A 112419-nucleotide genomic window follows, 5' to 3' on the forward strand; every position below is an offset into this window, starting at 1 on the left:
TGCCCGCCGGGCTCCCCCTGGCGGGAGATCGGGCGCGACGAGGAGGGCGAGTTCCGGATGCTGGCGGTGGATCCTGCCGCGCAGGGCACGGGTGCCGGCACGGCCCTCGCCCGGCTGTGCGAGGAGCGGGCCCGCGAGCACGGCGCGACCGGGATGGCGCTGTCGTCGCTGGCGGCGATGCGCGCTGCCCACAGCATCTACAGCCGGCTCGGCTACGCGCGCGAGCCCGGTCGCGACTGGTCGCCGGTGGCGGGCGTCGACCTGCTGGCCTTCAGCAAGGCCTTCTGAGTCAGCAGTCCCGAGCCGTCGACGGATCGTCGACGTCGTCGAAGCACACGGTGCCCGCCGGCAGCGCCGTCATCTCCGAGCGGGTGGCCATCGTCCACGACCAGGCCCGCCACGTGCCGTCGTCGCCGGCCACGACGGTCCAGAGACGTCCCTCCTCGGTCAGCCAGGTCCGATGGGTGTCGTCGTTGGTCAGCGGCACCTCACCCACGGGCTGCAGGACCCGCAGGCGGTCCGCGTCCTGCCACAGGACCTGGACGTACGCCGGGTCGGAGGCCGAGCCCACGACGAAGGATGCCCCGTCGTAGAAGATCGACGTCGGCTGCGTGGTGGACACGACCGGGTCCGCCACCTCCAGCGGGTGGTTGATCGTCCGGCCGTCGGCACCCTCGACGACGAGGACGGGGTCGGCCTCGGCCTCCAGGCGGGCGTCGTACTGGTAGCCCTCCGTCCAGCTGAACTGCTCTCCGACGCCGATGGTGCCGGTCGCGGGCCGGGACAGGGCGGGGAGGGCGTCGCGAGCCCCCTCGGCGCAGGGCTCCCACTCCCCCGTGATCAGCTCGAGCACGCAGCCGTCCTCCACGGGGCGGAGCACACCGTCGTCGTCGAGGACCCAGCGCCAGGTGTCCCGGACCAGCTCCTCCGGCCTGATGACGGTCATGCCCGTGGATGCCAACGAGCTGACCGAGCGGCTGGAGTAGAGCGTGCCCCGCCGGACCTCGTAGCCGTGGCTCCGGACGAGCTCGTAGTACGGCGTCTCGCTGCCCGGCACCGGCACGTTGCCCATCTGGAGGAGCTCGGGCTGGTCGACGACCGCCTCGACCAGCAGGCCGTCACGCAGGTCGAGCACGATCGGGTGCAGCGGGCTCTCCGGCCCCGTGACGTCGCCGTCGTAGAGGACGAGCTCCTGGTCGCCGTCGTCGTCGGCGTCGATCGGGGGGAGGGAGCTGACCACCACGTTGGAGCTGAGGTCGACGATCCCGTAGGTCTCCTCGCCGGTGCTGCTGAGGGTGGCCTCGATCCGGGCCCGGCCGGCGCCGCTCTTCGTCTTCTCGGAGAGGAACGTGACCTCCTCCTTGGTCCCGTCGCCGTCGAGGTCGAGGCGTCGCGGCGTCGAGTACTCGTCGGCCTTCCAGTCCCGGCCGACGTCCGTCGGCAGCTGCAGCTCGACCCGATCGTCCGGCTTCGGCGCGATCCGGTCCGAGCGCTCCTCGCCCCGCAACCCCTGGAGGACGACACCGAGCACGAGCAGGACGACGGCTGCGGTGGCGAGCAGCACCCGCGGCGACTGCCACCGCGGTCGCAGCTCGACCACGGGCGCCAGTGGCTGGAGGTCCTCCGGTCGTACGAGGTCGGCGCGGGCGGCGAGCGCGTTGCGCAGGCGTGCCTCGATGTCGGTGCTCATCGCTGCTCCTTCCCCGAGCTCATGGCCCTCTCCAGTGCCACCAGCGCGCGGCTGGCGGTGGACTTCACGGTTCCCTGGCTGATCTGCAGCGCCGAGGCGATCTCGGTCTCACTGAGGTTCGACCAGTAGCGCAGCACCAGCACCTCGCGCTGGCGCGGGGCGAGGCCGTGCAGCGCCACGATGACCTCGCGGTGCTCCTCGGCCAGCACCGCGGAGTCCTCCGGCGTGGGTGGTGGGGTGCCGTGCGGTGGTGAGTACGCCCTCGCCGTACGCCTGCGACGCAGGGTCGACCGGGACGCGTTGACGACCGAGACGCGCAGGTAGACGAGTGCCTTCGACGGGTCCTTGACCGCTCCGGGCCGGCGCGCGAGCGCGGCGAACGCGTCCTGCACGACGTCCTCGGCCGAGGCGACGTCGTCGACCAGGAGGACCGCCAGCCGCACCAGCGACAGCCGGTGCGCGGCGTAGAGCTCAGTGATGTCCACTGCCTCTGCCGACTCCATCGCGGTCCCCGTGCTCATGTCAGGTAGACGTGCGTGCGTCCCTCAGGTTGCCCCAGGTGCCGGACTATTTCCGGGATCCAGGAGGGCGAGGAGTGGTGCGGCGCGCTCGAGGGCCGCGTCGAGCATCTCCGGACGGCGGGCGTACCACTCGCGATGGGTGGCCGCGACCTCCTCGGCGGTCACCGTCCTGCCGTCGATCGTCCAGTCGGAGGTGGCCGGCGCGTCCAGCCCGTGCGCGGCCACCACCTCCGGCAGCAGCGGCGCCCAGAGGGACGCGAGCAGCGGCCGGTCCACGCCGGGCGGAGCGGGCTCGAGGCCGAGGGCCTCGCGCAGCCGGGCGGTCGCGGGCACGAGGACGGCGTTGCCGGGATGGTTGATGGTCCGCATCGCATCGGCGGTCGGGCGCTCGAACAGGTCGCTCACGACGAACGTGCCGTGCAGCCCCTCGCGCCGGGCGAGCTCGGCGACGGAGGCTGCCGCGACCGCCCGGACTGCCTCGGCGGTGAGGCTGATCGGGTCGCGGGCGGGCCGTCCCCGTCGCTCGTCGTCGGCGGCCAGCACGGTGCGGACGTCGTGGTACGGCACCAGCGGCGGGTCGGGCCGGTCGAGCCCCGGCGGGTGCACCAGCAGGTGGAACGGGTGGAGGCCCGCGTAGCGCAGGCTCGGCACCATTGCGGTGCGGGCGCCCGGAGGCAGCACCGCGTGGAGCTGGCTGGTGCCGACCGGGAGGCCGCGGTAGTCGTCGACCGTCGGCTGGCTGACGAGCAGGTCGGTGCGCGAAAGCAGCTCGAGGAGCGGCGGGACGTCCGCGGGCGTCAGCTCGTGGAGCGCGGGGACCCGCTGCGTGCGGACGTCGCCGGCGTCGAGCAGCAGGCGGTACGACTCGGCCTGGCAGTTGCCCACCACGACGAGCAGCGGCCGGTCGTCACCCACCGTGCCACCCGCCCAGCCAGGACTCGAGGGTGATGCCGTCGGTCCACGGCCGGAGCTTTGTAGTGAGCGGCTCACCTGCTGGGGCGAGCTCGGGACGGTCCCAGCGGGCCGCGCGCCGCAGCAGCCGCAGGTCCTCCAGCGCCGCTCGGCCGTCCGCGACCTCGCGGGTGCCGACCTCTCCGTCGAGGCCAGCGACGAGATCCGTCCACGCCCGCTGGTCGCCGTACAACCCGCGGCGGACGGTGAGGTGGGTCCGCGCTGTCGTGGGAATCGGTTCCTCGGCCTTGGCGATGCGCGGGTCGTCGCCGGCCAGCGCTCGGTGCGCCTCGCCGAGCCGGACGACCGCCCGCGGCAGCGCCGCCAGCAGCGAGTCGAGGGTCACCAGCACTTCTGTGTCTGTGAGCGTCGGCGCGAGCGTGACGACCACGTCGGCCGGACCGCGCAGCAGGCCCCGCCAGGTCGTCCCCGCAGCCGACGTGCGGTCGGCGACGGCGACGGTCTCGCGCAGGCTCGCGGCCGGGTCGCGGTCCCGACCTCCGGCGTCCGGCCCGTCGTGCCAGGCGATGGCGTCCGGGCAGTGGGCGAGCAGCCCGCCGGCGGTCCAGGACCGGTGGGCGAGCTCCCAGTCCTCACCGCCGTACGCGCGGAACGTCTCGTCGAAGCCGCCGATCTCGTCGTACCACCACCGGGTGCAGGCGACGACCGCGCCGATAAGGAAGCGGTGGCCGGTGGCGTCGGCGTCCAGGAGGTCGCGGGTGTCGGCGTACGCCGTCCGCAGCCACTCGGGCTCGGGCAGCTCCTCCCCCGTGCCGGCGAGGTCGGCGTGGCGCCGTCGGCCGACGACCAGTGCCTCCGGCAGGGCCTCGGGCAGCGCGACCATGCGCTCGACGAAGGACGGCTCCGGCGTCGTGTCCGCGTCGAGCAGCACGAGGACGTCCCCGGTGCTGGCCGCGACGCCGAGGTTGCGCACCGCGGCGAGCCGGAAGCCGTCGTCGTCCTGCCGCACCACCCGCACGCCGTCCGGGACGACCGGTGCGTTGCGAGAACCGTCGTCGGCCACCAGGACCTCGTCGGGCGGACGGGTCTGGCGTCCGAGGGCCGCGAGCGTGCGGTCGAGCTCGGCCTGCTGCTCGTAGTGGGCCACCACGACGGAGACGGTCCGCCGCGGTGCACCTGGGGGCGCGAGGTCCCAGCGGTTGCCGGGGACGCTGGTCCCGAAGGGCGGCGCCGTCATCCGGCCACCGCGGCCCACCACGTGCGGTAGGCGGCGGCGGTGTCCTCGAGCCGCGGCCCCAGGTCGGTCCCGGGCTTGATCCACGTCGTCGTCGGCCGGCGGAGCGCCTCCTCGAGGCGCGGGACCAGGGTGGAGTCGTCGAAGAGGGTGAGGGTCCCCGGCCGCAGCGCCGCCATCTCCCGGGCGTACGCACTGTCTCGCACGAGCGGACGGCGGCCCGCGGCGATCCACGAGTTCACACTCCCCGACGCCGAGACGTTGCGATGGGCGGCCACCGGCACGCCGACGCGGCGCAGGGCGTCGCGCACCCCGGCCTCGGGGACGCGCCCGGAGACCTCGACGGGCACCCCGCGGGCGTGGCAGTTCCGCAGCAGCTCGTCGATCTCGTCCGCATGTCCCTTCGCGGCGTCACCGAGCACCCGCACCGTCGCCAGGAGCCCGCCGCGGCGCAGTGCCGCGGCAGCGCGCGCCACCTGCCGGTGCCCCTTGCCGGGGTAGACGAACCCGAAGACGCCGAGGACGTGAGCGTCCGTCTCCGCTCTCCCACCGATCGCACCCTGGATGGGCAGCGGGATCACGGTGCCGTGGGCGTCCGCGATGCACCACCGGTTGACGAGTGCGTGCTCGTGCCACGAGTTGGTGGCCCAGGCGGTGCTGGCCCGCACGATGCGCCCGTACGCCGCCGCGCGGGCGCGGAACCGTGGTCCGTCGGTCGGCTGCGGGACGTCGTGCAGCGTCACCGTCAGTCGTACGCGTCGGGCGAGCCCCTCGACCAGCTCGGCGGCCGCCGTGGGGTCAGGCGAGATCAGGCGGTCGGTCACGTGGAGGTGGGCTCGCCCCCCTTCCTTGAGCAGCCCGGCGTCCCGGACGATCAATGCCCCCGCTGCTCCGGCCACCTCGCCGGCGTAGCGCGTGACGCCGTGCGTGTCCGGCCCGATCAGCAGGTGGTGTGGCACCACGGTCGCCGTCCTGGGTCGGGTCTGGGAGGTGGTCACCCCCGCATCCTGTCCGTTCACGGTCCGGTCGAGGCTCCCCCCAAGGCGTGCTAGGTCTGTGGAAGGCTCAGCGCATGGAGCGTCCCGAGCCGGCCACCCTGACCTTCCGCGTCACCGAGGACGACACCGCCGCCGCCGTCGGCAGCGGCTCGCTGCCGGTGCTCGGCACGCCGCGCCTCCTCGCGTGGCTCGAGGCCGCGACGTGCGCCTGCCTCTCGCCTTTGTTGCCCGAGGGACAGACCAGCGTCGGCACCCGCGTCCAGCTCGAGCACCTCGCCGCCAGCCCGGTGGGTGATTCCGTCGAAGTCAGTGCGTCGAGCGCGTACGTCGACGGGCGGCTGCACCGGTTCACCGTGAGCGCCCGGGACACGTCGTCAGGGAGGGTGCTGGCTGCTGGGGAGATCACGCGGGTGGTTGTGGATGCCGAGAGGTTCATGTCGCGGGTGTGACGCGAGACGTGCCTGAGCGCCTCGAAGGCAGCTCATCAAGTCGCCTCAATTCGCCGCAAATCGGGTGGGTACCCGCTGGCCGGGCATAGACGGGCGCTTCCGTCGGGGTGACGCATAGCGAACCGCGGCTCCTGCTCGAATTGCTCCAGGGTCAACCTGAACGAGACATGATGCTCTCGTGAAACTGCCCGAGTGGGTCGACCAGCCTGTACCTGATGTCGAAGTAGATCGTCGTGACGATGCGGTTGGGAAGCTCGTCGTCGCAACCCAAGAGGTAGAGGCCTGGCTGGCGTTCCTGGCGCATCGACTTGGGGCGACGGCCAGTTCCGCCGAAGCTGCGCGTTTGCGCGCGACACAACTGGTTGTGAGAGTTCGACAGTGCGTCGAGGTCGTCCCAGAGGAGGATCGCGAGGAGTTGCGGGCGGTGCTGCGGCGTACCTCGTCTCTCCTTAGCTTCCGAAATGCCGTCGTTCACGCGATGCCAAGACGATTTGAACAGGGATCTGCGGCGCAGGGACCCCCGCCTGCTGAGCACTTCGAAGTCGAGGTGCTTGTGGGAGCAGCTGCCGCGGGACTTGCAATCGTGGAGTACTTCGAAGCGAGATTCACCCGCTGGCCTGCAGGTCAACCCTTGTCCTAAGCCGGAAGGGCTGAGTGACCGTTCGCCCTACGCCGGCTGGACCTCAGGCCGGGTAGATGTCCACTCCGACCGGTGCGCCGATGATCATCCGGGCCTTCTCGGGATGAATGGGCCGGGTGCCGGTGTGGTCGACGAGGAACCCGAGGCCGTGCGGGGTCAGCCAGACGTAGCGTCCTTCGCCGCATTGGCGTGACGTGTAGCCCGCGTGGGTCTTCCAGCGGTGGTGTCGTCGACCGAGGGGGCCGGAGTTGTGGGAGCCGGTCTGTTCCGGCGGGGGTTCTCGCCCTGTGTCGCCGTGCCCGGTGTGCTCGTACGGGATCGGGTGGTCGAGGTCGACGGTGCGGCTGGTGGAGGTGGCCCAGGGCCAGTAGTCGCCGCCGGTGACGAGGTGGACCTGGTCGCGGAGGGACTCGGGGTGTTCGTACGCGGTGTAGCGGACCCTGTCGGAGAGGTCCTTAACCGGTTGGACCTTCACGACGGAGCCGCGCAGCAGTTCGGTGAGCTGCGCGAGGGTGACCGGGCCGAACCCTTCGACGCGCGCGACACCGTCGGTGCCGCGAAGGGCGGCCTCGTGGAGGTGAACGTGCAGGACGGCCTTGGGGGCGAGCGGGGTCAGGTCGATGCCGCGGAGCGCCTCGAGCAGGTCGGCGGGGAAGGCGTAGGCGCGGGCGGGCGTCGAGGGCTCGGTGTCGTCGAGATCCAGGTCCAGCTCAGGCTCTGCCTCGGATTCGGCGTGCTCGAGCAGGAGGGTGAACAGCTCGGCGGGCCGTGCGAGCCAGCCGAACGCGATCGCGCGGAGCTCGTCGGGGCTGGCGTCGGGGTGAAGAGGCTCGATGATCTCCGCGACCCGGTGGACGGTGGCGTCGACGGCCACGGCGTCGCCTGCCTCGAGCTTGGCGATGAGGGTGCGGAGGCCGTACTCATCCGTGCGGCCGAGGCCGAGGTAACGACGGCGGCGTTCGGCCTCGCACCGCTCATCGTGGAGGTCGGGGTCGGCCTCGATGACCTTGGCCTCGGCGACCTCGAGCACGCGCCCGGGCGCTTCGCTGGCGATCATCCGGGACACGGCGGTGTCGACGACGTGGACGCGGTCGGCCGGCAGGTGGCGTGCGAGCTTCGCGACCTTGCGGGCGACCCAGACCTCGCACTCGCCGCGGCGGGTGACCGCCCAGATCAGCGGGAGTCGGTGCTCGAGGTCGAGGACGTCGGCAAGCATGTTCTGCGTGGCGGTGACACCGGCGCCGCGGGCCAGGGCGATCTCGCCGAGGCAGAAGTCCTGCACTCCGGGCGTGCCCTCCCCGCCCACCTGACGCAGGATGTTGCCGACGCGGCGGGCGATGTGGCCGTCGGGTCCTTCGGTGGGGTCGGTGGAGTGGATCGCGGCCCACGCCGAGAGGAGCTCGAGCTTGGTCACCTCGGCCAGTCGGGACGCTCGCTCGGCCTCGGTCGCGGCGGCCAGGAGGGCCTTCGCGTCGAGGTCGAGGAGGTCACTGTTCATGAGGTCGACGCTAGCCGTGACCACCGACAGTCGTGCTCCGGATTCACGCTCAGATCCGGATGGTGGACAACTATTTTCGATCGTGGTTTCGAGGCTCGTCGCTGGCGCTCCTCGCACCTCAACCACCGAAGGGAGCTGGCGCTCCTCGCACCTCAACCACCGTGGGGGTCAGCGGGCTGTCAGTCGGCGACGGCCAGGCGGTACCCGCGCTTCACCACCGTGAGCACGGCCTTCGTGCCGACAGCGGCCCGAAGGCGAGCGACCGCCATCTCGACGGCGTGCTCGGAGCCTGCCTGGCCCGACGGCAGCGCAGCCAGCAGGGCGCGGCGCGGGACCACGAAGCCCGGGTTGACCAGCAGCGCCATCAGCACCGAGAGGGGCGCGGGCGACAGCTCGATCGGCACGCCGTCCAGCAACAGGGAGTCGGCGTGCACGATGAGTGTCCGGCCGTCCGCGAGACGTACGTCGACCCCGTCCCGGCGGGTCGGCAGCTCGGTCTCCAGCTGCTTGACCATCCCGGCAAGTCGCGAGCGGTCCGGGAAGATGGTCGGCACCCCCCACATCTCGAAGGCGGCGGCGGTGACCGGTCCGACACAGGACGCGACGACGTCGGACTGGAAGGCGGAGATGAGGTCGTCACGCCTACCCACCGAGTACGCCGCCTCCATCAGCGCTGCGACGGCCGGCGCGGACGTGAACGTCACGGCGTCGAGCTGGCGGTCGGCGATCAGGTCGATCATCGCGAACATGGGTGCCGGGTCGTCCGCCGACTCCACGCGGTAGATCGGCACGGTCAGCACCGACGCACCTTGGCGCCGCAGCGCGTGCGCGGCCATCGACAGCGACTGGCCGTGCTCCTGCACGACGATCCGCTTGCCGGTCAGGTCGCGACCGCGCAGGTGGGCCAGCACGTCCTCGAAGCACTCGGACTCCGGCGACCACAGCTCGCGGAGCCCGTGTCGACGCAGCACGCCGACGCTCTTGGGACCGCGGGCGAGGATCTCCGACTGGCCGAGCACGGCCACCAGGTCGTCGTACATCCCGGCGTCGGTGGCAGCGTCCAGCCACGTCTTCATCCCGACACCGGTGGTGGCGAGGAAGAGGTCGACGGGCGCGGCCAGCACCTCCTTCGTGGCGGCGAGCAGCTCGCCCAGGTCGACGTGGTTGGGCTCCATCGACAGCGCCGCGGCCCACTCCACGCACGCACCTCGACGGCGCAGCAGGGCCACCTGCTCCTCGGCCTTGCGAGCAGCGGTGACCCCGATCCGGAAGCCGTCGAGCGGCAGGACACCGCTCATGCGGCCTCCCGCGGCGAGCCCACGACCACGACGCCGTCGACGACCGCGACGTCGTACGACGGGACGGACACCGCCGGGTCGTCGACGCACTGGCCGGTGCGGAGGTCGAAGGCCTGCTTGTACATCGGCGAGCTCACCACCGGCACGTCACCGCGGGTCCCGACGATGCCGCGCGACAGGACCGAGGCCCCGCTGAAGGGATCGACGTTGCCGAGGGCGAAGACCTCGCCGGCGTGGGTGCGGAACACTGCGACGGCCTCGCCGTCGACCAGCGCAGCCACGCCGCCCTCGAGCGGCACGGCCTCCACCGCACACACCGTCGTCATCGCGGCGAGCTCGATCATGCCGGCGCCCCGACCGGGATCAGTGCCGGCGCGATCGGTTGGATCTGGCCGCGCTCGGTGGTGAACTCGATCGTCGGGTCCGGCGTGCCGGGGGCGTTGACGAAGGTGACGAAGCGCTCGAGCTTCGACGGGTCCTCCAGCGTCGCGCGCCACTCGTCCTCGTAGCTGCCGACGTGCCGCGCCATCTCCGCCTCGAGCTCGGCACCGAGGCCGAGCGAGTCGTCGACGACGACCTCGCGCACGCGGTCGAGGCCACCCTCGAGGTGCTCGATCCACGTGGAGGTGCGCTGCAGCCGGTCGGCGGTGCGGACGTAGTACATGAGGAAGCGGTCGAGGTACGCCACCAGGGTGGCGGTGTCCAGGTCACCGGCGAGCAGCCGCGCGTGGGCCGGGTTCGCTCCCCCGTTGCCGCCGACGTAGAGGTTCCAGCCCTTCTCCGTCGCGATCACGCCGAAGTCCTTGCCGCGCGCCTCGGCGCACTCGCGGGCGCAGCCGCTGACGCCGCCCTTGAGCTTGTGGGGGCTGCGCAGGCCGCGGTAGCGCAGCTCCAGCGCGATCGCGAGGCCGACGGAGTCCTGCACGCCGTAGCGGCACCACGTCGAGCCGACGCACGACTTCACGGTGCGCAGCGATTTGCCGTAGGCGTGCCCCGACTCGAAGCCGGCGTCGACCAGGCGCCGCCAGATCGCGGGCAGCTGGTCGATCCGGGCACCGAAGAGGTCGATCCGCTGGCCCCCGGTGATCTTCGTGTAGAGCCCGTAGTCGCGGGCGACCTCGCCGATCACGATGAGCTTGTCGGGCGTGATCTCGCCGCCGGGGATGCGCGGGACGACGGAGTAGGTGCCGTTGCGCTGGATGTTGCCGAGGTACTTGTCGTTGGTGTCCTGGAGCTCGGCGGTCGCGGGCTCGAGGATGTGGGTGCTGGTCTGGCTGGCCAGGATGCTCGCGATCGCGGGCTTGCAGATGTCGCAGCCGCGGCCGGTGCCGTGGGCCTCGACGATGTCGTCGAAGCGGCGGTAGCCGTGCACGGCGACGACGTCGAAGAGCTCCTGCCGGGTGAGCCGGAAGTGCTCGCACAGGCCCTTGTCGACGACCTTGCCGAGGCTCGCGAAGTGCTCCTCGACCAGGTTCTTCACCGTCGGCACGCACGACCCGCAGGTCGTGCCGGCGCGGGTGCACTGCTTGACGTCGGCGACGCTCTCGCAGCCCTGCTCGGCGACCGCGTGCAGGATGTCGGCCTTCGTCACGTCGTTGCACGAGCAGACCTGCGCCTCGTCGGGCATGCCCATCGGCGCGCCGCTGCTCGCGGGCAGGATCAGCTGCTCGGGGTTGTCGGGCAGCGCCAGCCCGCTGCTGACCATCGGCCGCAGGATGCCGTACGCCGATGCGTCGCCGACCAGGATGCCGCCGAGCAGGCGCCGTCCGTCCTCGCTGACGACGAGCTTCTTGTAGACCCCGCTCACCGCGTCGGCGTACGTCAGCTCGAGCGCGCCCTCGGTCGTCGCGAACGCATCGCCGAAGCTCGCCACGTCGACGCCGAGGAGCTTGAGCTTGGTGGACATGTCCGCGCCGGTGAAGGTGCCGGGACCGTCGAGGAGCGCGTCGACGACGACCTCCGCCATCGCGTAGCCCGGCGCGACCAGGCCGTACATCGTGCCGCCCGGCGCCGCGCACTCGCCGATCGCGAAGACGTGCGGATCGGCGGTGCGGCACTGCTCGTCGACCAGTACGCCGCCGCGCGGGGCGGTCTCGAGGTCGCACTCACGGGCCAGGGCGTCGCGCGGCCGGATGCCGGCAGAGAAGACGACGACCTGCGCCTCGATGGTCGTCGTGGGCGCGCCCTCCTCGGTGCCGGCCTGCCTCACACGCAGGCCGGTCACCGCGTCACCGCCCTCGATCTCCTCGGTGAGGACCCCCGTGTGCACGCTGACGCCGAGCTTCTCGACGTGCCGCACCAGCGTGGAGCCGGCGGCCCCGTCGAGCTGCACGGGCATCAGGCGCGGCGCCATCTCGACGACGTGCGTGTCGAGCCCCAGCTGCACGAGGGCGTTCGCCGCCTCGAGGCCGAGCAGCCCACCCCCGATGACGATGCCGCTGGTCGCGGACGCGCTTGCCGCCTGGATCGCCTCGAGGTCCTCGATCGTGCGGTAGACGAAGCAGCCGGAGCGGCCGCGGCCCTCGACCGGGGGCACGAACGGCGCCGCACCCGTCGCGAGGACGAGGACGTCGTAGTCGTGGACGGTGACCGCCCCGGGGTGCGCGAGCAGGTCGCCGACGGCGCTCGGCGGCGACACGACCGTCACCGTGCGCGCCACGCGGTCGATCTCGGTCACGACGCTGTCGATGACGAGCCGCACGCGCGGGTCGTCGTACTCGCCGCCGGGCAGGAGCGAGAGCGCCTCAGAACCCTGGCCGAACCAGCTCGTGAGGCCGACGCGGTCGTAGGCCGCGCGCGGCTCCTCGCCGAAGATGACGACGTCGTGCGTCTCGGTGAGCCCGCGCTCGACCGCGGCCTGGGCGAACCGGTGGCCCACCATGCCGTGCCCGACGACGACGATCCGCTGGCGCTTGGTCATGCGGATGACCGTAGGAAACGGATGTTGTCGGAGCCCTCCGAGAATGTTTCGGGGAGGAAAACTGGGTCGCACCACGTCACAGCCCTCCGACTGCGCCGCTCCGGGCTCGGGCTACGGTGGCCCCATGTCTGCACCCATCGAGCACTGGTGGCCCCGGTTGTCGCAGGAGACCCGTGACCTGCTCATCGCCAGCAACGGCGACCAGGTGCCGGCCTCCGTCGTCGCGGAGATCACGCGCGCCGGCGGCTCGGTGTCGACCGATGACCGTGGAAGTGGTCACCACACCCCCGAGGGCACCTACCTCCCGGACGAGGTCGTCGACTGGATCGAAGCGGTGGCCAACGGCGAGACCCCGCCGCCCTCCTAGTCGTCAGCTGCCGGTCACCGGCAGGTGCACGACGACGTCCTTCATCCGCATCGCGCCGACGACGCGCGAGCCGAAGCCCGCGGACATGTCGGAGATCGGCGACACCGTCACGAAGAGCGTCTGCCCCGCCGGCACGTCGACGGCGACCGACGGCAGCTCGATGCCCGTGCGCGGCTTGTTGAACGTCAGCCCGTTCTCCCGGATCGGCAGCATGTTGTTCTGCACGATCCGCGCGTCGAGCGGGCTGGTACCGACCGACAGCGCCACGAACGCGCGGTTGTCGAGGCCGAGGGTGGTGATCCTCGCGTCGAGGGTCGGCGAACCGGCGATGGTGAGCGGGCCCTGCGCGACGGGGTAGGCGATCGGGACGCCGACACCGACGGTGCTGATGACGTCGCCGAGCTCGACCGAGGTGGTGGGCGAGACCGACGGGGTCGTCACGCACCGGTCACCGGCGGCGGTGGTCAGGTGGAACGAGCCGAGGCCGGTGAGCCCGGACTTCTTGCCCTGGAGGTTCTGCTGGAGGAACCGCAGGCCGAGGTCGGTTAAGGACGGGCTGCCCAGGGTCGGCGAGCACGCGTCCTCGGTCACCAGCGGGATGTCGACGTTGCTGCCCGCAGGCAGGAGGGACGGCAGCGTGTGGCCGCCGTTGTAGCCGACGAAGATGCTCCTCGCGCGGGCCCGGTCGGTCAGCGCCCGGCTGAAGTTCTTCAGCCCCTGGTCGAGGGGGAACAGGTTGTCGGTCGCGCCCTGGCCGAACAGCACCGGGATGTCGAGCTTGCGCCCGTTGCGCACGTGCCACTCCGGACCGTTCCTGTCGAGGAAGTCATGGAGGTACGCCGGCACGTGGCCCGTCGCGGTCGTCTCGGCGAAGCCGCGCAGCACGACCGGCGGCAGCGCGTTGGTCGGCAGCCCGGCGGCGACGAGCGCCGTGGCCCACTCGGTGCGCGGGACGCCCTGCGGCAGCAAGCTCTCGTTGAGGCTCCACCAGGTGATCTCGGGGACCAGCGCGTCGAAGCGGGTCGCGCCCGTGTCGCGCAGCTCGCTGAAGGCACCGACGAACTGGTAGCCCCCGCCGTAGGAGCCGCCGATCGCGCCGAGCACCGGGTCGCCCGGCTTCTGCTTCTTCACCCAGGGCTGCGCGGCGACGAGGTCGACGATCCTCTGGACGTCCTTGCCCTCGACGTCCGGGTTCTCGATGTAGGCCTGACCACCGCTCTCGCCGAAGCCGCGCTGGTCGAAGCTCAGCACGCCGAAGCCGGCGTCGGTGAGGTAGGCGAAGGACGCGGGGTCCGTCGTACGGCTGCCACCCCAGCCGTGGCTGTGCAGCACCATCGGCACCTGGCTGGTCCTGGTGGCACCGGCCGGCCGGAAGAGCGTGAAGCAGATGTCGACGGGCGCGGTCGTGCCCGGGTCCGGGACGCTCTGGAGGCACCCGTCGGTCGTCGTGACCTCGGCTGCCGCAGCGGGTGGGCTGAGGAGCGGGAGGGTGGCGACGGTGACAGCGCTGGCGATGGCGGCGGCGACGAGTCGGTGCATGGCGGGGCCTCTCGGGTGACGACAGTCACCTGTACCAACGAGTAGCCCCGGGACGGGCTACGCCTCCGGCAGAGGCCGAGCGACCTCCCCTGGCCGGCTCAGCCGACAGGGACCCGGTGCACCCCGGCGCTGCCCACGAGTCGGCGTACGACGTCCGCGCAGCCACCGCAGCCGGTGGTCGCACGCGTGCGGTCGACGCACTGCGCGACGGAGTCACAGGCACGGATCGCGCCCGCCGTGACGCCGGCGCAGGCGCAGACCTCGGCGTCGTCGGGCAGCGCGGCCGGTGCGTCGACGGCCTCGGGCAGCAGCAGCTGGCCGGGTTCATCGGGTCCGAGGATCGTGCCGCGGTCGTAGAGCTGGGTGATCAGGCCGACGCGCGAGAGGTCGCCGACCAGGGCGGCCGCGACGATCCGGCCGCCGTGCACGACGAGGCGCCGGTGGGAGCCGGTGATCGGGTTGGTCACCTCGACCACCTCGCCGGCGGCGGTCTGCGCGTCGCCCAGGACGGCGACGTCGAGGCCCGTCGCCCGTAGGCGCGCGACGTTGCGATGGCCGTCGTACGACGCCTCCTGCCCGCGGAGGACCTGCGCGAGGACCTCGGCCTGCTCCCAGGCGGGCGGGACGAAGCCGGTCGTACGTCGCCGGTGCTCGGCGCAGTCGCCCAGGGCGTGGATGCGGTCGTCGGTGACGCTGGCCAGGGCGCTGTCGACGACCACCCCGCGACGGACCATCAGGCCCGCGCGGCGGGCCAGCGCGGTGGACGGCCTGCCGCCGGCGGTGAGCACGACAAGGTCGGTCGGCAGCGTCGCGCCGTTGTCGAGCTGCACCCCGTCGTCGGTCATCCGGACGGCGCGGGCGCCGGTGTAGACCTCGGTGCCGAGGCGGCGGAGGTCGCGCGCCAGCACGCCGCCGGCGGCAGGTCCGACCTGGCTGGCGAGCAGGTGGTCGGCGCCCTCGACGACCTCGGTGAGCACTCCGCGGACCGACAGCGCCCGGGCGACCTGCAGGCCGAGGAGCCCGCCGCCGACGACGACGGCGCGGGGCGACGGCGTCTCGAGCAGCGCCGTGACCGAGGCGTCGAGCCGGCGGCAGTCCTCGAGGCTGCGGAAGGGGTGGACCTTGGGATGGAGGGTGCCGTCACGGCGGACCAGGCCGCGGATCGGCGGCAGGGTGGGGATCGCTCCGGTCGCCAGGACGAGCCGGTCGAAGCCCAGCCGTTCCCCGTCCACCAGCTCGACCTCGCGGGCGGTGCGGTCGATCTCGACGACGCGCGTGTCGAGGCGCAGCTCGATGCCGTGCTCCTCGAACCACGCTGCCGAGCGGAGGGTGAGGGCGTCGGCGGAGTGGGTGCCCTCGAGGACGGCGGAGAGCAGGATCCGGTTGTACGGCGCGTGCCGCTCGTCGGCGAGGACGGTGACCGCGACGTCGGCGCCGACGAGTCCCTCGCAGAGCCGGACCGCCGCCATGCCACCGCCGACGATGACGACGCGCTCGGTCATCCGGCGACCACCACCGCAGACAGACGGGCCGCGCACACCTTGAACTCCGGCATCTTCGAGGCCGGGTCGAGGGCGTCGTTGGTGAGCCGGTTGGCGCCCACCCAGTGGAAGGGGACGAAGACCGTGTCCGGGCGGATGGTCGTCACCACCCGTGCAGGCGCGGACATCGTGCCGCGCCGGGTCGAGATGCTGACCGGCTCACCGTGGGCCACCCCGATCCGCCCCGCCACCAGCGGGTGCAGCTCGACGAAGGGACCGTCGTCCGGCAGCGCGCGGACCCGCCGGGTCTGCGCACCCGACTGGTACTGCGCCAGCACGCGTCCCGTCGTCAGGTGGAGGGGGTAGTCGGCGCACGGCTGCTCCGCCGCGCCGCGGTGCTCGACGGCGTACATCCGGGCCCGGCCGTCGGGGTGGGCAAAGGACGAGCCGAAGAGCCGCTCCCCGCCCCAGAAGACGCCGCCCTCGTCGCGGATCCGGTCGTAGGTGATCGAGGAGTAGTCGGCCGGACCACCGGCGGACGCACGGCCGAGCTCGGCGAAGACCTCCTCCGGGGCGGTCGCGAACGGCACAGACGACAACCGCACCGCCAGCCCGGCGATCACGTCGAGGTCCGACCGCGCCCCCGACGGCGGCGTGATCGCCTTCTGCCGCAGCACCACCCGGCCCTCGAGGTTCGTCATCGTGCCCGTCTCCTCCGCCCACTGCGTCACAGGCAGCACGACGTCCGCGATCGCGGCGGTCTCGGACATCACGAAGTCGCAGACCACCAGCAGATCGAGGGACTCGAGCCGCTGGGTGACGTGCGTGGCGTTGGGCGCGCTGACCACGATGTTGGACCCGAAGACCAGCATCGCCGAGGGACCGTCGTCGGTGCCGAGCGCCTCGAGCAGCTCGTACGCCGACCGGCCGGGGCCGGGCAGCGACTCGGGGTCGACTCCCCAGACCCCGGCGACGTGCGCGCGGGCGACGGGGTCGTCGATCCGGCGGTAGCCGGGCAGCTGGTCGGCCTTCTGGCCGTGCTCGCGCCCGCCCTGCCCGTTGCCCTGCCCGGTGAGGCAGCCGTATCCCCCACCCCGGGTGCCGACCATGCCCAGCGCCAGGGCGACGTTGATCCAGGCGAGCACCGTGTCGGACCCGGTGGAGTGCTGCTCCGCGCCGCGGGCGGTGAGGACCATGACCCGAGGGGACCCGGCGAGCATCGCGGCGAGCTCCCGGACCTCGGCGGCCGAGATCCCGGTCGTCCGCTCGACCCGCTCGGGCCACCAGGGTGCGACAGACTCCTTCACGTCGGCCCACCCGGTGGTCCGGTCGGCGAGGTAGTCCTCGTCCACCGCACCCGCCGCGACCAGCAGGTGCAGCACCCCGAGCGCGAGGGCGAGGTCGGTGCCCGGCACCGGTTGCAGCGCGAGGTCGGCGCGGTCCGCGGTCGGCGTACGTCGTGGGTCGATCACCACGACCCGGCCGCCGCGCTCGCGGAGCCGGTCGAGATGCCGCGCCGCGGGCGGCATCGTCTCGGCGAGGTTGGAGCCGACGAGCACGAGCACGTCGGTCTCCTCGACGTCCGCGAGCGGGAACGGCAGCCCGCGGTCGAGGCCGAAGGCGCGGATCCCGGCCGAGGCGGCCGAGGACATGCACCAACGCCCGTTGTAGTCGATCTGCGAGGTGCCGAGCGCCGCGCGGGCGAGCTTGCCGAGGGAGTACGCCTTCTCGTTGGTCAGCCCGCCGCCGCCGAAGACCGCGACGCCGTCGGGGCCACGCTCGGCCTGTGCTGCGCGGATGCCCGCCGCGACCATGTCGAGCGCCTCGTCCCACGACACCGCCGACCACTCCCCTGTCGCCCGGTCGCGGACCAGCGGCGACGTCAATCGCTCGCGGCTGCCGTAGAGCCCGGCGGCCGACCAGCCCTTGCGGCAGAGCGCACCCTGGTTGACGGGGAACTCCTCCCACGCCGACACCTCGGGCGTACGCCGACCGGTGAGCCGCATGCCGCACTGGAGCGAGCAGTAGGGGCAGTGGGTCTCGGTCGCCACGGACTCAGTCCCGCTCAGATGCCGGCGCCGGCGAGGCTCTGGGAGCGGACCTCGGCGGGACGACGGAGGTAGACCGCCCAGGTCACGGCGCCGCAGACGACGTAGAAGACGGTGAAGACCAGGAAGGCGCCCTTGGTGGCGGACATGGGGTCGGCCACCCACGGTGCGCTGAAGGCCATCGGGATGAGGAAGCCGCCGATGGCGCCCACCGCGCCGATGACACCGATCGCGGCGGAGGCCTGCTTGGTGCCGGCCAGCAGGGCGGCGGTGCGCTCGGGGGTGCCGGCCGGCGTGGCACGCTCGGCCTCGGTGCGCCAGATCGCCGGGATCATCTTGTACGTCGAGCCGTTGCCGATGCCGGTCGCGGCGAAGACGCAGAGGAAGAAGCCCAGGAACCACGGGAACCACGACTGGTTGGCGGACGCGATCGCCGGGTCCGCGGTCGGGTTGGGGGTGAGCTGCATGAGCGTCCAGAGCACGGCGAGGGTGAAGACGACCATCGCGGCGAACGCGCCCAGCGTCACCTTCGCGCCGCCGAGGCGGTCGGCCAGCCAGCCGCCGAACGGCCGCGTCGCCGATCCGACCAGAGCACCGAGGAAGGCGAAGTAGGCGAAGTAGATGCCGGTCCCCAGCGGCGCCGGCTCCGGCACCCAGAAGTTCAGCTTGATGAGCAGCGGCATGGCGGCGGAGTAGCCGATGAACGAGCCGAAGGTGCCGATGTAGAGGAACGCCATGATCCACGTCTGCCGCTTGCGCACGACCTGCAGCTGCTCGCGGGGGGAGGACTTCGCGGTGCTCAGGTTGTCCATGAAGAAGTACGCGGCGAGCGTCGCGACGATCGCGAGGCCGGCGTACACCCACGCCGCGCGCTGCAGGTCGATCCCGCCCTCCGAGGCCTTGACCAGTCCGAAGATCCCGGCGCCACCGACGATGACGGGCAGGAAGAGCTGGATCAGCGAGACACCCAGGTTGCCGCCTGCGGCGTTGAGGCCCAGGGCGGCGCCCTTCTTGGCCGAGGGGTAGAAGAAGTTGATGTTGGCCATCGAGCTGGCGAAGTTGCCGCCGCCCAGGCCGGCCGTGGCGGCGATGAGGCAGAACACCCAGTACGGCGTCTCCGGTCGCTGCACGGCGTACGCGAACCCGAGCGTGGGGATGAGCAGCAGCGCAGCGCTTGCCATCGTCCAGTTGCGGCCACCGAACTTCGGGACCGCAAAGGTGTACGGCAGCCGCAGCAACGAGCCGACCAGGTTGGGCAGCGCCACCAGCAGGAAGAGCTGCTGCGGCGTGTAGTCGAACCCGGTCGCCACCAGGAAGGCCGAGCTCACGCTCCAGATCAGCCACACGGAGAAGCCGAGGTGCTCGGCGAAGATCGACCAGATCAGGTTGCGTCGGGCGACGCGGCGGCCTCCTGCCTCCCAGAAGTCGGGGTCCTCGGGACGCCAGTCCTCGATCCAGCGGCGGCTACGGCGGGTGGGGGTCTGCGTGCTCATGCCGCCAGCGTGGTGCGACCGGATGACGTGCGGACTGTCACGGCGGTGGCAGTCTCGTCACGTTCTCCTCACGGCCTCACCGTCCGTCCCTACCGCCCGATACGCCCCGTCTCGCGGCCCAATTCCTGGAATGACCGGCTCGCGGACGTTCCCACCGATAGCCTTCCCGACGTCGATACGGGGGAAGCAACCATGGTGGACACTCCTCGCCCAGGGGAACCGTTCGGGCGCTACAGAATCGTGCGTCGGATCGGTCACGGCGGCATGGGGACGGTCTACGAGGCCGTGCAGGAGAATCTCGGACGCTCGGTGGCCCTCAAGGTCCTGCTGCCGCAGTTCTCCGACGAGGCCGACTTCCGCGCACGCTTCGCGCGCGAAGCGCACGCGTTGGCGGCCCTCGACTCGCCCCACGCCATCCAGGTCTACGACCACGGCGAGGAGTCGGGGCAGCTCTTCATCGCCACCCAGCTCATCCATGGCCCCGACCTCCAACGCCTCGTCGCCGAGCGTGGCCCCATGCCGATGTCGATGGCGCTCCACGTCGTCGCGCAGGTGGCATCGGGGCTGGCTGACGCGCACAGCGTCGGGATCCTGCACCGCGACATCAAACCGAGCAATGTCCTCCTGCGCGAGGGTCACAGCGAGGCGCACGCCTACCTGTGCGACTTCGGGATCGCCAGGGCTGAGGACGACGACCACACCGTCACTGGCGGGGTCACCGGCACGGTCGGGTACATGGCTCCCGAACGCCACCAGGGCGCCCCTGCGAGCGCTCAGACGGACATCTACGCCCTCGGCTGCCTCCTGTGGGTGCTGCTCAGCGGGCAGTCGCCCTATGCCGGCAACACCGGGGTCCAGATGGCCCTGGCGCACATGCACGAGCCGGTCCCTCAGCTCGGTGGCAGCTCCAGCGTCTTGACCGCTGTGAATGCCATTCTCGCCCGCGCGATGGACAAGCGCCCCGACCGCCGCTATTCCAGCGCCATCGAGATGCGACGCGACCTGCTGAAGGCGACGGAGGCAGCGACGGCTGGCGGCGCAGCTGCGGCGGACACCGTGCTGCGTCCTCCTGTCGAGGGAACCGAGCTGCGCAGCCCGGTTCAGATCGCTTCCGTCCCGGCATCCACGACCCCGCGCCGTCGACGCTCGGGTGCTCTGCTCGCCGCGGCGGCCGTTGCCGTCGTCGCCCTGCTGGGTGGGGTGGGAGTCGCTCTTGCGGGCACTGGGGACGATGAGTCGGACGGCGACCGGGCGAGTGGCACTGCGGGTGCGAACGCTTCCGGCTCGTCCCTCCCGGCTGGTGCCGACGAGGAGGAGGCATCAGGTTCGGAGACCGCGGCGGTCGAGCCCCCACCCGAGTCCGAGCCCTCACCATCCAGCACACCGAAGCCCAGGTCTCGGAAGTCCAGCACGCCGACGCCAGAACCCAGCGAGTCGGTGACGTCCACCCCCAGCCCTGCCATCGAGACTGCACCGGCGACCACGGTCGGATGTTGGAACGGCGCCGAGGCGTCATCTCGACAGGCCTGCGGCCTGCCGTCCGGCCCCGCCGGCCTCGCGACGGTGTTCCCGTCGATGGCCGGCTGCGCGGCCACCACCTCGACCGTCGCGGGCAAGGTCGAGGTGTACGAGTGCGGGTACGGCGACTTCCTCATCCGGTACACCCGATGGGCCCCAGGGTTCGACAGGTACGGCTACCTCGACTCCAACAACGGCGTCGACGCGGCAGAGTGGTACGCGCAGGGCGAGTTCGCCGGGCGGCAGTGGACGAACTTCGAAGGCGGTGACCCTCAGCCCTACCAGTGGTCCGCGACCTATCGCTACTACCCGTACTCCGTCTCGGTCGAGGGAACATCGGAAGATGCGCGGCAGCGGGGCGTGGCAGCGGTGGCCGTCACGGCACCAAGTCGCATCGGACTCAGGTGACCGTCGACGAGAGTGTGTCCAGGTTGCGGGTCGGCAACGCGACCTACCGTCTAGAACCCCACAGTTCTCCCATCATCATCGGCCGTGAGCCTCCGGCGCACCTGCTTGTCGAGCACCCGCTGGTGTCCCGGCGTCATGCCGAGCTGGTCTTCGACGGCCAGTGGCAGGTCCGCGACCTCGGCAGCACCAATGGCATCTGGCGGGAGGGGCGACGGCTGCAGGCCACCGAGCTCCGGGCGGGTGAAGTGGTGCGTCTCGGCGACCCCACGACGGGCGTCGTGATCGCCTTGGAGGCGGCAGTGTCGGCGAGCCCTCCGGCTGGCCCGACCGCTCCCGCGCCTGTGCAGCCGACGCACAGCAGCCGCGACGAGCGCATGGTGGTGGGACGCGACCCGCGCGCGCACGTCCACGTCGACGACCCAGTCGCCTCGTGGCACCACGCTGAGCTCGTGCCCACCGACGCAGGTGGCTGGACCATCGTCGATCGTGGCAGCACGAATCAGACCATCGTCAACGGCGTTCCGGTCACCACGCACTCCCTCGCTGTCGACGACATGGTCCTCATCGGCAACACGCGCCTGCGGTGGAGCGGACGCACGCTGGAGGGCGTCGTCGACTCCGGGTTCGTCGTCGACCGAGCGTCGTGGGAGGTCAAGGGAAGGAGGATCGTCGACTCGATCTCGTTCGCCATGCGTACTCCCTCCCTCGTCGCGGTGATCGGGCCGTCGGGCGCCGGAAAGTCGAGCCTGATGCGCTTGGTGACAGGACAGACGCGGCCGACCCAGGGTGTGGTCTCGCTGGACGGAGCCACCCTCGCGAGCCAGCGATCGGCGCATCGCGGACAGATCGGCGTAGTGCCTCAGTACACGGTCGCCCACCAGACCCTGACGGCGCGACAGGTGCTCAGGAATGCGGCTCAACTACGCCTACCGGTGGACACACGGCGTGCTGAGCTGGACCAAGCGGTCACGGCCGCGCTCGACCAGATGGGGTTGGCCCCGCACGCGGACACCCGCATGGCTCGGCTGTCCGGAGGCCAGCAGCGCCGGGTGGGGATCGCCATGGAGATGCTGACCAGTCCGACCCTGCTCATCCTCGACGAGCCCACTGCCGGCCTCGACCCGTCGCTCGTGCTTCAGATCATGCAGACACTTCGGCGGCTCGCGGACTCGGGCACCAAGGTCGTCCTCGTCACGCACGACCTCGACCACCTGGCACTGGCCGACCAGGTCCTCGTCCTCCGCGCCGGCGGCACACTGGCCTACAGCGGTCCTCCCGACGACATCCCCGCTCACTTCGGGACGGCCAACTGGGCAGAGATCTTCGCTGACCTGTCAACGCCTGCAGCCCAGGACCACGCGGCCGACGCAGTCGGTCGACGGAGCACCGGCGTGCAGCCTGTCGAGCTGCCGGTGCCGAGCACCTCTCTCAACGGTGCCGCGCGCCACCTCTGGGTCGTCGCATCCCGTCAGTTCCGTCTCGTAGCAACAGATCCCGTCTACCTCGCCCTCATGGTCGCCATTCCACTTGCCCTCGCCCTTCTGACGCTCGCGATCCCCGGATCCGACGGGCTCCGGCGTTCGAGCGACCCGGCGAGCGCCGAAGCATCGAGGCTCCTGGTCATCCTGATCGTCGGGGCGGCCTTCCTCGGACTGTCCGCGACAGTCAGGGACCTCGTCTCCGAACGACCGATCTACCTCCACGAGCGAGACGCCGGCCTCGTGCCCTCCGCCTACCTCGCGGCGAAGCTGATCGTGTTCACAACGGTCGCGGTGTTCCAAGCGGTGCTCCTCACAGCGATCGTGCTCGTCACGCGCGACGCCCCTGAGCAGCCGGTGCTGCTTCCGTCCGCGGCAGTGGAGCTCGCGGCCGCTGTCGCGCTCACCGCGATGTCTGGAGTTGCCTTGGGACTCGCGGTCGGGGCTCGAGTGCGCACCTCCGAGCAGTCCATGCCACCGTTGGTGCTTCTCGTGATGGCTCAGCTCGTGCTGTGCGGTGGGATGTTCCCGGTCGACGAGGGCCGCGTCCTTCCGGTGCTCGGCGGGCTGATGCCGACACGGTGGGGCTACGCCCTTGCCGCCTCGACGACCGACCTCAACTCCATGTCGCCGGCCGTCGACCCGGACTCGCTCTGGACGCACTCGCCGGCAAACTGGATCGGAGGCTCACTCGTGCTGGCTGCCATGTGGTGCGCCTTTGCGCTGGTGGCCTACACGGGTCTTCGACGACGGCCAGCCGCCTGACGCACCCGCCCCTACCGCCCGACCCGCCCCGTCTCGTAGGCCCACATCGCGACCTCGACCCGGTTGCGCGCGCCGAGCTTGCCCATCAGCGCGCCGATGTGGGTCTTCACCGTGCTCAGGCTGATGTGCAGGTCGGCGGCGATCTCGTGGTTGGTGCGTCCGCGGGCCAGCGCGAGGAGGACGTCCTCCTCGCGCTCGGTCAGCGGCGCGACCGGCTGCCGCGGCGAGGACGGTCGCTCCAGCGACGCCAGCGTGGTGAGCAGGCGGCGGGTGATGTCGGGCGAGATGAGGGCGTCGCCGTTCGCCGCGGCGTGGATCGCCTGCACCAGCAGCTCGGGGCCGGCGTCCTTCAGCAGGAAGCCCCGTGCCCCGGCACGCAAAGCGCCGAGGACGTAGTCGTCGAGGTCGAAGGTCGTGATGATGACGACCGCCATCGGGTCCTCGACGCCCGGTCCGGCCAGCTGGCGGGTGGCCTCGACGCCGTCGATGCCGGGCATCCGGATGTCGAAGAGGCAGACGTCGGGACGGAGCTCGCGCGCGACCGCCACCGCCTCGTGACCGTCTGTCGCCTCCCCGACGACCTCGATCCCCGGCTGGGCGTTGAGGATCATCGTGAGCCCGGTGCGCACCAGCATCTGGTCGTCGGCGACCACGACCCGGATCATCCCTGAGTCAGTCACTGCGGCACCTCTCGCAGCAGCGTCGCCTCGACGGTCCAGCCGCCGGCCGGGTCGGGCCCGGACTCGCAGGTGCCGCCGAGCAGCTTGGCCCGTTCGGCCATGCCCAGCAGGCCGTAGCCCACGGTGGTCGCGGGGCGGGAGGCGGCTCCGTCGTCGTGCACACGCAACCGTACGACGTCCGCGTCCCCCGTGACCTGCACCGTGACCGCCGTGGCGTCGAGCGAGTGCCGGATCGCGTTGGTGACCGCCTCCTGGCAGATCCGGTACACCGCCACCTCGAGCGGCTGGGGCAGGCCAGCGAGCGAACCAGAGCGGGACACCGACACCAACGGACTCATCCGGGCCAGCTCGTCCAGGTCGGCGACGCCCCGCTGGGGAGCGAAGTCCGCCTCGTCCTCGCGGAGGACCCGCACCACCATGCGCATCTCGGCCAGGGTCCGCGACGCCTCCGCCTCGATCACCGCCAGCGCCCTGACCGCCGCCGACGGGTCGGTGGCCGCCACCGCCCGACCGGCCTGGGCCTGGATGGCGATCGCCGACACGTGGTGGGCGACGGTGTCGTGCAGCTCGCGGGCGAGCTCGCCGCGCTCGTGGGTTCGGACCTGCTGCACCTCGCGCTGGTGGGCGACGGCGCGCCAGCGCATCGCTGCCCCGAGGGCGAACGACGCGACCACGACGGTGGTGCCGCCGACGACGTCGCCGAGGCTGCCGCTGGACGCGAGACCCAGGACGACCGGCACAGCGGTGATCGCCGTACCGACCAGCGCCTCCTGACCCGACGCCCAACGGTAGAGGGAGTACGGCAGCAGCAGGATCACGATCATCCAGTCGAGCGCCACCTCTGCGCTGACGCCGAGGAGCGACGGGAGCAGCAGCACCAGCGCGCCGCCGAAGCCGATCGTGGTCGCGAGCAGCGGGCGCGTACGTCGCCACAGCAGAGCCGGCATCACCACGAGCGCCACCGCGACAGCGAGCGGCCGCATCGGCAGGTCGGGACGCAGCACCGCCTCGGCGACCACGGTGGCAGTCAGCGCGGGGACCAGCACCCGGTCCCACCACGGCCGGGCCGGCGGCGCCGGGGCACGCGGCTCGTCGAGGATCGAGCGGAGGGTGGGGGCGAGCACGTCGTCAGCCTAGAGAGACGAGACGCTCGTGCGCGGCCACGTCCAGGCGGCGCGGAGAATGAAGGCGAGGAGGACGACCTCGACCACCACGCCCAGGCCGTAGAAGAAGATCCAGGACTCGCCGACCAGGTTGAACACCGTGACAGGGAGGTAGAGCCCCGCCACGACCAGGTTCACCACGCGGTTGACCCGGGCGGGAAGCGCCGCCGACAGTGCGATCATCACCGCCGGGATCCCGACCAGCGCGAGCGCGGTCGTGGCGAAGGTCTGGTTGGCCTCGAACTCGAACACCCGCCCGGCCAGCATCTCCTCGAGCGCTCCGGGCAGGTAGAGGTGCAGGTAGTCGACGTAGATGTAGAAGAACATGAAGCTCGTCCATGCGGCGGCGAGCTTCACCTTCACCGGCATGGGCGGGTCGTGCAGGGCCGAGGTGGTGCTCGTGCGGGACATGGTCGTCGTGCTCATGGCTGCCTCCTGGTCGGGATGTCGACCTCCACGATCACGGAGTGGGCGCCCGGTTCCATCGGTCCGCCGGCCCGACCTTCCCGGCCTCGGGTACGGCCGGCTCCTCGTCCTTTCGGCCGATCAGCGAGCGACTCGGCGCCGCTCCTCGAGGGCGTCGGCCACGGCCACGAGCGATGCTCGCAGCTCGGCAAGGCCGTCGCGCCCCAGCAGCTCGCTCATGGCTTCCTCGACCTCGCGAAGGTAGGCACTGCCGCCTCGTGCGCACTGCCACCCGCGGTCGGTGTAGCGCACCAGCTTGGCGCGTCGGTCGGCCGGATCCGGTGACACGGTGACGAGTCCAGCGGCTTCGAGGTCGCGCACGATCGCCGCGACGGACTGCTTGGTGATGCCCGCGCGCGCTGCCATGTCGGACACGTGCGAGCCCTCGGACCCGAGCGTGGCGAACACCGCGTTGTGGCTGGCCCTGACCTCCGGGAACCCGCGATCGGCCGCCGACGACACCAGGTCGGTGACCAGTGCGCGGTCCGCGCGCTCCACGAGCGCGATGAGGTGGGGTGCGTCCTCGGTCGTTGACATTCGACAGCCTTCCTGTCTATATTCGACAGTCTACCTGTCTACCCTAGCGGGTCCCGGTCCGAGGAGACCTCATGAAGCTGTACATCTGCTGGAGCACCAATGGCTCCGACCACCACGACTGCGCCAAGGTCAACCGCGCGCTCACCGAGGCAGGACACTCCCCCGAGATCGTCAAGGCCCGTGGGCAGGAGCACCTGCCCGTGTTCCTGCAGGGCAGGGCGCGGCGGGAGGTCTTCGCGATGACCGGGTCCTACTTCGTGCCCGTGCTGGTCCTGGACGACGGCACGGCCGTCAACGAGCCCGACGCGGTGGTGGCGTGGGCGGCGGCCCACCCGGCCGCGGTCTGAGGCAGTCCAGGACATGCAAAAGTCCCCGCCGTGGCGGGGACTCTCACGATGACGTGTCAGAGAGACGCGTCAGGCGTTGGGGCGCTTGCCGTGGTTCGCGCCCTTCTTCTTGCGAGCGCGGCGCTTGCGTCCGGTCTTGCCCATAGTCGTCCTCCTGAAGTCGTTGCTCAGGCCAGTCTCTCAAAGGAGACCGCGAGGAGCCAATCGGCTCAGGAGCCGGTCTCGGTGATCTGGATCCGGACCTCGCGCAGCTGGAGGCGTACGCGGTCGCGCAGCGACTCCGGCGCGGCCTCCGAGCAGGATCTCTGGACGAGCTGCTTGACCGCCTTCTGGAGGTCGTGGCGCTCGAGGCAGGGGCCGCACTCGCGCAGGTGCATCTCGACGACGGCGCAGTCGGCCTGGTCGAGCTCGTTGTCGATGAAGTAGACGATGCGCTCGATGTAGTCGACGCAGTCGTCCTTGCCGTGCTCGTGCTCGCTCACGACGCACTCCCCTCGCCGGCGGGAACAGTGCCGGGAACGGTCGAGGCCGGCAGCAGGTCGTTGGTGCGGACGTAGTCGGCGAGCATGTCGCGCAGCTGGCGGCGACCACGGTGCAGGCGCGACATCACGGTGCCGATCGGCGTGTCCATGATCTCGGCGATCTCCTTGTAGGGGAAACCCTCCACGTCCGCGAGGTAGACCGCGAGCCGGAACTCCTCGGGCAGGCGCTGCAGCGCGTCCTTCACCTCGGAGTCGGGCAGGTGCTCCAGCGCCTCCATCTCCGCCGACCGCAGGCCGGTGGACGAGTGCGACTCCGCGCGGGCGAGCTGCCAGTCCTCGACGTCCTCGGACATCGACTGCTGCGGCTGGCGCTGCTTCTTGCGGTAGGAGTTGATGTAGGTGTTGGTGAGGATCCGGTAGAGCCAGGCCTTGAGGTTGGTGCCGGGCTTGAACTGGTGGAAGGCGCTGTAGGCCTTCGCGAAGGTCTCCTGCACCAGGTCCTCGGCGTCGGCGGGGTTGCGGGTCATCCGCATCGCCGCGCCGTAGAGCTGGTCGAGGAACGGAAGCGCGTCGCGCTCGAAGCGCGCGGACCGGTCGTCGGCGCTCTCGTCCTCGACGGAGATCTCGGCGGCGTCGTCCGCGGGGGACGTCTGGTCCTGGAGCGATTCAGTCATCGCGTCCCACAGTACCGCCGGAGTCGGCGGCACCGTAGTCGGGCGTTCGAGGGTCAGTGACTGCACACCACCCTGAACACCTCACCCCGTCCGGGGATTCCCGACCACTTCGCGGACCAGCCATTCGAGCGTCGACTCCACGACGATGCCCATCGCCTCGTCCTGGCTGATCTCGCCGCGGGCCGGGACCCTGAGCCCGTGGTCCGCGCCGGGGATCACGACGAGGTCGAGGTCGCCGGGGAACTCCTCGGGCCGGCCCATCGGGTCGCGCTCACCCTGCACGACGAGCGTCGGGAGACCCGCGCCGCGGAGCTCGGGGAGGCGGGTGGCCTCGGTCCGGCCGGGCTGGTGGAGGGGGAAGGAGAGGGCCAGGCAGCCGGTCGCGCCCAGCGCCTTCGCCGTACGCGCTGCGCTGCGGGCACCGGCCGAGCGACCGCCCACCACGAGGGGCGTACGCACCCGCATCACGTCGGCGGCGCAGGTCAGCGCCGCGTCGAGGGTCGGCGGCGCGGTCGCGACCTTGCGGCCCGCCACCCGCCACGGCTGCTCGAACAGCACGACGGAGACGCCCTGCGCGGGCAGCGCGTCGGCCAGCGCCCAGAGGTCGCGCGACTCGATGCCGCCGCCGGCACCGTGGCTCAGCAGCAGGGTCGCGATCGGGCTGGTGGCGCGGCGCGTGTGGAGCCGCCCCTCGCCGTGGGGCGTCTCGACCGTGCGGACGGTGGCCTTCTTCACGGGGATGCCTCCTCGTCGGACAGGGCCAGCGGCTCGACGAGCTCCGGCCCGTTGTTGCGCACGTTGCTCACGAGCGTCGGCACGGCATAGGCCTCGAGCCGGCCGGGCGCGGCGGGGACCAGCAGTGAGGTGTCACCGGGGTGCGTCGGGTCGAGCCACTCGTGCCAGCGGTCCTTCTCGACCATCAACGGCATCCGGTCGTGGATGTGCCCGAGCGAGTCCTCGGCCTGGGTCGTCAGCACGGTGCAGGTCCAGCGGAACCGGTCGGGGTCGTCCTCGTCCCTGGTCGGGTCGCGCCAGATCTCGTAGAGCCCGGCCATCGCGAGCACTCCCCCGTCCTTGGGACGGATGAAGAAGGGCTGCTTGACCGGCTTGCCCTTCGCGTTGGTCTGCGAGGTGGGGTACCACTCGAAGTAGCCGTCGGCGGGCAGCAGCGCGCGCCGGCTGGCGAACGCCTTGCGGTAGGCCGGCTTCTCCGCGACGGTCTCCATCCGCGCGTTGATCATCCGGTTGCCGATGGACGGGTCCTTCGCCCACGACGGCACCAGGCCCCACGTCAGCACCCGCAGCTGCCGCTGGGCCGGTTCGTCACTCTCCCGCGACGGCGGGCGCTCGACGATCGCGTAGACCTCCTTGGTCGGCGCGACGTTGTAGTCGGCGGCCAGGGGCGCGGCGATCCGGCTCTCGACGACCTCGAACTCCTCGATGAGGTCGTCGGAGTCGCGGGACGAGGCGTAGCGGCCGCACATGCCGCGACCCTAGCGGGACCTGGGGACGCTCAGCCGCGGGCGAGCTCGTCGAGCAGCGAGCCGGCGAAGTGATCGGTGCCGGGCAGGCCCTCGATCCAGAGCCGCACCGGGATGTCCTCCGGCGAGCCCTCGAGCAGGGTGGCCAGCACCCGGACCCGGCGACCGAGCCGCTCGTCGCGGCGGCACAGGATCCCCACCCGGTGCACGCCGAGCCGCGCGATGGTCTCGTCGCGGGGGAAGACGGTGCGCGCCAGCTCGCCCGCTCGCGCGATGCGCATGGCGCGGGTGAAGTGGTCCCCGGCCTCGTCGGACGGGTCGTCGCCCAACGGCAGGGCGACGACGACGAGCGCGTGCCCGGAGGCGTCGGCGACCCGGTAGAGCTCGGAGATCCGGCTGCGCAGGTGTGCCTGGCTGGCGAGCCCGGTCAGCGGGTCGTCGCACGAGAGCTGGTGGAGGTAACCGAGGGTCGTCTCGCTCCACGCGGTCACGAGCGTGCTCACTGCGTCGTACGACGGATCGCCGTCGGCGGCCTGTCGCCAGGTGTCGCGCATCCCCTCGAGCGCCTCCTGCATCGAGGCACCGTCGCGGGCGAGGTCCTCGCCCGCGACGGCACATGCCCCCAGCACATCCGATCCTGCGGTGAGTGCCTCCCCCAGCGCCTCGTACCGGTGCGGCAACCCCGACCGCACGGGAGACGCTGGCCCACCCACCCCAGGACCGGGTGCCGCAAGACGACGCCCACGTGTGGCGAAGATCTTCACGGCAACCCCCCTTCGATGTGTCCTGCTCATCGATGTGACGGTCGCCATCGCCCCGCATGACGCAGACCGGACCCGGATTTCCGGATTTTGCCGAAGGACACCCGATCCCGGCGTGGAGGACTACAGTTCGAGGGCACCTTGGCGTGGGCCAGGGAGTTTTTCCGGGAAGCATCCGTTGACATGAGTGCTGCTACCAGCATCGAGGCACCGGGGGACGCCGAGCTGATCTCGGCGGTCCGCGGTGGGGACGTCGACGCCTACGGCACCCTCTTCGAGCGTCACGTCGACGCTGCGCGACGCCTCGCCCGGCAGCTCGTGCCACCCGCCGACGCCGACGACCTGGTCTCCGAGGCCTTCATCAAGGTGCTCGGCGTGCTCCAGCGCGGCGGGGGTCCCGACGTGGCCTTCCGCGCCTACCTGCTCACCTCCGTACGCCGCCTGCAGGTCGACAAGATCCGGGCAACGGCGCGACTCACCACCACCGACGACATGGAGGCCTTCGACCCCGGCGTGCCGTTCGTCGACACCGCCGTCGAGGGCTTCGAGAGCGCCGCCGCGGCCAAGGCATTCGCCTCGCTCCCCGAGCGCTGGCAGCTCGTGCTGTGGCACACCGAGGTCGAGGGCGACAAGCCCGCCGACGTCGCGCCGATCCTCGGCATGAGCGCCAACTCCGTCTCCGCACTCGCCTACCGGGCCCGCGAGGGCCTGCGCGAGGCCTTCCTCACCCAGCACGCCGCCGAGCTCGAGGCCGACACCTGCCGGTGGACCCACGGCCAGCTCGGTGCCTACGTCCGTGGGTCGAGCTCGCGCCGCGACGGCGCCAAGGTCGAGGAGCACCTCCACGAGTGCCGCCCGTGCATGGCCGTCTACCTCGAGCTCACCGAGGTCAACTCCAACCTCGGCGCCCTGCTGGCGCCGCTCCTGCTCGGCGGGGTGGCCTCGGCCTACCTCGGCGCGGCCGCCGCCGGGGGCTCAGTGCCCGTCGGCCTGTCGCTCCTGGTCGGTCGGGTGCGCGACCTCGTCGCGGGCAACGCGGCCACCGCGGCGGTCGCCGGGGTCGCCGCCAGCACGGTGATCGTGGCCGGCGGCATCGCGATCGCCACCCGCGCGCCCGACCCGGGTCCCGACCCCGCTGCTGCCCGCGACCAGGTGTCGTCCGCGACCGCCGGAGCGTCGAGCGCGACCTCCCCGGATGCCGACGGCACCCGCTCGGACAGGTCGCCCGCCGCCGTCGTCCTGACGCCCGGCGACGAGGTCGACCTCCTCACCGACCCGACGGACGAGCCCACCGCGGGCACGACCACCGACGCCACCGACGGCCCGTCGCCGACCTCCCAGCCCACGGCCACCGAGACGCCGACCGACTCGCCCACCTCGTCGCCGACGAGCTCGCCGACCAGCTCGCCGACCTCGAGCCCGACCGGGTCGCCGACGGCGAGCCCCACGTCGAGCCCGACCTCCAGCCCGACCCCGACGCCGACGGGCAAGGCCACCCCCACGTCGCAGCCGACCGTGGTGTCGCCGACCTCCAGCCCCACCTCGACGCCGACCGTCACCCCGACGCCCACGCCGCCGCCGCCGGTCGTGCCCGACCCGTCCCTCGGCGGCAGCGTCGGCGGAGCGCGTCCGACGTACGCCGTGGTGCTGCGGGTCGCGGGACTGCCGGCGACCAGCAGCGCGACGCTCGTCGTCGAGTCAGACGCCGAGGTGGTCCGCACCACCGATCGCCGCTGCACCTACGCCAAGGCACGTGCGACGTGCCAGATCTCCGGCGCCGACCTGTCCCCCGTGAGCTTCGAGGTGGTCGCCCCACGAGGCGCGCGCGTGTCGGCGAGCCTGACCGCGGCGGAGCAGGACGCCGACTCCGGCAACAACACCTGGCGCGCCGACCTCGGCTGACCGGCGCCCATCCCGGCACCCCTCCGGACGGAGCGCCCTCCTCACGCATCGTGTAGACAGGGACGCATGACGATCACCCGGTTGCTCGCCCGTCCGATGCTGGCCACGATCTTCGTCGTCGGTGGCGTCAACGCCCTCCGCAAGACCGACGCGCACGCCGAGAAGGCCAAGAAGATCACCGACCGGGTGGTCCCGCTCGCCCAGCAGGCCGCCCCCAGCGTGCCGATCCCGACCGACGCCGCGACGCTCGTGCGGATCAACGCCGGGGCGCAGATCCTCGCCGCCGCCGCGCTGGCCACCGGTCGCGCCCCGCGGCTCAGCGCCACCGTGCTCGCCGCCTCGCTCGTGCCGACGACGCTGGCCGGCCACGCGTTCTGGGACGAGACCGACCCGCAGGCCAAGGCCATGCAGCGCCTCCAGTTCGCCAAGAACACCTCGATCCTCGGCGGCCTGCTCCTCGCCGGCGTCGACACCGAGGGCAAGCCCGGCCTGGCGTGGCGGGCCCGCCGCGCGGCCAAGGACGTACGTCGTGAGGCGCGGGTGCTCGCCAAGGACGCCCGCCGCGAGGCACGTCTCGCCAAGGCCCAGCTCACCTGATCGATAGTCTTCGCGGGTGAGCGACCTGCCCGACCCCTGGCCCGCCCCGCGCCCCGACGGCCCCGTCGAGCGCGTCGTCTCGCTGCCCGGCAGCAAGTCGCTCACCAATCGCGCGCTGGTCCTCGCCGCGATCGCGGACGGCCCGAGCGTCGTACGCCGTCCGCTGCGCTCGCGCGACACCCTCCTCATGGCGTCGGCGCTGCGTGCGCTCGGCACGGGCATCGAGGACGCCGACGACCACTGGGCCGCCACCCCGGGTGCGTGGGACCGCGACGCCGAGGTCGACTGCGGCCTGGCCGGGACGGTCATGCGGTTCGTGCCGCCGGTCGCGGGGCTGGCCCGCGGCACGGTCGGCTTCGACGGCGACCCCCACATGCGACTGCGGCCCGTCGGCCAGATGCTCACCGCCCTCGCCGCGCTCGGCGTGACGGTCGACGACGGCGGCCGCGGCGCCCTGCCGTTCGCGGTGGCCGGTAGCGGATCAGTCCCCGGCGGCACCGTCACGATCGACGCGAGCGCGTCGTCGCAGTTCGTCTCGGCGCTGCTGCTGGCGGGTGCGCGCTACGAGCACGGCGTCGACGTCCGTCACGTCGGCAAGCCGGTGCCCTCGCTCCCCCACATCGAGATGACCGTGCAGATGCTGCGCCAGCACGGGGTCGAGGTGGACGACTCCGACGCCAACCGCTGGGCCGTAGCGCCCGGTCCGGTCAAGGCGGTCGACCACGACATCGAGCCCGACCTGTCCAACGCGGCGCCGTTCCTCGCGCTCGGTGCGGCGACCGGCGGGACGGTCACGGTGCGGGACTGGCCGGGGAGCACGACGCAGCCCGGCGACCAGCTGCGCGAGATCCTCGCGCTGATGGGGTGCGAGGTGAGCCTGTCCGGAGGTGGGCTGACCGTGTCCGGCCCGGCGCGGCTCTCCGGGGTCGACCTCGACCTGCACGACGTCGGCGAGCTGACCCCGGCGGTCGCCGCGCTCTGCGCGCTGGCGGACTCACCGTCGCACCTGCGCGGCATCGCGCACATCCGCGGCCACGAGACCGACCGGATCACCGCGCTGGCCACCGAGCTCGGCCGTCTCGGCGCCGAGGTCGTCGAGCGCGAGGACGGGCTGTCGATCACGCCGGCGCCGCTGCACGGCGGCGTCTTCCACACCTACGCCGACCACCGGATGGCCCATGCCGGCGTCATCCTCGGCCTCGCCGTCGACGGCGTGCTGGTCGAGGACGTCGCGACCACCTCGAAGACCTTCCCCGACTTCGCCGGCGCGTGGAGCACCGCGGTGCTGGGTGGTCCATCAGGCGGCTCGGCGTGACGAACCGCTACTCCGAGCACGACCACGAGCACTACGAGCGGCCGCGCCGTCGCACCCGTCCGCGCACCAAGGACCGGCCGTCCTACGACGACGCCGTCCTCGCCCGCGTCGTGACGGTCGACCGCGGCCGCTTCACGCTGCTGTTCGAGGGCCGTCGGGTGATGGCGATGAAGTCGCGCCCGCTGGGTCGCAAGGGCGTCGTCGTCGGCGACCACGTGCGCGTGGTCGGCGACATGAGCGGCGACGACGGGTCGCTGGCCCGCATCGTCGAGGTCGTCCCCCGCACGACGACCCTGCGCCGCACGGCGGACGACGACGACCCGGTCGAGCGGGTGATCGTCTCCAACGCCGACCAGCTCGTCGTGGTGACGGCGCTGGCCGACCCGGAGCCGCGCCCGCGGCTGATCGACCGCGCGCTCGTGGCGGCGTACGACGCCGGGATGGCCCCGCTGCTCTGCATGACCAAGGCCGACCTCGCCGACCCGGAGACCCTGCTGTCGACCTACCGCTCGCTCGGGGTGCCGTGGGTGGTGACCCAGCTCAAGGCCCGGCAGGAGGGGGACGCCGCCCCGGACCTGACCGAGCTCCGCGACCGGCTGCGCGGCCGGACGAGCGTGCTCGTCGGGCACAGCGGCGTCGGCAAGTCGACGCTGGTCAACGCGCTGATCCCCGATGCCCACCGCGAGGTCGGCATCGTCAACGCGGTCACCGGACGCGGCCGGCACACCTCCACCAGCGCCTACCTCCTCGAGCTGCCCGACGGCGACGGCTGGATCATCGACACCCCCGGCATCCGCTCCTTCGGGCTGGCGCACGTGCAGCCGGAGAACCTCATCGAGGCGTTCCCCGACCTCGAGGAGATGACCGAGGACTGTCCGCGCGGCTGCACCCACGGCACGGACGAGCCCGAGTGCGGGCTCGACGTGGCCGTCGCGTCCGGCGAGACCGACCCCGACCGGGTCGACTCGTTCCGCCGGCTGCTCGCCGCGCGCAGCGCCACCGACTGGTAGCACCTACCCCCAGACGGCCCGCGAGCCGGAGTCACCGGCGAGGAACAGCAGGACCAGCAGGCCGACCGCCGCCACGACGAGGATTCCCGCGACCGGGATGCCGAACCGGGTCTCCCGTGCGCCCTTGCCCGACGCCAGCGCCGAGGTGCCGCCGAGGGCCCAGGCCGCGACCAGCGAGACGACCGCGTAGATCGCGGCCACGCTGCGCAGCCACTCGCCCCACTCCTCGTGCTCCTCGACGAGCGGCGCCAGCTCGGGGCGCGCGGCCAGCAGGTCCTCACCGGCCGCGACGGCCAGGAGGGCCGCGACCGCGGTCACCACCGCTAGCACGACCAGCGGCCACCGGAGCAGCCAGCGCCACCTCGGCACGAAGGCGTACGCCAGTCCCGTGAGCGCCGCGAGCGGGCCCAGGACGACGACCGCGTGGACCACGAGCGGGTGGAGCGGCACACCGTTGAGTTCCATGCGTGCAGGGTAGGGCGGCTTTCTGGCAATAACCTGTGGACATGCCCATCACCGGTCCGGCTTCCCGCGACTACACCGACGACCTGCGCCTGGCCCACGTGCTCGCCGACGACGCGGACTCGCTCACCCAGGCCCGGTTCAAGGCCCTCGACCTCCACGTGATGAGCAAGCCCGACCTCACGCCCGTCACCGACGCCGACAAGGCCGTCGAGGAGGGCATCCGCCGCACGCTGTCGCGGGTCCGCTCGCGCGACGCCGTCATCGGCGAGGAGCACGGGACCACCGGCCACAGCCAGCGCCGCTGGATCGTCGACCCGATCGACGGCACCAAGAACTTCGTGCGCGGCGTGCCCGTCTGGGCCACCCTCATCGCGCTGGCCGTCGACGACGAGGTCGTCCTCGGCGTCGTCTCCGCACCGCAGCTGCAGCGCCGCTGGTGGGCCTCGGCGGGCAACGGCGCCTGGACCGGCCGGTCGCTGCTCAAGGCGACGAAGTGCGAGGTCTCGGACGTACGCCGCCTCGAGGACGCGTCGCTGTCCTACGCGAACCTGTCCGGCTGGGACGAGCGCGACCGCCTCGACGACTTCATCTCCCTGTCCCGTCGCTGCTGGCGCACCCGCGCCTACGGCGACTTCTGGTCCTACATGCTGCTGGCCGAGGGCGCGGTCGACATCGCCGCCGAGCCCGAGCTCGCGCTCTACGACATGGCTGCGCTCGACGTGATCGTCCGCGAGGCTGGCGGGATGTTCACCTCGCTCGACGGCACCGACGGGCCCTGGGGCGGCAACGCGCTCGCCACCAACGGCCACCTGCACGACGCAGCGCTGTCGTTCCTGGGCTCGATGGGCGACGACGACACCGATCCCGACGTCCCGCGCCGCGGGCCCGGCACGGTGAGCAGCCTGCGGGAGCGCCAGGCACCTCCCGTCCTCGACTGAACTTGGCTACGGTTGGTCGATGAAGATCAACGACGTGATCAAGGCCAAGCCGAGCCACCAAGTGGTGACCATCGGTCCGGACGCCACGGTGCGCGAGCTGATCGCCCTCCTTGCCGAGCACAACGTCGGTGCGCTGGTGGTGAGCGACGACGGCGAGCGGGTGACGGGCATCGTCAGCGAGCGCGACGTCGTACGTCGTCTGCACGCCGACGCGGACGTCCTCGAGACCCCGGTCAGCCAGATCATGACCGCCGACGTGCGCACCTGCGCGGGCGACGACGGCCTCACCGACCTCATGCAGACGATGACCGAGCACCGCATCCGGCACGTCCCGGTGGTCGCCGACGGGAAGCTGACCGGCATCATCAGCATCGGTGACGTGGTGAAGAACCGCATCGGCGAGCTCGAGTTCGAGCGCGACCAGCTCGACAGCTACGTCCACCAGACCTGAAGTCAATCGAAGGAGTAACTGTGAGTCAGAAGCCCGACGTCGACCCCCACATGGGCGAGGCGCCCACCGACCTCGAGGTCACCGACCTCGTCGAGGGCGACGGCGCGGAGGCCACGTCCGGCTCCACTGTGTCGGTGCACTACGTGGGCGTCGCCCACTCCACCGGCGAGGAGTTCGACGCGTCCTACAACCGCGGCGACCCGCTGCAGTTCCGCCTCGGCATCGGCCAGGTCATCTCCGGCTGGGACACCGGCGTGCAGGGGATGAAGGTCGGCGGTCGCCGCCGGCTCGTCATCCCGCCGCACCTCGGCTACGGCGACCGTGGCGCCGGTGGTGCCATCAAGCCGGGCGAGACGCTGATCTTCGTCGTCGACCTGCTCGAGGTCCGCTAGCCGCTCGCCTGGGCGTCGTGGACCAGGATCGCCACCTGCACCCGGTTCTCGACGCCCAGCTTGGCGAAGATCCGCCCGACGTGGGTCTTGACCGTCGGCACACCCATGAAGAGCTCGGCCGCCACCTCGGCGTTGCTCAGCCCGCGGGCCACCCCCTCGGCGACCTCGCGCTCCCGCTCGGTGAGCTCCGCGAGGGCCGCACGAGCAGCGAGAGCGCGGTCGTGCGTCGCCTTCCCCGTGTCGTCGCGGGTGACCGCAGCGATCAGCTGCGCGGTCACGCTCGGCGAGAGCATCGGCTGACCGGCCGCGACGTTGCGGATCGCCTCGACGAGGCGGGCCGGCTTGGTGTCCTTGAGCAGGAAGCCGGCCGCGCCGGTGCGCAGGGCACGCAGCACCATGTCGTCGGTGTCGAAGGTCGTCAGCACGATGATCTTCAGGTCGGGGTGGGTGCGCAGGAGCTCCTCGGTCGCGCTGAGCCCGTCGCGCACCGGCATCCGGATGTCCATCAGCACCACGTCGGCGCCGGAGCCGGGGACCACCCGGAGCGCCTCCTCGCCGTCCGCGGCCTCGGCCACCACGCTGATCCCCGAGCTGCCGCCGAGCATCATCGCGAGGGCGGCGCGCACCATCGGGTCGTCGTCGACGACGGCCAGTGAGATCGGGGCCCCCTCGCTGCTCACGACGTCCACGGTATCCACGCCCGCACGGAGTAGCCGCCGGTGCCGTCCTCGCCGTGGCTGATCCGGCCGCCCGCCAGCTCGGCGCGCTCGGCCAGGCCGATCAGGCCCAGGCCCGACGCGGGCAGCGAGGGTCGTACGACCGGACCCACCGGCGCAGCGTTGCGCACGACGATGACGAGACCGTCGTCCGGCGTGCCGGCGAGGTCGACCGTCACGGCCGTCCCGGTCGCGTGCTTGCGCACGTTGGTGAGTGCCTCCTGGACGATCCGGAAGGCCGTGCGACCCGTGGCGGCCGGCACCTCGTCCTCGACCCGGTGCGAGAGACGTACGCGCATCCCGCCCGCCGCCTCCTCCGCCACCAGTCCGGCGATGTCGTCGATGCCGGGCTGCGGCCGTTCGGGCGTGCCGTCGGTGGGCTGGGTGGGGTCGCGGAGCACCCCGAGCACCGCCCGCAGGTCGCTCAGCGCACGCTGCGCGTTGTCCTCGATCGAGCGGGCGGTCGCGGCCCGCTCGTCGTCCGACAGGTCGGTGCGATAGCTCAGCGTCCCGGCGTTCATGGCCACCAGGGAGATCCGGTGGGCGAGCACGTCGTGCATCTCGCGGGCGATCCGGGTGCGCTCGGCCGCCCGCGCCTGGGCGACGCGCGCGACCTGCTCCCGCTCGGCGGTGACTGCGCGGTCACGGTAGGAGTCGACGAGCTGGCGCTGCGAGGACATCGCGTAGCCGGTCGCGACGAGGATGCCGACGACCAGGGCCCCGAAGGCGGCGGACACCCACAGCGGCAGGGCGTCGTCGCCGATGCCGATCCGCTCGAGCACGACGCCGGCGGTCACGCTGAGCAAACCGATGACGACGACCAGCCGCCAGCGCCGTCGCGCGGCGAGGGAGCCGATGATCCACGAGGCCGGGCCGGCCGACGCCGCGGAGACGAACGAGAACGCGGTCAGGAGACCGGCGACCAGCACCGGGCGCCGGTGACGCCAGCGGATCAGCCCGAACGACACGAGCCCCAGCAGCGGGTCCCCGATCAGGAACCACATCAGCACCGGATCGGTCTCCCGCTCCCCCGCGCCGACCACCGGCGCCCCCCACACGAAGAGGCTGATGAGCGCCGCCAGGCCGTAGCGCCACGCGACGCCGAGGCGCCCGCTGCGCTGCACGGGCTCGTCCTGGTCGCTCGACATGCCCCGAGAGTAGGGCCGGAGGGTCGAGCCGGACGTCCGACCAAGGTGTCGTCCTGCGTCGACGGGCGATACCTGGGGTGGACCCCGCCGACCCCTGCGCCCGATGTCCGGGACCCGTCCGCTCGCGGAGGGTGGAGCCATGATCACAGTCGAGAACCTCACCAAGCGCTACGGCGGCTTAACCGCCGTGGACGACATCTCCTTCGAGGTGCGTCCCGGCAGCGTCGTCGGATTCCTCGGACCCAACGGTGCCGGCAAGTCGACCGCCATGCGGATGATGACCGGCCTCACCCCACCCACCTCCGGCCGCGCCACCCTGCTCGGCCAGACCTACCGCGAGCTGCACAACCCGGGCCGCCAGGTCGGCGTCATGCTCGACGCCTCGGCGCAGCACCCGGGTCGTACGGGCCGCGAGGTCCTGCGTGTCGCTGCCGTTTCCATCGGCGTCTCGAAGGCGCGCGTCGACGAGGTGCTGGGCCTCGTCGGCCTCACCGAGGAGGAAGCGGGCCGCCGGGTCCGCAACTACTCGCTCGGCATGCGCCAGCGGCTCGGCATCGCCGCGGCCCTGCTCGGCGAGCCGCAGGTCCTGATCCTGGACGAGCCGGCCAACGGCCTCGACCCGCAGGGCATCCACTGGATGCGTGGGCTGCTCCGGCGCTTCGCCGACGGCGGCGGCACCGTGCTGCTGTCGAGCCACCTGCTCCACGAGGTGCAGATCGTGGCCGACGACCTGGTGATGATCGGCCGCGGCCGCATCGTGGCGATGGGCTCGAAGGAGGAGCTCCTCAGCCGCGGGGGCACCACGGTGCGCTCCACCGACGACGTACGCCTCGCTGCCCTGCTCGAGCGCGCCGACGTCCCCGTCACCACGATCGGCTCGGGCGGGTCGGGCCTCGTCGTGGACGCCGAGCCCGGCGTGGTCGGCAAGATCGCCGCCGACGAGAGGGTCGTGCTCCTCGAGCTGCGGTCCGGAGGCTCCGAAGGCCTCGAAGAGATGTTCCTCGGCCTCACGGCCGCCACCTCGCGCGAAGGAGACGCAGCATGAGCACCACGACCGACACCACTCCCGTCGTCGGCGGAAGCATCGCCGCCCCGGCGCCGACGCCGCTGGAGGGCAGGCCGGGCGTCCCGTTCTCGCGGACCTACCGTGCCGAGCTGCGCAAGATGGTCGACACCCGTTCCGGGCGCTGGATGGTCATCGTGATGGCCGCCGCGGCGGCCCTCATCCTCGCCGGCTTCGTCATCTGGGGACCCGCCGAGGACGCGTCGTTCCGCGGCCTGCTGGGCCTCTCGACCCTGCCGCTCGCCATGCTGCTGCCGATCATCGGCGTGATGGCCGCGACCGCCGAGTGGTCGCAGCGCACCGGCCTGGTGACCTTCGTCCTCGAACCACGTCGCGGACGCGTCGTGCTGGCCAAGGCCCTCGCGGCCCTCAGCCTCGCCGTCGTGGTGCTCGCCGCGGCCGTGGTCGCGTCGGCACTCGCCAACGTCGCCGGCGGCACCGGCGAGTGGGACGTCACCGCGGCGATCGCCGGGGGCACCGTGCTCGCGCTGCTGGTCTTCGTGCTCCAGGGCGTCGCGTTCGGGCTGCTGTTCCTCAACACCCCGGTCGCCATCGTCTCCGTGCTGGTGCTGCCGACCGTCTGGTCGATCGCCACGGTGGCCATCTCCTCGCTCGAGGAGGTCGGCCGGTGGCTCAACCTCGACACCGTGATGGCGCCGCTCTTCGAGGGCGAGATGGTCGGTCAGGACTGGGCGCGGCTGGCGACGTCCGCCGCGGTCTGGGTGCTGCTGCCGCTGGCCATCGGCACCTACCGGGTGCTGCACCGCGAGGTGAAGTAGCCGTTCACGACCTCGTCACCAGGGGACGTCGATCTCGACCTCTCCGGTGGCGACCCGGGCCGCCTGCCCGCCCAGCGTGACCACGTCACCTGGGGCGAGCTGGCGGCCTCGGCGCGTCTCGACCTCGCCGTTGACCAGCACGGCGCCGTCGGCGATCACGGGCTTGGCCTCCGCGCCGCTCTCGACGAGGTTGGCGAGCTTCATGAACTGACCGAGCCGGATGGACTCGTCGCGGATCGGTACGTCGACGGGCTCAGGTCCCGGGGTGGAGCTCATGGGTCCAGTGAACCAGTTCACCTACCCTTGGCGACCATGCGGACCCGACGCTGGATCACCCTGCTCGCGGCCGGCCTCCTGGGGCTGGCCACGCTGAGCACGTCCACCACCGCCGCCTCGGGTGGCACCGCCGCGGCCCGGGGGAAGTCCGGCTGCTTCACCCAGTCCGGGATCGAGGTCTGCTTCACCTCTCCCCCGACGGTGCGCGCCGACCCGACGGTGCTCGGCCGCGCGAGCACCCTCTTCGACGCTGCGGGACCCGGCGACACGATCCGGGTCGCGATGTTCCGCTGGGACATCAAGCCGCCGACCGACGCGCTGATCGCCGCCCAGCGGCGCGGCGCGGTCGTCTACCTCGTCGGCGACGACGACCTGCGCCTCAACCGCCACGGGCGCCGCCTGATCAAGGTGCTCGAGGAGCAGGACCCGGCCCGCACGAACGTCACGATCTGCGACGGGGCCTGCCTGCCGTGGCGCGCGCCCGGGCCCTACCCCGACAGCCAGGACGTGCAGCACCTGAAGTTCTACGTGACCGAGATCGGCGGCGTGCAGTCCTTCATCACGTCGTCGGCCAACCTCGAGGACCGGCAGTACCGGCAGTACAACTCGATGCTCAAGATCGACGACCCCGGTCTCTACGCCTTCGGCCTCGACTACTTCGCGCGGCTCGAGGCGCAGAGCACCAAGGCCGGTGGCAAGCGGTGGGACGACCGGGACAAGGTGTGGTCCAACGGGCCGATCACCGCGACCGTCTACCCCAACCGCGGCGACCTGCTGCTGTCTACGCTGCAGGACCTGTCGTGCCCGAAGGGCTCGCGCGTCTCGGCCATGTTCGCCGTCATCCAGCGCGACGACGTACGCCGCCAGCTCGCGCGCCTGTCCAAGGCGGGCTGCAAGGTCCGGATCGTCACCTCGCGCGACACGGTGGAGAACTGGATGGAGTCGCCGCAGCCCACCGGCGACATCCCGGACTCCGCGGTCAAGACCGTGCTCACCCACGACAAGATGCTCGTCGCGCACGCCCGCTTCCGCGGCAAGGTCACCGACCTCGTGGTCACGGGGACCTCCAACACGACGTGCGGCGGCCTGCTCTACAACGACGAGGTGATGCTGCGGGTGCTCGGCAACCGCTGGCTGCACGACCAGTACCTGGCCCACTTCGACGACGCGTACTCCCACGCCGTCCAGGGCAGGACGCGGGTCATGCCCGTGATGAAGCCCTGCCGTCGATAGCGGCGCTCAGACGGCCAAGCTCACGGCGTGGATCGCCACGCCGACCAGCCCGCCCACGATGGTGCCGTTGATCCGGATGAACTGGAGGTCGCGGCCGACGTGCAGCTCGATGCGGCGCGCCGCCTCCTTGCCGTCCCAGCGCTCGATCGTGTGGGTGATGACGGTGGTCAGCTCCGCGCCGTAGCGAGAGATCATGAAGACGGCGACATCGGCCGCCGTGCGGTCGAGCCGCTCGCGGAGCGCGGCGTCCTCGCGCAGCCGGCCGGAGAAGAGGTTGAGCTCCTCGAGCAGGCGCCGGCGCACGGCGCCCTCAGGGTCGCGGACCGAGCCGAGCAGGGCCGACCGCATCGCCTTCCAGAGCGAGATGGCCGTCGTGACGACCTGGGGGTGCTCGAGCAGCCGGTTCTTGAACCCCTCGGCGCGGTCCATCGTCTCCTGGTCGTTGAGCAGGTCGTGCGCGAGCTGCCCGAGCATCGAGTCGAGCGCCTCGCGGGCGCGGTGGTGCGGGTCGTCGCGGATGTCCTCGACCCACTGGACGGCCTCGAAGTGGATGCGGGTGGTGACGGCGTCGTTGAGCTTGGGCGGCGCCCACCACGGCGCCCGCTCGCCGAGCACCCGGGCGAACGTGTCCGGGTTGTCGACCAGCCAGCGGTGCATCTCGTCGACGACGAGGTCGACGACGCCGTGGTGCAGGTCGTCGCGCAGCACCTCCATCAGCGTGGTGCCGAGCAGCGGCGAGATCGGCTCCTCGCGGAACCGCGGCACCAGCGCCTCGGTCACCAGGTCGGCGATGTGCTCGTCGCGCACGTTGCCGAGCGCGATCGCGGCGACGTCGGAGGCCTCGTCGACCACGCGGCGCGCGTTGGCCGGGTCGCTGAGCCAGTCGCCGACCCGCGCCGAGATCGTCGCGGCCGCGACCCGTTCCCGGATCACCGCCTCCTGGAGGAAGTTCTCCCCCACGAACTCCTCGAGCCCCTTGCCGAGCTCGTCCTTGCGGCGCGGGATCAGCGCGGTGTGCGGGATGGGCAGGCCGAGCGGGTGCTTGAAGAGCGCGGTGACGGCGAACCAGTCGGCGATCGCGCCGACCATCGACGCCTCGGCGCCCGCGTTCACGAAGCCCCAGAAGCCGTCGCGCCCCAGCGTGGCGACGTACACACAGGCGGCGAACACCAGCAGGCCGACCGCGACCGTACGCATCTGCCGCAGGCCGCGGCGTCGCGCCTCGTCGGCACCCGGATCGGGCGTGATGAGGGAGATCGGCGGTGAGGTCGCGGCCATGTCTCCCATCCTCCCCGACCGTGCCCAGAACCGCGTGCCAGAATGCCGCGCATGCCTCGCACCGTCATCACCTTCGGCACGTTCGACGTCTTCCACGTCGGACACCTGCGCGTGCTCGAGCGCGCCGCTGCCCTGGGCGACCGGCTCGTGGTCGGCGTCTCGGCCGACGCCCTCAACGAGCGGAAGAAGGGCCGTGCCCCGATCTTCAGCCAGCGCGAGCGGCTCGCGATCGTCGGTGCCCTCAAGGTCGTCGACGAGGTCTTCGTCGAGGAGAGCCTCGAGCTCAAGCGCGACTACGTCGTCGAGCACGGCGCGGACGTCCTGGTGATGGGCGACGACTGGGCCGGCAAGTTCGACGAGCTGGGTGACGTCTGCGAGGTCGTCTACCTCGAGCGGACGCCCGCCATCTCCACCACGGCGATCATCGAGCACATCGCTGATCTGTGAACCGGCCTGTCACCTGCGCGGGTTAGGGTCGCCTGCGAGACACCGACCACGAGGGGAACCATGCGCCGAATCGTCACCACTGTTGTCGCCGTGGCACTGATGGGTGGCGCGGCTCTCTCCGCGCCGGCCGTCGCCGCCGACGACACCCGATCCGACCGACGGGTCGTGCCCGGCTCCGCCGGCATCCTGTCGCCGGACGACCTGTTCGAGCTGGATCCCGACGAGGAGGCGCCGCCCGCCTTCGGTGAGCAGACCGCCTCCGACACGCTCGCCACCGCGCGCCGGGTCCTCAGCGGCAGCGCGCTGCGGCGTGACCCGTCCGCCACCCTCGCGCTGCGCGACCTGTGGCTGAAGAAGTCCGAGCTGCGCGGCAAGGACCGCGAGCTCGCCAACTCCCTCCTGGCCCGCCCCACCGACGGCGCGGGCGACGACCAGGGCTTCGGCTACACCGTCCCGGAGGCCGCACCCCTCTGCAACACCCGGCTCTGCCTCCACTACGTCGCCACCGGCACCGACGCCCCGCCGACGCCCGAGTGGCCCGCGCAGAACCTCGCGGTGATGGACTCCGTGTGGAGCAGCATCGTCGACCAGCTCGGCTACCGCGCACCGCTGACCGACGGCGTCCGCGGTGGCAGCCCGCTCTTCGACGTCTACCTCAAGGACCTCGGCGGCGACATCTACGGCTTCTGCGCCGGCGAGAAGCAGGTCAAGAACCGCACCGGCTCCGGCTACTGCGTGCTCGACAACGACTTCTCGGCCGCACAGTTCCCCGGCACCGCGACCCCGACGGACAACCTCACCGTGACCGCGGCCCACGAGTTCTTCCACGCGGTGCAGTACGCGTACGACTACGCCGAGGACCCGTGGATGATGGAGTCGACCGCGACCTGGATGGAGGAGCGCATCGCCACCCAGGTCAACGACAACCGCCAGTACTTCCCGTGGAGCCAGATCTACGCGCCCTACGTGCCGCTCGACGCGTTCAGCACCAAGGCCGGCTACCAGTACGGCAACTGGGTCTTCTGGGAGTACCTGTCGAAGAACTACGGCATCGGCATCGTCAAGAAGGCGTGGAACGAGGCCGGATCCCTCAAGAAGGACGGCGGCAAGTACAGCATGACCGCCCTGCAGAAGGTCCTGAGGAAGAAGGGCGGGCTCACCAAGGTCTACGCGAAGTTCGCCGCCGGCAACCTCACGCCCGCCGCCAACTACCCCGAGGGCGCTGAGTACGCGTTCCCCAAGGTCCGCGGTGGCAAGCAGCTCAGCAAGGGCAAGCGCACGAAGCGCTTCGGCGCCAAGGTCAACCACCTCGCCTCCGCGTCGTACATCTACGCTCCCGGCCGCGGTCTCTCCGGCAAGAAGTGGAAGCTGTCGCTGGCCGTCAACGGTCCCGTCAAGCGCACCTCGCCGTCCGCCGTCGTGGTGGTCTACCTGCTCAACGGCAAGCGCCAGGTCAAGACGGTGCGCCTCAACCGCGGCGGCGACGGCCGGAAGTCGGTCGCCTTCGACAACCGCAAGGTGAGCGCCGTCTCGGTGACGCTCGTCAACGGCTCCACCCGCTACAACTGCGGCAGGAAGACCGTCCTGGCCTGCCAGGGCAAGCCGCTCGACGACAAGCAGCGGTTCAGCGTGACGGGCCGCGTCACGAAGTAGGACCGACTGTCACGTCTTCAGGGAGAGCAGGGCGTGGAGCGCGGCGACGCACTCCGCGACCAGCTCCGACACCGGGACCGGGCGTTCGCCGGTCGGCACAGCCGACCAGGTGAGCGCCCGGTCCTCCGTGTAGGCCCACCACGCGCGAACGACGTCGCGCTGGCGCTCCGGGACCCCGAGGGCCGCCACCACCCGGTCCGTGCTGCCGTCGCGCACGGACTCCATCACCTCGCTCACGCGCGGGTCGGCGACGCCGTGCCCGTGGACCAGCGCGAGGTAGAAGTCACGACGGCGCTCGATCTGCTCGACCATCAGCCGGGTGACCATCTCGACCTGCTGCTCCCCCGGCAGCTCCTCGTCGGGCGCCGTGGTGCGCAGCATCCGTCGCCCGGCGGCGGCGATGCAGGCGAGGTAGAAGTCGGTCTTGGTCGGGAAGTAGTGGAAGAGCAGGCCGCGCGAGATCCCCGCCTCGGCGGCCACGTCGTCCAGCGAGAGGTCCTGGATCGGCGTCTCGACGATCTTCGACAGGCCGATGGCCACCAGCTGCCGGCGCCGGTCGTCGGCGCTCAGCCTCCTGCGGACTGCGGTGTCTGACACGCTATTGAGCATTGCTCAACAGTGTGCGAAGGTCAATGGCATGGACTTCTCCCTCTCCCCGCGCGCCGCCGACCTGCGCGAGCGCGTCCACGCGTTCGTCACCTCGGAGGTCGAGCCGATCGAGGCCGAGGCGCACCACCGGATCACCCGGCTCCGTGAGAGCGGCGGTGACAACTGGACGCCCGACCCGGTGATCGCCGAGCTCCAGGCCAAGGCGCGCGAGCAGGGACTCTGGAACCTCTTCCTGCCGGCCGAGCACGCGGGGTCGTACGCCGCCGACTTCGGCACCGACGGCGGCGAGGGGCTGACCAACGTCGACTACGCCGCGGTCGCGGAGGTGATGGGTCGCTCGTTCCTGGCGCCGCTCGTCTTCAACTCCAACGCGCCCGACACGGGCAACATGGAGGTGCTGCTGAAGTACGGCACCGACGAGCAGCGCGCGCAGTGGCTCGAGCCGCTGCTGCGCGCCGAGATCCGCAGCGCCTTCTGCATGACCGAGCCCGCGATCGCCTCCTCCGACGCGACCAACATGGCCGCCACGGCGCGCATCGAGGGCGACGAGGTCGTGATCAACGGGCGCAAGTGGTGGTCGACCGGCGTCGGCAACCCGGACTGCAAGATCTTCGTGTTCATGGGCCTCTCCGACCCCGACGCGGACCGGCACTCGCGCCACACGATGGTGCTCGTCCCCCGCGACGCCGCGGGCGTCAAGGTCGAGCGGATGCTCACCACGATGGGCTACTACGACGAGCCGCTCGGCCACGGCGAGGTGTCCTTCACCGACGTGCGGGTCCCGGTGGGCAACGTCCTGCTCGGTCCCGGTCGCGCCTTCGAGATCGCCCAGGGCCGGCTCGGCCCCGGCCGCGTGCACCACTGCATGCGCGCCATCGGGCTGGCCGAGCGGGCGCTCGAGCTCGCGTGCGCGCGTGCCGTGTCGCGCACCGCCTTCGGCAAGCCGATCGCCAACCTCGGCGGCAACCGCGAGCGGATCGCCGACGCGCGGATCGCGATCAACCGCTCCCGCCTGCTGGTCATGCACGCCGCCTGGCTGCTCGACCAGGGCATGAGCCGCGAGGCCTACTCCGCCGTGTCCGAGATCAAGGTCGAGGTGCCCAACATGGCGCTCGGCGTGATCGACATGGCGATCCAGCTGCACGGCGGCGGCGGCATGTCGGACGACTTCCCGCTCGCCAACGCGTGGGTCGGCGCCCGGTCGCTGCGGCTCGCCGACGGACCCGACGAGGTGCACCGCAACGTGATCGCGAAGATCGAGCTCGGGAAGTACACCTCGTGAGCAGGGTGCTCGTCACCGGCGCGGCGTCGGGGTTGGGCGCCGCCCTCACTGCCGCCTTCCGCGCACGCGGTGACGAGGTGCTCGCCACCGACCGGGTCGCGGGTGACGGGATCGACCTGGTCCTCGACATCACCTCCGACGCCGACTGGGACGCAGCCCTCGAGGCCGTCCGCGAGCGCTGGGGTGGGCTCGACGTCCTGGTCAACAACGCCGGGGTCGCCGGCGGTGGCCGGGTCGACCGCTGCACGCTCGAGGAGTGGCAGTGGATCACCGACATCAACCTCTTCGGGCTGGTGCGCGGCACGCAGACCTTCGTGCCGATGCTCAAGGAGCAGGGCTCCGGGCACCTGGTCAACGTCGCCTCGCTCGCCGGCCTCGTGCACCCGGGCGGGATGGGCTCCTACAACGCGGTGAAGGCCGCGGTCGTGGCGTTCACCGAGACCTGCGGCCACGAGCTGGCGTCGTACGGCATCCGGGCGAGCGTGGTGTGCCCGTCCTACTTCCGCACCAACCTGATGGACTCGATGCAGGGCAGCGACGAGCTGGTCGGACAGGTCGTGGGCGGTCTCGTCGAGCGCTCCCGGATCACCGCCGACGACATCGCCGCCGCCGTGCTGGCCGGGATGGACGCCGGTGACGACGTGATCGTGCCCGACGAGCCCGCGCGCCAGGCGTACTTCCTCAAGTGGGCCGACCGGCCCGCCTACGACGCGGTGATGCGCGACCAGGCGGCGAAGCTGCAGGCGGCGGGCTCGTGACCGCCGTGTCCGGCGCGCGCGAGGTGCGCGACGAGGACGCCTTCGACGTCGCGCGGGCGGCGGACTGGCTGCGGTCCCACGCCGCGACGCCCGAGGGCCTCGACGGCGAGCCGTCGGTGCAGCAGTTCACGGGCGGGGCGTCCAACCTGACCTACCTGCTGCGCTTCCCGTCGGGCCGCGACCTCATCGTCCGCCGCGCACCGAAGGGCACGAAGGCCAGGGGCGCGCACGACATGCACCGGGAGTACGTCATCCAGTCGGCGCTCGCGCCGGTCTTCGACTACGTCGCGCCGATGGTCGCCTTCTGCGACGACGCCGACGTGGTCGGCGGCGACTTCTACGCGATGGACCGGATCGTCGGCGTGATCCCGCGCAGCGAGTGGCCGGCCGACGTGCCGCTCTCCGCCGAGCAGGCACGCGCCCTGTGCCTCGATGCCGTCGACGTGCTCGCGGAGCTGCACGGCATCGACCCGGCTGCCGCGGGCCTCGGCGACCTCGGGAAGGGCATGGGCTACGTCCGTCGCCAGGTCGAGGGCTGGTCGACGCGCTACCGCAACGCCCGCACCGAGGACGTCCCCGACCTCGAGACGGTGATGGCGTGGCTCGACGCGCACCAGCCCGACGACGTGGCGAACTGCGTGATCCACAACGACTTCAAGCTCGACAACCTCGTGCTGTCCGCCGACGACGTGACCCGCGTCGTCGGCGTGCTCGACTGGGAGATGGCGACCCTCGGCGACCCGCTGATGGACCTCGCCGGGTCGATGGCCTACTGGGTGCAGGCCGACGACACCGAGGAGTTCCAGATGATGCGGCGGGTGCCCACCCACCTGCCCGGGATGCTGACCCGCGACGAGTTCGTGGCGGCGTACGCCGAGCGCACCGGTCGGACCGTGACACCCGAGCAGTGGCGGTTCTACGAGGTGTTCGGGCTGTTCCGGATGGCCGTCATCGCGCAGCAGATCTACTACCGCTACTTCCACGGCCAGACCAGCAACGAGATGTACGCCCTCTTCGGCCCGGCCGTGCAGATCATCGGCCGTCGGCTCGACGGGCTGATCGCCCGGTGAGCTCCATCCTGTTGGTCCGGCACGGCCAGGCGTCGTTCGGCGCGGCCGACTACGACGTCCTCTCCCCGACCGGCCACGAGCAGTCGCGGGTGCTGGGTGCTGCCCTCGCCGCGCGCGGCGTCACGCCGGACGTCGTCGTGGTGGGCGAGATGCGCCGCCATGCCGAGACGGCGGCCGGCGTGCTCGAGGGCGCCGGCTGGACGGCGGCCCCGGTGGTCGACGCCGGCTGGAACGAGTTCGACCACGAGCAGGTGCTCGGCGTCCACGACTCACCGACCGCGCGGGAGGGCGAGTCGGAGAAGGCTGCCTTCCAGCGCTGGTTCGAGGAGGCGACACGTCGCTGGACGTCGGGCGAGCACGAGGAGGCGTACGACGAGTCGTTTGCCGCCTTCACCGGCCGCGTCGATGCCTCGATGTCGCGCCTCACCAGGTCGTTGCCCTCGCGCGGGACAGCCGTCGTGCTGACCAGTGGTGGCGCGATCGCATGGACCGTCGCCTCCCTCCTGGCCGACGAACTCCCTGCTCGCACCGACCTCTGGCTGCGGCTCAACCCGGTCTCGATCAACACCGGCACCTCGACGATCGTGCGCGGTGGGCGCGGCACGACCCTCGTCGCCTTCAACGCGCACGACCACCTCTCCCCCGACCTGCTCACCTACCGCTAGGACGCTCGATGCCCTCGATCCTCATCACCGGTGCGAGCAGCGGCCTCGGCGCCGAGATGGCCCGCCAGTTCGCCGACCTCGGCTACGACCTGGCGCTGTGCGCACGTCGCACGGACCGGCTCGACTCGCTCCGCTCCGAGATCGCGGCGGCCCACCCCTCGGTCCGCGTCGCCGTGAAGGCACTGGACGTCAACGACCACGACGCGGTCTTCCTGGTCTTCGACGAGTTCGCCGAGGAGCTCGGCGGGCTCGACAAGGTCGTCGTCAACGCCGGCCTCGGCAAGGGCCAGCCGCTCGGCACCGGCCGCTTCAACGCCAACCTCGCCACGGCACAGACCAACTTCATCGGCGCCCTCGCGCAGACGGAGGCGGCCGCAGCGATCTTCCGCCGGCAGAACAGCGGCCAGCTCGTGATGGTCTCCAGCTTCTCCGCGCTGCGCGGGATGCCGAAGAACATCACGACGTACGCCGCCACCAAGGCCGCCGTCGCCCACCTCGCCGAGGGCTTCCGAGCCGACGTGCACGGCACCCCGATCAAGGTGACCGTGCTCTACCCCGGCTACATCGTGTCCGAGATGTCGGGCACGTCCGCGAAGACACCGCTCGTCTCCTCGACGGCTCGCGGGGTGCGCTCGATGGTCGAGGCGATCGAGAAGGAGAAGAAGTCCGCGCGGGTCCCGGCGTGGCCCTGGGCGCCGCTGGGGTTCGTGGTCAAGCACGTGCCGGTCGGGGTGCTGCGCCGGATGTCGTGAGGGCCTGCGCGCCGGGCGTTTGAGCCCACCTCCGGGCGGGGAGGTGCCCTGCCATGACCGGTGTGCTGTGGCTCGTGGCGATCCTGTTGATCCTCCTGACGGTGGTCGATCCACGCAAGCTCTGGTACTCCACCACCGCCTGGCAGTTCAAGCACCCGGAGGCCAACGAGCCGTCCGAGGCAAGCTTCGCCCTCGGGCGGGTCGTCTCCGGCGCCGCCGCCGCGGGCTTCACGGTCGCAGCGATCGCCGCGACCGTGGGGGCGGTGGCACCGCTGAGCCAGGACCGGCTCGACTCCGCGGGTGACGCTGCGGCACGCGAGCTCACTGGCGAGTACGGCAAGTACAGCTCGCCGGGCATCACTGCGATCGAGGAGGCGCTCGGGCGCGACGACGTGCGGATGCGGGAGGCGCGGACGGTCAACGAGGACGCGCCGTTCGGTGAGTCCTACGGGATCCAGGAGTACTACGAGCTCACGGGCGTGGACGACGACTCGATCGCCGGGTGCCTCGAGGTCGCCTACGACGGAGGCCTCTTCCACGAGGGAGACACCGACGTCAGCGTCGGCTACGCCTCGGGCTCCTGCTGACGGCTCGCTCAGTCACACGTCCGTCCCGGGCGACTCGGCGTCCTCGTAGTCCACGGGCATGCACTGGCCCAGGGTGATGGCCTTGTTCCTCGCGAAGTCGGGCGAGGAGCGAGCCGCTTCGGGATAGCGCCCGGGTCGGAGCTCGGCGTAGTAGCGGACGGCGTCGACGAGCTGCCCCGCGGCTGCCGAGCCGTCGTCCTGCTCCTCGGCGAGCGGCAGAGCGTCCTCGAAGTGCTCGACCGTCCCCTCGAAGTCACCCTGGTTGAAGGCGTCGATGCCGGCTCGCACCTCGGCGCAGGCAGGGCTGTCGACGACGGCCGCCGCCTCCTCGGACGGGGTCGCGCTCGGGGCCTCGTCGTTGCCGCGTGGCGCATCGGTGCCGGTGCACCCGCTCGTGAGCGCCACGAGCACCAGCACGGTGGCAGCCACGACGGATGTCCTCACTCCGTGGAGGCTACCTGCGGGTCCGCGAGCAGGAGGCGGGTCCAGAGGTCTCCCAGTCGGTCGGCGTACGTCGTCGGCGACCAGCCGCGCGCGACGGCGAGGGCGTAGTACTCCGGCGCATTCGTCGTCCAGAGCAGGTCGGCCACCTCGTCGTCGTCGAGGTCGTCGCGCAGGTCGCCGGTCGCGCGCAGGTCGAGCGCCATCGCGAGCATGTGGGCGCGGCGGCGCGCTCCGATCTCGTCGCGCACAGTGGCACAGCCGGGCTCGGTCACCGCGGCCTGGGCGAGCGCCTCGAAGAGTGGCGCGACGCGCGGCATCACGCGGCCAAGCGCGTCGGCGTACGTCGTCAGCTTGAGGCGGGCGCCGTCGGCGGCGAGGATCGCCCTGACGTAGTCGCGTTGCTCGGCCTCCACCGGTCGGTCGGAGCCCGCGAGCTCCATGTCGATCACGGCCAGCAGCAGCTGCGGCTTCCGCCCGACCGCGCGGTAGACGGTGTCCGTGTTGACGCCCGCCGCCAGGGCGATGTCGGCGACACCCGTCGCGGCGTAGCCGACGGTCGTGAAGTGCTCGCGGGCGGCGCGGAGCACGGCCACCTGGGTGGCGGCGGCCTGCTCGGCGCGACGCACGGAGCGGTAGGACCTCTTGACCTCGGCAGGCACGCGGCCTACCTTACATTCATCCGATGTGGATTCGGATGAAATGAGGCGACCATGGGTGAGCCGAACGGCGTCGTGGTCCGACGCCCCGAGGACCGACCGGCCACGTGGGCCATGGGTTCGCTCTTCGAGCACCTGGTCACGGCCGGCGAGAGTGACGGCAGGCTCGGTGTCTCACTGGTGACGCAGCCGCCGGGCATCGCGACGCCGCTGCACCGGCACACCCACGAGGCCGAGGCGTTCCTCGTGCTCGAGGGTCGTGTCTCCTACCGCGCCGGCGACGACACCCACGAGCTCGACGACGGTTGCTTCATCTACCTGCCGCAGTCGGTGCCGCACGCGTTCCGGATCCGCGGCACCTCCCCCGCGCGCTTCGTCGCGTTCACCGCACCCGGTGGGCTGATGGGGCTCTACGACGAGGTGGGCATCCCCGCGGTGGAGCGACGCCTGCCCGGCGAGGACGGACAGCCGCCCGAGGTCGAGCTGCCGAAGTGGGCGGAGGTCGGTCCGCGCTACGGGCTCGAGGTCGTCGGGCCCGGCATCCCCGAGTGACGGGCGACCCCGAGCGTCCCCAGGAGTCGCTCGAAGGCCTCCTCGACGACCAGGTGACGCGACTCGAGCGCCTCACGCACCACGTCCACCGGTGCCGGCTCGAGGCCTGACGCCGTCGCCCAGGCGCGGCAGGCCTCCGCGGCGGCATCGCCCCCGAGCGCCAGCTCGCGCAACCTCGCGGTGTACGCGAGCGTCTCGCGCTCAGTCTCGGCGTTCAGTGCCTCGATCTCGTCGTCCGGCAGCATCGTGCCGTCCTCGTCGAACGGCGGCGGACCGATGACGAAGTGGCTCACCAGGCCGTCGAGGTTCAGCCAGCACCGGTCGATGCCGACGTGCGGGACGGCGATGTGGACGAAGGCGCCGTCGCTGTCGAGGATCGAGGCGCTGAGGAACCCGTCCGGGACGGCCTGGGCCAACCGGTCCACGAAGGCGTCGAACGGCCCCCAGTCGTCACCGAGCCGCTCGAAGATGCGCGTCACGTGGACGCCGTCCGCCCACTGTCCCGCCACGGCCTCGACGTCCTCAGCGGGGAAAGTTGCCTCGGGCAGGCTCGAGCGCGTGACGACCAGGTGGCCGAAGAACCCCACGACCCCGGCTCAGTCGTCGTACGACTCGGGCTCGGGCTCGCGGGTGACGTGCATCGCCGCCTCCTCGGCCGACGCGCCCGCACCGTCGATGCCGACGTCGTAGGCGATCTCCTGCTTGTCGATGTCCTCGCCCAGCCCGGAGTCGGGCTGCACGAGACGGCCGGTGCGCTCGTCGGCCTCGTCGAGGCCGAGCTGCTCGTCGAGGGCGTTCTCGTCCTCGTGGTCGGAGTCGTCGTCATCCTCGGCGTAGGGGTCGATGTCGGGCTCCTCCTCGGCGAGCTTCTCGTCGAGGGACTCCCCCTGGAGGCGCTCGGCCTCGGTGGGGTAGTCCTCGTAGCCCTTGGGTGCCCGGTCCGGCGGCGAGAAGCCGCGGTCGAGCACGTCCTCGAGGTCGCCGTCGTCCAGCGTGTCACCCGGCTGGAGCTGGTCCTCGTCGTCGATGGACATGTCTCCGTAGGTCTCGCGGTCCTCACTCATGCCTACAGGCCTACCGGAGCAGACCTCGCCGGACAAGGGGCGAACGGGTGTGTCAGGCGATGCCGAGCTCGCGCCCCAGGGCGTCGGTCAGCAGTGCCACGAGGGCCTCGGTCTGGATGTTGGCCGACGACGAGACCTCCTCGTCGGAGCCGTCGAGGGCACGCGCGGCCAGGCCGGCCTTGGAGTCGATCAGCTCCGCGATCCGGGTGTCGATCGTCTGCGCGGCGATGATCCGCCACGCCGTGACCGGGTCGCTCTGACCGATGCGGTGCACGCGGTCGATCGCCTGCGTCTGCTCGGCGTCGGTCCACGACAGCTCGGCGAGCACGACGTTGGACGCGACCTGGAGGTTCACACCGACACCGGCCGCGGCGAGCGAGCAGACGACGACCGCCACGTCGGGGTCGTTGACGAAGGAGGTGATCGCCTTCTCGCGCGCCTTCGGGGTCTGGTCGCCGCGGATCGAGACGTGCTTGAGGCCACGCTTGGTGAAGGTCTCCTCGGCGATGTCCATCACGTCGACGTGGCGGGCGAAGAAGACGACCTTGCCGACGTTGCGGGCCAGCTGCGCGGCGTAGTCGGCGGACAGGCCGGCCTTCGCGCGACCGATGCGTCGGAACATCGAGAACACGTTCTCGCCCGACGTGCCCTTGTCCATCTCCTCGCGCTCCCACGTCGCGACGCGGCGTACGAGCTCGTGGTCGATGCCCTCGACGACGGAGCCCGTACGACGGGTCTCGAGCGCCGCCTTGTAGCGCTCGACGAGCCGCCGGGCGAGCTCCTTCTCGGCCGCCTTGATCGAGCGGGCGTCCTCGTCGTCGAGCTCGACTGGGATGTCCGCGATGCGACGGGCGGGGATGTCGGCGGCGACGTCGACCTTGCGGCGACGCACGATGCCCATGTCGATCACGGCCTTGCGGGCCGCGGGGTAGAACGAGTGGTCGGCCGGCGTCAGCTCGGTCTCGTCGAGCGCCTCCATCAGCCGCGCCATCGGGGCGGTGTCGTCGATCCAGCCGAGGAACTGCCAGATTGCGCGGAAGTCCTCGATGTCGTTGATCAGCGGGGTGCCGGTGAGCGCCATCAGCAGCGGCCGGGCGGTGCGGGCGCGCAGCTGCTCGGAGAGCTCGAGCACGTGGCGCGAGCGCTGCGAGGTCTTGTTCTTGATGAAGTGCGCCTCGTCGACGACCATCCCCTTGAAGCCGAAGCTGCCGAGCCAGCCGACGTGCCGGTCGAGGATCTCGTAGTTGACGATGACGACGTCGGCGAACGCGTCGATCTGGCCGCCGTCGCCGTGGATCACGGTGGAGCTGCGGCGCGGCGTCCACCGCTCGGTCTCGCGGGCCCAGTTGGTCTTGACGACGTTGGGGCACACGACGAGCAGCGGGAAGGCGTTGGCGGCCTGCGCGGCGAGCAGCGCCTGCGCGGTCTTGCCGAGGCCGGGCTCGTCGGCGAGGAGGAAGGTCCGGTGGCCCTCGGCCGCGGACGCGATCATCGCGGCCTGGTGGGGCATCAGCTCGAGGTTGCCGGGGGCGGCGAGCGAGGTCGGCTCGGGCAGGTCCATGCAGGACGAGGCGCCGCCGAGCTCGAAGGAGCGGAACAGCGGGCCGAGCAGCTCCCACGTCGACAGCCGGCCGTGGGTGCGACGACGCTCCCGGCCGATGTCGAAGTCGGGGACGAGGAACGGGTTGGCGAGCTGGTGCTGCGCGACCGACTGCGGGATGACGCGCCGCTCGCCGAGGCCGGGACCGGACTCGTCGTCGGGCTTGGGCTCCTCGGGGGCGGCCTCGATGCCGGCCTTGCGGAGCATCTCGAGGCGGAGGTCGCGGGCGCTGCCGGTGATGACGGAGTCCTCGGACAGCAGGCCGAAGAGGGAGGGGTCGCGGGTCGCGGTCTTGGCGAGGATCGTCGCGATGCCGTCGAGGCGCTTGAGCTCGTCGGCCTTCTGCGCGTCGGTCAGCTCCGTCGAGGCGCGTACGTCGCCGCGGTGCTCGCGCACCAGCAGGGCGACCACCTGGAAGCGCACCCGCTGGCCGGGCGCGAGCGGGCCGCGCTGGACAGCGGACTCGAGCTCGCGGACGGCACGCGCCAGGACGGGGACGATGCCCTCGTTGTCCTTGTGGCGGGCGTGCGCTGGGGTGCGGCGAGAGCCGCGTTGGCGCTGGCGCTGGGCCAAGGTGTCCTCCCGGGACTGCAGACGCGGCACGGAGCAGGCGAGCCGGTCGGGCCTCGGCCTGCACGCCGCGGCGTGAGGTGTGGAGCGGGCGCCAGGTGCGCGGTGGCCGCAGGATCATGGCTGATCAGTGGGGCACGGCGTCTGGACGCTGCCCCCACTGTAGCCCCCGCCCGGCCGTCAGCGGTAAACAACCGCTCAGCGCGTCGGTCGGTGGTCGACGATCCGCTTCATCTTGCCGACCGACCGCTCGATCGCGCCGACGTCGACGACGTCCACGCCGACGTTCACCCCGATCCGGTCCTTGATCCGCTGCCGCAGCTCGGTGCCGGCGGCGTCCGCCTCGTCGGCCCTGGTGTGCTCGCGCCGCTCGACCCGCACGGTGAGCTCGTCGAGGTTGCCGGTGCGGTCGAGGTGGCACTGGAAGTGCGGCGACAGCGCCGGCAGCCCGAGGACGATCTCCTCGATCTGGGTCGGGAACAGGTTCACCCCGCGCAGGATGATCATGTCGTCGGTGCGACCGGTGATCTTCTCCATCCGCCGCATGCTGCGCGCGGTGCCCGGCATCAGCCGGGTCAGGTCGCGCGTCCGGTAGCGGATGACCGGCATCGCCTGCTTGGTCAGCGTGGTGAGGACCAGCTCACCCTCCTCGCCGTCAGGGAGCACCTCTCCGGTCACCGGGTCGATCACCTCCGGGTAGAAGTGGTCCTCCCAGACGTGCAGCCCGTCCTTGGTCTCCACGCACTCGCTCGCGACGCCGGGGCCGATCACCTCGGACAGGCCGTAGATGTCGACGGCGTGCATGTCCATCCGCTCCTCGACCTCACGACGCATGTCGTTGGTCCACGGCTCGGCGCCGAAGATGCCGACCTTGAGCGAGGTCGAGCGGGGGTCGACGCCCTGCGCCTCGAGCTCGTCGATGATCGACAGCATGTAGGACGGCGTCACCATGATCACGTCGGGCTCGAAGTCGACGATCAGCTGCACCTGCCGCTGGGTCATCCCACCCGACACGGGCACGACGGTGCAGCCGAGGCGCTCGGCACCGGCGTGAGCGCCGAGTCCGCCGGTGAAGAGCCCGTAGCCGTAGGCGTTGTGCAGGACCATCCCGCGCCGCCCACCCGCGGCCCGGATCGACCGGGCGACGACGTCGGCCCACATGTCGAGGTCGTCGCGGGTGTAGCCGACCACGGTCGGCTTGCCGGTCGTGCCGCTCGACGCGTGGAGTCGTACGACGTCCTCGCGGGGCACCGCGAACATGCCGAACGGGTAGTTGTCGCGCAGCGTCGCCTTCGTCGTGAACGGAAGCCGGGCCAGGTCGTCGAGCGACGCGATGTCGTCGGGACCGACGCCCGCCTCGTCGAAGGCCCGGCGGTAGTGGGCGACGTGGTCGTAGGCGTGGCGCACCGACCACTGCAGCCGCTCCAGCTGGAGCGCCCGCAGCTCCTCGACGGGTGCGGTCTCGATCGGGTCGAGATCGCCGGGCTGCGGGCTCAGGTCGTGCACGGTGTGGTCCTTTGATCGGTGGCCGCGTCATCGGTCGTGAGAACGTTCATCCATGTCAGAGCGCGCACGTCGCGGCCGGCCGGGCCACGACCAGCAGTCGGTCCTCCGGGTCGCCATCGAGCTCTTCAACCGACAAGGCTACGACGCCACCAGCATGGGCGACCTCGCTCGCGAGCTCGGCCTGACCAAGTCCGCGATCTACCACCACGTGCCGAGCAAGGAGCACCTCCTCGAGAGCGCGATCGACGAGGCCCTCGACGCCCTCGAGGCGTCCCTCGACGAGGTGGCCGCGACGAGCGACCTGGATGCCGGGGAGCGGCTGCGCGCCGCCGTGCGCGGCAGCGTCGTCGTGCTCGTCGAGCACCTCCCGGCGGTCACCCTGCTGCTGCGGGTGCGGGGCAACACCCCGGCCGAGAAGGCCGCCCTCCGGCGACGGCGCGAGATCGACGACCGCCTCGCCGAGATGGTGCGCGGCGCCGCCGGCGCGGGCGCTATCCGCGGCGACCTCGACCCGCTGCTGACCAGCCGCCTGCTCTTCGGGATGGTGAACTCGATGACCGAGTGGCTGCGCGACGACGGCGATGTCGAGACGATCGCCGACACGGTGACTACTCTGGCGTTCGACGGCCTCACCAGGCACGCCTGACCACCCACGGGGGAACGACGGTGCGACACCTGCGCTCGCTGCGCTGCGCCCTGATGGCCTTCGTCGTTGGCGTCGCCACCCTCGTCGGCTCCCCCGCCTCGGCCGCAGCAAGCTTCGTCGCCAACGTCGAGGCAGTCACCTCGCCAGCGCCCGGGCAGCTGCTGGTGGCCGGGTGGATGTTCGACGACGACGCCCCGGGCACCTCGATCAGCTATCACGTCTACGTCGGCGGCACGGGACCCGGTGACCCGAGCTCGTGGGGTTACAACCGCGGACTGGCCGCCCTCCGGCGCGACGACGTGGGGGCTGCCTACCCGGGCGCCGGTCCCTTCCACGGGTTCCACGACAGCTGGGCCGTGCCCGTGCACGGGGTGCAGCCGGTCTACATCTTCGCCATCAACGCCGGCGGCACACCGGGCTCCAACGCCCTGCTGTGGAGTGGGACCGTCACGATCGCCAATCCCCCGCCGGACACCACGATCACGTCCCGCCCACCGGCGACGAGCACCAACCCCACCGCCACCTTCGCCTTCACTGCCACCGAGGCGAGCAGCTTCGCGTGCCGGTGGGACCAGGGTGCGTGGACGCCGTGCACCAGTCCCGCCACCGCCACCGTGGCCGTCGGCAGCCACACGTTCTCGGTCGTCGCCACCGACACCGCGGGGGCGCAGGACCCGACACCAGCGTCGTACGCCTTCACGGTCGCGGCTCCTCCACCACCTCCGCCACCTCCGCCACCTCCGCCGACACCGCCGCAGGTCACCGATCCCCCGCCGCCCACGATCACGCTCTCCGTGCGGGCGGTCCGGAAGAAGTCGAAGGTGCGGATCGACATCGGTCCCGACCTCAACCCCTCGAACTACCGCTTCATCGTCCAGCGACGCGACGGCAAGAAATGGCGCACAGTTCGTCGTACGCAGACGCTCGGTGAGCGAGAAATCTCGATCATCGACCTGCCGCGCGGCACCTACCGCGTCGTCGTGCCGCGCCAGCACGAGATGACGGGAGCGCGGGCAGAGGTCAGGCTGAGGCGCTAGTCGGAAGCGTCCGGCTGCGGCCGCGGAACTCGGCGATGACCTCGCCGGCGACCGGGTCGTCGGCCCGCACCGTCACGTCGTAGATCCCGGACCGGCCGCGCAGCGACACCTCGCTGGCGTCGGCGTACAGCGTCTGGCCCAGGCGCCCGGGGGCGAGGAAGTCGATCGAGAAGCCGGCAGCGACGGTCACCGGTCCGTGCGAGTTGCACGCGAGGGCGAACGCCGAGTCGGCGAGCGAGGCGATGATCCCGCCGTGGCACAGGTCGTGGCCGTTGACCATGTCGGGCCGCACGACCATCGACACCCGCGCGCTTCCCGGACCGACCTCGACGAGCTCCATGCCGAGCGTCCCGCTGGCCGCGTCCGCGGCCCACATGTCCCGCGCCGCGTCAGGCATCGAAGTCGACCGTCACCGCGTCGCTGACCGGGTAGGTCTGACAGGTCAGCACGAACTGCTGCTCCACCTCGGCGGGCTCGAGGGCGTAGTTGCGCACCATCTCCACCTCGCCGTCGACGACCTTCGCGCGGCAGGTGCCGCACACGCCGCCCTTGCAGGCGAACGGCAGGTCACTGCGCACGGCCTGGGCCGAGTCGAGGACCGTCGTGTCGCGTGCCATCGGCGTGGTGGTCGTACGTCCGTCGAGCACGACGGTGACGTCGCTGGTCACGCCCTCGACCACGCGGTCCGCGTGGCGCAGCGTCGGCGGCGGCTCGTCGACGAAGAACAGCTCGAAGTGGATCTTCTCCTTCGCGACGCCGAGCTCCTGGAGGACCGTCCGCGCGTCCTGGACCAGCCCCAACGGGCCGCACAGCCAGACGTGGTCGACCGCGGCGAGCGGCACCTTGACCGGGAGGAGGCGGCGGAGCTTGTCGGCGTCGAGCCGACCGGAGAAGAGCTCGACGTCGCGCGGCTCGCGCGAGAGCACGTGGACGAGGTCGAAGCGCGGTCCGTGGAGGTTCTTGAGGTCGCTGAGCTCCTCGGCGAACATCACCGACGTCGTCTCGCGGTTGCCGTAGAGCATCGTCACCGTGCTGGCCGGGTTCGCGAGGACCGAGGCCGCGATCGAGAGCATCGGCGTGATGCCGGACCCGGCGGCGATGCAGAGGTGCCGTCCCGGGCTCGACGGGTCGGCGCGGAAGCTGCCCGAGGGCTCGGCGACCTCGACGGTCTCGCCCGGCGCGACCTGGTGGATCAGCCACGACGAGAACATCCCGTGGGGGATCTCGCGCACGCCGATCCGCGGTGCGGCTCCGGCGGGCGCGCAGATGGAGTACGTCCGGCGGTGCTCGACGCCGTCCACGACCCGGCGCAGCGTGAGCGACTCCCCCGGCTCGAAGTCGAAGAGCTCGCGCAGGTCGTCGGGGACGTCGAAGGTCACGGCTGCCGAGTCGTCGGTCAGCGGCTCGACGTCGCGGACGGTGAGGGCGTGGAACACGGTCGCCACTAGATCTCCTTGACGTGGTCGAACGGCTCGAGGCACTCGGTGCAGCGGTACTGCGCCTTGCAGGCCGTGGAGCCGAACTCCGAGACGAGCTCGGTGGCCGGCGAGCCGCACTGCGGGCAGCGCACCTGGCGTGCGGTCGGCAGCAGCGACAGCGGGATCGGGCCGCTGGTCGAGGGCGCGGGTCCGGGCGGGGAGATCCCGGCGGCGGCGAGCGCGGCCCGGCCGGCCGGGGTGATCCAGTCGGTCGTCCAGGCGGGTTGCAGGCTGACCCGCACCTCGACCCGGTCGAAGCCGGCGCCGGTCAGCTCGCGCACGAGGTCGTCGCGCATCGCGGCCATCGCCGGGCAGCCGGAGTAGGTCGGGGTGATGTCGACGACGACGTGCGAGTCGCCGACCACGTCGACGTCGCGCAGCACGCCGAGGTCGGCCAGCGACAGCATCGGCAGCTCGGGGTCGGTCACCCGCTCCGCGACGCGGCGGGCGCGCTCGGTCGTACGACTCATCACCACTGCCCCCTCGGGTGCGCACGGGCGACGGACTGCATCTCCGCGAGCATCCGGCTCAGCGGCTCGCCGTGCATGCCGTCGCGACCGGTCCTGCCGAGCACACCGGAGCGCCGCGGCGCCTCCGAGCGCTCGACGTCGGCCGCGGTGAGGACCTGGTCGAGGACGGCCTCGGCGGCCTCTCGCACCGTCGCCGGGTCGACGCCGACGCCTGCCTCGGCGGCGGCCGCCTCGACCGGGTGGGCGTCGAACAGCTCCGGCCACAGCGGCCACAGCGCGTCGTACGCCGTGATGAGCCGCCGGCGCGACTCGTCGGTGCCCCGGGCGAGGGTGACGAACCACCGCGCGGCGTAGTCGCGGTGGTAGGCCAGCTCCTTGACGCCCTTGGCGGCGACGGCCGACAGCACGTGGTCGCGGCTCTCGCGCAGCCGCTCGAAGACGGCCAGGCGCCAGACGGAGAACAGCAGCACCCGCACGGTCGCCTCGGCGAAGTCGCCGTTGACGACCTCGGCGAGCCGCACGTTGCGGAACTGGTGGGCCTCCCGGAAGAACGCCAGCGCGTCCTCTGGCGGTGCCGGCGAGCCCTCGGGCAGCGCAGGCACGACCGCGTCGTCGGCCTTAGCGGCGCGGGCGAGCAGCAGCCGCGCCTGGCCGAGCAGGTCGAGCGCGATGTTGGACAGCGCGATGTCGTCCTCGAGGTCGGGCGCGTTGCTCGTCCACTCCGCGATCCGGTGGGACATGACGAGCGAGTCGTCGCCCAGCATCAGGGCGTACGTCGACAAGGTGGCCGCGTCGACGCCGTCGGGGATCGTCGTGTCGACACCCGCCAGCGGGTCCTCGAAGTCGGTGCCGAAGGCCCAGTGGGCGTCGTTGACGAGCAGCCCGCTGTAGGCGCTGTCGTGCTCGTCCTCTGCCGAGGTGTGGATGTGGTCAGCCATTACATGTGGGGGACGTTGTCGGGGATGTCGTAGAAGGTCGGGTGCCGGTAGACCTTGTCGCCGCTCGGCGCGAACATCGGGTCCTTCTCGTCGGGGCTCGACGCGGTGATCGCGTCGGCGCGGACGACCCAGATGCTCACGCCCTCGTTGCGGCGGGTGTAGACGTCCCGGGCGTGCAGCAGTGCCATCCGGTCGTCGGCGGCGTGCAGCGAGCCGACGTGGACGTGGTTGAGCCCGCGCTTGCCGCGGACGAAGACCTCGTAGAGGGGCCACTCGGGCTCGGGGGCCGGCACGCCCTGTCCCGTCGGGACGCCTTCCAGCGGTACGGCGCCGTGGCCGCCCTCGGCGGAGAGGTTGCTCATGCGGATGCCTCCCTCCGGGCGTACGCCGTCGCGGCCTCGCGGACCCAGGCGCCGTCCTCGTGGGCGCGGCGGCGGTGGGCCATCCGCTCGGCGTTGCAGGGGCCGTTGCCCTTCACCCCCTGCATGAACTCCTCCCAGTCCGGCTGGCCGAAGTCGTGGTGGCCGCGCTCCTCGTTCCACCTCAGCTCGGGGTCGGGCAGCGTCACGCCGAGCGCCTCGGCCTGCGGGACGGACATGTCGACGAACTTCTGGCGCAGCTCGTCGTTGGTGTTGCGCTTGATCCCCCACGCCATCGACTGGGCGGTGTTCGGAGAGTCGGCGTCGGGCGGGCCGAACATCATCAGCGCGGGCCACCAGAAGCGGTCGACCGACTCCTGCACCATCGCGCGCTGCTCGTCGGTGCCGCGCATCATCGTGGTCAGCAGCTCGTAGCCCTGGCGCTGGTGGAAGGACTCCTCCTTGCAGACGCGGATCATCGCGCGGCCGTAGGGGCCGTAGGAGGTGCGGCAGAGCGGGACCTGGTTGCAGATCGCGGCACCGTCGACCAGCCAGCCGATCGTGCCGACGTCGGCGTACGACAGGGTCGGGTAGTTGAAGATCGAGGAGTACTTCTGGCGCCCCGAGATGAGCATCTCGGTGAGCTCGAGGCGGGAGACGCCGAGCGTCTCGGCGGCCGAGTAGAGGTAGAGCCCGTGGCCGGCCTCGTCCTGCACCTTGGCGAGCAGGATCGCCTTGCGCCGCAGGCTGGGCGCGCGCGAGATCCAGTTGCCCTCGGGCTGCATGCCGATGATCTCGCTGTGCGCGTGCTGCGCGATCTGGCGCACGAGGGTCTTGCGATAGCCCTCCGGCATCCAGTCGCGCGGCTCGATCCGGTCGTTGCGCGCGATCGTCGCCTCGAAGTGGCTCTCCAGCTCTTCGTCGGGCGCGGCGTGCGTGAGCGTCATCAGGCCTCCAGCGATTTACTGACCGATCGGTCTGGTATTAGTGTGTCACTCGCCACTCTGGCACGCAACACGCCGAACATCGAGGGAGACCGCCCGTGACCCGTCTGCTCGAGAGCTACGCCGCCGGACGCTGGTACGCCGCCCCCGCCGAGGGCGACCCGCTGCTCGACGCCGCCACGGGCGAGGAGGTCGCGCGCATCTCCAGCGCCGGCCTCGACCTCGGCGCGATGGCCCACCACGCCCGCACCGTCGGCGGCCCGGCGATCCGCGAGCTGACCTTCCACGAGCGGGCGCTGCTGCTCAAGGAGCTGGCCACGCACCTGACCGGTCTCAAGGACGAGTTCTACGAGCTGTCGCTGGCCACCGGCGCGACCAGGCGCGACTCGATGATCGACATCGACGGCGGCTTCGGCACGGTCTTCAGCTACTCCTCGAAGAGCCGCCGCGAGCTGCCCAACGACATCGTGGTCTGCGACGGCGACCTCGAGCAGCTCGGCCGCACCGGCGTCTTCATGGGCCAGCACGTCTACACCTCGCGCCCCGGCGTCGCGGTGCAGATCAACGCCTTCAACTTCCCCGTCTGGGGCATGCTCGAGAAGCTCGCGCCCGCCTTCGTCGCCGGCCTCCCGTCCCTGGTGAAGCCCGCCAGCCAGACGGCGTACCTCACCGAGCTCGTCGTCCGCCGGATCATCGAGTCCGGGATCCTGCCGGAGGGCTCGCTGCAGCTGCTGTCGGGCTCGGCCGGCGACCTGCTCGACCACCTCGGCGTGCAGGACTCGGTCGCGTTCACCGGCTCCGCGCACACCGCGGGGATCCTGCGCCAGCACCCGTCGGTCCTGCACGGCGGCGTGACGCTGCAGGTCGAGGCCGACTCCCTCAACTGCTCCGTCCTCGGCCCCGACGTCACGTCGAGCGACCCCGAGTGGGACCTCTTCGTCAAGGGCGTCGTCACCGAGATGACGGCCAAGGCCGGCCAGAAGTGCACGGCGATCCGCCGGGTCATCGTGCCGGCGGGTGTCGCCGACGAGATGACCGACGCGATCGCGGCCAAGCTCGCCTCCATCACGGTCGGCAACCCGGGCGACGAGTCCGTCCGGATGGGTCCGCTCGCCTCCCTCGGCCAGCGCGAGGAGGTGCGCAAGGCCGTCGAGGCACTGCGCTCGTCGGCCGACGTCGTCCTCGGTGACCCGACGGCGACCTCCGGGTTCGCCGGCGACGGGGAGCGTGGCGCCTTCATGTCGCCGGTGCTGCTCAGGGCCCGCGCGGGCGCGGTGGAGCCCCACGACGTCGAGCCCTTCGGCCCGGTGTCGACCGTGATGTCGTACGACTCGCTCGACGAGGCCGTCACCCTGGCCGCCCGCGGCAAGGGGTCGCTGGTCGGGTCGGTCGTCACCCACGACCCGGCCGTCGCCCGCACGCTCGTCCTCGGCCTCGCGCCGTGGCACGGCCGGATCCTGGTCCTCGACCGTGACGACGCCCCCGAGTCCACCGGCCACGGCTCTCCCCTGCCGATGCTCGTCCACGGCGGCCCCGGCCGCGCCGGCGGCGGCGAGGAGCTCGGCGGCGTCCGCGGCGTGCTGCACCACATGCAGCGCAGCGCGATCCAGGCCTCCCCCGACATGCTCACCGCCATCACCGGTCGCTGGACTCGCGGGTCGCAGCGCACGATCACGCCCGAGCACCCGTTCCGCCACTCCCTCGCGACGCTGCAGGTCGGCGACACGATCACCTCGGAGCCGCGGGTCATCTCGCGCGACGACATCGACCACTTCTCGGAGTTCACCGGCGACACCTTCTACGCGCACACCGACCCCGAGGCCGCCGCGCAGAACCCGCTCTTCGGCGGGATCGTCGCCCACGGCTACCTCATCGTGTCGATGGCCGCCGGCCTCTTCGTGGACCCGGCGCCGGGTCCGGTGCTCGCCAACTTCGGCGTCGACAACCTGCGCTTCCTCACGCCGGTCAAGGCGGACGACTCGATCCAGGTGACGCTGACGGTCAAGCAGATGACCCCGCGCGCGACCGCCGACTACGGCGAGGTGCGCTGGGACGCGCTGGTCGTCAACGGCGACGGCGAGCCGGTGGCGACGTACGACGTGCTGACGCTGGTGGCGAAGGAGGCCTGAGCACTACGTTGACGCCGTGACTCCTGCAGCCCAGCGCGTCGTCGGCGGCGTCCTCCTGCTCGCGACCGGCATGCTCAGCCTGCCGGTGGCGGCGTTCCTGCTCGACGGCCGGGCCACGGAGAACTGGATCATCCCGGTCCAGCTCCTCGCGATGGCCGTGACCGGAGCAGCGCTGACCGTCGGGCTCCCGGGCCTGGCGCGCGAGGGCGCGTCGACCGGACGGCGCATCCGCACCGGGATCTGGTGGGGACTGCTGGCCGCACTCGTCGGCGTCCTGGTCTCCTGGTTCCTGATCAGCGGCTTCGGCGGCGCCTGACCCGGTGCCCGGCCGGTACGGTGCGAGCATGCCCAAGAAGTCCTGGTCCGACATGACCCCCACGCAGAAGAAGGTCGTCGTTGCCGTCGGCATCGTCGAGGTCGCCGTGACGACGTGGTGCGTCCGGGACCTGAAGGACCGGCCCCAGGAGCTGGTGCGCGGGCCGAAGATCCTCTGGGGACCGGCGCTCTCGGTGCAGCCGTTCGGCCCGATCGCCTACCTGGTGTGGGGTCGCAGGCGCTGATCCCTCAGCCGGAGTAGGGCACCTCGCTGCGCCACTGCGACTCGTCGGTCGTGACCGCGGCCCACAGCGCCTCGGCGACCCGGTCGGGGGTGAAGGCCCCTTCGCGCGACAAGGTCCCGCGCACCGTGACCGACACCGCGCGGATCCCGTCGGGCGCGAGGGTCTTGTCGAGGCTGTGCACCAGGTTGCGCACGCCGGCCTTCTGCACGCCGAGCGACGCTGCGCCCTCCCACGGGTCGTCCGCGGCCATGCTGCCGGTGACGCTGATCCGCCCTCCCGACGACATGTAGGGCCGCGCCGCCTGAGCCACCGTCAGCAGTGCGCCGACCCCGAGGGCGACGTCCTCGAGCAGCTCGGCAACGGTCAGCGACAGCGGGTCCTTCTCGCGGAACGCGCTGGGGTTGAAGTGCAGGACGTCGATGTGGCCGGTGTGCTCACCGAAGCGTCGTACGGCGTCGCGTGCCGCCTGCTGGTCGGTGACGTCGGCGACGGCGTGTCCGACGGTCGCGCCCCGGGCCTCGAGGTCGGGGACGAGGTCGTCGAGCGCCTGCTGGTCGGCGCCCAGCAGCGCGACGTCGTACCCCTCGTCCGCGAAGCGGCGGGCCACCGACCCGCTCACGCCGGGTCCGGCTCCGACGATGACGATCACAGGTCTGCTCATGACCAGTGTTCTACCGCGTCAGGGCTTGTGCGGCTGCTTGCCGGTCGGGTCCTCGGGGATCGCGTTGGGGCCCTGTGCCCCCTCCTGCACGTCTCCGGACTCCTGGTCGGGCTGCCCGGCGACCGAGTCGCCGGCACTGATGTCGTCCGGCTCGTCGCCCTCGGGGGCGAGCTCGGAGACCTGTCCACCTTCGTTGCTGTCCATGCTCCCCAGACTTGCACCGCACCCCTGACGGGGGCTCACCTGCCTGGGTGGTGGCTCGCCCCGCCTTGCTGGCTACGGTCGAGGAATGACGCGTTTCGGGTACACGTTGATGACCGAGCAGAGCGGCCCGCGGGAGCTGGTGGCGTACGCCGTCGCGGCGGAGCGGGCGGGCTTCGACTTCGAGGTGATGAGCGACCACTTCTCGCCCTGGCTCACCGAGCAGGGGCATGCGCCCTACGCCTGGACGACCCTGGGCGCCGTCGCCCACGCGACCGAACGGGTCGACCTGATGACCTACGTGACCTGCCCGACCCTGCGCTACCACCCGGCCGTCGTCGCACAGAAGGCCGCGACCCTGCAGATCCTGGCCGAGGGGCGGTTCACCCTGGGCCTCGGCAGCGGCGAGAGCCTCAACGAGCACGTGGTCGGCGAGGGCTGGCCGTCCTTCGTCGAGCGCCAGGACATGCTCGAGGAAGCGATCGAGGTGATCCGCTCGCTGCACACCGGTGACCTCGTCGACCACCGCGGTGACTTCTTCCAGGTCGACTCCGCGCGGATCTGGGACCTGCCCGAGCAGGGCGTCGACATCGGCGTCGCGGTCGCCGGCGACCGCGCGATCCAGCGCTTCGCGCCCCTGGCCGACCACCTCGTCGCGGTCGAGCCGAAGGTCGAGATCATCGAGAACTGGAACGACGTCGACGGCGCTCCTCGCATCGGGCGCGACGCCCGGGCGATCGGCCAGATCCCGATCTGCTGGGACCCCGACGAGGAGAAGGCGATCGCGCGGGCGCACGAGCAGTTCCGCTGGTTCAGCGGCGGCTGGTCGGTCAACGCCGACCTGCCCACGCCGGCCGGCTTCGCCGGCGCGACGACGTACGTCCGACCGGAGGACGTCGCCGAGTCGATCCCCTGCGGTCCCGACCTCGACGCGATCGTCGAGGCGGTCTCGGCCTACTGGGAGGCCGGGTTCACCGACGTCGCTCTCGTGCAGATCGGCGACGAGGGCCAGGACCGGTTCATCGCCGAAGCGGCCGGCCCGCTGCTGGAGAAGCTGCGGGCCGCCGCCCCCTGACGCCTCAGCGCCAGCCGAGGTCGGGCGCGACCTGCGTCAACACCGTCTCCAGCAGGTGGGCGTTGTAGTCCACGCCGAGCTGGTTGGGCACCGTGAGCAGCAGGGTGTCGGCCGCGGCGACGGCCTCGTCGTCGGCGAGCTCCTTGACGAGGATCTCCGGCTCCGCGGCGTACGTCTTGCCGAAGACGGCGCGCAGGTTGGCCTCGATCTGGCCGAACTGGTCCTGGCTGGTGCCCTCGCGGCCGAAGTACATCCGGTCGAGATCGGTCGTGATCGGCATGATCGACCGGCTGACCGAGACGCGAGGCTCGCCCTCGTGGCCGGCGGCCTTCCACGCCTCGCGGTAGACCTCGATCTGCTTGCGCTGCTGGACGTGGAACGGCTCACCGGTCTCGTCGGCCTTGAGCGTCGACGACATCAGGTGCATGCCCTTCTCGGCGGTCCACCGGGCCGTCGCGTCGGACGCAGCGCCCCACCAGATGCGGTTGCGCAGGCCGGGCGAGTGCGGCTCCGGGCGGAGCAGGCCCGGCGGGTTCGGGAACATCGGGCGCGGGTTGGGCTCGGCGAAGCCCTCGCCCTCGAGCACCTGGAGGAAGACCTCGGTGTGGCGGCGGGCCATGTCTGCCTGGTCCTCGCCCTCGGCGGGCGCGTAGCCGAAGTAGCGCCAGCCGTCGATGACCTGCTCCGGTGATCCCCGGCTGATGCCGAGCTGGAGCCGGCCGCCGGAGATGAGGTCGGCGGCGCCGGCGTCCTCTGCCATGTAGAGCGGGTTCTCGTAGCGCATGTCGATCACGCCGGTGCCGATCTCGATCCGGCTCGTCCGGGCGCCGACGGCGGCGAGCAGCGGGAACGGGGAGGCGAGCTGGCGGGCGAAGTGGTGGACGCGGAAGTACGCACCGTCGGCGCCGAGCTCCTCGGCCGCGACCGCGAGGTCGATCGACTGCAGCAGCGTGTCGGAGGCGGACCGCACCGCGGACTGCGGCGAGTCGGTCCAGTGGCCGAAGTTGAGGAAACCGATCTTCTTCATATCTGGTTCAACGCTCAACCACTGTGGTTGTTCCCGTGGCCCCACGCCCCGGTAGTCCAGTGAGTTCTGGTCGTCCTTCGGGCCCGCGGACGACCAGATTCCACTGGACTACCTTGACGGATGAGGCATCGTCGATGTGCAATATATTGCATGCCGATCCCCGCGACCGCTGCTCCCCTGCGGACCGAGCTGCTGCGCGACTCCGTCCACGACCGGCTGCGCGACGCGATCGTCGACGGCACGCTCGCGCCGGGCGAGGTCGTGCGCGACACCGAGCTCGCGAGCTGGCTCGGCGTCAGCCGTACGCCGGTCCGCGAGGCGTTGCTGCGACTGGGCGGGACCGGCCTCGTGCGGGCCGCGCCCGGCCGGTCGACCGTGGTCGCCGAGATCGACCTGGCCGAGGTGCGCGAGGCCCACGCGGTCGTCGCGAGCATGCACCGGCTCGCCGTGGCCGAGGCGGTCGCCCGGCTCACCAGCGCCGACCTGGGGCGGATGCGCGCGGCCAACGAGCGGTTCGCGAGCGCCGTCAACGCCCACGACACCGACGCGGCGCTCGCCGCCGACGACGACTTCCACGCGGTCGCCGTCGACGCCAGCGCCAACCGGGCCGTCGCGACGGTGCTCGACCAGTTCGGCCCGGTCGTGCGCCGTCTCGAGCGGCTGCGCTTCGCCTCCCTGGCCGCTGCCGACTCCGTCGACCTCCACGACCGCCTCGTCGCCGCCTGCGAGGCCGGCGACGCCGACGCCGCTGCCGACGTCGCCTTCCGCACCTGGCAGAACCTCGCCGACCTCATCCCCGACACGACCGACACCGTCACCCAGGAGACCCCGTGATCCTCGAGCAGTTCGAGCGCTACCCGCTCACCTTCGGTCCCTCGCCCGTCCAGCACCTCAGGCGGCTGACGCAGCACCTCGGCGGCGCCGAGGTCTGGGCCAAGCGCGAGGACGTGAACAGCGGCCTGGCCTACGGCGGCAACAAGGTGCGCAAGCTGGAGTACATCGTCCCCGACGCCCTCGCCAGCGGCGCCGACACGCTCGTCTCCATCGGCGGCTACCAGTCCAACCACACCCGGCAGGTCGCCGCCGTCGCGGCGCACCTCGGCCTGAAGTGCCGCCTCGTGCAGGAGAAGTGGGTGCCGTGGGACGACCCGACCAACACCCAGGTCGGCAACATCCTCCTCAGCCGGATGATGGGCGCCGACTCGCGCCTCGACGACAGCGGCTTCGACATCGGGATCCGCGACTCGTGGAAGGACGCGATCCGCGAGGTCGAGGAGGCCGGCGGGACGCCGTACGCCATCCCGGCCGGCGCCAGCGAGCACCGCCTCGGCGGGCTCGGCTTCGCCAACTGGGCCTTCGAGGTCGCCGAGCAGGAGAAGGCGCTCGGCATCACCTTCGACACGATCGTCGTGTGCACCGTGACCGGCTCGACGCACGCCGGGATGATCGCCGGGTTCGCAGCGCTCGAGGACCTCACCGGCGTACGCCGTCGGGTGATCGGCATCGACGCGAGCGCCACCCTGGAGAAGACCCGCGACCAGGTCGGCCGGATCGCCCGCCACACCGCCGACCTGATCGAGCTCGGCCGCGACCTGCGTGACGACGAGATCACCGTCCTCGAGGGCTGGGCCGGCGACCTCTACGGCGTGCCGGTCGAGTCGACGATGGAGGCGATGGCGCTCGGCGCGCAGCTCGAGGCGATGATCACCGACCCGGTCTACGAGGGGAAGTCACTCGCCGGCCTGGTTGACCTGGTGAAGGACGGCGACATCTCGCGCGACTCACACGTGCTCTACGCCCACCTCGGTGGCCAGCCGGCGACCAACGCCTACCACTCGCTCTGGCCCGCACAGGGCTGAGGCTAGCCTCGCCCGGGTGTACGACGATGCGCTCGCCTGGGCCGGCTCGGCCGTCGGATCGCCGGTCTCGTCCCACGAGCGGCTGCAGGGTGGGATGACGTCGCGGATGCTCGCCCTGCGCCACGACGACGGCTCGGAGTCGGTGCTCCGGCTGATGATCAACGAGCCGTGGCGCACCCACGGTGCCGAGCTCACCACCCGCGAGCGCGACGCCCAGCTCTTCCTCGCCGGGACGGACGTGCCGGCGCCGACGACCATCGCGCTCGACGCGGGCGGCCAGGCCTGCGGCGTCGCCGGCCACCTCATGTCGCGGCTGCCGGGGACCGCCCGGTCCGAGGTCGACCCCGACGGGCTCCGCGCGATGGCCGACCTGCTCGCGCAGGTCCACCGGCTCCGTCCGGCCGAGCCGTTCCGCGACTACCAGTCCTGGGCGTGGGAGGCGAAGTGGGTCGTGCCGTCCTGGACGCGCCACCCCGACTCGTGGCGCCGCGCCTTCGAGGTGCTGGCAGGGCCGGCACCGGCCTACGCGCCGACGTTCCTGCACCGCGACTTCGGCCACCGCAACCTGCTGTGGACCGACGGTGCGGTCAGCGGTGTCGTGGACTGGGTGGAGACGTCGACCGGGCCGGCGTGGCTCGACGCCGCGCACGCCGCGTCCAACCTCGCGGTGATGATCGACACCGGACCGGCCGCCGCATTCCTCGAGGAGTACTCCGCCCACGCACCGGAGCCGCTGCACCCGTTCTGGCTGGTGATGGACACCGTCGGCTACCTCCCGCCGCCCGGCAAGCCGCAGATGTTCCGCCAGCCCGACCAGGTCGAGCGGCTCGACGACTGGCTGGACGAGGTCGTGCGGCTCAGCTGAGCGCGAAGTCGACCGCCGCCCTCGCGTGCAATGCGGTCGTCGCGAAGACCGGGACCTCCACGTCCTCCGGACCGATCAGCAGCTCGATCTCGGTGCAGCCGAGGACCACTCCCCCGGCGCCCCGCCCGACCAGCCGCCGCACCACGTCGACGTACGCCTCCCGCGACTCCTCGCGCACGACGCCGAGCACGAGCTCGTCGTAGATGACGTCGTGCACGAGCGTCAGGTCGTCACCCTCCGGCACGAGCACGTCGATGCCGTGGGAGCGGAGGCGGTCGGCGTAGAAGGGCTGCTCCATCGTGAAGCGGGTGCCGAGGAGGGCGACCCGGTCGAGACCTGCCGCCCGGACCGCCTCGGCGGTGACGTCGGCCAGGTGCAGCAGCGGGATGTCGACGGCCGCCTCGATCGCGTCCGCGACCTTGTGCATGGTGTTGGTGCAGAGCACGACGCACTCGGCACCGGCGGCCTCGAGCCCGCGCGCCTCGGCGGCCAGCAGCGCACCGGCCGCCTCCCAGTCGCCGGCGACCTGCATCGCCTCGACGTCGGCGAAGTCGACGGACGCCAGCACGAGCCGCGCGGAGTGGAAGCCACCGAGCCTGGTCCGGACGTCCTCGTTGACGAGCCGGTAGTAGAGCGCCGTGCTCTCCCAGCTCATCCCGCCCAGCAGGCCGATCCGGCGAAGCTCACCCATGGCTGTCAGTCAACACCTCTAGCGTGGCCACGTGCCCACCGCTCCGCTCGCTCGCGCCGACGGGATCGTCGTCCACCCCGCCACGCACGCCCGCTTCGACGACGTGCGCACGATGGTCGGCCCGAAGAACCCGACCTCCAGTGTCTGCTGGTGCCTCAGCCACCGCATCCCCGCCAAGCAGAACACCTCGCTGGCCGGGCAGGAGCGCGCCGACTTCGTCGAGGCGCTCACCCGCAAGCGCACCAAGCCCGGCGTGCTCGCCTACGACGGCGACGAGGTGGTCGGGTGGGCCGCGGTCGCACCCCGTGCCGACCTGCCCTTCGCCCGCTCCACCAAGATCCCGCACGTCGACGACCAGGACGCGTGGTCGGTCTGGTGCGTCCGCGTGCGGCCCGGCCACCGCGGCCGCGGGATCTCCCACGTGCTGCTCGAGGGGGCGGTGGCGTACGCCGCCCAGCGGGGCGCGCCGGTCGTCGAGGGCTATCCCGTGGACAACCAGGGCGAGAAGGTCGACCTGACCATGGCCTACGTCGGCACCCGCGTGCTCTTCGAGAAGGCCGGCTTCACGCTCGCGGCCCGCACCGAGGCCACCTCGGCGGGGTTCCCGCGCGTGGTGATGCGGCGCAACGAGTAGCCGCTTGCTATCTTAGTCCAGTAAGTCAGTGGACTATTGGAACGGAGCGCGGCATGGTGACGAACGAGGGCGACTGTCGGGTCGTCGTGGTCGGCGCCGGCGCCGGCGGTGCGCTGGTCGCAACCCACCTGGTCACCGCGCTCTCGTCGCGCTTCCGCGTCGAGCTGGTCGACCCGGCGCCCACGACCGGTCGCGGGCAGGCGTACTCGACCACCGACGAGCGCCACCTCCTCAACGTCCCCGCCTCGGGCATGACCGCCTTCCCGCGGGACCCCGAGCACTTCCTCCGCTGGCTGCGCAACCACCACGACCCGACGTTCCAGCCGCACGAGTTCGCGCCGCGCGCCGTCTTCGGCCGCTACATCGAGAGCCTCCTCACCACGGCGACCGAGTTCCCCGGCAACGCCCGGCTCGTACGCCGTCAGGCCGCGGTCGTCGACATTTCCGAGGCGGGCGGCGGCTTCGTCGTCGACCTCTCCGACGGCGACCGCATCGAGGCGCGGGCCGTCGTGCTCGCGACGAGCAGCAAGCCGGGCACCGGCTGGGCGCCGGCCGAGCTCGCGGGCGACCCGAGGCTCATCGCCGACCCCTGGACGCAGCCGATCCCCGAGGTGGGCGACGTGCTCATGCTCGGTTCGGGCCTGACGATGGTCGACCTCGCGATCAGCGCGGACCGCCCCGACCGCACCCTCCACGTCGTCTCCCGCGCCGACGCGGTGCCGCACCCCCACGTGCTGCCCACGACTCCGCCGGTGCCGCCGCCGCCCGGCATCACCCGCACCCAGGACCTCGACGCCCTGCGGTCGACGATCGCCGCCCACGTCGACTCGACGGTCGCGGCGACCGGTGACTGGCGGGCCGCTGTCGACGGCCTGCGCCCGGTGACCGCCCAGCTGTGGCGAGGCCTGTCGGAGGCCGACAAGCGCCGCTTCATCGCCGAGGACGCCCGCAGCTGGGACGTGCACCGGCACCGGATGGCCCCGGCGACCGCCCGCCGCTTCGACGCGATCGCCAGCGCCGGTCGGCTCGAGCGCCACCGCGGCACCCTCGCCGCCGTACGCGCCGGCGACCATGCCCTCCACGTCACCCTCGACGACGGCACCGAGCTGCGCGTCGCCGCCGTCGTCAACTGCACCGGCCCGGTCGGCTCCATCGCCGCCGACCCGCTGATGACCCGGCTCGCCCGGACCGGGCTCGTCCGACCCGGTCCGGCCGGCCTCGGCGTCGACACCGCCGACGACGGCCGCATCCTCGGCACGCTGCCGGACCACCTCCCCTTCCTCGCGGTCGGCTCGCTGCGCCGCGGGAACCTGTGGGAGTCCACCGCGATGCCCGAGATCCGCGAGCAGGCCTACGACGTCGCGCGCGTCGTGAGCCGGTCGATGCACGGTGAGTCCCGGCGCCGGCCGGTCGACCCCTACGGCCTGACGCTCTCGACCAGCACCGACGCCGCCGAACGCTACAACGCCGCGCTCGGTCGCCTCCTGCGGCTGCAGGACGGCGTGGAGGACGGCCTTGCCGCCGCGGTTGCCGAGGACGAGGGGTTCGTGCAGGCGCACGCCGCGCTCGCCCTGCTGGGCCACGAGTGGGGCGCGGACATCGACAACCACTGGCAGGTCTCGCTCCGCGCGGCCCACCGCGCCGCCGCCGAGCGCCACCTCGACGACCGCGAGAGCTCGTTCCTCGACGCCGTCACCACCCGCCTCCGCACCGACGAGGCGACGGGCGCGGCCGCCCTGCTGCGACACGTGCGCCTCTTCCCGCGCGACGCCCTCGCCGTGAGCGTCGCGGTCCCGACGGTCGCCTTCGGCGGCCTCACCAGCGGCAGCCAGACCGCCCAGCTGGTCGAGTCGCTCGGTCGGTCCTACGGCGACGACTGGTGGTACGCCGGCCAGCTCGCGTTCGTCCGCCAGGACCAGGAGCGCTGGGCCGAGGCGGAGGAGCTGTCGTCGTACGCCCTCTCCGTCGAGCCCGCCTCCGGTCACGCCGTGCACGCCCGCGCGCACGTCTTCTACGAGACCGGCGACCACAGCGCGGGCCTCGCCTGGCTCGACGAGTGGATCCGTTCGCGCGGCCCCGAGGCCAACCACCGCTCCCACTTCTCCTGGCACGCCGCGCTCCACGAGCTGATGCAGGGCGACGTCGAGGCCGTACGCCGTCGCTACGCCCGCGAGCTCGCACCCTCCGTCGTCACCGGGAGCCGCGTCGTCGTCGACAGCGGCGCGCTGCTGTGGCGCGGCCGCGTCACCGGTGCGTGGACCGACGACCTGCCGGTCGGGGAGGTCCGCGCGCAGGCCCCGGCCGAGTGGCTCACCGCTCCCCCGACGCCGTTCGCGGCGATGCACAGTGCCGTGCTGCTCGCCGCCGACGCAGATGCGACTGCCCTCACCCGGCTGGCCGAGGAGTCGGCACGCCACGAGGACCGCGTCTTCCGCGACGTCGTCGCGCCGCTGTGCGCCGGCCTCGTCTCGGTCGTCGAGGAGCGCTGGGACGCGGCGTCCGCGACCCTCACCGCGGTCGTCGGCGGCATGGCCCCGCTGGGTGGCAGCAAGGCGCAGCGCGAGGTGGTCGAGGACACCCTGGTCTTCGCCCTGGCGATGGCCGACCGCAACACCGAGGCGGCGGCCGTCCTCGACGAACGACTCTCCCGCCGCTCGTCCCCGCTCGACGCCCGCCGCCGGGCCGCGGTGGTCGCCGGTGTCCCGGCCGGCCGCTGAGCAGACCGTGCTCCAGGACGCGCTCGGCACCGTGGCGGTGACGACGATGTTCGCCCTCGCGATGGTCGAGCTGCACGTGGAGCTCGTCGCCGGAGCGGCGGCCTGGTTGGCCGCCTGGTGGCTGCTGCGGGAGGAACGGGCCTAGCCGAACGGGTACACGTGTCCGCGATGTGGCCCTCGATCCAGCGGATCAGGGGCAAGAGGTCGGACACGTGTGGGGCTCGGACGACCCATAGGATCCCGGCCGTGCCCGCAGCCAACCCGGTCTTCGACCGGCTCTTCGACGACGCCGTACCCGCCCTGCTCGGTGGGTCGCACCGCCGGGACGAGCCCCCGGTCGACGGCGGCCGCTGGCCGGTCAGCATCGTCGCGGTGCCCGGCTCGGAGGCCAGCGGCGTCCTGGCCGATCTGATGGACGACGCCCTCGTCCACGCCGGCCCCGGACACTTCGAGACCGGTCGGTCGGACGCCAGCCACCTCACGGTGCGCGCGCTCGAGCCCTACCGCGAGGCCGCGTCCGCCACGGACGACATCACCGGCCAGTGGGTCGCGGCCCTGGACGAGGTCGGCCGAGCCTCCGCTCCCGTCACCCTGCGCTTCACCGGGGTCACGCTCACCGTCAGCGGCGTGATGGTCCAGGCCGAGCCCGTCGACGACGGGCCTTGGGAGCTCATGCGGCGGCTCCGCACCGCCCTCGGCCCGCTCGCATGGTTCGAGGACCAGTGGCAGGAGCGCGACATCTGGTACTCCAGCATCCTGCACTTCGCTGCACCCGTCCTCGACCCGGCGGGCCTGGTCGGGTGGGCCGAGCAGAACCGCGCGTCGCTCGCGCTCGACGTCACGCTGGACTCCTTGGTCCTGACCCGGTTCCGCTACCGCGAGGTCGACGGGCGGCGCCACATGGCGATGGAGCCCTGGCACGCCGCCGCCCTCGCCGGATGACGTGCTGCTACCACCCGGCGGTGAGCTGCCCGCCGAGGGCGGGCGCCGGGATCATGCGCGCGGCGGCAGGGACAGCCGCAGCACCTTGTGCCAGGCACTCGCCACCTGCCGCAGCAGGGGCCGGCTGTTGTAGGGCAGTCCGTGCCGCTCGAAGAGCTCGCGCACCGGGCCGGCGACCTGTGCGTAGCGATTGCTCGGCATGTCGGGGAAGACGTGGTGCTCGACCTGGTGCGACAGGTTCCCGCAGAGCAGGTGCATCAGCCACGGCCCCGAGATGTCGGCGGACCCGAGCATCTGCCGGACGTACCAGCGTCCGCGGGTCTCCGCCTCGTCGACCTCGGCCACCTCGAAGGTCGCGACGCCCTCCGGGAAGTGGCCGCACATGATCACCGAGTGGCTCCACACGTTGCGGGTGAGGTTGGCGACGAGGTTGGCCGTCATGGTCGTGCGCGCCGATCCCGTCACCGCCGAGAGGAGCGGGTGCAGCGCGTAGTCGCGCAGCGCACTGCGCCCGACGCGCCGTGCCGTGGTCCGCATCTCGGCTCGCTGCTTCTCCGAGAAGCCGCGCTTCGTCCGCAGCGTGTCGCCGAGGTCGAGGTCGTACATCGCGATGCCGTACTCGAAGATCAGCGCGTTGACGACGTTCAGCAACGGCTGCGCCAGGTGTCGCGGCTGCCACTCCTGGCCCTCGTCGACGCGCATGATGCCGTAGCCGAGGTCGTTGTCCTTGCCCAGCACGTTGGTGTTCGCGTGGTGGCGGTCGTTGTGCGCACGCTTCCACTGCTCCGGGGCCGAGGCGTGGTCCCACTCCCACGTCGAGGAGTGGATCCTCGGGTCGCGCATCCAGTCCCACTGCCCGTGCAGGACGTTGTGCCCGATCTCCATGTTGTCGAGGATCTTCGACAGCGCCAGCGCCGTCGTGCCGAGCCACCACGCGCCCCGGTGCCGGCTGCCCAGCAGGACGACGCGACCGCCGACCTCGAGGCACCGCTGCACGGCGATGAGGCGCCTGACGTACGCCGCGTCGTCCGCGCCACGGCTGGCCATGACGCCCTCGCGGAGGGCGTCCAGAGTGCGGCCGATCTCGTCGAACTCGGCCTCCGTCAGGTCGTCGTAGCCCCGCTCGCGCGTGACCGGGGCGTGCTGCAGGAAGGCCGTCATGCCTGTCAGTCCCCGACCAGACCGTCCTGCATACGTCTCGGGGACGCGGGGCACGAATGGTCGTGAGGTGCGGTCGACCCGGACGTGGCGCAGGCCACGGTCTGGGCCGGCGTGGGCGGGGTACGTACGTTGGACCCTGCCCCGACGAGAGGACCCCCGTGCACCACATCAGCAAGGCCACCGCCGTCATCACCCTCCCCGCCCGCACCGCGTTCGCAGTCGCGAACGCCGGACTGCGTACGACGATGCGTCTGGTGGGCTGGGCAGCCGAGCAGGCAGCCGGTCAGCCGGGCCCGCGCACCGCACCCCCGTCGAGCGTGCCTGTGCCCAGGGCGGCCGAGCCTGACGTCGACCCGATGGAGCCCACCCGGACCCCGCCGCCCGCGGTGGTGCCTCCGGTGAAGAAGGCGCCTGCGAAGAAGGTCCCCGCGAGCGAGGTGCCGCTCAAGTCGGCGCCCACCCCGTCGATGCCCGCCGGCGTCGAGGCGATCGACGCGGCGCTCGAGGTGCCGGTGCCCGCTCCGGCGAAGAAGGCCCCGGCGAAGAAGACCGCGGCCAAGAAGACCGCGGCGAAGACCCCCGCGAAGAAGGTCGCCGCGAAGAAGGCACCGTCGAAGCAGGCCGCTGTCCTCGCGCCCGCCCTCGGTCTCTCGGAGGACGAGGTCGCCGACGTGGTCGGGAACGACCGCCCCGAGCGCTGACCGCTGTCGGTCGGCGCGCCTATCCTCGACCCATGCACCGGATCTTCACGACGAGCGTCGCCTCGGTCTACCCGCACTACGTGACGAAGGCCGAGAAGAAGGGCCGGAGCAAGGCCGAGGTCGACCAGGTCATCGAGTGGCTCACCGGGTTCGACGAGAAGGCCCTGCAGCAGCACCTCGCCGACGAGACGACGTTCCACGACTTCTTCGAGGCCGCCACCCTCAACCCGCACGTCGACCAGATCACCGGGTCGGTGTGCGGGGTCAAGGTGCAGGAGGTCGAGGACCCGTTGATGCGCCAGATCCGCTACCTCGACAAACTCGTCGACGAGCTCGCGAAGGGCCGACCGATGGAGAAGGTGCTCCGGGGCTGACGCGGGCGGTCAGGCCTCGAGGGGCCCCACGACGTCGTAGCGCGCCGCGATGAACGCGGCGTTGCGATCGGTCTCGACGAGGCGCAGGTCCAGCCGGCGCGGCAGGAGCGGACGCCCTGCCCCCAGGGTGACCGGCGCGATCTGGACGATGACCTGGTCCAGCAGGCCGGCGTCGGCGAACTGACCGACGAGGTCACCCCCACCGACGACCCAGAGGTCCTTCCCGGCAGCCGCGGCGACCATCTCCGGGTGGACCGCGGCGACGTCGCCGGAGGCGAAGCGGAGGTCGGCGCCGGGGTGCGGCTCGGCCTCGCGGTGCGAGAAGACCCAGGCCGGCATGTCGTACGGCCACGGCTCCGACCGCTCGGCGAGGTGGTCGACCAGCCAGTCGTACGTCGTGCGCCCCATCGCGACCGCGCCGATGTCGGCGATGAAGGCGTCGTAGGCCAGCGGCGCGTCGGTCTCGCGCTGCTCCTGCTTGAAGAGCCAGAAGAGCGAGTCGTCCTCGTCGGCGATGAACCCGTCGAGCGTGGTCGCGGTGAAGAAGGACGTGCGCACCACGGCTCACGCCTCCCCGCGCTGCTCGCGCAGCCAGGTGATCGGGTCGCCGTCGTCGACGGTGACACCGTGGCCGCGCAGCAGGTGGCGGGCGACCTGGCGTCGAGCGGCGGCGAAGGTCACGACGTGGGCGAACACGCTGCCCATCACGAAGCTCTCGGGCGGGTCGCACAGCGCGTCGACGAGCCGGTCGTCCCAGGCGCCGCGCGCGTCGATGTCGCGGACCGTCGACAACCAGCGCGGTGCGACCTCGTCGTGGCGGTCGAGCAGGCTGGCCGGGTCGCGGTCTCCCGCGGCCGGGAAGTCGGCGCCCTCGATCGCAGCGAGCCAGATCTCCTTGGTGGCGACGAGGTGCTCGAGCACCTGGGCGAGAGACTCGTCGGGGCCGTCGAAGCCGAGGACCTGCAGGCCCGGCACGCCGGCTGCCTCGTATGCCGCTGGCTCCACGCCCTTCGCGAGGTCGAGGAGCCCACGGGTGTCGTCGAGGTCGTGGCGGAGGAGGTGCTCGGTGATGGGGTTCATGGTCTTCTCCGTGGTGTGCACCCACAGAGACATCGGTGGGTGGAAGTGGATGCCGTTGGGAGCCGGCAGCCAGTGGCGGGCCGCCGGGGTGCTGGGCGGGTGGCCGAAGCCGCGGGCGAAGGCGCGGGAGAAGCCCTCGACCGACTCGAAGCCGGCCTCGAAGGCCACATCGGTGACGCTGGTCCCGCCGGCGAGCCGCCAGGCGGCGCGCTCCAGGATCACCCGGCGCCGCATCGCGACGGGCGGCTCGCCGGTGTCGCGGCGCAGGCGGCGGATGAAGTGGAACGTCGAGGAGTGCGCCCCACCCGCCATGTCGGCGAGCGTGGCGTGGTCCTCGTCGAGCACCGCGTCGAGGAGCTCGCGGAGACGGTCTCGGCCGGACTCGGTCATGGGTCCCAGTCTGGGGCAGTCCCGGATCCGGCGACCCGACCGCCATTGCCCTGTCCTCCCGGAGCTCAGGGCACCTCGAACGTGACCGTCCGCACCGGGTTGTCGAACTCCGTCGTCCGCAGCGACACCTGCACCTCCCAGGTGCCGGCCGTCGGCAGCACGACCTCGCCGGAGTAGATGCCCGGGCCGAGGTTGGTGAGGGACACGGCACCCAGGTCGACGTCCTCGGTCGACAGGCTCATCCGGGGCGACTCGAAGCCCTCGGCCGGCTGCCCCGCGTCGTCGGTCATCGTGAGGGTGAGCGTGGCCGGGCCGACGACGAGCGGATCGAGCGTGACCTCCGCGTCGATCTCGTCGAGCTGCACGCTCTCCGACCCGCTCGAGGCCGGAGCGCTCACCGAGACCTCGGGGTCGGGGCTCCGGTCGACGAGGAACCCGGTCACGAGCAGCACAACCACCAGCACCCCCGCCTCGGCGAACGTCGTCCGCACCAGGAGCCCCGCCGCTTCGCCACGCTCCGGGCGCCTCGCCGCCGCGCGCAGTCGCGGCACGAGCCTGAACCGGTTCCAGGCTGCGATCGCGATCGCCACCAGGACGACCAGCACCTTCACGAACAGCAGGGTGCCGTACGTCGTGTCGAGGAGCGCGCCCCACGACCCGGCCACCCGCCAGGCCATCACCGACCCAGCCACGACCAGCATCGCGAGGATCCCTGCCGCCCAGGTCGAGAACCGCGCCAGCACCTCCGCACCGGTCTCGTCCCGGCCGGCCCGGTCCCGCAGCACGAGGACGAGTGCGACGAGCCCGCCCAGCCACAGCGCCCCGGCGACCAGGTGCAGCACGTCGACGGCGATGACCAGCGCCTCCGGGGTGGCCGCGCGGGTGTGGCCGGTGAGCGACGGTGCGGCCAGCGCCACCAGGCATCCGACGAGCACCGGGCCACGGCGCGAGGCCGCAGCGAGGCCGAGGCCGATGGTGACGGCGGCGGGTACGACGTACTCCCAGGCCGCGAGCGCCGACCACGTCGACCAGGCGGTGAGCGCCGACGCGGGCAGGCCGAGCTGGTAGAGCGCGACGAGCGGCACGGCCGCCCACCACGCCAGCACGGCGACCACCGCTGCCAGGCGCGTCGTCCTGCGCAACCGGGCCCGCTCGGCGTCGACGCCGTCGGCCGGCAGGAACAGCGCCGCGAAGGCAGCCACGCCGGCGGCGACCAGCAGGCCGACGTAGGCCAGCCACCGCAGCACGCCCAGGAGGACGGGCGCGTCGGTGTCCCCGTCGTCGGCCGACGGCACGTCGACGACGTCGCTCGGCGCGCCGACGGAGAAGCGCAGCGAGCCTCCGATCGGGTGGCCGTCCTCCGACACCAGGCGCCAGACCACGACGAGCGTGCCGTCGCCGACCTCCTCGTCGAGGGAGACGACGAGCTGGCCGTCGCCCACCCGGGCGCTCGAGGCGATCTCGGCGCCGGTGGCGTCGAAGACGGTGGTGCCGGCGGACACTCCGAGCACGGACTCGTTGAAGCTGAAGGTGACCTGCTCGGGGGCGGTCTCCAGGACCGCACCCTCGCCGGGGTCGGTGGCGATGAGGGTCGCGTGCGCAGCGGCCGGCGGCGCGGGCGCCAGGACGAGCAGGGCGGTCAGCGGCAGGAGCAGTGCGGCGAGGACACGACCGGGGAACCGGCTCATGCGCGACGGCGCCGGAGCAGGAGGAGGGCGCCGCTGCCGAGGCACGCGAGGGCCAGGATGCCCGCCGCGCCGTAGGACATCGCGCCCGAGGAGATCGCGGGGTCGGCGCTCGACCCGTCGGTCGCGGTCACCACGACCACCGGGGCCGGCATCTCGAGGTCATCCCGCGCGGCATCGTCCTCACCGACCTCGGTCCAGGCGGAATCCCCCACCTCGCACCGCTGGACGACGGGGAACACCAGCTCTGCGCCGACCCGGTCCGGCAGCCTGACCGAGAAGACCACCTGCTCGCGCATGCCGTCCGGCAGCGGATGGTCGGTCCGGAAGGAGACGCCCTCGTCGGTGACCGCGGCGGACCAGCGATCGGTGTCCGAGGCCCCGACGTCACTCACCCCGGCGGGCACCCGGACGGCGACTTCGGTGGTCGCCGAGCCCGCGCACCCGTGTGGGACCTCCAGGGTCAGCACCGACCTCGCGCCCGCCCCCGTGGTGGACGCATCGAGCGTGACGTGGGCGCTGGCGGGTGCCGCGACGCCGACCACCAGCACCGCCAGGGCGGCCGGGACGGCAGCCATGGCGGCGGAGCTGGTGTGCGGCATCGCAGGAGCTCGGTCAGTCGTCGGCGAGGGCGGCGACGACGCCGGCGCGGCTCTCGTCCTCGCTGGCCAGCACGCCGCCGTTGGCGACGATGTCGGCGGTGATCTCGGCGAAGACCATCCGGACGTCCTGGCGGCGGGCGCCGAGGATCTCCACGGCGCTGTCGGCGACGGCGCGGGCGAAGTCCCGGCGCTGCTCGACGGTGCGGCCCTTCAGGAGCTCGACGGTGATGTTGGGCATGGGATGGATCCCTCTCGATCTTCATGGTGGTGACGGGCCCGGGGGATCGCTCCCCCGGGCCCGCCCTTCAGTGCGGCTCCGCCTAGCGGCGGATCCTGATGATCACCTTGTCGGTGACCGACTCGGCCAGCCCGCTCCCCTGGTAGGTCACGGTCAGCTTCGTCTTCTTCCTCACCTGGGGCAGCTTGACGACGACCCTCTCGCCGTCGAGCTCCCTGGTCAGGGTCTTCCCGCCCTTGATCGCGATCGACACGGTGCCCGTCACCGGCACGTCGTCGGGCGCTCGCAGGACGACCCTGACCTTCGGTGCCGTGCCCTTCTTCACCTTGCTCGGCGCCTTCACGGTCATCCGCGGGACGACCTTGTCGACGGTGACCTCCACGGTGGAGGACGACGCCTTGTGGCCGCCGTCCCCGATGTAGCGGAGGGTGAGCTGGTGCGTGCCGGGCGGCAGGCTCTTCGCCGGCAGCACGAGCGTGGCCCGGCCGGAGGCGAGTGCACCCGAGGCGATCAGGTCGTTGCCCGTGAGGACCTCGACCGTGCCGGTGGCGGCCGCCGGGGCGACGCTCGCCACGACGGTGCCGAGCTTGCCGTAGGTGAACGGTGCCGAGGCGCCGGCCACCGCCGAGGTGAGCGGTCCGCCACCCGTGCCGCCCGCAGGCTTCACGGTGATGGTGACGGTCGCAGGTGCGGAGGTGTCCGTGCCATCGCTCACCGTGTAGGTGAACTGGTCCTTGCCCACGAACCCGTTGTCGGGGGTGTAGGTGAAGGAACCGTCGGCCTGCAGCGAGACAGCACCGTTGACCGGCGTGCTCGTGCGGGTCGCTGTCAGCGCGTCACCGTCGGCGTCGGTGTCGTTGGTCATGACACCGGGTGCCGCGAGCGCCAGCGCCTCGCCGGAGACGGTGCTGTAGGCGTCGCCCTCGGCCACCGGTTCGGTGTTCGGCGGTGCGACGACCTCCTCCACGGTGATGGTCACCGTGGTGGCGGCCGACGTCGACGTGCCGTCGTTCGCCTTGTAGGTGAACGTGTCGGGTCCTGCGTAGCCCTCGTCGGGCACGTAGGTGAACGACCCGTTGGCGGCCAGCGACACAACTCCGTGCGCGGGCTGCGTGACGTCACCGGCAGTGAGGGCGTTGCCCTCGGCGTCGGTGTCGTTGCCCAGGACTCCCGGTGCCGCGATGCTCAACGGCACGTCCTGCACCGTGGAGTACGAGTCCGCGACACCGGCCGGGGCGACGTTGGTCGTCCCGTTGAAGAGGGCGAGCACCTCGGCGGCGTCGAGCTCGTAACCGTAGAGGCGGAAGTCGTCCTGCTGCTCGGTGGGACGCGGGTCCGGCCAGCTGGTGTTGCCGAGGAAGTTGGCGGTGGTGCCGCCCTCCCCGATGTCACCGATGGAGACCGGGATGTTGTCCCGGGTGCCACCGTTCTGCAGCACACCGTTGAAGTAGATCTTGCCCGTGGTGCCCCCGCCGGTCGGCGACGGGCCCAGGGTGACCACGACGTGGGTCCACTGGTTGAGCGGCAGGTCGGTCGTGCCCGGCAGCTGGATGCGGTACTGCTCACCGTCGTTCTTGCGCAGGGTCGCTGCGAAGCCGCGGGTGCCGTTCTCGGTCTCCGACTGCAGGAGCAGGAACTCGGAGGTGTTCTTGCCGATCTGGACGTGGGTCGTCCAGTTGGGCAGGTTCGTCGGGCGGATCCACGTGGACACAGTGGCCTCGGTGGTCATCCCGAACGTGATGTCGTTCGGCAGGTTGACGTGTCCGTCGCCGGGCAGGTTCACGCCCGCCCCGTACTTCGCGGACGCCACCCAGCCGGCATTGCCCTGGAGCACCGCGTTGCCGATCGCCGGGTCGGAGCCCGAGTTGACCGAGGTGGTCCCGGTGCCCTCGTCGAACTTGTAGTGGACCGGGACGCCCTCGCCCACCGGGGGCCGGGCGACCGTGTGCGAGACGGTCTTCGTCGAGTCGCGCCAACCCGTCCCTGCGGTGAAACGGACCTCGATCTGGTACGTCTTCGGCGGCAGCGTCACGGCCGGGAAGGTGACCGAGCCGGCAGCGACCGCGACCGCGCTGCCCTGGCGGGCACCGTCGATCCACAGCTCGGCAGTGCCCGTGGGGTTGGCGTTGGCCGAGTCCTTCACCGTGGCCGAGACCGTGACGGGCTCGCCGAACGGCGACGGGGACTCCGGGCTGACGCTGACCGTGGTGGTCGTGTCCAGCGCGGTGCCGTCGGCGTACATCCCGGCGATGTCGGCGCTGGTCAGCGCAGCGGCGTAGAGACGTACGTCGTCCATCTGACCGTTCAGCGGGGCATCGGGGAACCCGTTGCGTCCGAGCCAGTTGTTCTCGGTGTTCGCCCCGACCTCGGGGAGCTCGACCGTCAGGTCGGTCCTCTGGGCGATCTGCACCCCGTTGAGGTAGAGCGTGCCGGTGGCTCCGGCACGGGTGAATGCCACGTGGTTCCACGTGTTGAGCGAGAGGTCCCGCGCGGGGGTCGCGCGGATCCGCTCCTCGGGGTTGGTCGGGCTGGCCAGTCCGGGCGCCTTGAAGGTCGCCGCGAGTCCGGTGTCGCCGTCGGCACGCGTCTCGGTCTGGATCTGGAAGTAGCCGCCGGTGTTGCCGGACCCGGTCCCGATGTGGAACAGGCCGGCCCAGTTGGTCGGTTGCACGTCCGGGCGGACCCAGAACGAGGTGCTGAAGTCGGTCGCACCCTTCAATACGTTGTCCGGCAGGTCGACTGCGTTGGTGTTGTCGCCCCCGAGGAGGTCGACAGCACCGCCCCGCACACCGCTGGCGTTCCAGGTCGTCGTGCCGGTGAGCGTCGCCGGGCCGACGGTGATGTCGGAGCCCGTGTTGGCCGCCGTCTGTCCGGCGCCCTCCTCGAAGGCGTACGCCACGTCGGGATCGGCGGCACCGGGACCGTTGCCCACGACCACGAGGTTGTCGATGACCAGGCCGGCGCCCGACCCACCTCCGGTGATCGTCAGGTCCTGTTGACGCGCGGTGGCGGTGAAGGTGCCGACGAAGGTGTCGAACGGGGCTGTCGAGGGCCTGTCGGTGCCTGCGGAAAGCGTGGCCGACAGGTTCGCGACGGACAGGGAAGCCGTACCCGGTCCGGTGCCGGTCGAGCGGCTGTCGCGGGCATGGCGCAGGGACACGCGGTACTCCTTGCCCACGTCCAGACCCTTGATGGTGCGGGTCATGTCACCGGCGGCGCCCACGGCGAGGTGGTAACCGGTGAGGCCGAGGCCACGCATGCCGGTCGCCCTTGCGCGGACCAGCTGGACCTCGCCGTCGACCCGCCACGGGGACATCCGTCCGCTACCGGCCGCGACCTGGGCGGTGTCGGGGTACTGCGTCGCGGACTGCCAGCCATCGGGCAGGCGCGGGTACTCGAACTGGTCGACGACCACGGGCGTCGGGGTCTTCATCTTCACCTGTGGGTCGATCTGGACGATCTTCGCGAGAGAAGGCGTGCCACCGCTCCAGACGAACACCATGTAGGCGCCAGGAGGGGCGAAGTTGGCGTTCTGCGGGGTCGTGATGGTGGCCGAGCTGCCGTTCGGCGTGAACTCGAGCTCCTGGAAGTTCTGGTCGTTGTTGAAGCCGTGCGTCGCGGAGCCGTTGCGGACCAGGGTGACCCGCTCGACCGGCTTGTCGGACGTCAGCTCGAACGTGCCGTTGTACCCGACCTTGCTGGGCGCACTGGTGATGACCGGACGGGTCGCCGGCTCGTTGCCGTCGAAGAGGTACGACGGCGAGTAGTACTCGACGTCGGTGTAGTTGCGCGGGCCAGGGGCACCGCCACCGCCGACCATGATCCGCCCGTCGGGCAGGAGCAGCGACAGCGAGTGGTAGAGGCGCGCGTGCTCGTAGGGCACCTTGACCTCGCTCCACTGCTGGCCGCTGGGCGCGTCCGGGTTCCAGATCTCGGCGTTGGTGACGTAGCCGCCGTTCTCGTTGTTGTCGCGCGAGCCACCGGTGACCAGCACCTTGCCGTCGGGCATCACCACGGACGACGCCCAGTGGCGGGAGTACTTCATGGGGTCGGTCGGAGTCACGACCGGGTTGGCCGTACCGCCGGTGATGTCCACGGTGATACCGGCGCGCGCACCGACGGGGCCGCCGCCGTTGGCCCACCACCCGCCGCCGACCTGGAGGATCTTGCCGGGGCGGTACATGGTGGCGGTGGACGTCGCGCCCACCGGGTTGCCGAGAACGCCCTGGCTGCCGGTGCCGGCCCCGAGGGTGCCGCGCATGGTCACGGCGCCGTTGCCCCCGTCAGCCGACGGGTCGAGCTCGAACATCTGCGTGCCGGAAATGTTGAACACGTTGCCGTTGGTCGGGGCCACGAAGGCACGGGGATACCACCAGCGATTCTCGTCGGGGCCGTTGCCGGAACCGCCGTCACCGTAGGCCTGCGCACTGGTGGCGCCGGTGAGCAGCTTCCAGGAGCTGCCCTGCTCGGGCGTGTAGATCTCGGGGGTGAGCACGCCGGGGCCGCCCGGGCCACCCTGCAGCGAGCCACCCTGGACGACGACGGCGCCGCTGGGCAGGGTCGTACCGGTGGGGTACCACCGGGGGAAGTTCATCGGCGCCTCGTCGTTGAGACCGGAGGCGGTGGAGTAGCTCGTCACGCCGATCGCGGCGTCGTTGGGCGCATTGCCGCCGAGGCCGTCGTCACCACCGACAGTGAAGGTGGAGCGGCGCTGTGGCATCTGCACCTGCATGGAGCAGAACAGGTCGGTGTAGGTCGCGTTGGGCAGCAGGCCCGACATCGCAGTGGCCACCGTCCTCACCACCGCTGGATCCCAGATGTCGACCTGGCTCTGGCCGCCCTGGCTGACACAGCTGTTGCCGCTGAAGTCGTAGGGAGTGTTGTCCGTGCAGCCCGGGGTCGCGACGGAGCCGAAGGACTGGACCTTGCCGTCGGCCGTGAGGGCGGCGTTGATAGGGACCACCGGCCACGGAGTCACGGCACTCCAGCCACCCTGCTCGTCCTTCGCCGGCGGTGAGCAGTCGGCCGGAAGGAGGGCAGCCGAGTAGGCGAGGCCGTTGCGCAGCTGGGTGCGCACCAGGTCGTCGGCCTGGTTGTCGCCGGCGTTGGCACCGTCGTCGGCGGCGGTGTAGGCCGAGGCGTGGTGGCCCAGCGAGGTGTACCACGACCGACCCTGGTCGACGCTCTGGCACCACGTCACCGGGTGCGTGGTCCCTTCCTCGCCCGCGCGAGCACCCGGGGCGTACGACGACTCGTCGACCGACATGAGCGTGCGCACGTTGGCAGTCGGGTTGACGTCCCACTCGTACCACTCGTCGGTGTAGGACAGCGACGAGGGCAGGCCCGCGGTCAACGGGCTGGCGGGGTCACTGACGCTGACGGTGCCGCGCTGGCCCCCTGCCGGCTCGGGGTGACCCGTCGCGGACGCGCCGATGAGCTTGCGGTAGAAGGGGTTGACGTCGGCCTCGGTCTGGTCGGGGGACCAACCGGTGTAGTGGATGCCGACGAAGCCACCGCCGGCGCGGGTGTAGGACTCGAGAGCAGCCCGCTGCTCGGGGTTGAAGAGGACGCCGGCTGTGTGGGCGAAGACCAGGACGTCCTTGGTGGCCAGGTTCGCCGGGGTGAACGCGGCCGCACTGGTGGTCTCCTGGATGTCGGCGACGGCCTGGGCCGGGTCGCCGGTGTTGTTGTCCAGGCCGTACTGGGCCGCGAGCGAGTTGGAGAGCTCCTTGACCGTCGCGCGGGTGTTGGCCACCGACCCGTGCACGCCGTCGCCGCTCGAGAAGAGCAGGACGCGCAGCACGTCGTCGTCGGCGGCGGCAGCCGCAGCCGGCGCGGTGCCGACTGCCACTGACAGTGGGAGGGCCACCGCGAGGGCGATGGTCGACGCCAGGAAGTGGCGTACGGATTGCAGTTTCATCAACGTTTCCCTAGGGCTCGGCGGTGCGGAGCTCGGCGGGCGGCGGGTGCGGTCTGCGCTCACGAGACGGAGTGAAGGTATGACGACGATCACACAGAGTCAAGAACTCTGTCCATGTTGTTGAACCCTTTTACCAAGAGGTTCACATACATGAAGCAGACCTGGGCGGCCGAGTCCCCCGCACGGGGTCGACCGCCCAGGCCTGGCCTGGGGGTGGGTGCTAGCGGCGCACGCGCGCGCTGCCGCCACCGGCGAGCGCGCGCACCTCGTCGCGGGTCGCCATGGAGGTGTCGCCGGGCGTGGTCATCGCCAGCGCGCCGTGGGCGGCCCCGAGCTCGAGGCACTGCTGCAGGGGCTCGCCCTCGAGCAGGCCGAAGACGAGACCGGACGCGAAGCCGTCGCCGCCGCCCACGCGGTCGAAGATGCCGAGGTGGTCGCGCGGCGTGGAGGCCAGCACGCCGGTCTCCGGCGACCACGCGATCGCCTGCCAGTCGTTGTCGCTGGCGGTGTGGACGGTGCGCAGCGTCGTGGCGATCACCTTGAACCACGGCATCTTCTCCGCGACGGTCGCGACCATCGCCTCGAAGCTGTCCATCGGCAGCGTGCTGAGGTGCTCGTCGACGTGGGCGACCTCGAAGCCGAGCGCGGCGGTGAAGTCCTCCTCGTTGCCGATCATCACGTCGACGTGCCCGGCCAGCCGGGTGTTGACGTCACGGGCGAACTCGGTGCCGCCGATCCCGGCCCAGAGGCTGGGGCGGTAGTTGAGGTCGAAGGACACGACGGTGCCGTGCTTCTGCGCGGCCGCCATCGCCTCCTCGGCGACCGCCGCGGCGTTCTCGGACAGCGCGGCGTAGATGCCGCCCGTGTGCAGCCAGCGGACCCCGCGACGACCGAACAGGTCGTCCCAGTCGATCGTCCCCGGCCTCATGTGCGCGATCGCGGTGTTGGCCCGGTCGGAGACCCCGACCGCACCCCGGACGCCATAGCCCCGCTCGGTGAAGTTGAGTCCGTTGCGGACGGTGCGGCCGATGCCGTCGTAGGGCTCCCAGCGGATCAGCGAGGTGTCGACACCGCCCTGCATGACGAGGTTCTCGACCAGGCGGCCGATCTCGTTGTCGGCGAGGGCGGTGACCACGCCGGCGCGCAGGCCGAACACCTTGCGCATGCCGCGGGCGACGTTGTACTCACCGCCGCCCTCCCACGCCTCGAACCGGCGGGCGGTGCGGATCCGCCCCTCCCCCGGGTCGAGCCGGAGCATCACCTCGCCGAGCGCGACGATGTCGAGCTCGCACTCCTCCGCGGGACGTGTCTCGATCATGCGGGTGCTCCTTGCGCGTAGAGGGCGGTCGAGGCGGCGCAGCGGGTCGCGACCTCGTCCCAGCGGCCGTCCTTCAGCAGGTCGCCGGCCACCATCCAGCTGCCGCCGACGGCGGCGACGGACGGGTGCTCGAGGTAGGCAGGCGCGCTCTCGACGGTGATCCCTCCGGTGGGCATGAAGCGCACCTGGGGGAAGGCGGCGGCCAGTGCCTTGATCGTCGCGAGGCCGCCATTGGCCTCGGCCGGGAAGAACTTCACGGTGTCGAGGCCGAGGTCCAGGGCCTGCATGATCTCGCTCGGCGTGCTGATCCCGGGCACGACGGGCACGCCCGCCTCCTGGCAGCGTCGTACGACGGACGTGCTGAGGCCCGGCGAGACCACGAAGCGGGCACCCGCCTCGAGCGCCTCGTCGACCTGGCGCGCCGTGAGGACCGTGCCGGCACCGACGACCAGGTCGTCGCGCTCGGCGAGGCGCCGCAGCACCATCGCGGCCTCGGGCGTGCGGAAGGTCGCCTCGGCGACCGGGAGGCCACCCTCGACGAGGGCGGCTCCCAGCGCGTCGGCCTTGGCTGGGTCGTCCAGGACGACCACCGGCACGATCCGGTGGCCCCCCAGGACGTCTGTGGGGTTCACGGTGCGACTGGACCCTTCGATCAACGGAGCTCGGCGATGACGGTCTTGAGCTCGGTGTAGTCGTCGAGGCCGAACGAGCCGAGCTCGCGACCCCAGCCCGACTGCTTGAACCCACCGCGCGGCAGGGTCACGTCGTCGGCGTGCCAGGTGTTGAGCCACACCGTGCCGGCGCGCAGCTTGCTGCCGACGCGGTGGGCGGTGCCGATGTCCTTGGACCAGACGCCGGCGGCGAGGCCGTAGACCGTGTTGTTGGCGGCGGCGACGACCTCGTCCTCGGTGTCGAACGGGATCGCGGTGATGACCGGGCCGAAGATCTCGTCGGTCTGCACCGCCATCTGCTCGGTGACGTCGGTGATGAGCGTCGGGGAGAAGAAGTAGCCCTTGTCGGCGGCCGGGTCGGGGCTTCCGGCGGCCAGGGTGGCGCCGTCGGCGACCGCGCCGCGGACGTAGCCCATGACCTTCTCGTGCTGCTCCTGCGAGACCAGCGGGCCCATCGTGGTCGCCGGGTCGAAGGCGTCGCCGACGCGGATCGCCTTGGCCGCCTCGGCGACGCCGGCGATGACCTCGTCGAAGACGTCGCGCTGGACGTAGAGCCGCGAGCCGTTGACGCAGCACTGGCCCTCGTTGAAGTAGCCGGCGAGGGCGGCGCCGGCGATGGCGGCCTCCAGGTCGGCGTCGTTGAAGATGATGTTGGGGGCCTTGCCGCCGAGCTCGAGCGAGACCTTCTTGAGGTTCTTCGAGGCACCGGCCGCGATCTTCTTGCCGACCTCGGTGCTGCCGGTGAAGGCGACCTTGTCGACGTCGAAGTGGTCGACGAGGGCAGCGCCGGCGTCGCCGAAGCCGGGCAGGATGTTGACGACACCGGCGGGGACGCCGGCCTCGAGCAGCAGCTGGCCGAGGTAGAGCGCGGTGAGCGGCGTCTGCTCGGCGGGCTTGAGCACCACGGTGTTGCCGGCGGTGATCGAGGGGATGATCTTGAAGGCGGCCATCGTCAGCGGGAAGTTCCACGGGACGATGCCGGCGACGACGCCGATCGCCTCGCGGCGGGTGTAGGCGTGGAACTCGCGGCCCGGCACCGACATCGGGATCGTGGTGCCCTCCATCTTGGTGGCCCAGCCGGCGAAGTAGCGGAACAGCTCGGCCGCGACGCCGACGTCGCCGCGCGCGGACGCGAGGGACTTGCCGTTGTCCAGAGACTCGAGCTGGGCGAACTCCTCGGCCCGCTCGTCGATCGCGTCGCCGATGCGCCACAGCAGGTGGGAGCGCTCGCGCGGGGTCATCCGCTGCCACGGCGAGCCGGCCTCGAAGGCGTTGCGGGCGGCGACGACCGCCCGGTCGGCGTCCACGGCCGAGGCCTGGGCGACCTTCACGAGCACGTCCTCGGTGGCGGGGTTGACGGTGTCGAAGGTCTGGCCGTCCTTCGCGTCGACCCACTCGCCGTCGATCAGCAGCTGCCGGGGCGAGGAGAGGAACGAGGAGACGGCGGGGAGGAGCTGGGACTCGGACATGAGAGGCCTTCCGGTGCAGGGTGTTCAGGGTGGTCGTACGTCAGGGGGCTGGGGACTCGGCTACTTGATGATCAGCACCTTGGATCGGTCCAGGGTGAGCGCGACGGCGGCGACGATGATCGCGCCGTAGAGGATCTGCTCCCAGGCCGACGGGACGCCGACGATCGGCAGGCCGACGCGCAGCAGCGTCACCACGAGGGCACCGGCGAGGCTGCGCCACAGGGAGCCGTGGCCCCCGGTGATCGCCGTACCGCCGACCACGATGGCCGCGACCGCGGGCAGGAGCAGGTTGTCGGCCATCGTCGGGCTGCCGCTGAAGTTGCGGGAGGCGAGCATGACGGCGGCGAGGCCGGCGCAGGCGCCGGAGACGGTGAAGGCGGCGACCTTGACCGCGTCGACGGGCGTGCCGGCCAGGCGCGCGGCCGACTCGGAGTAGCCGGTCGCGCGGACGAAGCTCTCGAGGGGCGTCAGCTTGATGATCAGCGAGATCACCGCGACCACGAGCAGCGCCACGAAGAACGACATCGGGAGGTAGCCGGCGACGTAGAGGTTGAGCCACCCGGTGGCGTCGCGGTCGATCACGCGGATCGGTCCGGCGTCCGAGATGACGAGGGCGACCGCGGAGAAGATGCTCATGCCGCCGAGCGTGACGACGAACGACGGGATCCTCAGGACCACGTGGGCGATGCCCTGGACCGCACCGATGGCCCCGGCCGCGGCGACGGCCACGAGGATCGTGAGCCCGCCGAGGTCGGGCAGCCACATCGCGAAGAACACCGTGGAGAGCGAGCAGAGCGCCGCGATCGAGAGGTCGATGCCGCCGCACAGGACGACCAGCGTGGCGCCCGCGGCGAGGACGACGAGCGGCGCAGAGGTGCGGACCGCGGCGGTGAGGCTGCGCTGGGTCAGGAAGTCCGGGTCGGCGATCGTCAGCGCCGCGAGCAGCGCGACGAGCGCGATGACCGGCATGAACGACGTGACGCGCTGGGCGGCGGTGGGGGCGCCCGTGACGACGGCCGGCTCGGCGGCCGGGTTCGATGCAGGCTCGGTGATGACGGGGGTGCTCATGTCAGACCATCTCCTTGACGAGGTCGAGGGGGGTCGGCTTGCCACCCGAGGGGCAGGAGACCTCCTTGGTCGCGCGGCCGTCGTTCATCACGATGATCCGGTCGGACATGCCGATCGCCTCCTCGAGGCTGTCGGCGAGCAGCACGGTGGCCACGCCGCTGTTGGCGAGCTCGCGCATCAGGCGGTAGACCTCGGAGCGGGCACCGATGTCGAGGCCGCGGGTCGGGTGGTCGAGGAGCAGCAGCCGGATGTCGCCGGCCACGAGCCACCTGGCCAGGACGACCTTCTGCTGGTTGCCGCCCGACAGGCGCCCGATCTGGGTGCCGCGGTGCGGGGTGCGGATCGAGAGGCGCTCGATCCACTGGTCGACCAGGGTGGCCTGCTTCTTCGGGACCACCATCGGCCCGGTGCAGCGCGCCTTCTGCTTGGTCAGCATCATGTTGTCCGCGACCGACATCGGTCCGACCATGCCCTCGATCTTGCGCTCGGCGGGCACGTAGCCGACGCCGGACGCGACCGCACCGCGGGTCCCGGACAGGTCGAGCTTCTCGCCGTCCAGGGTGACCTCGCCGGACAGCGTCGGCTCGGCGCCGAACAGGGCCCGGCACACGTCCTCGCGTCCGGAGCCGTGCACGCCGACGATGCCGACGATCTCGCCGGCGCGGACCTCGAGGTCCACGTCGCGGAAGGTGCTGCCCGACATGCTCTTCACGACCAGGCGTGGCCGGGCCGGCTCGTCGGAGTGCTCGGCGAGGCCCTCGTGGTAGTGGTCGTCGGATCCCGTGGACCCGATCATCATCCGGTGCAGGTCAGCCGGCTCGGCGCCCGCGGTCGGCACCTCCCCCACCGACTGGCCGCCACGCAGCACGCTGACGCGGTCGCACACGTCGAGCACCTCGTCGAGGCGGTGCGAGACGAAGACGACGGACGCGAACTCGCGGAGCCGGCGCACCTGGGTGAAGAGGGTCTCGATCTCCGCCGACTCCAGCACCGAGGTGGGCTCGTCGAGGATGATCACGGGCGGGTTCGAGGTTCGCTCCTCGATGCGGAGCACCTTGGCGATCTCCACCATCTGGCGGTCGGCGAACGACAACGAGTCGGTGCGTGCGAGCGGGTCGATGTGGGAGCCGATCTTGTCGAGCTGCTCCTGCGCGAGCTTGCGCATGGTGTCCCAGCGGTAGATGCCGCGCCGGACTCCTGCCCCCTCGCTGCCGAGGACGATGTTCTCCGCAGCCGTCAGGTTGGGCACCAGCGACTGCTCCTGGAAGACCATCCCGATGCCGTGGTCGGCGGCGTCGACGACACTGCGCAGCTTCACCTTCTCGCCGCGCACCCAGATCTCGCCGGCGTCGGGACGGACCAGGCCGACCAGCGCCTTGAGGAGGGTGGACTTGCCGGCGCCGTTCTCGCCGGCGAGGCCGAGCACCTCGTTCTGCCGCACGACCAGGTCGACGCCGTCGAGGGCCTTGACGCCCGGGTAGTGCTTCACCAGTCCGCGCACCTCGAGGGCGTTGACCGGGGCCGGGCCGTCCTGCAGGTTCGTGGTCACTGAGGTCATTTGGTCACCTGGTTCCTACGACGCTGGGGAAGGACGGCGGCGGAGACGGCCGCGACGACGATGAGGCCCTGTACACCGCCCTGCCAGTAGGGGCTGACCCCCACCTGGACGAGGCCGTTGGTGAGGACGGTGACGAGCAGCACGCCGACCGCGGAGTGGAGCACTCCCCCGCGACCGCCGGTGAGGAGGGTGCCGCCGACGACGGCGGCGGTGATCGCCGCGAAGTCGTAGCCCTTGCCCGCCTGCACGAGCCCCGCGCTGAGCTGGCTGGTGACCATCACGCCGGCGAGCCCGTAGAACGCACCGGCCAACGTGAACACGGCGACCTTGTAGGGGGCGACCTTCACGCCGGAGAGCGAGAGCACCTCCTCGGCGCCGCCGATGGCGTATGCGTAACGGCCCAGGCGCGAGTAGCGCTGGATGAGCCAGCCCACGAGGACGCAGGCCACGGCGATCCAGGTCAGGTAGGCCAGGCCGAGGAAGCGGTTGACGGCCCACCCGCGCAGCATCTCGTCGGTGATGTTGGGCTGCACACCGGCGAACATGAGGGTGGCGACACCGAGCCCGACGGCGGAGACGCCGAGCGTGGTCATGAACGACGGGACCCTCAGGCTCACCAGCGCCATCCCGCTGACGCAGCCGAGGCCCGCGCCGAGCAGGACCGCGACCAGGATCCCGAGCAGTCCCCACGCGTTGTCGTTCCTGTTGTTGGCGACGAGGAGCGCGACCGCGATCGCGGAGGCGCCCATCACGCCGGGGACCGAGAGGTCGATCGAGCCCATCATCAGCACGAAGGTGATGCCGCAGGCCACGACGGCGAGGACCGCCGCTGCGTCCAGGATGTTCTGCACGTTGCCGACCGTGCGGAAGTCCGAGCTCAGGGCTGCGAAGACTGCGAAGATCACGACCAGCGCGATCGGAGGTCCGGCGTCCAGGAGGGACACCCCCCGCCGAGGCCGGGGGCGCGGCGGGACCACCACGTCGGTGTCGGCCTTGGCGGGGGATGTCATGGTCACGAGATGGCGCCCTGCGAGCGGCTGAAGACGTTGTCGCACTCGAAGTCGGCTTCGTCGACCTCCGGGGAGGTGAAGTCGCCGACGTTGTCGCCGGTGATCAGGAACTGCTCGGCGAACCAGGCACGGTCCTCGTCGGCGATGTCGTCGACGGAGAGCTCACCGGTGGCCACGCAGTAGCCGATCGCCAGGCCGATGCCACCCTGCCACGGGCCGTCGGAGGAGACGGTCGCGGTCATGGTGCCGTCGCCGATGGCGGTCAGCGCGTCCGGGACCGCGTCGATGCCGACGACCGCGACGTCGTCACGGCCCGCCTGCTCGAGAGCGGCGAGGGCGCCGAGCGCCATGTCGTCGTTGGCGGCCCAGATGCCCTTGATGTCGTCGCCGTGCTTGGTGAGCAGCGTCTTGGTGACCGCGAGCGCCTCGTCACGCGAGAAGTTGGCGGTCTGCTGGTCGAGCAGCTCGACGTCGGGGTTGGCCTCCAGCGACGCCTCGAGACCGGCGAAGCGGTCCTTGGCGGCACCGGTGTCCAGGATGCCCTGGAGGGCGATGATGCCGCCCGAGCCGCCGATGGCCTCGGCAAGGGCGTCGCCGATCTGCTGGCCCGACTCCACACCGTTGTAGGTGATGTGGCTCAGCCACTGGTCGTAGTCGGTGACGTTGACGTCGGCCGGCTTGTTCCACTGGGTGACGAGGTAGGCGCCGGCCTCCTGGGCACCCTCGACGATCGGCAGGGTGTCCGAGTCGCCGTTGGGCAGGATGTTCATCACGAGGCACTCGGTGTCGCCGGCGAGGAGCTGGGTGATCTGCTCCTGCTGCTTGGTCGAGTCGCCGTCGTAGGTCAGGCGGTCCTGGGAGAGACCGACCTGCTCGGCGAAGGCGTCGCCGCCGTCGAGCCACGCGGCCTCGTAGGGGTTGGACTCGTTGCGCACCTGGCCCACGAGGACGACGTCCTCGGGGGCGCAGCCGCCGGCCTCGGCACCGCCGCCGGCCCCGCCGGCCTCTTCGCTGCACCCGGTGAGGGCGGCAGCGGCCAGGGTCAGGCCGATGACTGCGGCAGTGGGTCGGGAGATGGACTTCATGGTGATCCTCATTCTCTTCGGTGCCGCGTAACGGCGGGTGGGACTGAGCTGGATGTGAGCTGGTGGTGCCCCGAGGAGTGCGTCGTACGGGTCGTGCGTGTGCGGTCTGGGGTGGGGGAAGCAGTGGTCAGCGGGCCATCCAGCCGCCGTCGACGACCAGGACGTGGCCGTTGACGTAGTCGGCTGCGGACGAGCTGAGGAAGACGGCGGTGCCGGCGATGTCGTCGGCGCTGCCCCACCGACCGGCGGGGATCCGCTCGAGGATCGACCGGGCACGGTCGGGGTCCTCGCGCAGCGCCGTGGTGTTGTCGGTGGCGATGTAGCCGGGGGCGATGGCGTTGACCTGCACGCCGTGGGGACCCCACTCGTTGGCGAGGGCCTTGGTGAGGCCGGCGACGGCGTGCTTGCTGGCGGCGTACGACGCCACGCGGATGCCGCCCTGGAAGGTCAGCAGGCTGGCGATGCTGACGACCTTGCCGTGGCCGCGCGCGACCATGGTGCGACCGACCTGCTGGGTGAGGAGGAAGACGCCGTTGAGGTTGACGTCGAGCACGCGCTCCCAGTCCTCGCGGGCGAGGTCCACGGTGTCCTGGCGGTCGATGGTGCCGGCGTTGTTGACCAGGACGTCGACCTGCCGCGACGCGGCGAGCTCGGCGCCCACGCGCTCGACGGCGGCGAGGTCGCCCATGTCGAGCTCGACCACGTCGACCTTGCCACCGAGCCCGACGACCGCCTCGCGGGTCGCGTCGTTGCTGCCCGGCCGTCCGACGAGGACGACCTCGGCACCGGCGCGGGTCAGGCCGAGCGCGATCGCCCGGCCGATGCCGCGACTGGCACCGGTCACCACCGCGCACCTGCCGTGCAGGTCGAACGGTGAGGAGGGGGTCGACTCGGTCACAGGTCCCCCACCGCGACGGGGCTCAGGTCGGTGTAGACGTTGTTCTCGCCGGCCATCGCCCAGATGAAGGCGTAGGAGCCGGTGCCGGCGCCGGAGTGGATGGACCACGGCGGGGAGATGACGGCCTCGCGGTTGCCGACGACGAGGTGGCGCGTCGAGCCGGGCTCGCCCATGAAGTGGAAGACCCGGTCGTCCTCGGCGAGGTCGACGTAGCAGTAGACCTCGGTGCGCCGCGGGTGCAGGTGGGGCGGGAACGTGTTCCACACCGAGCCGTTGGCGATCACGGTGACGCCGAACTGCAGCACCGCGGTCTGGAGCTCCTGGCCCCAGGCGTAGCGGAAGAGGCTGCGCTCGTTGGCGGAGTCGGACGAGCCGAGCGCGACGGGCTCGACCTCGCTGTGGCTGAGCAGCTGGGAGGGGTACGTCGCGTGGGCGGGCGCGGAGACGAAGTAGAAGGCAGCCTCGGCGCCGGCGAAGGCGACGTCGCTCCCCCGGCCCACGAAGAGGCCGTCGAGGTGCTCGAGCTCGAACTTGTCGCCGTCCACGAGGACGTGGCCGGCCCCGCCGACGTTGATGACGCCGAGCTCGCGGCCGACGAGGTGGGACTCGGTGCCGAGGACCTCCGTGAAGGCCGGCAGGTCGAGCTGGCCGGTGCCGGGCACCGCACCACCGACGAGGAGCCGGTCGTCGTGGGTGTAGGTGGCGCGCACCTCGCCGTCCACGAAGAGGTCCTGGACCAGGTAGTTGTCGCGCAGGTCAGCCGTGGTGGCAGTCTCCGCACTGGTCGGAGCTGTCGAGTATCGGACCTGGATCAACGGAAACCCCTTGGTTTGTGAACTGCGTTCGTACTTGTGAACTGCGAGGACCATACGGGTGACTGCCGTCACAGGTCAAGGGGTTGAATTCTGGTCCATGTATGCGAACTCGGCTAGAGTCACCCCAGCGGGGCCGGGGGCCTCGACCGACCACAGGAGCACGCCCATGAGTCCAGCCGTCCAGCAGCAGGAGCTCGCCGCACCCGCGGCGGCCGGTCCGGTGAAGTCCGCAGCGCGTGCGCTCGACCTCCTCGACGAGATCGCCGCCCACGGTCCCGGCACCCAGCTCCAGCTCTCGACCCGGCTGAGCATCCCCAAGAGCAGCCTCCACGCGCTGCTGCGCACGATGGTCGACCGCGGCTGGCTCCAGACCGACCCGACCGGCAGCGTCTACCAGCTCGGCATCCACTCCCTCGTGGTCAGCTCGGCCTACCTCGACGGCGACCCCGTCCTGGCCCGCGCCACGTCGGTGCTCGACGAGGTGGCCGGCGCCACCGGGGAGACCGTGCACCTGGGCCGCCTCGACGGCCCCGACGTCATCTACACCGCCAAGCGCGAGTCGGCGCACCCGCTGCGGATGCACTCGGCCGTCGGGCGCCGGCTGCCGGCCTACGCCACCTCGCTGGGCCGCGCCCTCCTCGCCGAGATGCCGGTCGAGGACCGCGGCGCGATGGTCCCCGAGCACATCAGCGCGATCACGCCCAACACCACGACCGACAAGGACGCGGTGCTCGAGATCATCGACCGCGCGGCCTACCAGGGCTACGCGACCGAGAGCGAGGAGTCGTGCATGGGCGTGCGCTGCTTCGGCGTCGCGCTCCCCTTCACCCACCACGCGGTCGACGCACTCAGCGTCGCGGTGCCGATCAGCCGCCTCGGCGACGGTCGCGAGGACCTCATCATCGAGACGCTGCTCAGCGTCAAGGCGCGCCTCGCGGCGGTGCACGGCAACAGCCTGGTGCGCTAGCCGCCGGCCAGTCTCTTCACCACCGCCCGCAGCGGCGGCCAGCTGTCGCGTCCGCGGCGGGTGACGGCGTACGCCCTGAGGTGCACGCCGCCGTCGCCCAGCCGCACCACGCTCACCCCGCGCCGCGACGCGCGCCCGCGGGGCAGCAGGGCGACGCCGCGGCCGTCGACGACCAGGTCGTCGACGAGCTCGAGCGAGTCGATGCGGTGCACCACCCGCGGGACGAATCCGGCGCGTGCCGTCAGCGAGCGGAGCGCGCGCTCGTCGGCGACGTGGCGGGAGTTCACGATCCAGTCGCGGTCGGCGAGGTCGGCCATCACCAGCCGGCGGTCGCGCGTCGGCACGCCCACTCCCCACTCGCGCGTCCACAGCGGCGTGACCTCGTGGTCGTCGCGCCACTCCGCGGGTGCGAGGTCGTAGTCGTAGACTAGGGCCAGGTCGACCTCGTCGCGCGCGAGCAGGTCGAACGACTCCGGCGGCTCGTGCTCGAGGATCCGCACGTCGATGCCGGGGTGGGCGGTGCGGAGGTCGTCGATCGCCGGGACGAGCGAGGTGCGGATCGCCGAAGCGAACCCGGCCACGCGGAGCACGCCGACCGGTTCGGCTCCCGGGTCGAGGTCGAGGCGCGCGGACTCCACCGCGGCGAGGATGGTCACGGCGTGGTCGGCGAGCCGTCGACCCGCCGGGGTCAGCCGGACCCGCCGGCCGTCCGGCTCCACGAGGGGCGTGCGCACGTCGCGGGCCAGGGCCGCGATGCCCTGGGAGACGCTCGACGTCGTGGTGCCGAGGGCGTCGGCGACCTCGTGCATCGAGCCGAGGCGGGCGAGCTCGAGAAGCATGCGAAGGCGACGGACGTCCATGGGGTCATTGTGCTGATCCGACGAACGAACTGTCCACCAAACTCACGTGGACGCGAACGGTCCCGATCACCTTCACTGGGCGCATGACCCGCTCCCCCGCGCGCACCGGCGCCTCGATGGCCGTCGCCGCCATGCTCTGCGTCCAGCTCGGACTCGCTGCCTCGGTCGGCCTCATCGACGACCTCGGCACGTCCGGCGCGGCCTGGCTGCGCCTCGTCTGGGCCGGCATCCTGCTGCTGGCCATCGTCCGTCCGCGGGTGCGCGACTACAGCCGCGAGGCCCTCGTCGCCGGGACGGCTCTCGGCGTCGTCACCGCCGGCGTGACGATCCTCTTCATGGGTGCGGTGGCACGGCTGCCGCTCGGCACGGCCAGTGCGCTGGAGTTCCTCGGCCCGCTGACGGTCGCCGTCGTGCGGAGCCGCGGCACGGGGCGCGCCTGGGCCCTGCTCGCCGCCGCGGGCGTCGTGTGCCTGACCCAGCCGTGGACCGGCGACGCGGACCCGGTCGGCGTGGCCCTCGCCCTCGGCGCGGCCGTGTGCTGGGCGGCCTACATCCTGCTGACGCAGCGCGTCGGCGACGCCGTGAGCGGACTGGGCGGCCTGGCGATCTCGATGCCGGTCGCCGCCCTGGTCGCCACCTTCGTGGCCGGACCGGGCGTCGTCGACCACCTCACCCCGCAGCTGCTGCTCTACGGCCTCGGGCTGGCGATCCTGCTGCCGGTCGTGCCGTTCGCCCTGGAGCTGATGGCGCTGCGCCGGCTCACCACGGGCGCGTTCGGCACGCTGATGGCGCTCGAGCCCGCCTTCGCGCTGGCCATCGGGTTCCTCGCCCTCAGCCAGGTGCCCAACGGGCTGGCCGTCGCCGGCATCGCGTTCGTCGTCGCGGCCGGGATCGGCGCCGAGCGCAGCGGCTCACGGCACGAGGGCGGGGATCCTCGGCTCGAAGAGCGGGCGGCGGTCGACGTCGTCGCGACCGGGTCGGACGAACTCGAAGCTGGCGGCGGTGACCACCACCCAGTCGCCGGGCCGGGTGTCCTGGCCGAGGACCGGGTCGACCACGTCGGCGTACGCCTCCAGCAGTGACTCCACGCAGTCGACGTGGCTCGGCGGGAAGTGGAACGACAGCCGGTCCAGCTCGCGTCGCGAGCCGACGAACGCCAGCGGCCGGCCCAGCGTCGCGCCGCAGACGCCGCACACCCGGCTGAGCGCGCACTGGGTGACCCGTCGCTTGTCGAGGTCGCGGACCGTGGCACCGACCTCGGTGCCGGCGGCGAACGGCACCGGCACGCCGTACGCCGGATCGGTGGGGAGCTCGTCGAACGAGCGAGGAGCGGCGTCCATCAGGCGCTCCGCTCCCGCGGACTGCGGGACCACGCGCCCAGCTCGGGACGGCGCGTGGGCCGCTCGGCGTCGGACTTCCGCCTGCGGTCGCGCACCGGGCTCGGCGGCTCCGGCTGGTCGCTGCTCGTCCAGCTGTTGGGGACCGACAGCTTCATGATCGTGCGCAGCGCCTGGCCGTACTGCCGGTGCAGCGGGCCGATCGTGTAGGGGATGTCGTACTTCTCGCAGAGGGCGCGCACCTTCACGGCGATCTCGGGGTAGCGGTTGCTCGGCAGGTCGGGAAAGAGGTGGTGCTCGATCTGGTAGCCGAGGCTGCCGCTGAGGACGTGGAGCGTGCGGCCGCCCTCGAAGTTCGCCGACCCGAGCATCTGGCGCAGGTACCACTCGGCGCGGGTCTCGTCCTCGAGCTCCTCCTCGGTGAAGTGCAGCGCCCCGTCGGGGAAGTGCCCGCAGAAGATGATCACGTAGGACCACAGGTTGCGGGTCACGTTGGCCGCGGCGTTGGCCTTGAGCGTCGAGCGCCACGCCGGCCCGGACAGCGCCGGGTAGACGACGTAGTCCTTGAGGACCTGGTTGCGGCCCTTGCGGAGGATCTGGCGCAGCTGGCGCTTCATCTCCTTCGGGTCCTTCTCGCCCTTGCGGATCCGCTCGAGGTCGAGGTCGTGGAGGGCGACGCCCCACTGGAAGAGGCTGGCGAGCAACGCGTTGTAGACGGGCTGGCCGAGGTTGGCCGGGTGCCACTTCTGCTCGCGCGCCATCCGGAGGATGCCGTAGCCGATGTCGTTGTCGTGGCCGAGCACGTTGGTGAACTGGTGGTGGACGTAGTTGTGCGAGTGCTTCCACTGCTCGGCTGGCTGGGCGGTGTCCCACTCCCAGTTGCTCGAGTGGATCTCCGGGTCGTTCATCCAGTCCCACTGGCCGTGCATGACGTTGTGGCCGATCTCCATGTTCTCGAGGATCTTGGCGACCCCCAGCATGGCGGCGCCGGCCACGAGGGCGGGACGTCCCGCCCTCGTGTGCGCGCTCGCGAGCATCGCCACCCGTCCGCCCGCGGCGAGGCCGCGCTGGATGCGGATCAGCCGGTTGATGTACGCCGCGTCCTCGGCGTTGCGCGACTCCTCGATCTCCGCGCGGATGGAGTCGAGCTCGCGGCCGAGCTGCTCCACGTCCTCCTCGCTGAGGTGGGTGTACTCCTTGACGTCGGCGATGGCCATGGCTACGTCCTTCCTTAGATGTCGAGCGTGCAGTCACCGACGGCGGCGGTGACGCAGGTCTGGACCTGCTCGTTGGGCTGTCCGTACTCGTCGCCGTTGCGGAGGTCGCGGACCGTGCCCGAGACCAGGGTGACCGTGCAGGTGTGGCAGATGCCCATGCGGCAGCCGTAGGGCATCCCGACGCCTGCCTCCTCGCCGGCCTCGAGGATGGTGGTGGCGCCGTCGACCTCGACCTCCTTGCCGGAGTTGCGGAAGGTCAGCGTCCCGCCCTCGCCGCCCTCTCCCCCGAGCTCGAGGGAGAACCGCTCGACGTGCAGCCGGTCCTCGAGGTCAGCGCCCGCGAAGTGCTCGGTGATCGCGTCGAGCATCGGGGCCGGACCGCACGCCCAGGTCTCGCGGTCGCGCCAGTCGGGACAGATCGAGTCGAGGTCGCCGAGGTCGAGCATGCCGTCGGTGTCGGTGTGGAGCTGGTGCAGTCTCAGCCCGTCGTGCTTCTGCTCCAGGCGCTCGAGCTCGTCGCGGAAGATCATCCGGTCCGGCGTCGGCGAGGAGTAGTGGAGCACGACGTCGGGCATCGTGCTTCGTCGATCGAGGGTGCGCAGCATCGACATCACCGGGGTGATGCCGCTGCCTCCGACGAGGAACAGCATCCGGGCCGGCGGCGGCTCGGGGAGCGTGAAGTCGCCCTCGGGAGCCGCGAGCCGGACGATGGTGCCGGGCTCGAGGCCGTTGACGAGGTGCGACGACAGCAGGCCCTCGGGCATCGCCCGGACCGTGATGGCGATGGTCCGGCCGCGCTGCTTGGTCGGCGAGCTGACCGAGTAGGAGCGCCACTGGAACTTGCCGTCGACCGGGATCCCGATCCCGATGTACTGCCCCGGCCGGTGGTCCCAGCGCCAGCCCCATCCGGGCCGGATCACCAGCGTCGCCGCGTCGTCGGTCTCCGGGACGACCTTCTCGACGCGGCCCCGGAGCTCGCGCGAGGTCCACAGCGGGTTGAGCAGGCGCAGGTAGTCGTCGGGGTGCAGCGGCGTGGTGAGCTTGGAGCCCGCTCGGCGGACCCGGTCCCACGGGACGGTGCTGGTCGACATCGCCCCAGTGAACACTTGTTCACGGAACCGGGTCAACCCCCGAGGGGGTGGTTCAGTCGTTCTCCCAGTAGGGACCCGTGGCGTAGTTCTCCGGGGTCAGCGTGGTCACCTTGCGGCGCTCCGTCACCCAGCGGCCGTCCCGGAAGACCCGGAAGTTGGCGTACGACGTCGTGTAGGCGTTGCGGGAGTTGCGCGTGTTGTTCCACTGGTAGTTGTAGTTGCCGAGGTACTTCTTGGCGACCCGGGCGCCGCGGATGGTGAGCCAGATCTCGTCGTTGGCGGTGCTGAGGCTGGCCCAGTTCGACGACCCGGTGATGACCATCTCGGTGCCGGGGATGCCGTTGTAGGTGCCCTGGATCACCAGGTACTTCTGGTGGCTGTAGTAGTCGAGGATCAGGTCGTCCACGCCGTCGCTGTTGAGGTCGAAGTCGTCGTCGAGGTTGTAGTCCAACCCGGTCGAGCGCAGCGGGATGCGGCCCCGGGGCGTGGGCGCCGCGATGACTCCCTTGGTGTGGTAGCCGATCAGCCCGAACATCACCCGCACGTCGCAGCCCTGCGCCCACTTCTTGCGGATCGCCGCGGCGAGGTAGTCGCCACGGTTGCCGCGCATCGTGTGCATCGACAGCGCCAGCTTGGTGCGTACGACGTTGCCCTCCGCATCCGGGGTCAGGCACTGGACCTTGTCCAACGTGTCGATCACGAGGTCGTTCTTCGGTCCGCTCACGCGCGGGAACGCCCAGACGGTGTGCTTGTCGACGGAGTCGTCGCAGGCCGCTCCGGTGGGGACACCGCAGAAGAGGAGCGGGTCCTGTCGCGTGTTGTAGTCGTTCTTCATGTCGTTGAAGAGGCCGACGAACTGGCGGAAGATCTCGTGCTCCCCGGACATGAAGTAGAGGTCGTTCCACTGGTGGATGGCGGCGTTGCGGGTGAGGTTGTGGGAGCCGGTGGCGATGACGTCCTCGGTCTTGCCGGCCTGGCTGAAGAGGTAGAGCTTGGAGTGCAGGTTGTTGTACTCGTTGGCCGCGCTGCGGCAGCTCTTCTTGCACTTGTAGATGAAGCTCTTCGCCGTGCGGTCCGTGCCGATCACGTTGCGGATCTTCTTCATCGCCCCGGTGTCCCAGTGGTCGTTGAGCAGGATCTGCACCTTCACACCGCGCCGGTACGCGGCGATGAGCGCGTCGGCGACGTTGACGCGGTCGAAGGAGTAGACCGCGATCCGGATGTAGGAGCCCCGAGGCGTGTGCTTGATCGTGTCGACGATCCTGCGCTCGATCCGGAACTGACCCTCCTTGCGGTGCGGGTCGTTGAAGAACGGGCCGCTGGGCGCCTCCCACTTCCGCCACTTCTTGGGCGGCTTGGGCGCCTGCTGCTTGACCTGCGGCTTGGCCTGCTGCGTGAGCTCCTGGGTGGCCGCGCTGGCGTTCCGCTCGGTCGCGGACGCTGTCGTGCCCCCGGCCAGTGCGGTGCCGAGCACCAGGGAGGAGACGAGCACCAGGGTCGAGAACCGGGACACGGACACACCTTTCGAGCTGCGCCGTCCGGCGCACGGTCCCGCTGCGAGGCGGGGACTGTCACTTCTGCGTACTACTTCTATCAACCCGACCCACGGAAATTCCGGAGATCAGCGCCGGGTCCACGCCTCACTCTGCGTCAGGCGCAGCAGGTACGCCAGCGGCGGGACCACCACGACCACGGCGAGGCCGACCGCGACCAGCAGGCCCCACAGGGTCGAGGACGCACCGGCGGCGTCGACGATCGTCACCTCGTCGACGAGCAACCAGGGGTACTGGGCCACGCCCCAGCCCGAGACCACCGACGCGACGGCGACCACGGCCGGCCAGCGCGCGGCCCGGAAGCGACGTCGTACGAGCAGCAGGAGGGTGGCACCGCCGGCGATCGCCGACAGCACGACGAGCGGCGCCGCCCGGCCCGTGAGCCCCTCGCCGAGCACGGGAGCATCGCGGAGGACCGGGACGAGCGCCGCGAACACCACCGCGCCGGTCGCCAGGCCCACGACGATCGTCCGCGTCCGCAGGTCCTCGGTCAGCCGCTGCCGGTGGCTGCGCTCGGCGTCGGCGGTCAGGAACACCCCGGCCAGGAAGGCGCAGGTGCCGACGGCGATCACGCCGCCGAAGAGGGAGGTCGGGTTGAGCCACGACGACCAGCGGTCCCCCGCGCCGTCGAGCGGCACCCGGCCGGACGCGATGGCGCCGGCGACGGTGCCGAGGAAGAACGGGGTGAGGATCGAGGACACGGCGAAGGTGACGCCGAACAGCCGGGCCTGGCCGAGGGTGGCGGAGTACTTGCGGAAGGCGAAGCTCGCCCCGCGCAGGACGATGCCGAGGAGCGCGAGCAGCAGCGGCAGGACCAGCGTCGACATCGCGGCGGCGAACGACTCGGGGAAGCCGGTCCACCAGATCACGAGCACGTAGATGAGCCAGACGTGGTTGGCCTCCCAGACCGGCCCGATGCTGTGGTCCACGAGCGTGCGGAGCTCCGCGCCGCGGCGGCTGTCGCCGGCCGTCAGGTCGAAGAACCCCGATCCGAAGTCCGCGCCGCCCAGCACGGTGTAGGCGATGACCCCCACGAACATCGCCGCCGCGACCGCGACCTCCAGGCTCACCGCTGCAGCTCCTCGACCGGAGGGGCGTACGGGCTCGGCAGGTCGGTCTCGCCCGCACGCCAGCGCCGGGCCATCGACCGCAGGACCACCACGGCACCCACGGTCATCGCGGTGTAGATCACCGTCGAGATCCCCAGCAGCCACCACAGCGCGGACGTGTAGTCACCGACCGCCTCGGGCGTGCGCATCACGCCGTGGACGATCCACGGCTGCCGGCCCACCTCGGTGGCCACCCAGCCCGACTCGAGGGCGATCGCGGCGAGCGGACCGGCCGCCACGGCTGCGCGCAGGAACCACCGTCGTTCCAGCAGGTCCCGGCCACGCCGCCGCTGGAACCAGAACCACGCGACGCCGGCGGCGAGCAGCGTGCCGATCCCCACCATGGTCTGGAAGGCGAGGTGGGTGAGGTTGACCGGTGGGCGCTCGTCCTCGGGAATCGTGTCGAGGCCGGGCACGGGTGCGGTGGGCGAGTTCATCGCGATCAGCGATCCCAGCACCGGGATGTCGATCGAGCCGCGCACCTCCCCGTCCACCAGGACGCCACCGAGCCTCAGCGGCGACGGGCTCTCGGTCGTCTCGGCCAGCTCGAAGGCGGCGAGCTTCGCCGGCTGGCGCTCGTCGAGGCCGAAGCCGAGCACGTGGCCGACGAACGGCTGGGTGAGCGCGGCGACGGATGCGAAGACGAACGGGACGATGAACCCCAGCCGGTGGTGGGCGTCGCGGCGACCGCGCAGCATCCCGACGGCGTACACGCCGGCGATGCTGAACCCGACCACCATGTAGGCGCCGACCCACATGTGGGCGAACTGCAGGAAGGCGTGCTGGTTGAACAGCACGGTCCACGGCTGTACGTCGGTGACCTCGCCGTCGACGAGGCGGAAGCCGGTCGGCACGTTCATCCAGGCGTTGACGGCGACGACGCAGTAGGCACCGATGATGCCCGTGACGGCCATCGGCAGGACCATCAGGACGTGCTGCCTCGGCGGCATCCGGCCCCAGCCGTAGAGGTAGATGCCGAGGAAGATCGCCTCGACGAAGAACGCCAGTCCCTCGAAGGCGAACGGCAGGCCGAGGACGTCGCCGTAGGTCCCCATCAGTCCCGGCCAGAGCAGCCCCATCTCGAAGCTGAGGACGGTGCCGGACACGGCGCCGATCGCGAACAGCACTGCGGACACCTTCGCCCACCGGCGTGCGAGCTCGAGGGCGACCGGGTCGTCGCGGCGGATCCCGCGCAGGTGCATCACGAAGATGATGGCCGGGAAGGCGACGCCGAAGCACGCCAGGATGATGTGCCAGCCGAGCGACAGCGCCATCTGCTGGCGGGCCGGCATCAGCCCTGCGGGCTCCGCCGCGGAGGCGAGCTGGACGACGGTGTGGACGAGCAGGTCAGGACTCAGCACCCCTCTACGGTGACTCGCTCATGACGTGATCACCAGTCTTTGTGAAAACTTTCACAAAAGCCACGACACGGTCACCGCGGTGAAGTTCGCCAGCGGGTTGAGGACGGCGAACACCAGCCCGACCATCCCGAACAGCCTCGGTGCGCCAGCCACGGGGCGGCCGTCACGGGTCAGCCCTGCGAGGTGCGCGGCGGCGGCGCCGAGCAGGGCGGGCATGCCGCACCAGAAGAACGCGAGGGCCGGCACCGACAGCACCCCCATCACCACCGCGCCGAGCCCGGCACGCTGCAGCTTCCTCCCGAACAGCCACACGGCACCGACGGACAGCAGGAGGCCGAGCGTGCCGAAGCCGAGCACGCCCACGAGCTGCTCCCCCAGGCTCCGCGGCTGCTCGCCGCTGCCGACGTAGCCGGTCTGCATCTCGGCGATGATGCTGAGACTCATCCCGAGGACGCAGACGGCGTACGCGATGCCGACGAGGACCCGGTAGCGCGGCACCCACGTCCGCGCTCCTGCAGCGGTGCCCCCAAGGTCGGGTGCGGTGGTCGACTGGTGTGCCATGCGTGCTCCTCGCAAGGTTCCCGGTGGGTCCGGGTGGTCCAGCCAACCATGGAGTCGGCGACGTCCCGCACAGAAGAGTGGAAGCGTCCCGGGTCGTCCCGCACGTGTCCCGGGGATGTCCCGCGCATCGTCCGCCCCCTGTCCGAGCGGGTCGTCCCGGACCGATGATGGGAGCATGCAGACGCTGGGCGCCGCCGCCGCCGACCCCGCCCCGGTCCTGGGTCCGGGACCGGTGCCGCTGGGCGTGCTCGGCGCGACCGCGGTCGTGGCGTTCGGGGCGGCGCTGCCGTTGCTGTTCGTGCTGCCGCACGACACCGTCAGCATCGATGCCACCCTTCCGCTGCTGGCGTGGCTCGCCGTGGGCATCGCCGGCATCGTCGGCGTCGAACGCCAGGCACCCGAGGTCTCCCGGGTGTCGGTCGGCTGGGCTGCGGTGGCCGCCGCGACGACGCCGCTGCTGGTCCTGGGGTGGTCGGCCGTCGCCTCGGACGCTGCGGTGACCTCGACGACGGCCGGCGGGTCGGGTCGCATCGACTCCGGACCCTGGTGGACGACCCCCGTCCTCCTCCTCGCCGCGGCGGCCACAGGTGCCGCGGCGACCGGCGACCGTGGGGCGCGACGGTGGCGGACCTGGCTCGTGGCCACGGCCGCCCTCACCCTCGCGGGGTCGTGGGTCGCCTGGCTCACCACCGCCCCCCAGACGTACGGCGTCGTCACCACCGCCGGGCTGGTGACGCTCGCCTGCCAGGTCGCCACAGCCGCCGCGGGCGGAAGCCCGCGCCCGGTCGACGAGCCGCTCCTCGACGTCGCACTGGTGGCCGGCGTGCTGGCCGTGGCAGCCGCCGCAGGCGGTGCCGTGTGGTGGTTCACCCAGGTCGAGCAGGTCTTCGCCGGGGAGGTCGTCGCGACGTTCGCGGGTGCGATGTCGCTGATCCTCGCCACTCCGGGCGCGTGGTGGCTGCGACGGGAGTTCCTGCACCGCCGCTACGGGCCGGGCGTGCTCGCGGCCGACGACGTCGCCGGCATCACGGCCGACCTTCGCCCGGACGGCGACCCCCGTCGGCTCCTCGACAAGGCCGCCACCATGGTCGCCGCCGTCAGCGGCACCGCGGCCGCCCGCATCGAGCTCCGTGACCCGACCGACCCGACCGACCCGACCGACCCGCTCGGGAGCCGCACCGCCGACGAGGAGGACCGCTCCTGGCGGGGGTTCCCCCTCGTCGTCGGCGACGAGCACGTCGGCGTCCTCACCGTCCGCGCGCCATCCGTCGACGGTCTCGAGGTGCGTCAGGAGCGCGCCATCCGCCAGCTCGTCCCGACCGTGGCGCTCGTCGCCCGGGCCGTCACCTCTGCCCTCGAAGCCGAGCACGCTCGCAGCGACCTCACCCGCGAGCGCATCGCCGAGCGCGGCCGGATCCTCGCCGACCTCCACGACGACCTCGGCCCCGTCCTCGCCGGGATGAGCATGCGCGTCGAGGCAGCCCGCCACGCGACCCCCGCACCCACCCTGGACGCGCTCGCCCAGGACCTCGCCACCGCTCGCGCCGACCTGCGCCGCATCGTCGCCGGTCTCACCCCGGCGGCACTCCACGGGCAGGAGGCCGGGACCGCGATCGCCCAGCTGGTGGACTCGTTCCGCACCGACACCGGGCCGATCGTCCGGCTGCACGGCGTGGTCCCGCCCGACCTCGGCCCCGAGACCGCGCTCACCGTGTACCGGACCATCGCCGAGGCTGTCACCAACGCGCTCCGGCACGCGAGCCCGACCCTCGTCGCCGTCGAGGTGGAGCAGTCGGCCGACGACGGAACGCTCGCGCTCCGCATCATCGACAGCGGCGGCCGGTCGGAGACCCCGCACATCGTGCCGGGCGTCGGCCTGACCTCGTTGCGCGCGCGGGCCGAGGCGCTCGGCGGCACCCTCCACGTCACGACCAACCCCACCGTCGTACGCCTCACCCTCCCGGCAGCCGACCGATGACCGGCGCCCTGCGGGTCCTCGTCGTCGACGACCACCCCGTCGTCCTCGCCGGCCTGACCGCCCTCATCGACGCAGCCGACGACCTGACGGTGTGCGGCGCCGCGAAGTCCGTCGCGGAGGTGCGCGCCGTCGCGGCCGACCTCGCACCCGACGTCTGCGTCCTCGACCTCCAGCTGCCCGACGGCGACGGCATCACCCTCGGCCGCACGCTCAAGCAGCAGTGGCCGACCACCCGGGTCCTCATCCTCACCATGAGCGACGACCCGGGTGCCGTCGTCCGCTCCCTCGGCACCGGCCTCGACGGCTACCTCCTCAAGGACTCCGACCCCCACGAGCTCCTCACCGCCATCCGCAGCGTCGCGACCGGTGCCACCGTCCTGGGTCGCGGCACCAGCGCTCCCGTGGTCGCCGCCAGCAACGCTGCCCCCGACACGAGCCCGCTGCGCGCTCTCGATGCCCGTGACCGCGAGATCCTCGCCCTCCTCGTCGCAGGCCTCACCACGACCCAGGTCGCGCACCGCGTCTTCCTGGCGCCGAAGACGGTCCGCAACCGCATCTCCGGCCTGATGGGCAAGCTCGGCGTCACCACCCGCGACGAAGCCGTCTCCCTGGGTCGCGCGGCCGGGCTGTGACACGACGAAGGCCGGACCTCACGGTCCGGGCCTTCGTCATCTTGTAGTCCTAGGTCAAGCTAAGACCAACACCCTTGTTCATCGTGCGGTACCTTCCGCTCGCCTAGCAGACCAGACGTTGGTGCGATCCGGTCGCATACGAGTAACCGGCGAGCTACGGCGACGTGTGGTCGAGCGATACCTAGCTGGAGATGTCAGTGCTCAAGCCATCGCGGACGACTTCAGCATCGGCAAAGCAACAGTGCTCCGCATCTTGAAGCATGCTGAGGTACCTGTTCGACCGCACGGTCGAAGGATCACTTAGCGCCCGTCCACGCGCCGTCTGATACCGCGCGGTGCACAAAGTCTCTGAAGTCCTCAGCGGATCGACCGAGGACAATCTGGACGTCGTCTGTCGTGGACTCCAGATGACCCTCGGACACGGCTTGGCACAGGCCAGCGATGGTCTCGCGGCCTTCCTTCGGATCACTTGCCTCTTGATCATCGAGGTACTCGTTGACGTCCAACGGCTCGTAGGTAACGCTGCGCCCGAGCCCTTGGCTGAGTTCGGCAGCGATGGCATCGAAGGTCAGTACGCGCGGGCCAGTGAGTTCATAGTCGCGGCCGGCGTGCGCGTTGTTGGTGAGGGCGGTTGCGGCGACTTCTGCGATGTCGTCGGCGCTGACGAATGCCTCACCGCCATTGCCTGCGGGCAGTCTGATCTTCCCGGCCATGACATCTGTCCTGAGGAAGTCTTCGGAGAAGGTCTGCTGGAACCAGCGGAATCGGAGCACGGTGAGATCCAAGCCTGCATCGCGGAGAGCCTGCTCAGCTGCTTTCACGACGTCTGATCTTTCGCTGTCATCGAGCGGG

Annotated in this window: 114 protein-coding genes (2 of these 114 running past the window's edge); 44 read left to right on the top strand and 70 right to left on the bottom strand. The window is 71.6% G+C overall.

Annotated elements, in window-relative coordinates; translation table 11 throughout:
- On the top strand, positions 1-288 hold the 3' portion of the coding sequence (locus EUA06_RS14505; RefSeq protein ID WP_207208359.1) for a GNAT family N-acetyltransferase. It extends 201 nt beyond the left edge of the window; only the last 288 of its 489 coding nucleotides appear in the window; its start codon lies beyond the left edge, outside the window; its stop codon occupies positions 286-288.
- Position 289: 1 nt separating this feature from the next.
- Here EUA06_RS14505 and EUA06_RS14510 read toward each other — a convergent pair whose 3' ends face one another.
- Genes EUA06_RS14510 through EUA06_RS14530 form a run of 5 tightly spaced genes read right to left on the bottom strand, consistent with a single transcriptional unit; the run spans position 290 to position 5355 of the window.
- Positions 290-1690, bottom strand: coding sequence for a hypothetical protein (locus EUA06_RS14510; RefSeq protein ID WP_129477023.1), 1401 nt, complete (start codon positions 1688-1690; stop codon positions 290-292).
- Positions 1687-2211, bottom strand: coding sequence for a SigE family RNA polymerase sigma factor (locus EUA06_RS14515; protein ID WP_129477025.1), 525 nt, complete (start codon positions 2209-2211; stop codon positions 1687-1689). Before EUA06_RS14515 ends, EUA06_RS14510 begins: the two co-directional genes overlap by 4 nt.
- 24 nt (positions 2212-2235) lie before the next feature.
- Positions 2236-3126 (bottom strand): WcbI family polysaccharide biosynthesis putative acetyltransferase, encoded by an 891-nt coding sequence (locus EUA06_RS14520; RefSeq protein WP_129477027.1) that lies wholly within the window; start codon positions 3124-3126, stop codon positions 2236-2238.
- On the bottom strand, positions 3119-4360 hold the full coding sequence (locus tag EUA06_RS22765; RefSeq protein WP_207208360.1) for a glycosyltransferase: 1242 nt from the start codon (positions 4358-4360) through the stop codon (positions 3119-3121). The genes EUA06_RS14520 and EUA06_RS22765 overlap by 8 nt, the downstream gene beginning before the upstream one ends.
- Positions 4357-5355, bottom strand: coding sequence for a hypothetical protein (locus tag EUA06_RS14530; protein ID WP_129477029.1), 999 nt, complete (start codon positions 5353-5355; stop codon positions 4357-4359). The genes EUA06_RS22765 and EUA06_RS14530 overlap by 4 nt, the downstream gene beginning before the upstream one ends.
- A 74-nt stretch (positions 5356-5429) precedes the next feature.
- On the opposite strand from EUA06_RS14530, the gene EUA06_RS14535 reads away from it, so the two are divergent.
- Positions 5430-5804 carry a thioesterase family protein gene (locus EUA06_RS14535; protein WP_207208361.1) on the top strand — a complete coding sequence of 125 codons (375 nt, stop codon included), beginning with the start codon at positions 5430-5432 and terminating at the stop codon, positions 5802-5804.
- 151 nt (positions 5805-5955) lie between these two features.
- Here the strand turns inward: EUA06_RS14535 and EUA06_RS14540 are convergent, their stop codons facing one another.
- From EUA06_RS14540 to nirB, 5 genes are all read right to left on the bottom strand, one after another.
- The gene (locus EUA06_RS14540; protein WP_129477031.1) at positions 5956-6279 is read right to left on the bottom strand and encodes a hypothetical protein; all 324 of its coding nucleotides are present in this window, start codon (positions 6277-6279) and stop codon (positions 5956-5958) included.
- Positions 6280-6487: 208 nt separating this feature from the next.
- A complete protein-coding gene (locus EUA06_RS14545; RefSeq protein WP_129477033.1) occupies positions 6488-7942 on the bottom strand; it encodes a hypothetical protein in 1455 nt (484 codons plus the stop codon).
- Positions 7943-8121: 179 nt separating this feature from the next.
- A complete protein-coding gene (locus tag EUA06_RS14550; RefSeq protein ID WP_129477035.1) occupies positions 8122-9240 on the bottom strand; it encodes a uroporphyrinogen-III synthase in 1119 nt (372 codons plus the stop codon).
- The gene (nirD, locus tag EUA06_RS14555; protein ID WP_129477037.1) at positions 9237-9584 is read right to left on the bottom strand and encodes a nitrite reductase small subunit NirD; all 348 of its coding nucleotides are present in this window, start codon (positions 9582-9584) and stop codon (positions 9237-9239) included. Before nirD ends, EUA06_RS14550 begins: the two co-directional genes overlap by 4 nt.
- Positions 9581-12160: a nitrite reductase large subunit NirB gene (gene nirB, locus EUA06_RS14560; protein ID WP_129477039.1), complete on the bottom strand. Its 2580-nt coding sequence runs from the start codon at positions 12158-12160 to the stop codon at positions 9581-9583. Before nirB ends, nirD begins: the two co-directional genes overlap by 4 nt.
- Positions 12161-12284: 124 nt before the next feature.
- Here nirB and EUA06_RS14565 point away from each other — a divergent pair, with 124 nt between their 5' ends.
- Positions 12285-12527, top strand: coding sequence for a hypothetical protein (locus EUA06_RS14565; RefSeq protein ID WP_129477041.1), 243 nt, complete (start codon positions 12285-12287; stop codon positions 12525-12527).
- A gap of 3 nt (positions 12528-12530) precedes the next feature.
- Here EUA06_RS14565 and EUA06_RS14570 read toward each other — a convergent pair whose 3' ends face one another.
- From EUA06_RS14570 to EUA06_RS14585, 4 genes are all read right to left on the bottom strand, one after another.
- Entirely contained in the window at positions 12531-14066 is a 1536-nt protein-coding gene (locus EUA06_RS14570) for an alpha/beta hydrolase family protein (RefSeq protein ID WP_129477043.1), read from the bottom strand.
- 98 nt (positions 14067-14164) lie between these two features.
- Positions 14165-15568 carry an FAD-dependent oxidoreductase gene (locus EUA06_RS14575; protein ID WP_129477045.1) on the bottom strand — a complete coding sequence of 468 codons (1404 nt, stop codon included), beginning with the start codon at positions 15566-15568 and terminating at the stop codon, positions 14165-14167.
- Positions 15565-17598 (bottom strand): molybdopterin oxidoreductase family protein, encoded by a 2034-nt coding sequence (locus tag EUA06_RS14580; protein ID WP_242498165.1) that lies wholly within the window; start codon positions 17596-17598, stop codon positions 15565-15567. Before EUA06_RS14580 ends, EUA06_RS14575 begins: the two co-directional genes overlap by 4 nt.
- A gap of 14 nt (positions 17599-17612) precedes the next feature.
- A complete protein-coding gene (locus tag EUA06_RS14585; RefSeq protein WP_129477047.1) occupies positions 17613-19088 on the bottom strand; it encodes an MFS transporter in 1476 nt (491 codons plus the stop codon).
- Positions 19089-19280: 192 nt separating this feature from the next.
- Here EUA06_RS14585 and EUA06_RS14590 point away from each other — a divergent pair, with 192 nt between their 5' ends.
- Both EUA06_RS14590 and EUA06_RS14595 read left to right on the top strand, forming a co-directional pair.
- Positions 19281-21014, top strand: a complete 1734-nt coding sequence (locus EUA06_RS14590) for a serine/threonine-protein kinase (RefSeq protein WP_129477048.1) — start codon at positions 19281-19283, stop codon at positions 21012-21014.
- A gap of 14 nt (positions 21015-21028) precedes the next feature.
- Positions 21029-23257 (top strand): FHA domain-containing protein, encoded by a 2229-nt coding sequence (locus EUA06_RS14595; protein ID WP_242498174.1) that lies wholly within the window; start codon positions 21029-21031, stop codon positions 23255-23257.
- Between the two features lie 11 nt (positions 23258-23268).
- On the opposite strand, the gene EUA06_RS14600 is transcribed toward EUA06_RS14595, so the two are convergent.
- From EUA06_RS14600 to EUA06_RS14615, 4 genes are all read right to left on the bottom strand, one after another.
- Positions 23269-23922, bottom strand: a complete 654-nt coding sequence (locus EUA06_RS14600) for a response regulator (protein ID WP_129477248.1) — start codon at positions 23920-23922, stop codon at positions 23269-23271.
- 11 nt (positions 23923-23933) lie between these two features.
- Positions 23934-25061 (bottom strand): sensor histidine kinase, encoded by a 1128-nt coding sequence (locus EUA06_RS14605; protein WP_207208362.1) that lies wholly within the window; start codon positions 25059-25061, stop codon positions 23934-23936.
- A 9-nt stretch (positions 25062-25070) separates the two neighbouring features.
- Positions 25071-25526 carry a DUF6326 family protein gene (locus EUA06_RS14610; protein WP_165354405.1) on the bottom strand — a complete coding sequence of 152 codons (456 nt, stop codon included), beginning with the start codon at positions 25524-25526 and terminating at the stop codon, positions 25071-25073.
- Between the two features lie 120 nt (positions 25527-25646).
- Positions 25647-26102, bottom strand: a complete 456-nt coding sequence (locus EUA06_RS14615) for a MarR family winged helix-turn-helix transcriptional regulator (protein WP_129477052.1) — start codon at positions 26100-26102, stop codon at positions 25647-25649.
- 71 nt (positions 26103-26173) lie between these two features.
- Between EUA06_RS14615 and EUA06_RS14620 the strand changes: the two genes are divergently transcribed.
- Positions 26174-26449 carry a thioredoxin domain-containing protein gene (locus tag EUA06_RS14620; RefSeq protein WP_129477054.1) on the top strand — a complete coding sequence of 92 codons (276 nt, stop codon included), beginning with the start codon at positions 26174-26176 and terminating at the stop codon, positions 26447-26449.
- Positions 26450-26518: 69 nt separating this feature from the next.
- Here EUA06_RS14620 and EUA06_RS23390 read toward each other — a convergent pair whose 3' ends face one another.
- The 6 genes from EUA06_RS23390 to EUA06_RS14645 form a co-directional block, all read right to left on the bottom strand.
- Complete coding sequence (locus tag EUA06_RS23390) at positions 26519-26593, bottom strand: 50S ribosomal protein bL37 (protein WP_369759046.1); 75 nt, start codon at positions 26591-26593, stop codon at positions 26519-26521.
- A gap of 65 nt (positions 26594-26658) precedes the next feature.
- Complete coding sequence (gene rsrA, locus EUA06_RS14625) at positions 26659-26931, bottom strand: mycothiol system anti-sigma-R factor (RefSeq protein ID WP_129477056.1); 273 nt, start codon at positions 26929-26931, stop codon at positions 26659-26661.
- Positions 26928-27605, bottom strand: a complete 678-nt coding sequence (locus EUA06_RS14630; RefSeq protein ID WP_129477058.1) for a sigma-70 family RNA polymerase sigma factor — start codon at positions 27603-27605, stop codon at positions 26928-26930. Before EUA06_RS14630 ends, rsrA begins: the two co-directional genes overlap by 4 nt.
- 81 nt (positions 27606-27686) lie before the next feature.
- Complete coding sequence (locus EUA06_RS14635; RefSeq protein ID WP_129477060.1) at positions 27687-28340, bottom strand: alpha/beta hydrolase family protein; 654 nt, start codon at positions 28338-28340, stop codon at positions 27687-27689.
- The gene (locus EUA06_RS14640) at positions 28337-29089 is read right to left on the bottom strand and encodes an SOS response-associated peptidase (RefSeq protein WP_129477062.1); all 753 of its coding nucleotides are present in this window, start codon (positions 29087-29089) and stop codon (positions 28337-28339) included. The genes EUA06_RS14635 and EUA06_RS14640 overlap by 4 nt, the downstream gene beginning before the upstream one ends.
- Positions 29090-29118: 29 nt before the next feature.
- Positions 29119-29715 (bottom strand): nucleotidyl cyclase domain-containing protein, encoded by a 597-nt coding sequence (locus EUA06_RS14645; protein ID WP_129477064.1) that lies wholly within the window; start codon positions 29713-29715, stop codon positions 29119-29121.
- Between the two features lie 315 nt (positions 29716-30030).
- Here EUA06_RS14645 and EUA06_RS14650 point away from each other — a divergent pair, with 315 nt between their 5' ends.
- From EUA06_RS14650 to rsgA, 4 genes are all read left to right on the top strand, one after another.
- Positions 30031-31749 (top strand): sigma-70 family RNA polymerase sigma factor, encoded by a 1719-nt coding sequence (locus tag EUA06_RS14650; RefSeq protein WP_129477066.1) that lies wholly within the window; start codon positions 30031-30033, stop codon positions 31747-31749.
- A gap of 66 nt (positions 31750-31815) precedes the next feature.
- Positions 31816-32346 carry a DoxX family membrane protein gene (locus EUA06_RS14655; protein WP_129477068.1) on the top strand — a complete coding sequence of 177 codons (531 nt, stop codon included), beginning with the start codon at positions 31816-31818 and terminating at the stop codon, positions 32344-32346.
- Positions 32347-32362: 16 nt separating this feature from the next.
- On the top strand, positions 32363-33661 hold the full coding sequence (gene aroA, locus EUA06_RS14660; RefSeq protein WP_207208363.1) for a 3-phosphoshikimate 1-carboxyvinyltransferase: 1299 nt from the start codon (positions 32363-32365) through the stop codon (positions 33659-33661).
- A complete protein-coding gene (gene rsgA / locus EUA06_RS14665; protein ID WP_129477070.1) occupies positions 33658-34671 on the top strand; it encodes a ribosome small subunit-dependent GTPase A in 1014 nt (337 codons plus the stop codon). Before aroA ends, rsgA begins: the two co-directional genes overlap by 4 nt.
- A gap of 3 nt (positions 34672-34674) precedes the next feature.
- Here the strand turns inward: rsgA and EUA06_RS14670 are convergent, their stop codons facing one another.
- The gene (locus tag EUA06_RS14670; protein ID WP_129477072.1) at positions 34675-35136 is read right to left on the bottom strand and encodes a DUF2231 domain-containing protein; all 462 of its coding nucleotides are present in this window, start codon (positions 35134-35136) and stop codon (positions 34675-34677) included.
- A gap of 41 nt (positions 35137-35177) precedes the next feature.
- Between EUA06_RS14670 and EUA06_RS14675 the strand changes: the two genes are divergently transcribed.
- Genes EUA06_RS14675 through EUA06_RS14685 form a run of 3 tightly spaced genes read left to right on the top strand, consistent with a single transcriptional unit; the run spans position 35178 to position 36917 of the window.
- Positions 35178-36074 (top strand): inositol monophosphatase family protein, encoded by an 897-nt coding sequence (locus EUA06_RS14675; RefSeq protein ID WP_129477074.1) that lies wholly within the window; start codon positions 35178-35180, stop codon positions 36072-36074.
- Positions 36075-36093: 19 nt separating this feature from the next.
- Positions 36094-36525, top strand: a complete 432-nt coding sequence (locus EUA06_RS14680) for a CBS domain-containing protein (protein WP_129477076.1) — start codon at positions 36094-36096, stop codon at positions 36523-36525.
- A 50-nt stretch (positions 36526-36575) separates the two neighbouring features.
- On the top strand, positions 36576-36917 hold the full coding sequence (locus EUA06_RS14685; protein ID WP_129477256.1) for an FKBP-type peptidyl-prolyl cis-trans isomerase: 342 nt from the start codon (positions 36576-36578) through the stop codon (positions 36915-36917).
- Here EUA06_RS14685 and EUA06_RS14690 read toward each other — a convergent pair.
- Both EUA06_RS14690 and EUA06_RS14695 read right to left on the bottom strand, forming a co-directional pair.
- On the bottom strand, positions 36914-37597 hold the full coding sequence (locus EUA06_RS14690; protein ID WP_242498166.1) for a response regulator transcription factor: 684 nt from the start codon (positions 37595-37597) through the stop codon (positions 36914-36916). The genes EUA06_RS14685 and EUA06_RS14690 overlap by 4 nt on opposite strands.
- A complete protein-coding gene (locus EUA06_RS14695; RefSeq protein ID WP_129477078.1) occupies positions 37594-38781 on the bottom strand; it encodes a sensor histidine kinase in 1188 nt (395 codons plus the stop codon). The genes EUA06_RS14690 and EUA06_RS14695 overlap by 4 nt, the downstream gene beginning before the upstream one ends.
- Before the next feature lie 139 nt (positions 38782-38920).
- Between EUA06_RS14695 and EUA06_RS14700 the strand changes: the two genes are divergently transcribed.
- Together EUA06_RS14700 and EUA06_RS14705 are read left to right on the top strand one after the other, a co-directional pair.
- Entirely contained in the window at positions 38921-39826 is a 906-nt protein-coding gene (locus tag EUA06_RS14700) for an ABC transporter ATP-binding protein (protein ID WP_129477080.1), read from the top strand.
- Positions 39823-40623 carry an ABC transporter permease gene (locus EUA06_RS14705; RefSeq protein WP_129477082.1) on the top strand — a complete coding sequence of 267 codons (801 nt, stop codon included), beginning with the start codon at positions 39823-39825 and terminating at the stop codon, positions 40621-40623. Before EUA06_RS14700 ends, EUA06_RS14705 begins: the two co-directional genes overlap by 4 nt.
- Before the next feature lie 15 nt (positions 40624-40638).
- Here EUA06_RS14705 and EUA06_RS14710 read toward each other — a convergent pair whose 3' ends face one another.
- Positions 40639-40899 carry an RNA-binding S4 domain-containing protein gene (locus tag EUA06_RS14710; RefSeq protein ID WP_129477084.1) on the bottom strand — a complete coding sequence of 87 codons (261 nt, stop codon included), beginning with the start codon at positions 40897-40899 and terminating at the stop codon, positions 40639-40641.
- Positions 40900-40935: 36 nt separating this feature from the next.
- Between EUA06_RS14710 and EUA06_RS14715 the strand changes: the two genes are divergently transcribed.
- Positions 40936-42132, top strand: a complete 1197-nt coding sequence (locus tag EUA06_RS14715; RefSeq protein ID WP_129477086.1) for a phospholipase D-like domain-containing protein — start codon at positions 40936-40938, stop codon at positions 42130-42132.
- 6 nt (positions 42133-42138) lie between these two features.
- Here EUA06_RS14715 and EUA06_RS14720 read toward each other — a convergent pair whose 3' ends face one another.
- Positions 42139-43410 (bottom strand): DUF445 domain-containing protein, encoded by a 1272-nt coding sequence (locus EUA06_RS14720; RefSeq protein ID WP_129477088.1) that lies wholly within the window; start codon positions 43408-43410, stop codon positions 42139-42141.
- Positions 43411-43461: 51 nt separating this feature from the next.
- Here EUA06_RS14720 and EUA06_RS14725 point away from each other — a divergent pair, with 51 nt between their 5' ends.
- Positions 43462-43857: an FAD synthase family protein gene (locus tag EUA06_RS14725; RefSeq protein WP_129477089.1), complete on the top strand. Its 396-nt coding sequence runs from the start codon at positions 43462-43464 to the stop codon at positions 43855-43857.
- A 60-nt stretch (positions 43858-43917) separates the two neighbouring features.
- The gene (locus EUA06_RS14730) at positions 43918-45510 is read left to right on the top strand and encodes an MXAN_6640 family putative metalloprotease (protein ID WP_129477091.1); all 1593 of its coding nucleotides are present in this window, start codon (positions 43918-43920) and stop codon (positions 45508-45510) included.
- Between the two features lie 9 nt (positions 45511-45519).
- Here EUA06_RS14730 and EUA06_RS14735 read toward each other — a convergent pair whose 3' ends face one another.
- Positions 45520-46107: a TetR/AcrR family transcriptional regulator gene (locus tag EUA06_RS14735; protein ID WP_242498167.1), complete on the bottom strand. Its 588-nt coding sequence runs from the start codon at positions 46105-46107 to the stop codon at positions 45520-45522.
- A gap of 40 nt (positions 46108-46147) precedes the next feature.
- Between EUA06_RS14735 and EUA06_RS14740 the strand changes: the two genes are divergently transcribed.
- From EUA06_RS14740 to EUA06_RS14765, 6 genes are read left to right on the top strand one after another with little or no spacing between them, the layout of a single operon-like run.
- Positions 46148-47401 carry an acyl-CoA dehydrogenase family protein gene (locus EUA06_RS14740; RefSeq protein ID WP_129477093.1) on the top strand — a complete coding sequence of 418 codons (1254 nt, stop codon included), beginning with the start codon at positions 46148-46150 and terminating at the stop codon, positions 47399-47401.
- The gene (locus EUA06_RS14745; protein ID WP_207208365.1) at positions 47398-48159 is read left to right on the top strand and encodes an SDR family NAD(P)-dependent oxidoreductase; all 762 of its coding nucleotides are present in this window, start codon (positions 47398-47400) and stop codon (positions 48157-48159) included. The genes EUA06_RS14740 and EUA06_RS14745 overlap by 4 nt, the downstream gene beginning before the upstream one ends.
- Positions 48156-49229 carry a phosphotransferase family protein gene (locus EUA06_RS14750; RefSeq protein WP_207208366.1) on the top strand — a complete coding sequence of 358 codons (1074 nt, stop codon included), beginning with the start codon at positions 48156-48158 and terminating at the stop codon, positions 49227-49229. The genes EUA06_RS14745 and EUA06_RS14750 overlap by 4 nt, the downstream gene beginning before the upstream one ends.
- A complete protein-coding gene (locus EUA06_RS14755; RefSeq protein WP_129477097.1) occupies positions 49226-49894 on the top strand; it encodes a histidine phosphatase family protein in 669 nt (222 codons plus the stop codon). Before EUA06_RS14750 ends, EUA06_RS14755 begins: the two co-directional genes overlap by 4 nt.
- An 8-nt stretch (positions 49895-49902) precedes the next feature.
- Positions 49903-50646 carry an SDR family oxidoreductase gene (locus EUA06_RS14760; protein ID WP_129477099.1) on the top strand — a complete coding sequence of 248 codons (744 nt, stop codon included), beginning with the start codon at positions 49903-49905 and terminating at the stop codon, positions 50644-50646.
- A gap of 53 nt (positions 50647-50699) precedes the next feature.
- Positions 50700-51233 carry a DUF6199 family natural product biosynthesis protein gene (locus EUA06_RS14765; protein ID WP_129477101.1) on the top strand — a complete coding sequence of 178 codons (534 nt, stop codon included), beginning with the start codon at positions 50700-50702 and terminating at the stop codon, positions 51231-51233.
- A 12-nt stretch (positions 51234-51245) separates the two neighbouring features.
- Here EUA06_RS14765 and EUA06_RS14770 read toward each other — a convergent pair whose 3' ends face one another.
- Entirely contained in the window at positions 51246-51677 is a 432-nt protein-coding gene (locus EUA06_RS14770) for a hypothetical protein (protein WP_129477103.1), read from the bottom strand.
- Entirely contained in the window at positions 51674-52336 is a 663-nt protein-coding gene (locus EUA06_RS14775) for a TetR/AcrR family transcriptional regulator (protein ID WP_129477105.1), read from the bottom strand. The genes EUA06_RS14770 and EUA06_RS14775 overlap by 4 nt, the downstream gene beginning before the upstream one ends.
- A gap of 51 nt (positions 52337-52387) precedes the next feature.
- On the opposite strand from EUA06_RS14775, the gene EUA06_RS14780 reads away from it, so the two are divergent.
- Positions 52388-52885: a cupin domain-containing protein gene (locus EUA06_RS14780; protein ID WP_129477107.1), complete on the top strand. Its 498-nt coding sequence runs from the start codon at positions 52388-52390 to the stop codon at positions 52883-52885.
- On the opposite strand, the gene EUA06_RS14785 is transcribed toward EUA06_RS14780, so the two are convergent.
- The 4 genes from EUA06_RS14785 to paaK form a co-directional block, all read right to left on the bottom strand.
- Positions 52846-53472, bottom strand: coding sequence for a hypothetical protein (locus EUA06_RS14785; RefSeq protein ID WP_129477108.1), 627 nt, complete (start codon positions 53470-53472; stop codon positions 52846-52848). The genes EUA06_RS14780 and EUA06_RS14785 overlap by 40 nt on opposite strands.
- A 9-nt stretch (positions 53473-53481) precedes the next feature.
- Positions 53482-53949: a DUF5709 domain-containing protein gene (locus EUA06_RS14790; protein ID WP_129477110.1), complete on the bottom strand. Its 468-nt coding sequence runs from the start codon at positions 53947-53949 to the stop codon at positions 53482-53484.
- Positions 53950-54001: 52 nt separating this feature from the next.
- The gene (locus tag EUA06_RS14795) at positions 54002-56122 is read right to left on the bottom strand and encodes a DEAD/DEAH box helicase (RefSeq protein WP_129477112.1); all 2121 of its coding nucleotides are present in this window, start codon (positions 56120-56122) and stop codon (positions 54002-54004) included.
- A 195-nt stretch (positions 56123-56317) separates the two neighbouring features.
- A complete protein-coding gene (paaK, locus tag EUA06_RS14800) occupies positions 56318-57625 on the bottom strand; it encodes a phenylacetate--CoA ligase PaaK (protein WP_129477113.1) in 1308 nt (435 codons plus the stop codon).
- A 52-nt stretch (positions 57626-57677) separates the two neighbouring features.
- Here paaK and EUA06_RS14805 point away from each other — a divergent pair, with 52 nt between their 5' ends.
- Both EUA06_RS14805 and EUA06_RS14810 read left to right on the top strand, forming a co-directional pair.
- Positions 57678-58271: a TetR/AcrR family transcriptional regulator gene (locus EUA06_RS14805; protein WP_129477115.1), complete on the top strand. Its 594-nt coding sequence runs from the start codon at positions 57678-57680 to the stop codon at positions 58269-58271.
- A gap of 20 nt (positions 58272-58291) precedes the next feature.
- Entirely contained in the window at positions 58292-59308 is a 1017-nt protein-coding gene (locus EUA06_RS14810) for a hypothetical protein (protein ID WP_129477117.1), read from the top strand.
- Here the strand turns inward: EUA06_RS14810 and paaI are convergent.
- The 6 genes from paaI to paaA are packed head-to-tail and all read right to left on the bottom strand — an operon-like array spanning position 59292 to position 63500.
- On the bottom strand, positions 59292-59705 hold the full coding sequence (gene paaI / locus EUA06_RS14815) for a hydroxyphenylacetyl-CoA thioesterase PaaI (protein ID WP_129477119.1): 414 nt from the start codon (positions 59703-59705) through the stop codon (positions 59292-59294). The two genes, EUA06_RS14810 and paaI, sit on opposite strands and share 17 nt — an antisense overlap.
- A complete protein-coding gene (paaE, locus tag EUA06_RS14820) occupies positions 59698-60753 on the bottom strand; it encodes a 1,2-phenylacetyl-CoA epoxidase subunit PaaE (RefSeq protein WP_207208367.1) in 1056 nt (351 codons plus the stop codon). Before paaE ends, paaI begins: the two co-directional genes overlap by 8 nt.
- Positions 60753-61256 carry a 1,2-phenylacetyl-CoA epoxidase subunit PaaD gene (paaD, locus tag EUA06_RS14825; RefSeq protein WP_129477123.1) on the bottom strand — a complete coding sequence of 168 codons (504 nt, stop codon included), beginning with the start codon at positions 61254-61256 and terminating at the stop codon, positions 60753-60755. The genes paaE and paaD overlap by 1 nt, the downstream gene beginning before the upstream one ends.
- Positions 61256-62194 (bottom strand): 1,2-phenylacetyl-CoA epoxidase subunit PaaC, encoded by a 939-nt coding sequence (gene paaC / locus EUA06_RS14830; RefSeq protein WP_129477125.1) that lies wholly within the window; start codon positions 62192-62194, stop codon positions 61256-61258. Before paaC ends, paaD begins: the two co-directional genes overlap by 1 nt.
- A complete protein-coding gene (gene paaB, locus EUA06_RS14835) occupies positions 62194-62556 on the bottom strand; it encodes a 1,2-phenylacetyl-CoA epoxidase subunit PaaB (protein WP_129477127.1) in 363 nt (120 codons plus the stop codon). The genes paaC and paaB overlap by 1 nt, the downstream gene beginning before the upstream one ends.
- On the bottom strand, positions 62553-63500 hold the full coding sequence (gene paaA / locus EUA06_RS14840) for a 1,2-phenylacetyl-CoA epoxidase subunit PaaA (protein ID WP_129477129.1): 948 nt from the start codon (positions 63498-63500) through the stop codon (positions 62553-62555). The genes paaB and paaA overlap by 4 nt, the downstream gene beginning before the upstream one ends.
- Positions 63501-63595: 95 nt before the next feature.
- Here paaA and paaZ point away from each other — a divergent pair, with 95 nt between their 5' ends.
- From paaZ to EUA06_RS14855, 3 genes are read left to right on the top strand one after another with little or no spacing between them, the layout of a single operon-like run.
- Positions 63596-65626: a phenylacetic acid degradation bifunctional protein PaaZ gene (gene paaZ, locus EUA06_RS14845; protein WP_129477131.1), complete on the top strand. Its 2031-nt coding sequence runs from the start codon at positions 63596-63598 to the stop codon at positions 65624-65626.
- Between the two features lie 16 nt (positions 65627-65642).
- Complete coding sequence (locus EUA06_RS14850) at positions 65643-65942, top strand: hypothetical protein (protein ID WP_129477133.1); 300 nt, start codon at positions 65643-65645, stop codon at positions 65940-65942.
- A 28-nt stretch (positions 65943-65970) separates the two neighbouring features.
- Positions 65971-66186 (top strand): PLDc N-terminal domain-containing protein, encoded by a 216-nt coding sequence (locus EUA06_RS14855; RefSeq protein WP_129477135.1) that lies wholly within the window; start codon positions 65971-65973, stop codon positions 66184-66186.
- Positions 66187-66190: 4 nt separating this feature from the next.
- Here EUA06_RS14855 and EUA06_RS14860 read toward each other — a convergent pair whose 3' ends face one another.
- Together EUA06_RS14860 and EUA06_RS14865 are read right to left on the bottom strand one after the other, a co-directional pair.
- Positions 66191-66847, bottom strand: a complete 657-nt coding sequence (locus tag EUA06_RS14860; RefSeq protein ID WP_129477137.1) for an SDR family oxidoreductase — start codon at positions 66845-66847, stop codon at positions 66191-66193.
- A gap of 18 nt (positions 66848-66865) precedes the next feature.
- Positions 66866-67051 (bottom strand): hypothetical protein, encoded by a 186-nt coding sequence (locus EUA06_RS14865; protein WP_129477139.1) that lies wholly within the window; start codon positions 67049-67051, stop codon positions 66866-66868.
- Positions 67052-67136: 85 nt separating this feature from the next.
- Between EUA06_RS14865 and EUA06_RS14870 the strand changes: the two genes are divergently transcribed.
- Positions 67137-68123 carry an LLM class F420-dependent oxidoreductase gene (locus EUA06_RS14870; protein ID WP_129477141.1) on the top strand — a complete coding sequence of 329 codons (987 nt, stop codon included), beginning with the start codon at positions 67137-67139 and terminating at the stop codon, positions 68121-68123.
- Between the two features lie 4 nt (positions 68124-68127).
- Here EUA06_RS14870 and EUA06_RS14875 read toward each other — a convergent pair whose 3' ends face one another.
- On the bottom strand, positions 68128-69150 hold the full coding sequence (locus EUA06_RS14875; RefSeq protein ID WP_129477143.1) for an LLM class flavin-dependent oxidoreductase: 1023 nt from the start codon (positions 69148-69150) through the stop codon (positions 68128-68130).
- Between the two features lie 150 nt (positions 69151-69300).
- On the opposite strand from EUA06_RS14875, the gene EUA06_RS14880 reads away from it, so the two are divergent.
- The 3 genes from EUA06_RS14880 to EUA06_RS14890 are packed head-to-tail and all read left to right on the top strand — an operon-like array spanning position 69301 to position 71874.
- The gene (locus tag EUA06_RS14880; RefSeq protein ID WP_129477144.1) at positions 69301-69984 is read left to right on the top strand and encodes a GntR family transcriptional regulator; all 684 of its coding nucleotides are present in this window, start codon (positions 69301-69303) and stop codon (positions 69982-69984) included.
- Positions 69981-71009 carry a 1-aminocyclopropane-1-carboxylate deaminase gene (locus EUA06_RS14885; RefSeq protein WP_129477146.1) on the top strand — a complete coding sequence of 343 codons (1029 nt, stop codon included), beginning with the start codon at positions 69981-69983 and terminating at the stop codon, positions 71007-71009. Before EUA06_RS14880 ends, EUA06_RS14885 begins: the two co-directional genes overlap by 4 nt.
- A 16-nt stretch (positions 71010-71025) precedes the next feature.
- The gene (locus EUA06_RS14890; RefSeq protein WP_129477148.1) at positions 71026-71874 is read left to right on the top strand and encodes an aminoglycoside phosphotransferase family protein; all 849 of its coding nucleotides are present in this window, start codon (positions 71026-71028) and stop codon (positions 71872-71874) included.
- On the opposite strand, the gene EUA06_RS14895 is transcribed toward EUA06_RS14890, so the two are convergent.
- A complete protein-coding gene (locus EUA06_RS14895) occupies positions 71867-72565 on the bottom strand; it encodes an aspartate/glutamate racemase family protein (protein ID WP_129477150.1) in 699 nt (232 codons plus the stop codon). The genes EUA06_RS14890 and EUA06_RS14895 overlap by 8 nt on opposite strands.
- Positions 72566-72596: 31 nt before the next feature.
- On the opposite strand from EUA06_RS14895, the gene EUA06_RS14900 reads away from it, so the two are divergent.
- From EUA06_RS14900 to EUA06_RS14910, 4 genes are all read left to right on the top strand, one after another.
- Entirely contained in the window at positions 72597-73199 is a 603-nt protein-coding gene (locus tag EUA06_RS14900; protein WP_242498168.1) for a GNAT family N-acetyltransferase, read from the top strand.
- A gap of 53 nt (positions 73200-73252) precedes the next feature.
- Entirely contained in the window at positions 73253-75916 is a 2664-nt protein-coding gene (locus EUA06_RS14905; protein ID WP_129477152.1) for an FAD/NAD(P)-binding protein, read from the top strand.
- On the top strand, positions 75897-76061 hold the full coding sequence (locus EUA06_RS22495; RefSeq protein ID WP_165354406.1) for a hypothetical protein: 165 nt from the start codon (positions 75897-75899) through the stop codon (positions 76059-76061). Before EUA06_RS14905 ends, EUA06_RS22495 begins: the two co-directional genes overlap by 20 nt.
- A gap of 101 nt (positions 76062-76162) precedes the next feature.
- Positions 76163-76858 (top strand): hypothetical protein, encoded by a 696-nt coding sequence (locus EUA06_RS14910; RefSeq protein ID WP_129477154.1) that lies wholly within the window; start codon positions 76163-76165, stop codon positions 76856-76858.
- A gap of 51 nt (positions 76859-76909) precedes the next feature.
- Here the strand turns inward: EUA06_RS14910 and EUA06_RS14915 are convergent, their stop codons facing one another.
- A complete protein-coding gene (locus EUA06_RS14915) occupies positions 76910-78019 on the bottom strand; it encodes a fatty acid desaturase family protein (protein WP_129477156.1) in 1110 nt (369 codons plus the stop codon).
- A 158-nt stretch (positions 78020-78177) separates the two neighbouring features.
- On the opposite strand from EUA06_RS14915, the gene EUA06_RS14920 reads away from it, so the two are divergent.
- Positions 78178-78720 (top strand): hypothetical protein, encoded by a 543-nt coding sequence (locus EUA06_RS14920; RefSeq protein WP_129477158.1) that lies wholly within the window; start codon positions 78178-78180, stop codon positions 78718-78720.
- A 32-nt stretch (positions 78721-78752) separates the two neighbouring features.
- Positions 78753-79094, top strand: coding sequence for a DUF2200 domain-containing protein (locus EUA06_RS14925; RefSeq protein WP_129477160.1), 342 nt, complete (start codon positions 78753-78755; stop codon positions 79092-79094).
- A 9-nt stretch (positions 79095-79103) separates the two neighbouring features.
- Here EUA06_RS14925 and EUA06_RS14930 read toward each other — a convergent pair whose 3' ends face one another.
- The 15 genes from EUA06_RS14930 to kduI all read right to left on the bottom strand — a co-directional run bounded on the left by EUA06_RS14930 (position 79104) and on the right by kduI (position 98901).
- Positions 79104-79655 (bottom strand): dihydrofolate reductase family protein, encoded by a 552-nt coding sequence (locus EUA06_RS14930; protein ID WP_129477162.1) that lies wholly within the window; start codon positions 79653-79655, stop codon positions 79104-79106.
- 3 nt (positions 79656-79658) lie between these two features.
- The gene (locus EUA06_RS14935) at positions 79659-80564 is read right to left on the bottom strand and encodes a helix-turn-helix domain-containing protein (protein WP_129477164.1); all 906 of its coding nucleotides are present in this window, start codon (positions 80562-80564) and stop codon (positions 79659-79661) included.
- Positions 80565-80629: 65 nt separating this feature from the next.
- Positions 80630-82252: a CopD family protein gene (locus EUA06_RS14940; RefSeq protein WP_129477166.1), complete on the bottom strand. Its 1623-nt coding sequence runs from the start codon at positions 82250-82252 to the stop codon at positions 80630-80632.
- Positions 82249-82851 (bottom strand): DUF1775 domain-containing protein, encoded by a 603-nt coding sequence (locus EUA06_RS14945; protein WP_129477168.1) that lies wholly within the window; start codon positions 82849-82851, stop codon positions 82249-82251. The genes EUA06_RS14940 and EUA06_RS14945 overlap by 4 nt, the downstream gene beginning before the upstream one ends.
- Positions 82852-82864: 13 nt before the next feature.
- Positions 82865-83089, bottom strand: a complete 225-nt coding sequence (locus tag EUA06_RS14950; protein ID WP_129477170.1) for a tautomerase family protein — start codon at positions 83087-83089, stop codon at positions 82865-82867.
- An 82-nt stretch (positions 83090-83171) separates the two neighbouring features.
- Positions 83172-89009, bottom strand: coding sequence for a LamG-like jellyroll fold domain-containing protein (locus EUA06_RS14955; RefSeq protein WP_129477172.1), 5838 nt, complete (start codon positions 89007-89009; stop codon positions 83172-83174).
- 220 nt (positions 89010-89229) lie between these two features.
- Positions 89230-90327: a sugar kinase gene (locus EUA06_RS14960; RefSeq protein WP_129477174.1), complete on the bottom strand. Its 1098-nt coding sequence runs from the start codon at positions 90325-90327 to the stop codon at positions 89230-89232.
- On the bottom strand, positions 90324-90959 hold the full coding sequence (eda, locus tag EUA06_RS14965; protein ID WP_129477176.1) for a bifunctional 4-hydroxy-2-oxoglutarate aldolase/2-dehydro-3-deoxy-phosphogluconate aldolase: 636 nt from the start codon (positions 90957-90959) through the stop codon (positions 90324-90326). Before eda ends, EUA06_RS14960 begins: the two co-directional genes overlap by 4 nt.
- 20 nt (positions 90960-90979) lie before the next feature.
- Positions 90980-92467 (bottom strand): aldehyde dehydrogenase family protein, encoded by a 1488-nt coding sequence (locus tag EUA06_RS14970; protein ID WP_129477178.1) that lies wholly within the window; start codon positions 92465-92467, stop codon positions 90980-90982.
- A gap of 60 nt (positions 92468-92527) precedes the next feature.
- Positions 92528-93535 (bottom strand): ABC transporter permease, encoded by a 1008-nt coding sequence (locus tag EUA06_RS14975; RefSeq protein ID WP_129477180.1) that lies wholly within the window; start codon positions 93533-93535, stop codon positions 92528-92530.
- A gap of 1 nt (position 93536) precedes the next feature.
- A complete protein-coding gene (locus EUA06_RS14980) occupies positions 93537-95093 on the bottom strand; it encodes a sugar ABC transporter ATP-binding protein (RefSeq protein WP_129477182.1) in 1557 nt (518 codons plus the stop codon).
- Entirely contained in the window at positions 95090-96103 is a 1014-nt protein-coding gene (locus EUA06_RS14985) for an ABC transporter permease (protein ID WP_242498169.1), read from the bottom strand. Before EUA06_RS14985 ends, EUA06_RS14980 begins: the two co-directional genes overlap by 4 nt.
- A 2-nt stretch (positions 96104-96105) precedes the next feature.
- Positions 96106-97188, bottom strand: a complete 1083-nt coding sequence (locus EUA06_RS14990; RefSeq protein ID WP_129477184.1) for a sugar ABC transporter substrate-binding protein — start codon at positions 97186-97188, stop codon at positions 96106-96108.
- A 127-nt stretch (positions 97189-97315) separates the two neighbouring features.
- The gene (gene kduD, locus EUA06_RS14995) at positions 97316-98086 is read right to left on the bottom strand and encodes a 2-dehydro-3-deoxy-D-gluconate 5-dehydrogenase KduD (protein ID WP_129477186.1); all 771 of its coding nucleotides are present in this window, start codon (positions 98084-98086) and stop codon (positions 97316-97318) included.
- A complete protein-coding gene (gene kduI, locus EUA06_RS15000; protein ID WP_129477187.1) occupies positions 98083-98901 on the bottom strand; it encodes a 5-dehydro-4-deoxy-D-glucuronate isomerase in 819 nt (272 codons plus the stop codon). Before kduI ends, kduD begins: the two co-directional genes overlap by 4 nt.
- Positions 98902-99067: 166 nt before the next feature.
- Between kduI and EUA06_RS15005 the strand changes: the two genes are divergently transcribed.
- Positions 99068-99868, top strand: a complete 801-nt coding sequence (locus EUA06_RS15005) for an IclR family transcriptional regulator (RefSeq protein ID WP_129477189.1) — start codon at positions 99068-99070, stop codon at positions 99866-99868.
- Here the strand turns inward: EUA06_RS15005 and EUA06_RS15010 are convergent.
- Complete coding sequence (locus tag EUA06_RS15010) at positions 99865-100728, bottom strand: LysR family transcriptional regulator (RefSeq protein ID WP_129477191.1); 864 nt, start codon at positions 100726-100728, stop codon at positions 99865-99867. The two genes, EUA06_RS15005 and EUA06_RS15010, sit on opposite strands and share 4 nt — an antisense overlap.
- Positions 100729-100811: 83 nt before the next feature.
- Between EUA06_RS15010 and EUA06_RS15015 the strand changes: the two genes are divergently transcribed.
- On the top strand, positions 100812-101810 hold the full coding sequence (locus EUA06_RS15015; protein ID WP_129477193.1) for an EamA family transporter: 999 nt from the start codon (positions 100812-100814) through the stop codon (positions 101808-101810).
- A 257-nt stretch (positions 101811-102067) separates the two neighbouring features.
- Here the strand turns inward: EUA06_RS15015 and EUA06_RS15020 are convergent, their stop codons facing one another.
- The 6 genes from EUA06_RS15020 to EUA06_RS15045 all read right to left on the bottom strand — a co-directional run bounded on the left by EUA06_RS15020 (position 102068) and on the right by EUA06_RS15045 (position 108957).
- Positions 102068-103282 (bottom strand): fatty acid desaturase family protein, encoded by a 1215-nt coding sequence (locus EUA06_RS15020; RefSeq protein ID WP_129477195.1) that lies wholly within the window; start codon positions 103280-103282, stop codon positions 102068-102070.
- Between the two features lie 14 nt (positions 103283-103296).
- Entirely contained in the window at positions 103297-104373 is a 1077-nt protein-coding gene (locus EUA06_RS15025; RefSeq protein ID WP_129477197.1) for a ferredoxin reductase, read from the bottom strand.
- A 52-nt stretch (positions 104374-104425) separates the two neighbouring features.
- A complete protein-coding gene (locus EUA06_RS15030) occupies positions 104426-105886 on the bottom strand; it encodes a phospholipase D-like domain-containing protein (RefSeq protein WP_165354407.1) in 1461 nt (486 codons plus the stop codon).
- A gap of 108 nt (positions 105887-105994) precedes the next feature.
- The gene (locus EUA06_RS15035; protein WP_129477201.1) at positions 105995-106996 is read right to left on the bottom strand and encodes a cytochrome d ubiquinol oxidase subunit II; all 1002 of its coding nucleotides are present in this window, start codon (positions 106994-106996) and stop codon (positions 105995-105997) included.
- Positions 106993-108396 carry a cytochrome ubiquinol oxidase subunit I gene (locus EUA06_RS15040; protein WP_242498170.1) on the bottom strand — a complete coding sequence of 468 codons (1404 nt, stop codon included), beginning with the start codon at positions 108394-108396 and terminating at the stop codon, positions 106993-106995. The genes EUA06_RS15035 and EUA06_RS15040 overlap by 4 nt, the downstream gene beginning before the upstream one ends.
- A gap of 51 nt (positions 108397-108447) precedes the next feature.
- The gene (locus EUA06_RS15045) at positions 108448-108957 is read right to left on the bottom strand and encodes a hypothetical protein (protein ID WP_129477203.1); all 510 of its coding nucleotides are present in this window, start codon (positions 108955-108957) and stop codon (positions 108448-108450) included.
- A 175-nt stretch (positions 108958-109132) separates the two neighbouring features.
- On the opposite strand from EUA06_RS15045, the gene EUA06_RS15050 reads away from it, so the two are divergent.
- The gene (locus tag EUA06_RS15050) at positions 109133-110935 is read left to right on the top strand and encodes a sensor histidine kinase (protein ID WP_129477205.1); all 1803 of its coding nucleotides are present in this window, start codon (positions 109133-109135) and stop codon (positions 110933-110935) included.
- Positions 110932-111567, top strand: a complete 636-nt coding sequence (locus EUA06_RS15055; protein WP_129477207.1) for a response regulator — start codon at positions 110932-110934, stop codon at positions 111565-111567. Before EUA06_RS15050 ends, EUA06_RS15055 begins: the two co-directional genes overlap by 4 nt.
- 296 nt (positions 111568-111863) lie before the next feature.
- Here the strand turns inward: EUA06_RS15055 and EUA06_RS15060 are convergent, their stop codons facing one another.
- On the bottom strand, positions 111864-112419 hold the 3' portion of the coding sequence (locus EUA06_RS15060) for an NmrA family NAD(P)-binding protein (protein WP_129477209.1). 287 nt of this gene lie beyond the right edge of the window; 556 of the gene's 843 nt are visible here — the last part of the coding sequence; the start codon falls outside the window, past its right edge; its stop codon occupies positions 111864-111866.

This window comes from Nocardioides glacieisoli (genome assembly GCF_004137245.1).
Lineage (GTDB): Bacteria > Actinomycetota > Actinomycetes > Propionibacteriales > Nocardioidaceae > Nocardioides > Nocardioides glacieisoli.

Excerpts from the sequence above, each read along its gene's own strand:
- EUA06_RS14510 (WP_129477023.1), bottom strand. The coding sequence starts at position 1,690 with ATGAGCACCGACATCGAGGCACGCCTGCGCAACGCGCTCGCCGCCCGC.
- EUA06_RS14515 (WP_129477025.1), bottom strand. The coding sequence starts at position 2,211 with ATGAGCACGGGGACCGCGATGGAGTCGGCAGAGGCAGTGGACATCACT.
- EUA06_RS22765 (WP_207208360.1), bottom strand. The coding sequence starts at position 4,360 with ATGACGGCGCCGCCCTTCGGGACCAGCGTCCCCGGCAACCGCTGGGAC.
- EUA06_RS14535 (WP_207208361.1), top strand. The coding sequence starts at position 5,430 with ATGGAGCGTCCCGAGCCGGCCACCCTGACCTTCCGCGTCACCGAGGAC.
- EUA06_RS14545 (WP_129477033.1), bottom strand. The coding sequence starts at position 7,942 with ATGAACAGTGACCTCCTCGACCTCGACGCGAAGGCCCTCCTGGCCGCC.
- EUA06_RS14550 (WP_129477035.1), bottom strand. The coding sequence starts at position 9,240 with ATGAGCGGTGTCCTGCCGCTCGACGGCTTCCGGATCGGGGTCACCGCT.
- nirD (WP_129477037.1), bottom strand. The coding sequence starts at position 9,584 with ATGATCGAGCTCGCCGCGATGACGACGGTGTGTGCGGTGGAGGCCGTG.
- nirB (WP_129477039.1), bottom strand. The coding sequence starts at position 12,160 with ATGACCAAGCGCCAGCGGATCGTCGTCGTCGGGCACGGCATGGTGGGC.
- EUA06_RS14565 (WP_129477041.1), top strand. The coding sequence starts at position 12,285 with ATGTCTGCACCCATCGAGCACTGGTGGCCCCGGTTGTCGCAGGAGACC.
- EUA06_RS14570 (WP_129477043.1), bottom strand. The coding sequence starts at position 14,066 with ATGCACCGACTCGTCGCCGCCGCCATCGCCAGCGCTGTCACCGTCGCC.
- EUA06_RS14575 (WP_129477045.1), bottom strand. The coding sequence starts at position 15,568 with ATGACCGAGCGCGTCGTCATCGTCGGCGGTGGCATGGCGGCGGTCCGG.
- EUA06_RS14585 (WP_129477047.1), bottom strand. The coding sequence starts at position 19,088 with ATGAGCACGCAGACCCCCACCCGCCGTAGCCGCCGCTGGATCGAGGAC.
- EUA06_RS14590 (WP_129477048.1), top strand. The coding sequence starts at position 19,281 with ATGGTGGACACTCCTCGCCCAGGGGAACCGTTCGGGCGCTACAGAATC.
- EUA06_RS14600 (WP_129477248.1), bottom strand. The coding sequence starts at position 23,922 with ATGATCCGGGTCGTGGTCGCCGACGACCAGATGCTGGTGCGCACCGGG.
- EUA06_RS14610 (WP_165354405.1), bottom strand. The coding sequence starts at position 25,526 with ATGAGCACGACGACCATGTCCCGCACGAGCACCACCTCGGCCCTGCAC.
- EUA06_RS14615 (WP_129477052.1), bottom strand. The coding sequence starts at position 26,102 with ATGTCAACGACCGAGGACGCACCCCACCTCATCGCGCTCGTGGAGCGC.
- EUA06_RS14620 (WP_129477054.1), top strand. The coding sequence starts at position 26,174 with ATGAAGCTGTACATCTGCTGGAGCACCAATGGCTCCGACCACCACGAC.
- EUA06_RS14630 (WP_129477058.1), bottom strand. The coding sequence starts at position 27,605 with ATGACTGAATCGCTCCAGGACCAGACGTCCCCCGCGGACGACGCCGCC.
- EUA06_RS14640 (WP_129477062.1), bottom strand. The coding sequence starts at position 29,089 with ATGTGCGGCCGCTACGCCTCGTCCCGCGACTCCGACGACCTCATCGAG.
- EUA06_RS14650 (WP_129477066.1), top strand. The coding sequence starts at position 30,031 with ATGAGTGCTGCTACCAGCATCGAGGCACCGGGGGACGCCGAGCTGATC.
- EUA06_RS14655 (WP_129477068.1), top strand. The coding sequence starts at position 31,816 with ATGACGATCACCCGGTTGCTCGCCCGTCCGATGCTGGCCACGATCTTC.
- EUA06_RS14670 (WP_129477072.1), bottom strand. The coding sequence starts at position 35,136 with ATGGAACTCAACGGTGTGCCGCTCCACCCGCTCGTGGTCCACGCGGTC.
- EUA06_RS14675 (WP_129477074.1), top strand. The coding sequence starts at position 35,178 with ATGCCCATCACCGGTCCGGCTTCCCGCGACTACACCGACGACCTGCGC.
- EUA06_RS14680 (WP_129477076.1), top strand. The coding sequence starts at position 36,094 with ATGAAGATCAACGACGTGATCAAGGCCAAGCCGAGCCACCAAGTGGTG.
- EUA06_RS14685 (WP_129477256.1), top strand. The coding sequence starts at position 36,576 with ATGGGCGAGGCGCCCACCGACCTCGAGGTCACCGACCTCGTCGAGGGC.
- EUA06_RS14695 (WP_129477078.1), bottom strand. The coding sequence starts at position 38,781 with ATGTCGAGCGACCAGGACGAGCCCGTGCAGCGCAGCGGGCGCCTCGGC.
- EUA06_RS14700 (WP_129477080.1), top strand. The coding sequence starts at position 38,921 with ATGATCACAGTCGAGAACCTCACCAAGCGCTACGGCGGCTTAACCGCC.
- EUA06_RS14705 (WP_129477082.1), top strand. The coding sequence starts at position 39,823 with ATGAGCACCACGACCGACACCACTCCCGTCGTCGGCGGAAGCATCGCC.
- EUA06_RS14710 (WP_129477084.1), bottom strand. The coding sequence starts at position 40,899 with ATGAGCTCCACCCCGGGACCTGAGCCCGTCGACGTACCGATCCGCGAC.
- EUA06_RS14715 (WP_129477086.1), top strand. The coding sequence starts at position 40,936 with ATGCGGACCCGACGCTGGATCACCCTGCTCGCGGCCGGCCTCCTGGGG.
- EUA06_RS14720 (WP_129477088.1), bottom strand. The coding sequence starts at position 43,410 with ATGGCCGCGACCTCACCGCCGATCTCCCTCATCACGCCCGATCCGGGT.
- EUA06_RS14725 (WP_129477089.1), top strand. The coding sequence starts at position 43,462 with ATGCCTCGCACCGTCATCACCTTCGGCACGTTCGACGTCTTCCACGTC.
- EUA06_RS14730 (WP_129477091.1), top strand. The coding sequence starts at position 43,918 with ATGCGCCGAATCGTCACCACTGTTGTCGCCGTGGCACTGATGGGTGGC.
- EUA06_RS14740 (WP_129477093.1), top strand. The coding sequence starts at position 46,148 with ATGGACTTCTCCCTCTCCCCGCGCGCCGCCGACCTGCGCGAGCGCGTC.
- EUA06_RS14760 (WP_129477099.1), top strand. The coding sequence starts at position 49,903 with ATGCCCTCGATCCTCATCACCGGTGCGAGCAGCGGCCTCGGCGCCGAG.
- EUA06_RS14765 (WP_129477101.1), top strand. The coding sequence starts at position 50,700 with ATGACCGGTGTGCTGTGGCTCGTGGCGATCCTGTTGATCCTCCTGACG.
- EUA06_RS14780 (WP_129477107.1), top strand. The coding sequence starts at position 52,388 with ATGGGTGAGCCGAACGGCGTCGTGGTCCGACGCCCCGAGGACCGACCG.
- EUA06_RS14790 (WP_129477110.1), bottom strand. The coding sequence starts at position 53,949 with ATGAGTGAGGACCGCGAGACCTACGGAGACATGTCCATCGACGACGAG.
- EUA06_RS14805 (WP_129477115.1), top strand. The coding sequence starts at position 57,678 with ATGTCAGAGCGCGCACGTCGCGGCCGGCCGGGCCACGACCAGCAGTCG.
- paaI (WP_129477119.1), bottom strand. The coding sequence starts at position 59,705 with ATGCCTGACGCGGCGCGGGACATGTGGGCCGCGGACGCGGCCAGCGGG.
- paaD (WP_129477123.1), bottom strand. The coding sequence starts at position 61,256 with ATGAGTCGTACGACCGAGCGCGCCCGCCGCGTCGCGGAGCGGGTGACC.
- paaC (WP_129477125.1), bottom strand. The coding sequence starts at position 62,194 with ATGGCTGACCACATCCACACCTCGGCAGAGGACGAGCACGACAGCGCC.
- paaB (WP_129477127.1), bottom strand. The coding sequence starts at position 62,556 with ATGAGCAACCTCTCCGCCGAGGGCGGCCACGGCGCCGTACCGCTGGAA.
- paaA (WP_129477129.1), bottom strand. The coding sequence starts at position 63,500 with ATGACGCTCACGCACGCCGCGCCCGACGAAGAGCTGGAGAGCCACTTC.
- EUA06_RS14855 (WP_129477135.1), top strand. The coding sequence starts at position 65,971 with ATGCCCAAGAAGTCCTGGTCCGACATGACCCCCACGCAGAAGAAGGTC.
- EUA06_RS14860 (WP_129477137.1), bottom strand. The coding sequence starts at position 66,847 with ATGAGCAGACCTGTGATCGTCATCGTCGGAGCCGGACCCGGCGTGAGC.
- EUA06_RS14865 (WP_129477139.1), bottom strand. The coding sequence starts at position 67,051 with ATGGACAGCAACGAAGGTGGACAGGTCTCCGAGCTCGCCCCCGAGGGC.
- EUA06_RS14870 (WP_129477141.1), top strand. The coding sequence starts at position 67,137 with ATGACGCGTTTCGGGTACACGTTGATGACCGAGCAGAGCGGCCCGCGG.
- EUA06_RS14875 (WP_129477143.1), bottom strand. The coding sequence starts at position 69,150 with ATGAAGAAGATCGGTTTCCTCAACTTCGGCCACTGGACCGACTCGCCG.
- EUA06_RS14880 (WP_129477144.1), top strand. The coding sequence starts at position 69,301 with ATGCCGATCCCCGCGACCGCTGCTCCCCTGCGGACCGAGCTGCTGCGC.
- EUA06_RS14895 (WP_129477150.1), bottom strand. The coding sequence starts at position 72,565 with ATGGGTGAGCTTCGCCGGATCGGCCTGCTGGGCGGGATGAGCTGGGAG.
- EUA06_RS14905 (WP_129477152.1), top strand. The coding sequence starts at position 73,253 with ATGGTGACGAACGAGGGCGACTGTCGGGTCGTCGTGGTCGGCGCCGGC.
- EUA06_RS14915 (WP_129477156.1), bottom strand. The coding sequence starts at position 78,019 with ATGACGGCCTTCCTGCAGCACGCCCCGGTCACGCGCGAGCGGGGCTAC.
- EUA06_RS14925 (WP_129477160.1), top strand. The coding sequence starts at position 78,753 with ATGCACCGGATCTTCACGACGAGCGTCGCCTCGGTCTACCCGCACTAC.
- EUA06_RS14935 (WP_129477164.1), bottom strand. The coding sequence starts at position 80,564 with ATGACCGAGTCCGGCCGAGACCGTCTCCGCGAGCTCCTCGACGCGGTG.
- EUA06_RS14940 (WP_129477166.1), bottom strand. The coding sequence starts at position 82,252 with ATGAGCCGGTTCCCCGGTCGTGTCCTCGCCGCACTGCTCCTGCCGCTG.
- EUA06_RS14945 (WP_129477168.1), bottom strand. The coding sequence starts at position 82,851 with ATGCCGCACACCAGCTCCGCCGCCATGGCTGCCGTCCCGGCCGCCCTG.
- EUA06_RS14950 (WP_129477170.1), bottom strand. The coding sequence starts at position 83,089 with ATGCCCAACATCACCGTCGAGCTCCTGAAGGGCCGCACCGTCGAGCAG.
- EUA06_RS14955 (WP_129477172.1), bottom strand. The coding sequence starts at position 89,009 with ATGAAACTGCAATCCGTACGCCACTTCCTGGCGTCGACCATCGCCCTC.
- EUA06_RS14960 (WP_129477174.1), bottom strand. The coding sequence starts at position 90,327 with ATGATCGAGACACGTCCCGCGGAGGAGTGCGAGCTCGACATCGTCGCG.
- EUA06_RS14970 (WP_129477178.1), bottom strand. The coding sequence starts at position 92,467 with ATGTCCGAGTCCCAGCTCCTCCCCGCCGTCTCCTCGTTCCTCTCCTCG.
- EUA06_RS14975 (WP_129477180.1), bottom strand. The coding sequence starts at position 93,535 with ATGAGCACCCCCGTCATCACCGAGCCTGCATCGAACCCGGCCGCCGAG.
- EUA06_RS14980 (WP_129477182.1), bottom strand. The coding sequence starts at position 95,093 with ATGACCTCAGTGACCACGAACCTGCAGGACGGCCCGGCCCCGGTCAAC.
- EUA06_RS14985 (WP_242498169.1), bottom strand. The coding sequence starts at position 96,103 with ATGACATCCCCCGCCAAGGCCGACACCGACGTGGTGGTCCCGCCGCGC.
- EUA06_RS14990 (WP_129477184.1), bottom strand. The coding sequence starts at position 97,188 with ATGAAGTCCATCTCCCGACCCACTGCCGCAGTCATCGGCCTGACCCTG.
- EUA06_RS15005 (WP_129477189.1), top strand. The coding sequence starts at position 99,068 with ATGAGTCCAGCCGTCCAGCAGCAGGAGCTCGCCGCACCCGCGGCGGCC.
- EUA06_RS15010 (WP_129477191.1), bottom strand. The coding sequence starts at position 100,728 with ATGGACGTCCGTCGCCTTCGCATGCTTCTCGAGCTCGCCCGCCTCGGC.
- EUA06_RS15015 (WP_129477193.1), top strand. The coding sequence starts at position 100,812 with ATGACCCGCTCCCCCGCGCGCACCGGCGCCTCGATGGCCGTCGCCGCC.
- EUA06_RS15020 (WP_129477195.1), bottom strand. The coding sequence starts at position 103,282 with ATGGCCATCGCCGACGTCAAGGAGTACACCCACCTCAGCGAGGAGGAC.
- EUA06_RS15025 (WP_129477197.1), bottom strand. The coding sequence starts at position 104,373 with ATGTCGACCAGCACCGTCCCGTGGGACCGGGTCCGCCGAGCGGGCTCC.
- EUA06_RS15045 (WP_129477203.1), bottom strand. The coding sequence starts at position 108,957 with ATGGCACACCAGTCGACCACCGCACCCGACCTTGGGGGCACCGCTGCA.
- EUA06_RS15050 (WP_129477205.1), top strand. The coding sequence starts at position 109,133 with ATGCAGACGCTGGGCGCCGCCGCCGCCGACCCCGCCCCGGTCCTGGGT.
- EUA06_RS15055 (WP_129477207.1), top strand. The coding sequence starts at position 110,932 with ATGACCGGCGCCCTGCGGGTCCTCGTCGTCGACGACCACCCCGTCGTC.